We start from the raw sequence: 115,343 nt of genomic DNA, 5'->3' as shown, positions 1-115,343 counted from the left end.
TCTTCACCTACATGGAGAAGATTACCACACCAAAAGGTTGCACCCACTTTTCTTTGTTTTCAGAGCGCAGGATACGAGACCCCCTAGTGGTTTGCAAACTAGAAGTTTTTAGCAGACAACAGCATCCTGTCCATCAGGTCAAGACTTCAGCCCGCGCAACCGGACGTAGCTCTTCGAGTTTAGCGTTCAATGCCGATACGGTAACATCGATATTCTTGCGTCCGAAATCGGCCAGCAACAGCGCAACAACCCCGTTTTCGCGCGGGTTGGCAACGACTTTGCCGATGATTTCGTTCGTATAATCCTGACTTTCATCGGGCGTCATTCCCATCTGCTGCCCGGCCCAGTTTGCGAGCATTTTATAAAGATGCGTCTCAACGCGAAATTCCTGTTCAAGATCAAAGCTGTATTTGGCTTCGAACCCGCGTTCCCGATCATTAAAGCTGTTCATGGCAGTCCCTCCTTTATAGCGTTGTCCTTGTAGGCATGTTGATGATGGCAAGGTTGCATATCCTCATCTATTTGTATTTGAGGACAGGCAGCCGCATTTTCATCCCTTGGCCTGATACTTTTGAATTTGACAAATCCCCCACCAACACGCTTTGATCTGGCTCATGTGTACTGTTATTATTTTACGCCGTCCCGACCATGAATGGCCGGTGATCATTGGCGCCAATCGAGACGAAATGAATAACCGACCGTGGAAATCCCCGGCGCGGCACTGGGCTGACCGGCCTGATGCGGTTGCCGGTCTGGATGAAACGGCCGGTGGCACCTGGCTTGGTGTGAACGAAGACGGGGTTGTTGCCGCGGTTTTGAACCGGTTTGGCACCCTTGGCCCGGAAGAAGGCAAAAGATCACGTGGGGAGCTTCCGCTTGAGGCCCTTGACCATGCCGATGCGATTGATGCGGCACAGGCACTGGCCGAACTTGATGGCAATGCCTATCGCCCGTTTAACATGGTGATTGCCGATAACCGGGATGCCTATTGGTTGGCCAATCGTGGAACCGGACGTATCGAGATCACCGACATCCCCGAAGGTCTGTCAATCTTAACGGCCCATGATTTGAACGATACAGAAAACAGCGAGCGCACCAAACGAAACCTGCCGCGTTTCATCAGCGCACCGGCCCCCAATCCCGAAGCCGACGACTGGTTTGCATGGCAGGCCCTGCTTGCCGATACCGGGATTAAGACACCAGACCCCGATCATCACGACATGCGTGCCGATGCCATGCTGGTCCGCAGCAATATCGGTTTTGAAACGGTTTGCTCATCCCTGATCGGGCTGCCTGCGATTCCGACAAGCAAACATGAACTTCCGCGTCGCCCGGTCTGGTTATTTGCCGATGGGCAACCCGACACCACACCATTCCACCCGATTGATGTTTAGATCGGTCCGTTCGGAAAAAAGACGTCCCCGCAACTGGTTGCAGCGCAAAATCGACCATCGCGGCAGCCATTAGCAGACGGTTGCAATTTTTGATTATCAAGATTGCGTAAATAGAGCTTAAGCGACAATTGAGTTTCTCGCCAAGCACTGCTATATGGGGGGCGCGAATTTCAGGGTGCCTGTGCAGTTGCAGCGCAGGCCTAGATGTGAAAGATCCCGCCAATGTCCAGAAAGCAGCCCATTTACGAGGGTAAAGCCAAGGTTCTTTACGAAGGTACCGAACCCGGCACGATCATTCAGTATTTCAAGGATGACGCCACTGCGTTTAACGCTCAGAAGCGCGGCACCATTGCCGGCAAGGGCGTACTGAACAACATGATCACCGAATTCGTCATGACGCGTCTGGCAGAAATCGGCATCCCGACCCACTTCATTCGCCGCATTAACATGCGCGAACAGCTTTGCAAAAAATGCGAAATTGTCCCGATTGAAGTTGTGGTCCGTAACATCGTTGCTGGCTCCATGGCAAAACGCCTTGGTCTGGAAGAAGGCGAACGCCTTCCGCGTCCGATTGTCGAATTCTATTATAAAGACGACGATCTGGGTGATCCGCTGGTTTCTGACGAGCATATCCTTGCTCTGGGTTGGGCAACCGCCGACGAGCTTGAAGAAATTGTCGGGATGACGCTGCGTGTGAATGACTATCTTTGTGGTCTGATGCGCGGCATTGGCATTAAACTGGTCGACTTCAAACTTGAATTCGGTCGCGTTTGGGAAGGCGACTTCCCGCAGTTGGTTCTGGCCGATGAATTCAGCCCGGATAACTGCCGCCTTTGGGATGCCGTGACCAACGAAAAGATGGATAAGGACCGCTTCCGTCGCGATCTTGGCGGCGTCGAAGAGGCCTATCAGGAAGTTGCGCGCCGTCTTGGTGTCCTACCTGAATCCGCCGAAATAGAGTCGCTGAACAAAGACGTGACCAAATAACACCCCAAGGCCGCGCTCGCGCGGCCTTTTCTTATGGCTGTCCGGTGATCACTTCATCGGACAGCGTCTTGTTTGCAAACATTCTTCGCGCGAATGCCGCGCATGCGAACTTAAAGGAGCTTCTCGTGAAAGCACGTGTTCATGTTACCCTGAAGAACGGTGTTCTTGACCCGCAAGGCAAAGCCGTTCACCACGCCCTTCAGGGCCTGGGTTTTGATGGCGTCAATGACGTCCGTCAGGGCAAGTTCATTGAACTGGAACTGGACGGTACCGATGCCGCAAAGGCAAAGGCCGAGGTCACCGAAATGTGCGAGAAGCTTCTCGCCAACACCGTGATCGAAGACTACACCATCGAGCTGGCTTAACTGCCCCGCCAAGGCCCTGCTTTTGCAAGCCTTGACGTATCGAGATTGCGTTAACGGACACTAACCGAGAGACGGTATTTCATGAAATCCGCTGTCATCCTCTTCCCCGGCATCAACCGGGAGAATGACGCCATTGCAGCACTTGAACAGGCCACCGGCACCAAACCGACCGTGGTCTGGCATGGCGAAACCGAGCTGCCCAACGTCGACATCATCATGGTCCCCGGTGGCTTTTCCTATGGCGACTATCTGCGCTGCGGGGCGATGGCTGCCAAATCGCCGATCATGCGCGCCGTTGCTGAGCGCGCCAAGGCCGGTGTGACCATTTTAGGTGTATGTAACGGCTTCCAGATTTTGACAGAAGCAGGTCTTCTGCCCGGTGCGCTGATGCGCAATGCCAGCCTGAAATTCATCTGCAAAAACACGCATCTGAAAATCGAAAACACCACCAGCCGCTTTACCAACCAGTATGGCATGGGCGACGTGGTCGATTATCCGGTTGCCCATCATGACGGCAATTACTTTGCCGATGCAGACACGCTTGACCGTCTTGAAGGCGAAGGCCGTGTTGTTCTGCGCTATTGCGATGTGAACGGTGACGTCGATCCGGCAACCAACCTGAACGGGTCACAGCGCAACATTGCGGGCATCATCAACGAAGCAGGCAATGTTCTTGGCATGATGCCTCATCCGGAAAATGCCATCGATCCGCTGCATGGCGGGATTGATGGTCGCGGTCTGTTCAAAAGCATGGTGGAGGCCGTATCGTGAGCACCAACGAATTCAACAGCACACCGATCACGCCTGAACTGGTCAAGGAACACGGGCTGAACGAGGAAGAGTACAAGCTTGTTCTCGAAATCATGGGCCGTGAACCCAACATCAACGAACTTGGCATTTTTTCGGTTATGTGGTCCGAGCATTGCTCCTACAAATCATCGAAAAAGTGGCTCAAAACGCTTCCGACCAAGGCTGACTGGGTTATTCAGGGTCCGGGTGAAAATGCCGGTGTGATTGACATTGGCGATGGTCAGGCTGCCATCTTCAAAATGGAAAGCCACAACCACCCGTCCTTTATCGAACCCTATCAGGGGGCTGCAACCGGTGTTGGCGGCATCATGCGTGATGTATTCACCATGGGTGCCCGCCCGATTGCAAACCTTAATGCGCTGCGCTTTGGCGCGCCCGAGCACCCGAAAACCCGCCACTTGCTGAGCGGTGTTGTCGAAGGTATCGGCGGTTATGGCAACTGCATGGGCGTTCCGACCATCGGTGGCGAAACCAATTTCCACGCATCTTACAATGGCAACATCCTGGTCAATGCGATGACCGTGGGTCTGGCCGATGCGGACAATATCTTCTATTCAGCGGCGGCTGGCATCGGCAATCCGGTTGTGTATGTCGGATCGAAAACCGGCCGTGACGGTATCCATGGTGCCACCATGGCATCGGCCGAGTTTGATGATGACAGTGATGAAAAGCGCCCGACCGTTCAGGTTGGTGATCCGTTCACGGAAAAACTTCTGCTTGAAGCCTGCCTTGAATTGATGGCAACCGATATGATCGTCGCCATTCAGGACATGGGGGCGGCTGGTCTGACGTCATCATCCTTCGAGATGGCCTCAAAAGGCGGCGTTGGTGTTGAGCTGTGGCTTGATAAAGTGCCGATGCGCGAAGAAGGCATGACGCCCTATGAGCTGATGCTTTCAGAATCGCAGGAACGCATGTTGATGGTCCTGAAACCCGGTTGTGAAGATGCCGCCAAGGCGATCTTTGACAAATGGGAACTCGACTTTGCGGTGATCGGTACACTGACCGATACCAAACGCATGGTTCTGAAATGGCACGGCGAAACGGCCGGTGATCTTCCGATTGATCCGCTGGCCGAAGCATCGCCGGAATATGATCGTCCGTGGGAAGTTACCCCGAAACAGGATCGCATTGATCCGGCAAGTCTTTCGGGCAAGGTCGCACATATTGATGCGCTTAAGACCCTGATTGCCTCACCTGATCTGGCATCACGTCGCTGGATCTGGGAACAGTATGACCATCTGGTCATGGGCAACACGATTGTCCGTCCGGGCGGTGATGCCGGTGTGGTCCGCGTTCAAGGTACCAACAAAGGCATTGCAGCGACCACCGACTGTACCCCGCGTTATGTCATGGCCGATCCGGTCGAAGGCGGCAAACAGGCCGTTGCAGAAGCATATCGCAACCTGATCGCAACCGGTGCCAAACCGCTTGCCATTACGGATAATATGAACTTCGGCAATCCTGAGCGCCCGCGCATCATGGGCCAGTTTGTTGGCGCATGTCAGGGTATTGGCGAAGCCTGCATTGCGCTGGACTTCCCGGTCGTATCGGGCAACGTGTCACTTTACAACGAAACCAATGGCGTTGGCATCATGCCGACCCCGGCCATTGGCGGCGTTGGTGTTATTTCCGATCTGGGTCACCATGCCACCATCGCGCTGAAGCGTGATGACAGTGCATTGATTATGATTGGTGCTGCGACCGGTGAACTTGGTCAGTCGCTGTATCTCAAGACCATCGAAGGGCGCGAAGAAGGTGCCCCGCCGCCGGTCGATCTGAATGCTGAAAAACGTACCGGTACGCTGGTCCGTGAACTGATCGAGCTTGGCGTAGTACGGACGTGCCACGATATCGCCGATGGCGGTCTTTTGGTCACGGTCGCCGAGATGTGCCTTGCGGGCAATATCGGTGCTGACATCAATCTGCCAGAACAGGGTAGCGAAGCTGCATGGCTGTTTGGCGAAGATCAGGGCCGCTACGTGATTGCGACCCGCGATCCCGATCAGGTCCTTAATGCTGCTGCCAGTGCCAATGTTGCGGCTGTCATCATCGGTCAGGCCGGTGGTGATGCGGTAAGCATCGAAGGCGAGAGCAAAGTCAGCGTTTCGGAACTGCGTGATCTGAACGAAGGCTGGATGCCGTCCTTCATGGACGAAGCCGTTCAGTAAGCCGTACTGATTTCAAAGACAAACCCCCGCCGGAGCAATCTGGCGGGGGTTTGTTTTAAATGCCCGCCACCAGTTGATGCAGGGCGCTGCCTGTTGGCCCGTCCGCGGGCAACAATGTCTCGATGGCAAGTTCGGACAATGAAACTTCAACCGGCGTCCCAAACACCGTGGTCGTGCTGATAAATCGCATGATCCCCCAATCGGTCTGCAGAACAAGCGGCACGACAAGCCCCGACAGGGCACCACCATCCGTATCCTGATCAATGGTACTATCCGCCCCATTGTTCGGCATCCGGTAATGACTGGCTTCATCATAAAGACCACGTAAGGTAGCATCTGCCGTCACATCGATCTGACGCCGCAATCGATCCAACAAATGATCGCGCCATTCGGTAAAATTAACCACGCGCCGTGCTAACCCGCCGGGATGCAAACTTAACCGCAGCAAATTGACCGGGGCACGTAACAATTCCGGATCAACATCCGCCAGCAACATTGGCACGATGCGGTTCGATGCCACCATGTTCCAGTGACGATCCATTGCCAGTGCCGGATAGGGTTCGTGTGCTGAGAGTATCTGTTCAACAGCCGCGCGAATACCCGCTGATTGATCATCATTGAAATTGTGTTCGGCGTAGACCGGGGCAAAGCCACCAGCGACCAAAAGGCTGTTGCGGTCACGCAAAGGAACATCAAGACAATCGGCAAGATGCAGGACCATATCGCGGCTGGGTTTTGACCGCCCGGTTTCAAGGAAACTAAGATGCCGGGTCGAAATCTGTGCCTCGCTGGCGAGATTCAACTGACTTAGGCGACGCTGCTTTCGCCATGTTTTCAAGGCGGCCGCAAACTGATCGTGGTTTACCTGTCTCATTGCATTTCCCGTTTAAACTGCAAACAGGTTACCATCAAACAATCTGTCAAAACATTATCTCACAGGTAATCGCCTTGATTACCTGAATGCGGCAAATTGCCGATATCACCACCAACGAAAAGGGAAACGTGATGTCTGCAAATACCAACGTAAAAACGCTCAAAACCATCTTGATGATGGATGCTGCAACCTGCTTGGTCTTTGGCCTGTTGCTGTGCCTTGGTACCGTGCCATTGGCAGGATGGCTGGGCTTCCCCACCGACCTTTTGTTCTATGCCGGTCTAATCCTGTTTCCCTGCGCTGCCTTGATGTATCTTACGGGCAAACAGGCACAACCAAATCGGCACTTGGTATGGTTGATTATTGTTGGGAATGTCGGATGGGTCGTCGCAAGTTTTGGCCTTCTCGCCCTTCCGTCTATCAATCCTACTATGCTGGGAAACGCCTTTGTCGTCGTCCAAGCCATTGCGGTGATTATTCTGGCAGGTATCGAGTATCGCCAGCTTGCCACAACAGCAAAAATTATAACCGCGTAGTCATATGCCAAACACACAAAACCCCGCCATCTGTGTGGCGGGGTTTGCTCGTATCAAAGTGATAAAAGGTCTTTTTACGTAAGGCGTTACTTAAAGCTGATTTTCGGGAACAGGCTTTTCTTTTTGGGCTCCGTCGTCGGGCCGACCTGATCATCAATGGCTTCTGCAATCTTATCCGCGATTGCGCCATAGGCCTTGGCATGTTCACCGTCGGGATCGGTGCACACAATCGGTTTGCCGTCATCCGCCCCCAGTCGGATTTTAAGATCCAGCGGGATTTCACCAAGGAACGGCACGCCCAGTTCATCTGCCGCCTTGTGCGCCCCACCATGATCAAAGATGTGATCGACATGACCGCATTCGGGGCATTTGTAATAGGACATGTTTTCGATCAGGCCGAAGACCGGCACATTGACCTTGCGGAACATATTCAGCCCTTTGCGGGCATCCAGAAGGGCGATGTCCTGCGGGGTGGAGACAATCACGGCCCCGGTGACCGGAACGCGCTGGGCCATAGAAAGTTGAATATCGCCCGTGCCCGGTGGCATATCGACAACCAGAACATCCAGATCGCCCCAGTCGGTATCACGCAGAAGCTGTTCAAGTGCCCCCATCGCCATGGGTCCGCGCCAGATCACGGGCTGTTCTTCATCCACCATGAAACCGATCGACATGACGCGCATGCCAAAGGCCGATGGCGGGATCATTTTACCCTGTGTGCCCGACGGGGTCGGTTTGGCATCGCGAAGACCCATCATGCGCGGGAGACTCGGGCCATAAATATCTGCATCAAGCAAACCGACCTTAAGTCCCTTGGCGACCAGCGACAGTGCAAGATTAACCGAGGTGGTTGATTTCCCCACTCCGCCTTTTCCCGAAGCAACGGTTATGATGCTGCGCACGGTCGGCAATTCAAGCGGTTTTTGCGATGCACCCTGCGGGCGCTGGCCCGTTTGATGCGGTTTTGCAGCCGCGGGTTGTTGCGGGTTTGCAGCTTTGGGTCGTTCTGCGGTCAAGGCCACACGGGCCGTTGTGACCCCGTTCACAGAAGCCACAGCCTTTTCAGCGGCTTGGCGCAAGTCTTCGAGTGCCGGTCCCTGAGCGGGATCGACAGCAATCATGACATTGACGGCTTCATCATTGATATCAATACCTTGCACCATACCCTTGGCTGTGATTGATTTGCCATCGACCGGGTCGATTACCCCTTCAAGGGCGGCGACAATCTGTTCACGGTTCGGGGAAGTCATATTGCGGTCTCCAAATTTTGGCTTAAGTCCGTGATCACACAGAACTTGCAGGCGCGTAACATTGTTTTGCAAGGCAAGCTGTCATATAAGGCCTAGGGTCTGGACTCACGAATAGGATTGTAATGGCAACAGCAAGAATTGCGAAATACTAGGAAAAGCCCATAGAGCGGGCAGGTATCCCGGTCAAGGAGTTTGACGCAAGTGTTGGTAATTCATGCGGTTGTTCTTCGGATTGATCGGGTTAAATTGTCGCGAAGCATTGAAAGATAAAAATCTTCCGGCTGCCTTGCACAGCTTTTTCGCAACAATTCGATCAGCCCTTTCAAACATATTCGTGAGGCCAGACTCTGGTACTCGGTAAGTAAAGATAAACACCGAACGGCAAGAAGAGGAAGACACTCGATGCCATGGAATTCACAAGGGGGCGGTGGCCCCTGGGGCAGCGGCGGAAACAACGGCGGTGGCCAAAACCCGTGGGGACAGCGTCCTCAGGGCGGCGGTGGCGGCGGAAACACGCCCCCCGATTTTGACGAAATGATTCGTAAAGGCCAGGAACGCCTGAAACGGCTGTTCCCCGGTGGTGGCGGTTATAAGGGCTTTGTCCTGATCGGTATCGCTGTGATCGGGTTGTGGCTTTTGACCGGCTTCTACCGTGTCCAGCCAGGTGAGCAGGGCGTAACGCTTCTGTTTGGTAAATGGGTTGGCACCACCGGTCCGGGTCTTAACTATTTCCTTCCGGCTCCGATTGGCGAGGTCATTAAACCGAACGTCGAACGGACCAACCAGATCGAAATCGGTTATCGCGGCACTGGCACTGTTGGCACTGGCGGCGCCCGGGATGTCCCGGAAGAAAGCTTGATGCTGACGGGTGACCAGAACATCATCGACATTGATTATGTTGTTCAGTGGCGTATCAGCGACGCTGGATCATTCCTGTTTAATGTCCGTGATCCGGAAAACACCATCAAGCTTGCAGCCGAAAGTGCGATCCGTGAAGTCATCGGCAAAACCAACCTTGAAGAAGCCCTTACTGTGGGCCGTGTTCGGGTTGAAGAGCAGACGCGTGTGTTGCTTCAGTCGATCATGGATGGTTATGAGTTGGGCGTCTTCGTTGCAGAAGTGAAAATGCAGAAAGTTGACCCGCCACGTGACGTTATTGATGCGTTTAACGATGTGCAGCGTGCACGTCAGGACCGTGATCGTTCCCAGAACGAAGCACTGGCCTATCGCAATGACATTATCCCGCGTGCAAAAGGTGAAGCAGAACGAACCATCCTGCAGGCCCGCGCATACAAGGATCGCGTGACCAAGGAAGCACAGGGTGAAGCTGAACGCTTTACCTCGATCTATAATTCCTATCTGACTGCGCAAGATGTCACGACACGTCGCCTGTATCTTGAAACCATGCAGGAAGTCCTGAGCAAATCCGAGAAGGTCATTATTGACCAGAACGGTCAGGGTGGTGGCGTTGTTCCGTATCTTCCGCTGCCAGAAATTCAGAAACGCGCGAATGCAGGAGGCAATAACTAATGGCAAGTCCTAAACTTATTGCCACAGGCGTCGTTGTTGTTATCGCCGCTGTGGTTGCTTCCATGTGCGTCTTTACCGTACGTCAGGACCAGCAGGCGCTTGTTCTTCAGTTCGGTAATCCTGTTCATGCGGTTTCCGAACCGGGTTTGCATTTCAAGTCGCCAATCCAGAATGTGGAATATTACGAGCGCCGCATTCTTGAACTTGATCCACCGGTACAGCAGGTTCTTCTGTCGGATCAGAAGCGTGTCAATGTTGACAGCTTTGCCCGCTGGAAAATCATCGACCCGCTGACGTTCCGTCAACGTGCAACCAACACAACGAACTTTGTTCAGTTGTTTGGCCAGCGTCTGAATTCGGTCATCCGTGGTGAATTGGCACAGGCTCCGCTTGTGGCACTTCTGTCGGACAACCGTGCACAGATCATGGAAAAAATTCAGGCAAGCTTGCTTGAACCGGCCAAAGAATTTGGTGTGGAACTGATTGATGTTCGCATCGGTCGCACGGACCTGCCGCAGGAAACTTCGCAAGCGGTGTATAACCGTATGCGTTCTTCGCGTATTGCCGAAGCTGCACAGCTTCGCGCAGAGGGTGAAGAGCTCAAAGCGAAGATTCAGGCGGAAGCAGACCGTGAACGCATCGGTATCCTTGCCGAAGCAAGCCGTCAGGCTGAAGTTCTAAGTGGTGAAGGTGATGCAGAACGAAACGTTGTTCTGGGTAAAGCTTATGGCAAAGATGCGGAATTCTTCGAATTCTATCGTTCGCTAGAATCCTACAAATCCGCGCTTTCGAGTGGCTCGACCATGGTGCTTTCACCAGACAGCGAGTTTTTCCAATACTTTAATAAGTCGGCTCCTGACACAAGCCGCTAGACAAAACACAAGGGCGACCGGCATATTAGTCAGGTCGCCCTTTTTGTTTTCATAAATATGTCCTGTCGATGCATCGCGTCTGACAGGATTAAAGAAACCCCGGATACGTCCACGCCCATGAAGGAACTTGCTACAGCCATACTTCTGGCGATTGCGCTGGAAGGCATGCTTTATACGCTGTTCCCCGGCGGTGCAAAACGGGTGATGGAACTGGTTCAGGAAATACCTGAATCGCAATTGCGCATTGGCGGGTTGATTGCAGCAGTCGTTGCGATTGGTGCGATCTGGGCAGTCCGTATCTGGCTGTAAGCTCAGGAAAAACAGCCACACATGAGCTTTTTGCCATGATGCTGCGCTAAGAATTCCTTCTTTTTCCCAAGAGCTGCCCAAATTCTGCCAAAGTCGCGCTTAATTTGTTTAATTAAGCGACGGGTAAAATAACAATCCCATCGCGCGCTGCATAAGTAGAATTACAAATACCGTGAACGCGGCAACGAACAGGATCAAACACATGCTACAAGCATTATACAACCCGGTGCGAATGAGAGTGACGTCTGCACTGGTGATTGTTCTCCTTGGCGTGACCAGTGTTTCGCACATCGCGAATGCCCGCCCCGCTCCTGAAAGTTTTGCAGACCTGGCTGAACGGCTCCTGCCCAGTGTTGTGAATATCTCTACCAGCCAGATGGTCGCTGAACGTCAGGGACCGGACTTCCAGTTTCCTCCGGGATCGCCATTTGAAGACCTGTTCCGTGATTTCATGGATCGCAACGGTCAAGGCGGCGATCAAGGTGGCCCAGCCCCGCAGAAGCGTCGTGCGACCGCACTTGGTTCGGGCTTTATCATTTCGGCTGACGGTTACATCGTGACCAACAACCACGTGATTGATGGTGCCGATGAAATCAGTGTCCGCTTCCATGATGGTGAAACCCTTGATGCTGAACTGATTGGCCGTGATCCGAAAACCGACGTTGCGTTGCTTAAAGTTGAGCCCAAAGACAATGACCTGCCATTTGTCAAATGGGGTGATTCAGACAGCGCACGTATCGGCGACTGGGCCATGGCAATCGGTAACCCGTTCGGTCTTGGCGGCACGGTGACGGCTGGTATCGTATCGGCGCGTAATCGCGACATCAATCAGGGACCGTATGACGATTTCATTCAGACCGACGCATCGATCAACCGTGGCAATTCCGGTGGCCCGCTGTTTAACCTTGATGGCGACGTCATCGGTATCAACAGCGCGATCTATTCGCCGTCAGGTGGCTCGGTCGGGATTGGCTTTGCCATTCCGTCAGGCATTGCCCAAAGCGTTGTCGATCAATTGAAAGAATATGGTCGCACCCGTCGCGGCTGGCTTGGCGTTCATATCCAGACTGTTACCGAAGATATTGCAGACTCGGTCGGCCTTGACAGTTCAACTGGTGCAATGGTTGCCGGCGTGTCGGACGAAAGCCCGGCCAAGGATGCCGGCATCAAACAAGGCGATGTGATCCTTAGCTTTGATGGTAAGGAAGTCGAAAGCATGCGTCGCCTGCCGCGTATCGTTGCAGAAACCAAGATCGGCAAAGATGTTGATGTTGTGATCTGGCGCGATGGCAAGAAACAGACCGTTCAGGTCGAACTTGGCGAGCTTGAAGAAGAAGTCGTTGCCGCAAGTGCAGCCCCATCCGAAGGTGGCGAAGCCCCGGTAATCGCCGAAGCTGAACTTCCGGCTCTTGGGATGAAGGTTGCCAATGTTGATGATGCCCTTCGTCAGCGTTACAACCTTGCCGAAGGCACGGAAGGTGTGATTGTCACCGATGTTGCCAGTGACAGCTATGCCGCTGAAAAAGGTGTGCGTCCGGGTGATATCATCATCGAAGCATCGCACAGCTCGGTTACCAATGTCGAAGACGTCACCAATGCGGTCAAGTCCGCCCTTGATGACGACAAACGCACCATCTTGATGTTGATCGAAACATCGGCTGGCCCGCGTTACTTCGGCCTGACACTTGCACAAGAAGAATAAGCCAACCGGCTTTGATCTCTGATGAAAAAAGGGCGACCTGCATTTGGCAGGCCGCCCTTTTTCTTTGAACCGTTATAGCTAGATATCAGGAAACGAAATCAGACTTTGCATAGCCCTGCAAATACAGCAATGCGGTCAGATCACCGTGATTGATGCAAATGCGGGCCTGTTCCTGAACAGATGGCTTGGCGTGGAAGGCAACCCCGGTTCCGGCAATCGAAATCATCTGAAGATCATTCGCACCATCGCCAACCGCAATTGCGTCACCCGATGTGATGCCCTGCTCCGACGACAGGTTTTCAAGTGCATCCACCTTGGCCTGACGATCAAGAACCGGCTTTTGCACCTTGCCGGTCAGCTTGCCATCAGCTTCGATCAAAACGTTGGCCTGATCATAATCAAAGCCAAGCTCGGCCCGAACAGCCCCGGTAAAGAAATCAAACCCGCCTGATACAAGGGCGGCAAAGGCGCCATTGGCCTTCATCGTCGCGACAAGTGTTTTAGCACCCCCGGTATATTCAACGGTTTTCCAGGCTTCTTTGAGCATATCGGTCGACATGCCTTCTAAAAGCCCGACGCGTTCATCAAGGGCGGCTTCGAAATCAAGTTCGCCATTCATGGCACGCGCAGTAATCGCCGCCACCCGATCCTTGACCCCGGCGAACTCGGCCAGTTCATCAAGGGTCTCGCCGGTGACCATGGTGCTGTCCATATCGGCAATCAGCAATTTCTTGCGACGTGTTGCCGCCTTTTGGGTCACAGCATCGACGGGAAGCTCTGCCTCGGCCAGCGTGGTATCGGCAATATCAAGGGTGATGCCATCAAAGCCTAGATCGCATGCTTCGCCATCTGCAAGCCAGGTCACATCACCAACCAGTGCCCCGGCCCCAGTCAGGGCAATCGCCGCACGATCAATCACGTCTTTTGTCAGTGCATTCGAGTTCGGGGCAGCAATCAGGGTCAGTACCAATTTCATGGTCTGCAGGCTCCTTGGCGGAAAAGGCATTAAACAGATTTGTCGTCTTTATCCGAATTGCATCGCCCAAAGACAAGAGAACTTTCGCACTAGCAGCTATACCTGAGCGTTTTTTGCCATTCGAATACCGACCAAAGCCCTATGACTTTGAAGGTGAAGCCAATAGACTGTCCGACCTTTGACAACCAGAATTCGAAAGTGCCTTTATGTCGGCTATCGTCGCCACCAATTCGTTTGCCCCTGTCCTGATCGTCGCGGGCCCGACTGCGAGTGGTAAGTCCGCCCTTGCACTTGATATGGCCGATGCGTTTGACGGTGTGGTGATCAATGCCGATAGCATGCAGGTCTATGAAGAACTGCGTGTGTTAAGTGCCCGCCCCGATGATGCCGAAACCGCGCGGGCGCCACATCGGCTTTACGGGGTTCTTTCGGGTCGCGAAGCATGTTCTGCCGGGAAGTGGCGCGATATGGCTATGGCCGAGATTGCCGAGTGTCACGCCAAGGGCAAACTGCCGATCATTACGGGTGGTACTGGCATGTATTTAAATGCCCTGACCAATGGCATTGCACCGATCCCAGATGTGCCTGCCCGGATTCGCGATATTGTCAGTGCCGAGTTGGCAGAATTGGGTCACGCAGCGTTCTTTGCCAAACTTACCCAAGATGACCCGGAAACAGCGGCAACACTGGATGGCACAAACACCCAGCGTTTGATTCGCGCCGTCGAGGTTTTTGCCCATACCGGCCGCGGATTGGCAAGCTGGCACACCGAACCGGTCATTACCCCGCCCGAAAACATGAAATTCAAGAAACTTTGTTACATGCCACCGCGCGACATTTTATATGACCGCTGCAACCGGCGTTTTGATCTGATGATTGAACAGGGTGCACTTGATGAAGTGGCCGGGTTGATTGCCCTTGATTTACCGCCGAGTGCCCCGGTTATGAAGGCTGTCGGGGTTCGGGAGCTTGCCGCGCACCTTGCCGGTGAGATCGATCTTGAGACCGCAAAAGAGAAATCCCAACGAGAAACCAGACGCTATGCCAAGCGTCAATTAACGTGGTTTCGCCATCAAATGACCGACAAGGAAATCATCGACGCGCAATATTCGGAAAGTTTGGCAGCAAAAATGCGTCATGATATTAACCAATTTCTGTTGACCACGCCAAAGTGAGGCGATAGGTTGGCGCTTCCCCCGCCTAAATGGCGGAAAACCGCCGTTTCGGCGGATTTTTCAACTCCAATTCAAGGATAATTGGATCATGTTTCAACCACGCGGTTATCACGCGACACGTTGTTGTCGCTAAGTAAAGAGGCTCGAAAATCATGGTAGAACGTATTTTGAACGGTTCGGAAGTAGTGTTGCAGGCCCTTGTAGATCAGGGTGTGGAAGTCGTGTTTGGCTATCCCGGCGGCGCTGTCCTACCGCTATATGACGAGATTTTTAAACAAAACCGAATTCGTCACGTTCTCGTCCGCCATGAACAGGCTGCTGTCCACGCTGCTGAAGGTTACGCCCGCTCGACCGGTAAGGTCGGCGTTGTGCTGGTAACCAGCGGCCCCGGTGCGACAAATGCAGTTACCGGCCTTACCGACGCGTTGATGGACTCGATTCCAGTTGTCTGCCTGACAGGTCAGGTGCCGACCCATTTGATCGGCAATGATGCATTCCAGGAAGCCGACACCACCGGCATTACCCGCCCTTGCACCAAGCATAACTATCTGGTGAAAGACAGCGACAAGCTTGCGCGTACGATGCATGAAGCATTCCACGTCGCATCAAGCGGTCGTCCGGGTCCGGTTGTTATCGACCTGCCAAAGGATATTCTGGTTGGCAAGGCGCCATACCTTGAACCGTCACAGGTTCAGCACCGGACCTATAACCCGGTGGTTAAAGGTGATCGCGGCCAGATCGAAGAAGCCCTTAAAATGCTGGCATCGGCCGAAAAGCCGATCCTGTATTGCGGCGGCGGTGTGATCAATTCCGGCGAACAGGCATGTAAGCTTCTGGCCGAATTTACCCGCACCACCGGTATTCCGATCACGCTGACCCTGATGGGGCTTGGTGCCTATCCGGCGTCCGACAAACAGCATCTTGGTATGCTGGGCATGCACGGCACATACGAAGCCAACATGGCAATGCATGATTGTGATGTCATGTTCGCAGTTGGCGCGCGTTTTGACGACCGTGTGACCGGCAATCTTGATTTCTTCTCGCCGGGTTCGCAGAAAGTGCAGGTCGATATTGATCAAAGCTCGATCAATAAAAACGTGCCTGTCGATATCGGGATTGTTGGCGATGTTGGTCATGTTCTTGAAGACATGATCAAAATCTGGAAAGCCAAACAGTACAAGATCGACGCAAAAGCGCTTGATGGCTGGTGGAAAGAGATTGAAGGCTGGCGTGAAAAACGCTGCCTGTCCTACAAACAGCCAAAAGACGTGATCAAGCCGCAGCACGTTATTCGCCGCGTCCATGAATTGACCCGTGATCGCAAAACCTACATCACCACTGACGTTGGTCAGCACCAGATGTGGGCCGCCCAGCATTTCGGGTTTGAACATCCTTATGAATGGATGACCTCAGGTGGTCTTGGCACCATGGGCTATGGCATGCCGGCAGCCCTTGGCGTGCAGGTTGCCCATCCGGAAGCAACGGTTGTCTGCTTTACCGGTGATGCGTCGATCATGATGAACATTCAGGAATGTGCGACGCTTAAGCAGTATCGCCTGCCGGTCAAGACCGTGATCCTGAATAACCGTTATATGGGCATGGTTCGCCAGTGGCAGCAGCTTCTGCACGGGTCACGCTATTCCGAAAGCTATAGCGAAACCCTGCCTGACTTCGTCAAACTGTCCGAGGCCTTTGGCTTTACCGGATTGACCTGCAAAGATCCGGCTGATCTTGATGATGCCATCAAGCAGATGCTGGAAATTGACGGTCCGGTGATTTTGGATGTCGCAGTCGACGACAAGGAAAACTGCTATCCGATGATCCCATCGGGCAAGCCGCATAATGAAATGCTGCTTGGGCAGGAAACCAACGGCGACGAAGCCATTGATTCCGATGAAGGGATGGTTCTGGTCTGATCCGCACCGAGCGCGCGTGCGAGACGATATCATCAAAACCATAAATTAAAGCCGGTTCGGGTGGCGACCTGATGTTGCCCCCGCCCCTGCTCTAGCGGAGCGAGACCGTGAAAGAAACCGAAATTTCGAAACACACAATATCCGTTCTGGTGGATAACGAATCAGGCGTCCTTGCCCGTGTTATCGGGCTGTTCTCTGGTCGTGGCTATAATATTGAAAGCCTGACCGTGGCAGAAGTCGACGCCGACGCCCATCAGTCACGCATCACTGTGGTTACCTCGGGAACCCCGATGGTGATCGAACAGATCAAGGCACAGCTTTCGCGCCTTGTCCCGGTTCACAAGGTCAGCGATTTGACCTTGGCGGGACCAAGTGTCGAACGTGAACTTGCCTTGGTCAAAGTGATCGCAACGGGCGAACAGCGTGTTGAGTCCCTGCGCATTGCCGATATCTTCAAGGCCCGCGCAGTCGATGCGACCAATAATTCCTTCGTTTATGAAATCATCGGCAGCCCCGAAAAGATTGATGCCTTCATCAAATTGATGGCGCCACTGGGGCTTTCGGAGATTTCGCGTACTGGTGTGGCTGCGATTTCACGCGGCACGCTAACGATGTGAGTTTGCCCTGTCCGGTGATCCGCATCGGGCATGGCATTGGGGTTTCATCCCCGAAATAATTATTACCATCCACCACGCATAAAAATAAGCGTGGTCCAACGTCCAGAGGTATCGAAAGATGCGTGTTTATTACGACCGCGATGCAGATGTTAATCTGATCAAAACCAAAAAAGTTGCCATCATCGGTTACGGTTCGCAGGGCCATGCCCATGCGCTTAACCTTCATGATTCCGGCGTTAAAGAAGTTGTTGTTGGCCTTCGTGAAGGTTCTTCTTCGCGTAAGAAAGCTGAAAACGCTGGTCTGAAAGCCATGACCCCGGCTGAAGCCGCAGCATGGGCCGACGTTGTCATGATCCTGACACCGGATGAACATCAGGCAGCAATCTATGCAAACGAACTGCGTGACAACCTGAAACAGGGTGCTGCACTTCTGTTCGCACACGGTTTGAACGTTCATTTCGGCCTGATCGAGCCACGCGCTGATCTTGACGTCATGATGATCGCACCAAAGGGTCCTGGCCACACGGTTCGTTCCGAATATAAACGTGGCGGCGGCGTTCCTTGCCTCGTCGCAATCGAACAGAACGCTTCGGGCAATGCCCTTGAAGTGGCGCTGTCTTATGCTTCGGCAATCGGTGGCGGTCGTTCGGGCGTGATCGAAACCAGCTTCCGTGAAGAATGTGAAACCGATCTGTTCGGCGAACAGGCTGTTCTGTGTGGTGGTCTGACCCAGCTGATCAAATACGGCTTCGAGACCCTGACCGAAGCTGGTTATGCTCCGGAAATGGCATATTTCGAGTGCCTGCACGAAGTGAAACTGATCGTTGATTTGATGTATGAAGGCGGTATGGCCAACATGCGTTACTCGATCTCCAACACCGCAGAATACGGCGACTATGTCACCGGCCCGCGTGTTATTGATCCGTCGGTCAAAGAACGCATGAAAGAAGTTCTTGCTGACATTCAGGAAGGCAAGTTCGTTCGTGACTTCGTTCAGGAAATGCATTGCGGTGAGCCGATGTTCAAAGCAACGCGTCGCCTGAATGCAGAACACCCGATCGAAGAAGTTGGCACCAAACTGCGCGCTATGATGCCGTGGATTGCTGCAAACCAGCTTGTCGACAAAGAAAAGAACTAAGCTTTCAGCTTAGGCGCTTTTATGCAAACGGCCGTCCCGATGGGGCGGCCGTTTTGCTATTTGGCACCCTGTTTCATTTGCCGCACGGGGAACCGAAGCTCTGTCACTACCCAGATCAACACACACAGGATCGAAACAGTTGATCCAAGAGTGACAACAGCCCCCCACCCGCCGATGCCATAGGCCACTGCCGAACTGGCTGACCCGCAAGCCCCGCCCAAGAAGTAACTGGCCATATAGCCGGTCGTCAGGCGGCTTCGTGCTTCGGGGTTTAGGCGATAGACCTCGCTTTGATTTGAGATATGCGCGCCTTGAATTCCAAGGTCGAGCAACACCACCCCAACCGCAAACGCCACCAGCGACCATTGCCCCCAATACAGCAATGTCCAGCTAACCACCGTGGTCATCAGAAATCCACCAGTGCTTAGCCGTGCCCAGCCCTTATCGGCCAGCCTTCCGGCAATGCGGGCAGCAAGGATACCAATCGCACCGATCAGGCCATATAGGCCAATGACTGCTTCAGACATGTCATATTGGCGTACCAACATGAAGGCCATCGACGTCCAGAAGATACCAAACACAGCATATTGCAGTCCGCCAATCAGGCTTCGGCGGCGCAGGACCGCTTCGTCACGAAACAGATGCAGGATGGAAACATAAAGCGTTCTGTAACTGGTGTGCGAGGTTGGCGGGATATGGGGAATGATCCGGTAACAGGCGACAGAATAAACCGCCATCAAAACCGATGCGACGATGAAGACCGACCGCCACCCGGCCAGTTCCGCCATGACGCCTGAAAACGTGCGCGCCAGAAGAATGCCGAGCAACAGGCCACTCATCACCGCCCCGACCGCAGCCCCGCGCTTATCATCACTGGCAAGGTGGGCGGCCAAGGGCACCAGGATCTGTGCCGTTACGCAGGTGATGCCGACCGTGATGCTAAAGGCAACCAACATCAAAAATGACGGTGCCAATCCCATGGCCAACAACCCCAAGGCCGTCAGGGCGGATGTGATGGTCAGCAATTTGCGCCGTTCATGATGATCGCCAAGGGGCACCACCGTAATCAGCCCGGTCAGATAGCCAAGCTGTGCAACCGTCACCAGCAAACCGGCACTTGTTTCACTCAGCCCATATTCACGGGCAAGCAGTTCAAGCAAGGGCTGCACATAATACAAACTGGCAACGGACAGGCCGCTTCCGACCGCCATAAAGGCCAAAAGGCCGGTCGTCAAAGTAGGCTTGGCATTCATGTCGGAGGGGCTCTGAGTTGGTTGGTGGTGTCCCAAGATACCCGCCAATTCAGATGGTTACAATCAGATCACTGGCACAGGTGCGTTGCTGATACGGCAACGATCCGCAACGTGCTGCATAACAGCCATAACCAAATCTGGATCACCGACTGTGCTTTGAACTGGATTTCGAAGGGTTATCTGTTTAATCCTGAACCTTAAAACTTTAAACCAGATATGAGCATTTCGGAATGTCGGACACTATTGATATCGCCCCAGAAGTCGCAAAAGCCCTTGCTGCTGGCAAGCCGGTCGTCGCCCTTGAATCAACCATCATTTCCCATGGCATGCCCTATCCGCAAAACCTTGAAACAGCGCGCGCTGTTGAACAGGATGTGCGTGATAATGGCGCCATTCCGGCGACCATCGCGGTTATTGGCGGGCGTTGTAAAATCGGCCTGCTGCCCGAAGAACTTGAATATTTCGCCAAGGGTAGTGATATCCTGAAACTGTCACGCCGCGACATTCCATATTGCATCGCCAAAAAACGCGACGGCGCAACCACGGTTTCAGCCACCATGATCCTGGCGGAAAAAGCCGGTATCCGCGTCTTTGCCACCGGCGGGATTGGTGGTGTTCACCGTGATCTTGCCGGTAACTATGACGTATCGGCCGATCTGACCGAACTTGGCAAAACCAGCGTTGCTGTGGTCTGTGCCGGGGCCAAGGCGATCCTTGATATTCCCAAAACGCTTGAACATCTTGAAACGCTTGGCGTTCCGGTTATTGCTTATGGCACCGATGAATTTCCGGCATTCTACTCCGTTGAAAGCGGCCAGAAATCCCCGCTTCGCCTTGATAGCCCCGATGAAATCGCGGCATTCCTGAAATCGAAATGGGAATTTGGTCTTGAAGGCGGTGTTGTCATTGGCAACCCACCAGAAGCCGACAAGGCATTGGCCCGCGAAGCCATCGAAGGTGCGATCGATGACGCACTGGCCGCCGCCAAAACACAGAACATCCTTGGGCGTGATGTCACGCCGTTCCTGCTTGAACGTGTGACCAAGCTGACCGAAGGCAAAAGCCTTGACGCCAATATCGCCCTTGTGCGCAACAATGCGCGCCTTGGGGCAAAGATTGCGGTTGCGATGGCGGGCTAACCAACGCCCAACGCGCACGAAACAAGACGGTAAACCAAAACAGGCTGGCAGTGATGTGCCAGCCTGCTTTGCATTTAGCTTTTCAGAATGCCTTTGCCTTCAAACCCCGGCTTGATCTTGGCATCGTCAATTGGCGTGCCCCATTGGGGCGCACAGGGCAAAACACCCGCCCAGACATCCCAATCGTAGTCTTCGTCGTCATCCACCGGATCGCCGGTTCTGACCTTTGCCGAGACTTCTTTTAAATCAAAGCCAAGGAACATGGTTGCCTTGAGTTCCTGCTTGTTGGGTTCGCGAATGGTTTCCCACCGGCCCGGTTCAAGCTTTTCGACAAACAGTCGCGAATGTTCCATTTTGCCGTCTTCGTCAGATACCAGTTCGCCCTTGCCGTAAATCACGACCGAACGATAGTTGGCCGAATGATGAAAGGCCGAACGCGCCATCACCAAACCATCGAGATGGGTGATGCAAAGACAGGCTTCTGCCCCCTCGGCAATCGCGGCCAAGATCCTGTTTTTCGACGCACCATGGATATAAATCCGCTCCCCCACCCGCCAATGGGCGGTCGGGATCATGGCCGGGCGTCCATTCACCACCGTGCCAACATGGCAAATCAGCGCGTCATCAATAATGCCGTGAACAAGTTTCCGGTCATAAGAAGCGCGTTTGGGGCCGCGCACAATTTTGGTATCGGGGTAAACTTCATACTGATCGGATGCGAGTTGTTCCGGCTTTGCGATGGTTTCAGACATGGCGTTCTCGTTTCATAAGTCTTGTGGTGGCTTTGATCGCACAGATTGCGCGGCTTTCGCGCTTGGTTGCCCCATCATGGTTAGAATTGGACTTTTCAAAAGGTCCATTATAATAAAAATGATAGAACCAATTATTTGATCAGGCTTGCCATGTCGCGCAGTGATTACAGCTGGATTTATCCAAGCCAAACCAATGACAGCAATGACGCAGGATCGTTAAGCGCCTATCGCCGCCTGTATCACGGGATCAGGGCAGCAATCCTTGACGGGCGCCTGCATCCGGGTGAACGCCTTCCGGCCAGCCGGGATTTGGCAAAGTCGCTGGGAATTTCGCGCAATACGGTGGTCACCAGTTTCGATCTTTTGACATCCGAAGGTTATCTTGAAACTCGTGTCGGTGCCGGAAGCTTTGTGGCGGGGTCGCTTCCTGATCGCGACATGCATGCAGATCCTGACCGGAAATCGGCAAGGTCAAAAACGACCAACGACCGGCCCTTGCGGCTCAGTCAAAGTGTCAAACGCATGCTGGAATATCAGCGACGTTTTCCACGGTTTCGCGTCGCCCGTCCGTTTAACCCGGCCACCCCGGACCTTGATGCGTTTCCATTTGATCTTTGGGCGCGGTTGTTGCGTCGATCCTGGCGGGCGCCTGATATTGATCTGACCATTCCTGACGATCCGCTTGGCATGCCTTTGTTGCGCGATGAAATCGCCAAATGGCTGCGTCAATCACGTGGGGTCAATTGCCATGCCGATCAGGTGATGGTGGTATCGGGCGCGCAACAAGCACTTGATCTGATTGCCCGCGCGCTTGTCGATCCCGGCGATATCATCGCCACCGAAGACCCCGGATATGAGGGCATTCGCGGTGTTTTGGCATCAAGTGGAGCGATGGTTCACCCGATCCCGGTCGATGCAGAAGGCTTGTGCGTTGATGGGCTTTCCCAAACCCGATCACCGGCCCGGATTGTTGTTACCACCCCGTCGCGGAATTATCCGCTGGGAACCACGCTTTCGCTTGCCCGTCGCCTGTCACTTTTGCAATGGGCGACAAGCAATGATGCGTGGATTGTCGAAGACGATTATGACAGCGAGTATCGTTATGACGGCCCACCGCTTTCATCGCTGCAGGGGTTGGATAGTGATAACCGGGTGATCTATGTCGGGACTTTTTCCCGTGTGATGTTTCCCGGTATCCGGCTTGGATATCTTGTGCTGCCGCCAACCCTGATCCCGGCGTTTCGCGGCATGCGGGGATTTGCCGACGGGGTTCCGGCCCCCACCGCCCAAGCTGCCCTTGGGACATTCTTTGCCGAAGGGCATTTTGGCAGCCATGTGCGCAAGATGCGCCTTCGCTACGGCGAACGGCGCGCGCACCTTAAATCCCTGATTTCCGAAACAGCCGGAGATATTTTATCGGTCATGCCATCGGATGGCGGGTTGCATCTTTGTGCCCGTTTAATCGCCGGGCATGACGATATCACCCTTCAGGAAAAGATGGTTAAGGCCGGGCTCGATTGTCGGGCCCTTTCATCCTACTACCATGATAAAACACCCGAAAACCGCGAAAACCTACCGCAAGGATTGGTGCTTGGGTTTGCCGGTTGGAAAAAAACTGCACTTTCTGAAAGTTTCGGTGAACTGATCGAAATCATCAAACGTAGTATTTAATGTACCCCAAGCCAGAGAGAGCGCCACGACGCCTGCCCTCTAAAGTCGCGACGCTCTCTCCCCTAGGGTCACATTTTACTCCCCTACAAACATCAGGAATGCAGATGACTGAACGCCCGATCGCAATCATGTGGTTTCGAAATGATCTGCGTCTGGCCGACAATCCGGCATTAATGGCGGCGGTAAAATGGGCCGATCAAAATAATGCCGTGGTCTTGCCGATATTCATCCTTGATCGCGTAATTTCCGATCAACTTGGCGGCGCAACGCGTTGGTGGCTTGAAAAAAGCCTTGCCGCCCTTGAAAACAGCCTGTCTGCGATCCGCAAAAATACTGCAAACCCGATAACCACCTTGCGGCTGTTCACCGGTAATTCGGGCAATATCCTTGAAAACATTGCAGATCAACACCCGGTCAAAGCCGTGTTTTGGAACCGGCTATATGACAGGCCGTCAACCAACCGCGATACCGAGATCAAAACCGCCCTGCAGGATCGAGGCCTGACTTGCGAAAGCTTTAAGGCCAATCTTTTGTTTGAACCGTGGGAGATTAGAACAGGAGCTGGGACTGATTTTAAAGTCTACAGCCCGTTCTGGCGTGCCTGTCAAAAGCAACCTTCCCCGCGTGCGCCACTCAGGGCACCTGAAAGCCTTGTCACCAGCGACATCCAGATTGACGGCGAAGTCGAATTGGACGCCCTTGACCTTGCCCCAAAACCTTTTAACTGGGCAGCAGGCTTTGACGAACGGTTTACTCCCGGCGAACAGGGGGCGAAGGACCAGTTGTTTGATTTTATCGATGATCGATTGTCCGATTATGCCGATCTGCGGGATCGCCCCGATCACCGGGTAACCTCGGAACTTTCCCCGCATTTACGGTTTGGTGAAATAAGCCCCTATCAGGTGTGGCACACCGCCAGTCATTTTGCCGATGCCAATCCGGGCAAGGGCAAAACCGCCGCCAAATTCATCTCTGAACTGGGCTGGCGCGAATTTTCCCACCATATCCTTTTTCATGCCAAAGACCTGCGCAGCGTTCCGTTGAACGCAAGTTTCAAACATTTCCCATGGTCGGAAAATGAAGTTGCCCTTAATCGTTGGCAGAGCGGGCAAACCGGCTTTCCGATTGTCGATGCCGGCATGCGTGAACTTTGGCATACCGGCTATATGCATAATCGGGTGCGGATGATTGTCGGATCAATTTTGGTAAAACACCTTTTGATCCATTGGCACGATGGGTTGGCGTGGTTTGATGACACGCTTGTCGATGCCTGCCCGGCCAACAATGCCTTTTCATGGCAATGGATCGGTGGATGTGGTGCCGATGCATCCCCGTATTTCCGAATATTCAATCCAGTTCTTCAAGGCGAAAAGTTTGATCCCGACGGCGACTATGTCCGCCAATGGGTGCCGGAACTTCGCGACATGCCAGAAAAATTCATCCACAAACCATGGGACGCTGGCCCCTTGATCCTGAAGGCCGCTGGCGTCACGTTGGGCGGCACCTATCCCAAACCCTTGATCGGACTGAAAGAAGGCCGTGAGCGCGCCCTGATCGCCTATCAGGACATGAAGCAGAGTGCGTCGTAACATATCCTGATTACGGTTCGATTTTCAGATACCAGATCAGGTTTTCAACGCTATTTGGCTTTAACGGACCGTTGGAGCATATCGCAGTATCAATCAATGTATCGAAGCTGCCGTAACCATCAAGGTCGAGTACAGCCAAGCCAAAGGCGCAGCGTTCGTGTTTTACGCCGTCGCCAAAGGCAACCATCCCTTCCGCACCATTTGGATGGGAAACTTTCTTCACAAGCTTCTTATGCTTGATCAGAACCGCAGTGAATCTTTCAAAATTCTTTCTTGAAACAGCAAGGCGTTCCGCGCCCCTGGGAATACCGGCATCCCAAAACCCGATACGGACATACCCGTGGCCCTTATCGAGTATCCATTTTTGGGCAAAATCGGCATCCTTATAGATACCGGTGCGCTCAAGTTCGCTCACAGATGTCACGGTTCTGCCGGAAGCCTCTGCGATATTAAACTGCACATTGCGATCTACAATCTGATCGTCTGGAACAGTGGGCTCTCCAAACGTAAAGAACAATGCCAATACAGGATGGATGACCGAACGAAACACATTCTCGAAGAATCCCCAATCAAGGAATAATCCGGGAAACCTCATTTCCAGAATGTTTTCTGATCGCCAAACAGCTTGGCAGCTTCTTCAAGTCCCAGAAGCTTATGATCTGCACGTGCGCCAAACCAACCTGACACCAGCCCCACCGCAATCATGCCGTCCTTTGACAATTGCGGGGAAAGTGCCATCAGGCGCGCCTCTGCAACGGCGGCATCCTGAAGCTGCCCAAGAATTTCCTGCATATCTGTTAGTTTTGAGCGGAATTTTTTGACTTTCTTGCTGCCATAGACCGCGCCAAAGAAATCCGTGCCATATCGCATCTGTTTCACATCCAGACGCAAGGCATGAAGTTGCGGGATGCTCAGTGATGCGATTTCACCGCTTCGTTTGGTCACGCGTTTATAAGATCGGTCCAGAAGCGGTGCGGCCATCTCGGACACCGGTGCGGCCATGGCTTTCATTTGTTCGGCACTTGCCCCGGATGCCCAGCGCGAATAACTCGCCCACGCCCCAAGGAGTATAAGCAACTGCCCATATTCCGGTTGATCCAGCATGGTGCGCGCCATTGCCAAGGCATCCGCACGTTGCTTTTGCGCTGCCACCCGCAATTCGGCAATTCCGGCATGGTCGGGGAAACGTTCTTCGATCATGGGTAAGGTTTCACCAAGAAACACGTCCCAATCACGCAGTCCGTCCAGCCCTTTGGTACAAACCTTAAGCAAGCGGCGCAGCAAAACAGCTTCGCCCGTCGGCAGGTTTTTCTTAAACAGGTTCAAGGCAACGCGCAGGCGGCGCATGCCAACCCGCATTTGATGGCACCCTTCAACATCAAGATCCTGACGCACGCAGACTTCGTTGCTCAGGATCATGCGCAGGCCTTGGGCCAACACGGCACGAAAGGCGGTTTCTGCCGACATATCATTGGTCAGCGCCACCGGAGCAGCCCGAAAGGCACCTGAGGTTTTACCAAGATAAAGGTCGCGTCCCCTTGATGCCTTTGACCGCATGCTTAAAAGCATCGGAACCGTGCGTTGCAGTTCAAGCGCAAGGTCAAACAAGGCGGCCGGATGGCCTTTTTTAAGTTCGAACTCGACTTCGGAAAGCGGGGTTTCCTTATCCCCCGCCCGGACGACACCTTGGTCAATCGCCATTTCCATGACCGCATCGCGATAGGTCAAATCAACCGCACTGCGTTTAAGATCACTTTCAAAAATGCGTTCGATCTTTTTCTTCTTAACAAACTTGTTCAGGAGCTTTTTGACATCCTTGTCGGTGAATTTATCAAGATCGATTTCACCTTCTTCCAGCTCGACCGTCCATTCATCGCGCGCAGGCAGGGCTTCGCGCAGCCCATTGGACGTCTTGACCGTTTGCTCCCAGCCCTGCGTCCCCTTTTTGCGCAGGCGCACAGCAATGCCTTTGCCCGCCAGTGAAAGCTTGGGCGTGTCATGATAGATTGAGACAAGATGGGTCGTGATCAAACGACGGCCTTCCTTGACCTCTCGCAGAACCGGCGCATTTTTTAAACGCGCAACGTGTTTTGGATCGATGCGAAGTTTCAGTTCGATCTCGATCTGCTTCTCGGCCATGTTTGTCCCCTAGGCGTCTTTGTTCGGTATGGCGCGGATGCCATCATCGTACGGCTCAGTCCGAAAACGTCTTTTACTGCGGCATGCAGAAAGGGTAGCGGACTGTAAAATTTTCGCAAAAAAAGCGCCAAACTCTTTTCCAATCAAGTGCTAAACGCACATCTAACAGGTCGCACAAGAAGAGCTTTTCATTTGAACCCCAAACAGAACAATTCAGTTCATTTGATCAAACAAGGAACAGAATTCGCCAACATCGAAGATACAAACGCCTTGTAAGCAGCCTGGACAACAGACTGACAGTTCAGTGTTTTCATATCGATTCCCCTCACCTGATCTACAACATGATGCCAACAAGCAACACACCTGTCCAATTCTCTGAATGTATGGCTAAAAACGGTATTTCCACCACTTTTGATCAGGTCCCTGCACCACAAATAGAGGTTATGCTTGCCACGGGACATACAATCTAGAGGGCAACAATGACTTCCAAGAAACTTATCGGACTAGCCGTTGTGGGGATATCTCTGTTGCTGGCCGGGTGCCAGACCACACCAAATCATTCCTTTTCGGAGTGGCAAGAAGTACCGATTGGCAAATCACGGTTTAACGTGCCAACGGTATCGACCATTCCCGTTACCAAACTCGAACATAATGATCGCAACAATGGTCAGGTTCAGAACGAGAAATGGGAACTTGGCTGCGGACAGGGCTTTGTATCCAGCGCCTATACATTCGATGTCTGGTTTACCAGCCAGACCGAACAAGAACTTGCAGACGAAGCACAGTTCCGCGAGACATTTGAAAACGCCGACATCACCATTTCGAAAACCTATCCGATTACGTCAAACACGAATGGTAAGGCGGTTGGCTATTATGCAGATGCTGCTATCGGCGGAAATTCGAATTGCAAAATCGCAAAGTTCGGATTTCGGGCAGCAAATGGTCGTAAAATCTATGATAACGATCAAGGCGGTATCGACGCTGTCGTCAGCGTGTTCTATTGCGGGGATTCCGAGTTTGATATCACCAAGCTAACCCATGGAATCAGTCTGGTAGATGACCGCGACGCCTATAGCGCAGCAGTTGCACGCCTGCCAAAACTCGAATGCCCGTCAAAGAAAACGTCCGCTTCACTATCTGCTATCCCGGACAATGACTGGGGAAATGTTCAGAAAGGTTCATATGACCGAACCATCGCCCTGAGTTGGGGAAACAAGCTTAGCGACGGGTATCTTGATACCAAGGTCTCACTGAAAGATTATGGTGGGACGCTTGAGTTTGTCGGCCCGGACAATGCGACCTGCAAAACACAACTGAGCATCGACAAATATGACAGCCCCGTAGAAGGCACTTGGTTTTCCAATTGCGACAAGGGCAGTTTTGCATCAGGCACATTCACATTTGACAGCAAGCGCAACCTGATCGGGCAAGGCACGGATCAGGATGATGAAGGTGTTGAATTCACCCTTTGGCTGCCAAAATACAACGCCTGACAATGACCAAAAGCAAAAAGACCCGGCCAATGGCCGGGTCTTTTTTGTCTTGGGAAAGATGGTGCCCAGAGGCGGGTTCGAACCACCGACACGCGGATTTTCAGTCCACTGCTCTACCAACTGAGCTATCTGGGCATCTTTTCTTTCGTCTCTGTTTCCAGAGTGTTCCTTGCGGAACGAGCGGGGTTATACAAACTCCACCGGACCTTGTCCAGACTCAAATCGCATTTTTTTTGCGATTAAAATTCTTCTTCATCTTCAAGGTCTTCGAGATACTCTGGCGGCTCGGTTGCGGGAATTGCGTAACTTTCATTCAACCATTTACCAAGGTCGCGATCAGCACATCGTTTCGAGCAGAACGGCTTATATTTTTCATCCGCTGGCTTGCCACAAACAGCACAGTCGGAGATTGCTGTTTTCGTTGTCTTTTTTTCGATCATTCTATTTCTTCTCCAACCGATAGGCGTCGTCATCAAGGTTCGGGTCCGCGACAATATCCGGCGCAACCCCGAATGCATTTGCCAATATCTGGACCGCATCAATGCGCTGCGCAAGTCTTTCGGCCATGCTTGGTGCAATGTAAAGCACCATCGCACCAACCTTGCCAGTGCGGCATTCTGCAATCATTGCCCGTATGATGGAATTCAGGGATGTTTCTTGCGAAGGCGTATGGTGCGCCTGTTTGCTTAGAACACGGGCCAAAAGCGATTCGCCCGCCCGCTGACGGCTAAATTCATACAGGCCAAGGCGTGTAAAGCCACCGATCTGAACCGCGCCGTCAAGCTCCGCCCCGAAAGCCGTTCGGATGGCGTCTTCAAACTTGTCACGGCCATTTCGGGTTTGCATCCGCAACGGATCAATCACAACCAACCCGCCAATATTGCGCAAGCGGATTTGATGAACAATCTCAACCGCGGCCCGAAGGTTGACTTCAATCGCACGGGCCTCGCTATCGCGGCCGGCATCCGCACCGCCCGCATTGACATCAATCGCACAAAGTGCGGTTGCAGGATCAATGGCAATCCAGCCACCGCCAGCAAGATCAACACGGCTTTGCAATGCCTTGCCTATGGCCTCTTCAATCCCCTGATCGTCAAACAGAAGCTGGCTGCCTGTGTAGCGCGTTAAATGAGCATCCGAGGCCCCACGGGCCTTTAAAACGCCGCGTAGCTGCACAAATTGATCCGTGCCATCAACAATGCAGTCATCCCCATGCATCAAATGGCGTTCGATCATTTGATCAAGGTCTGATTGCGCCTTGCAGACCAAGATCGGTTTGGTCGGGCTGGCAAGGGCTGTGACGGCCTTTTGCCATTGCGCTCTGAGCAAACGATACTCGCCGGCAATGGCATCTTGTGCCCAATCAAGGGCTGCACTGCGAAGCATGATGCCATCCCCGTCGACCTGCAGGGATTTCAACATCCCTGTCAGTTCTGCACGTTGTTCGGCGTCTTTGAGTTTACGCGGGAGTTCGATCAGTTTGCCACCGGGGCGCAGGATCATGCCCACACCTTCAATCGCGATCCGCCCGGTAAGCTTCACGCCCTTGTCTTCAAAGCCAAGGCGGGAAACCTGAACCAACACCCATTGGCCTTCATGCACAGGGCCGGGATAACGATCAAACGGCAGCAAGCCATCAGGAATGCCATCAAGGGCAACCATGGCGGCCGCCATTTCAGGCATGATTTTACGAATGCGTCCAAGATGGAGATCAAACCGCGCCGGTCCACCCCGATCAATCCAAAGACGGCTTAAACGGTCATTTTCAATAAGGGCCACCCTGCGTTCAAGCGCAACGGCATCAATCAGCAGGCGGCCAGTATGGTTTCCGCCAACTGACATGATCAGACCTCTTTGGGGTGATATCCAAGACCGCGTAAAAGACCATCAACTTCGCACAGCGACAATCCGACGACATTGGAATAGGAACCGGAAATGGCCTTCACAAAGGTAGCACCATAGCCCTGAATAGCATAGGCCCCTGCTTTGCCGCGCCATTCATCGTGGGATAAATAGCGACTTAGGTCTTCGGCACCCAATGAGCGGAATTTAACCTGCGTTTCAATCACACGCGATCGTTCCGTGCCATCGGGCGCGATCAGACACATTCCACCATAAACACGGTGGCGGCGGCCTGAAAGCAGGCTCAGGAATTTACGGGCTTCTTTTTCATCCGATGCCTTGCCGATTGCCCGGCTGCCACAGGCAACGACAGTATCCGCAGCAAGCACAAAAGCCCCGCCATTGGTTTTCGCAATGGCACGGGCTTTTTCTTCTGCAAGGCGCAACGCAAGTCGACGCGGACTTTCGTCAGCCTTGGGCGTTTCGTCGATATCCGCAGGAACAACCTGATCTGGCACAATTCCGATCTGCGCAAGCAGCTCAAGACGGCGCGGCGATGCAGATGCCAATATCAGTTTCGACAAAACGCAAGCTCCCGGATGTCGGATCTTTAACCATGATAAGCATGTGGAAAACGCACATGCCTACTTTAAACAGCGATTTCGTTCCTTGGGCGCAAAGGTAAACCGCACACCAGACAAGGTCAATTTACGCTGTGGAAGGTTTCAGATTACTTGAAACGGAAGGTGATACGACCCTTGGTCAGGTCATAAGGGGTCATTTCGACGCTGACACGGTCCCCTGCGAGAACACGAATACGGTTCTTACGCATTTTGCCCGAAGTATGAGCAAGGATTTCGTGGTCATTGTCCAGCTTCACGCGAAACATCGCATTGGGCAGAAGTTCAACGACAGTGCCCTGAAACTCGATAACGTCTTCTTTAGCCATGTGACTCCTAGCTTTCGTATTGCAATATCAAAATACCGGTGGGGCGCAAACTGCTCTGAACCGCGCAAAAGGTCAAGTCCTTTCGCGCAAAGGCCCGGCGGCCCAGCACTGCAACAAAGACATGACAGCACCATTTCAACCACCAACGAACCCAATAACCACAAAGACCGTCATCAATGATGCCCCCTTACCCCTTTGCCCATCGCGATAATCGACCTATTGTTTACAGCCTTGTCGCGCCCCGACCCCAAAGGAAATCAACATCATGCGCCCGAATGACCATCCTGAAATCCGTCTTGCCCACAGGGACGATGCCCAAGCAATTCACGCCATGCTGTTTGAAATCGCCGTGACAACGGGCTCGGAAGACAAATTCAAAAGCACGCCTGCCGATATCGCCCGTGACGGGTTTGGCGATCAGCCTTTGTTTGAAGCCATGATCGCAACCGATGACCAAAAGCCGATTGCGGTTTGCCTTTATTTTCCAAGCTATTCAACATTTCGCGGTCAGGCCGGGCTTTATGTTCAGGATCTTTATGTCGCGCCATCGCATCGCGGGGGCGGCTTTGCCCGCAAACTGGTCGCACTTGTTGCAAAACGCGCACAAGAAACCGGCAAAGCCTATATCCGGCTTTCGGTCGATGCCAACAACCTGATCGGGCAACGCTTTTATGAGAAGCTTGGCATGCGTCCTGCTGATGATGAGCGGATTTTTGTTCTTGATGGCCCGGCATTTAGCGCACTTGCAGGCGAATAACCGATTGCCCGTCAAACCTTGGGGGCGGGTCCGACCGGGAAACGATCCAGAATGCGTTTTTTGATCTGATCGCGGACCTGACGATAGGCTTCAAGGCGGGTTTCGCGGGATCCTTCGATCATGGTTGCATCAAAGGTATTCCAGAATTCGACATCACAGGCCATCGTGCGGGTCATTTCCACGGCACGGTGCTGGGCTTCCGGTGACATGGTAATGATCAAATCAAAGAACCCGTCTTCAAGTTGATCGAATGTCTTGGACCGATAGGTCGAAATATCCAGCCCGATTTCGTCCATCACGGCGACGGCAAAACCATCCACTTCGCCTGTGCGAACGCCGCAACTTTCAACATAAATACGTGTCCCGTGATAATGCCGCATCAAGGTGGCTGCCATCACGGAACGAACGGCATTGTAACTACAGGCGAAAAGAACTGAGCCGGGGAGTTCTTCTGCCACTGCGCCTTAACCCCGAATGTGAAGAACACAAATCAGCGTAAACAGGCGACGCGCAGTATTTTCGTCAATCGTCACCTTCTCGGCCAGAAGTTCGCGCAGTTGTTCGGACCCTTCGTTATGCAGCCCGCGACGGGCCATATCGATGGTTTCGATCTGAGATGCACTGGCCTTCTTGATCGCGTCATAGTAGCTCTCGCAGATCATGAAATAGTCTTTCACAATCCGGCGGAACGGCGACAGTGGCACAGGAATGGTTGTCAGATTTTCGCTGTCATCATCGCCACGCACATCCATATAGATGCGGTTTTCTTCGATGCGCATGTGAACCGAATAAGGCCCTTCGAACCCGCCAGCAGGTTCGAAATGGTTATCCTCAAGCAGGTCATAAATTGCGACCGCCTGTTCATGTTCGACTTCGGGGCGGCGACGTACCTTGTACTTTTCGTCAAGATAGATACCGGCGATACACTGATTTGGTGCCATGGCTCTCTCCCTGCGGTCCCGTTACGCGCTGCACTGCAACAGCTTACATCTGGTTTGACCGGATCGCTACTGAAAGTCCATGTGCTTGCAGACCTTCACTTTCTGCTAGCGCAATTGCAGCTGGCCCAATTTTGGCAAGGCTTTCGGGCGTGCACTTGATCAGCGATGAACGCTTGATAAAGTCCAGAACCCCAAGACCGGAAGAAAACCGTGCCGAACGGGCCGTTGGCAATACGTGGTTCGGCCCGGCGACATAATCACCAATGGCCTCTGGCGTGTAACGACCCAGGAAGATCGCACCGGCATGATGAATTTCTTCTGCCAATGCATCGGGGTCATCAACCGCCAGCTCAAGATGTTCCGGGGCGATCCGATCCACAAGGGCCGGAGCCTGCGACAGATCTTCGACCAAAACAATTGCACCAAAGTCGCGCCAGCTTGCCCCGGCAATTTCCGCACGCGGCAAGGTTTCAAGATGCTTATCAATTGCGGCCTGAACACGATCTGCAAAATCGGCGTCATCCGTGATCAGGATCGACTGGGCAACCGGGTCATGTTCTGCCTGCGACAGAAGATCTGCTGCGACCCAGCCTGGGTCATTGCTGCCATCGGCAACCACAAGGATTTCGGACGGACCGGCAATCATATCAATGCCGACCTGCCCAAATACGCGGCGCTTGGCAGCCGCGACAAAGGCATTGCCCGGACCGACGATCTTATCAACCGGCTTGATGGTTTCCGTGCCATAGGCAAGGGCGGCAACGGCCTGCGCCCCACCAATACGGTAAATCTCGTCCACACCGGCGATACGAGCTGCTGCCAGCACCAGCGGGTTCATTTTATTGTCCGGGGTCGGCACAACCATGACAAGGCGATCAACACCGGCAACCTTGGCCGGAATCGCATTCATCAGAACAGATGACGGATAAGACGCCAAACCGCCGGGCACATAAAGCCCTGCTGCGGAAACCGCACGCCAGCGCCAGCCAAGCTCGACACCGGTTGCATCGGTATAGCGTTCATCGGCCGGCATCTGTTTGGCGTGATAGGCACCAATACGTTCTGCGGCCAGTTCAAGTGATTTTAAAAGTTCGGGCTCGATCTGTGTCATTGCTGCGTCGATTTCGGCCTTGGACACAGCCATGCCTGATGCATCGATATTCAGACGATCAAAGCGATTGGTATATTCGCAAACGGCGACATCGCCGCGTTTCCGGACGTCGGCAATGATATCAGCAACCGCTGCATCAACATCGGCATCCGATTCCCGCTTCATGCCCAGAAGTTTGACAAACTCTTCTTCAAACCCGGCATCGGTAATCGAAAGTTTAAGCGGCATTGAGCACCTCGGAAAAACGGTCGATCCATGGCTGAACATCGGTCGGACGGGTTTTCAGCGCCGTACGGTTCACAATCAGGCGCGAGGTTACATCCGCAACATGCTCGATCTCGCGCAGGCCATTGGCCTTAAGCGTATTGCCCGTGGAGACCAGATCGACAATGCGTCGGCACAGACCAAGCGTCGGGGCCAGTTCCATTGCCCCGTTCAGCTTGATGCATTCGGCTTGCACACCACGCTTGGCAAAATGGGTCCGGGTGATGTTGGGGTATTTGGTTGCAACGCGGACATGCGACCACCGCGACGGATCATCGCCATCAACCATTTCATCGGGCTCAGCAACCGCAATACGGCAATGACCAATGTTAAGATCCAGCGGCGCGTAAATATCCGGATAGTCAAACTCCATCAGGACATCATTGCCACAAACACCGATATGAGCAGCACCAAAGGCAACAAAGGTTGCAACGTCAAAGCTGCGCACACGGATAATGTCGATATGCGGATGATTGGTGGTGAACCGAAGAGCACGGGATTTCGGGTCATCAAATGCCGCCTCCGGTTCGATCCCTGCGGATCGGACCAATGGCATTACTTCGTCAAGAATGCGCCCCTTTGGCAGGGCCAGCACCAGCTTTTCGTCACTCATCAATCAGTCGCCTTACGCGTTTGTCTGTCGTCTGGATCGGGTTTCGATCCCTCGGTAACCGTTAGACGGGAACCCGGACACGTTCGATCTGCGCCCCACAGGCGCCAAGTTTTTCTTCAAGTCGCTCATAGCCGCGATCAAGGTGGTAGACACGGTTAATAACCGTCTCGCCTTCGGCTGCCAAGCCCGCAAGCACCATCGAAACCGATGCGCGCAAATCCGTTGCCATCACTTCGGCACCGGAAAGCTTCGCACTGCCGCGCACGATTGCTGAGCGGCCATGGACATTGACGTCCGCACCCATGCGGCTCAATTCCGGCACATGCATGAAACGGTTTTCAAAAATCGTTTCGGTGATCATAGATGCCCCATTGGCGACCGCCATAAGCGCCATGAACTGCGCCTGCATATCGGTCGGGAACCCCGGATAAGGTTCGGTCATCACGTCAACACCCTTAAGCGTCGCCCGATTACCACTCACCTTCATGCCGTCTTCCGTTTCTTCAATCTCGACACCTGCTTTGCGCATCGCATCGACAAGGCTTTCGATCAGCTCGATCCGCGTACCTGTAATTTCAATCTCGCCACCCGTGATTGCCGCGGCAATTGCATAGGTGCCGGTTTCGATACGATCTGGCACGACGGAATATTCCGCACCATGCAATCGTGGCTTACCGGTTACTTTCAGCGTATCAGTCCCAATGCCTTCGATCTCGGCCCCCATCGCAACCAGACAATGCGCCAGATCGGAAACTTCAGGTTCGCGTGCTGCATTGGCAATGGTCACAACGCCGTCAGCCAAGGACGCCGCCATCAGGGCATTTTCGGTCGCCCCGACAGAAACCTGCGGGAACAGGATATGTCCGCCTTTCAGGCCTTCTGGTGCGCGGGCTTCGATATAGCCTTCGGTCAGGTGGATTTCAGCACCCATGGCTTCTAACGCCTTAAGATGCAGGTCAACCGGACGGTTGCCAATTGCACAGCCACCGGGCAGAGACACACGGGCCACACCGCACCGCGCGACAATCGGACCAAGTACCAGAACCGATGCCCGCATTTTGCGAACCAGATCATAGGGCGCAGTTGTGGACGTGATTTCCTTGGCGGTCATTTCCAGAACACGACCCGTATGCCCACCATTGGGGGCATGCCCGTTCAGATGCAACGCCACACCGTGTTGGGCCAGCAAGTTCGCCATCGATGTGATGTCTGCCAGATGCGGCAAGTTGGAAAGGGTTAGCGTTTCATCTGTCAGCAGGGCTGCTGCCATCAGCGGAAGGGCCGCATTCTTGGCACCGCCAATTGCAATTTTACCCTGCAACCGGCGACCACCGGAAATCTTGATCTTGTCCATTCAATCCTCTTTGTGCTGCGCTTGGCACGCAGCAAAACCTTATCTTGGCGTATCGCAGCCTGAATTATTGCTATGCCTTTATCACAGGCGCGGCAATGTGACACCTTTTTGGCCCATATATTTCCCTGCACGATCCGCATAGGAGGTATCGCATTCGCTTTCGGCTTTCAGGAAAATAAACTGGCAGGCCCCTTCATTGGCATAGATGCGTGCCGGCAGCGGTGTCGTGTTCGAAAATTCCAGTGTCACATGCCCTTCCCATTCGGGTTCAAGCGGGGTGACATTGACAATGATTCCACAGCGGGCATAGGTCGATTTGCCAAGGCAGATTACCAGCGTGTCGCGCGGAATGCGGAAATATTCCACCGTGCGCGCCAGGGCAAAACTGTTGGGCGGGATCACACAACAATCCGTCTTGCGATTGACGAACCCTTCATCGGAAAAATCTTTGGGATCGACAATGGCCGAGTCGACATTGGTAAAAATCTTGAACTCGTCAGAAACACGGGCGTCATAGCCATAAGAACTGACACCATAGGAAATCACGCCATCGCGCTTGAAACCGTCAACAAACGGCTCAATCATGGCCTTTTCCTGCGCCATCTGGCGTATCCAGTGATCCGGTCTTACTGACATATTGCCACCCCTGTTTTAAGAAAAAGTCCCGACACCAACTCGTACCATCGGTTTTACCCGTGCCAAGCCCCCGAGATCAACCAAACGATGCGTAAACGAGGTTATTCAAACGAACAGGTAAAATTCTCAGGTCCAATGAAGTTAAACTTCAGACGAAATTTATCGCCCACCGACCCTAGAAAACCCGCCCTATTCGTCCGACGTCCGATCCGGGGCAGTATCGGATTGCGCATCCTTGCGTGAACGTTGCTGTTGTTTGCGCTTGGCCAGATTGGCGCGCAGAGCTTCGGCTTCGCGCTTTAAGCGTTCTTCATTCACGGCCGGGCGGGCGTCTGATTTCTTTGCTGTCATAATCTGATTTGGCTTTGTGGTTCAAATGCAGGGGCTGTTATAAAACAGCACGCGAAAAATTACAGCCGATCTTGACGAAAACAGGGCAAAAAGCGCCGATGTGCGATCAATCGAAAAACTTCGCATATTTCTGACTTGACCAATTACTGATCCGTGGCCTATAACCCGCCCGCACCGCAAAGGGCATATGCTGCCGTAGCTCAGGGGTAGAGCACTCCCTTGGTAAGGGAGAGGTCGAGAGTTCAATTCTCTCCGGCAGCACCATCACCTTGCGGTTGGCCCGAATATCGGGCTGCCGTAGCTCAGGGGTAGAGCACTCCCTTGGTAAGGGAGAGGTCGAGAGTTCAATTCTCTCCGGCAGCACCATTTTCCCCCGTCGTTAAATCAATATTGCTTGCAATGAACCAGCGCCTTTTGGGCGTCATAGCTGCATTACGTGTTCATTTGATTGAAAACAGAATTTAACGCACAATCAAAAACCGCAGCGAAAGTACTGTCGGGTCAACACCAAGAGACTTTCGGCACAGGATTGCCAAGATGATCGGGTAACCGGCAACGGACAGGGCTGCAACGGTTACCCCGCCCATCATACCAACCTGCAACATCCCAATCGCAAGCCCTGTGATGGTTACAGCAGCCCACACAGTGACAATCTTGGTCATGGCACGATGAATGCCTGTCATATTCAGCAAGGCGACGCTAGGCCCACATGCGGCTTGAACAGCATATGCGACCAGCATCATGCGCAAATAGGGCACTGCCCCTGAATAATCATCGCCAAACAGCGAAAGCAGTACTGGCGCAAAGACAAAGAACATCCCGCAAACCGGAACCGCCACCAACAACGAGAAACCTGTTGCTCGCGTAACCAGTGATTGCAGCTCGTGCTTGTCTTCTTTGGCCATCGCCTTGGCAAGAAATGGTGAGACAACCGAATTCACCGCCGTTAACGCAAAAGCAACAAGCATGGAAAGACGGATAACCGCGCCAAGCTCACCCGCATCAAATGCCGACAGCAAGACACCCGCCAAAATGACCGGTGACTGATTTAAAAGTGCGATGGAAAGCTGAGAGAACAGGACATTGAGGCCCAACTGCAACCACAGCCGAATGTCGCTCATTTTTGGGTGGAAGGGACCAGACCAGTTGATGTGCCGCCCCATCATCACCAAAATGACTGTCGAAAGCATCGCCACCGCGAGTGCCACCGCGTACGAGCCAACAACAGTTAGAAGTGACAGATCACCATGAATCCAGAAATAAAGCGTTAGAAGGCAGATACCGAATACGAGTGGCCTTACCACCGCCTCACCGACGACAGCGCGTGACACATTGGCATCAGCCCGAATGGCCCCTTGAAGCACGGACATGACGACCGCCAGAGGCAAACACACACCCGCCGCAAGACCAATTTCGATACTGTAGTTTCTGAAACTGATGAGGATGGCCGCAAGAACAGCACCGCCAACGACCGATAACACCCCCGCAAACAGCAAAACAAATCGCTGCATCCCGCTCACGATCTGGCGCTGCCCCTCTTCGCGATATTTGGGCAGGAAACGGACAATTGCGGTGTCCATCCCGAACGTGACGATAGGTGCGGCTGAGATAATCAACCCGAGTATCACGGAAAAGAAGCCGAAAAGATCCTTACCGCCATAGCGTGAGACAAACACGCTGGCCAGAAACATCATGCCCGCCGAGAACGCATTGGCGAACAGCACGAAGATCGCGGCAAATTTCAAATCCGTTTACCCGTAAAAAGACTGGTACCATTCAACAAAATTGCCAATACCGGTTTCAATCGACGTTGCCGGTGTGAACCCGACAGCATCGGTCAGCGCATCGACATCGGCATAGGTTGCCGGAACGTCACCATCCTGCATTGGCAGCATGTTCTTTTCCGCAGTCTGACCCAAGGCTTTTTCAATCGTCTCGATCATATACATCAGTTCAACCGGGTTGTTATTCCCGATATTGAACACCCGATACGGGGCGGAACTGGTCGCGGGGTCAGGTTTGGCTGGATTCCAGTTGGCATTCGGTTCCGCAACGGTCGAGATACAGCGATAGACGCCTTCGACGATGTCATCGATATAGGTGAAATCACGCCGCATTTTGCCTTTGTTAAAGACATTGATCGGCTTGCCTTCAAGGATCGCCTTGGTAAACAGGAATAACGCCATATCCGGGCGTCCCCAAGGACCGTACACCGTAAAGAACCGAAGCCCTGTAGTCGGCAAACGGTACAGATGGCTATAGGTGTGCGCCATCAATTCGTTGGCCTTTTTCGAGGCTGCATACAGGCTGATAGGATGATCTACATTGTGATGCACCGAAAATGGCATTTCAGTATTCATGCCATAGACAGAGCTGCTTGATGCATAGACCAAATGCTTTACGTCATTGTGACGGCAGCCTTCGAGGATGTTGGTAAAACCAACAAGGTTCGCATCAACATATGCATGCGGATTTTCAATCGAATAGCGCACCCCTGCCTGTGCCGCCAGATTGACGACATAGGTTGGCTTTTCGGTCGCGAACAAATCGGCAATGCCTTCGCGGTTCTCAAGATCCATACGAATGAACTTGAACCCATCCTTGCCTTCTAAACGCGCCAGACGCGCTTCTTTCAGGTTAACGTCGTAATAGTCATTGACGTTATCAAGCCCAATAACCGTCGATCCCTGTTCCAATAATTTAAGGCAAAGGTGCGATCCGATAAAACCGGCAGCACCGGTGACAAGCACCTTTTCATTGGCGGGAATAACGAAGTCGAGCATGAGTATTCAAATTCCTGATTGAAATGAAAGCAGCGATCATCACTATACCGCCTGAATTTGGCATTCCTGATAGCAGTATGCTCCCCATTGCGCAAGCCATCAGCCGCCCCAATATCAAAGGTATTCCAAGACAAGACTCATATGTGTTTTTCTGCTATCCTTGGGCTTGTCGATACTTCTTGTAAAAACGTCGGACATTACACGCATAAATGATTTCAGCTGGTCAAACCATCGCCAACCCAAATAGCGGCGGATTGGGCGTTATCCTGAATGTTCGGGAAATCGCACAAACTGCTGATGGGCGCGTTTTGGCCGAATACGAAGCCGTTGAAGTTCAGCTCCAGACAGCCGATGGCAAAACGATCTCCCCTTATGCCATTGCGGGCGAACAAAACGATAGCGCACGCACACGCCTTGTTGACCCACGAACTTTGACCGAGGCACAGGCCGTTGCTGGTGGCATCAGTCGCGCCGAATATCGGCAAGCAGTTGAAACCACCGAAGATGACAACAACAGCGCAGGCGGCACATCAAGCCCCGCGAACCTTGACCCGGCAGAAAAGGCCGTTGTATCGCAGCTTCAGGCACGTGACTCTGCCGTTCGACAGGAAGAACAAGCGCATGCCGCTGCTGCGGGTCCTTATGGATCGGCACCGCAATACACTTATCAGATTGGCCCGGACGGTAATGCCTATGCCATTGGCGGGCATGTCGATGTGAGCGTATCGCTTTCGGGGAGTGCAGCGGATCGTGATCGTGCTTTGGCAACGTTGCAGAATGCGGCACTTGCGCCAAATGTACCATCAGGTGCAGATATGGCAGCCTTCCGCAAAGCCAGCCTGTTACGCGCCACAGACAAGGGTGACGGCGCTCCAACTACTCAGCAAGAATCCATCATTGAAAATTCCCGTTCTGGCAGCGACGCGCGGCAAGGCATTTCGATCTCTGTGTGAGATCCCCCTCGCGAAACGCTTACTAGCCTCCTATATACTATGCAATAAGTGAGAAGAAATTTACTCTCGGGCCACATCACCTATCCGATCGAATAGTTGCAACATTCAGAAACTATCCTGCCGTTTGACAGGACCCCGGTTTTGTTGAATGCTGCGCTCGCGTCCGGGGGGGACGCTTGAATTGACAATCTAAAATCGCGCGAAACCGTGTCTTGACTACGGGGTGCGTTTCCGGAGCCAATCATCAGATGTCAGAGCTTCGGACAAAAACGGGTACGGCATAAAAATGAATATCCTGCTAGCAGACGACCATGACCTCGTCAGAGACGGGATCACTTCCTTCCTCAAACTCGCAGCGCCGGAAGTTGAAGTCGCGCAGGCGAAAGATTTCGCAGAGGCACTGGCAGTTGTCGATAGCGAAACAGTCGTTGAACTGACGATCCTTGATTTGAATATGCCCGGTATGAACGGCTTGTCTGGTCTGACCGTCATGCGTCAAAAACATCCTGAAATCCCGGTGGTCATTCTTTCCGGATCGGTCAAACGCAGCGACGTTTTAAATGCGCTGGAACATGGTGCATCTGGCTATCTGCCCAAAACACTGTCGGGTAAATCGCTGATCAATGCTTTACGCCTTATCCTCTCAGGCGAAAAATACATTCCATCGGCTTTGCTTGAAGATGACGGATCGCGCATGCGCCCGGGCGAGATTGATCTCGATGGCCTTGCACCGGACAATCCCCTTCGTCAGCTGACCAATCGTGAACGCGAAGTACTTGGCCTTTTGACCAAAGGCCTTTCCAACAAAGAAATCGCCAAACAGCTCACGGTGCGTGAGATCACTGTTAAGGTCCATTTGACCGGCATTTTCAAAAAGCTTGGTGCAGCAAACCGTACCCAAGCCGTCAAAATTGCCATGCAGCTTGGTTGGGAAGCCTAACGCCCCAAAACGAAACTGCACTTAAAGACACAAAGCCCGGCTTTTGCCGGGCTTTGTGCTTTTTGGTATCAGGAATTAGCTAAACGCTGTCGCCTTAAGGATGATCACAGGCCCGTGCTATTGCTTCAACTCGCACAGACTTCTGACAGCTCATCCAGTATCGCCAGAAGTTCCTTAAGGTTAAGGGGCTTGGACAGCACCATAACCGGAGCATCTGCACTTTCATCATCATCAACCGGTCGCTCTGCGTCACCGGGATGGCCCGTCATCACAATGACTGGCAAAGCCGGGTTTCTCCCCCGCAATGCCTTGACCAAAGAATTCCCATCCATCTGGGGCATGCGAATATCGGTTATCAGGATATCAGGCTGAACGACGCCGGCAAGTGCCAGGGCATCTTCCCCGTCACTTGCGGCCGATACACTATAGCCTTGCGCTTCGAGGTAACCTGATATGATTTCCATCGCATCAATTTCATCATCGACAACAAGAACTCGGGTATTCTGTCGGGCATCATTGTTTGATTGCGCAATCAGGGTGCTTTCCTCGTCGGGCATCAGGTCGGGAATATCTGTCTTCTCACCCGGTCCGAAAGACGTGATCGGCAGTGTGACTTCAAAGCATGCCCCGTCGCCTTCATTGCGGACATCAATCTTTCCGCCCATCGCTTCCACGATGCCAAAACTGACTGAAAGACCAAGCCCAGTTCCCTTGCCCACATCCTTGGTCGTGAAAAATGGATGGAACAACAGGTCGATGGCAGCTTCCGGCACACCACCACCATTGTCATTAACTGCAAGTTTCAAGGATTTAAGGCCTTCATCGACCATCGCGCTCACGCGAATGAGGCCGCCGATATTACCGTCATCGCCGTTTTCATTGATCGCATCACGGGCATTGGTCAACATGTTCACAAGAACCTGTTCAAGCTGAACCTGACGACCATTCACCAAACATGGCTGTGCCGGTGGAACAACATCAATCAATATCCCGGACAAACGACAATCATGTTCGATCATATCCACCGATCGCTCGACCGCCTTCATCGGATCAAATGGCGTGAAATCCTCATCATCCGGGCGGCTATAAATCTGTAGATGCTTGATGATTTCCGACATGCGTTGGGTTTGACTGCTGATCAACGACAGTCTTTCGCGTTGAAATGCCGGTTTTACGGCATCAAGATCGTATTGCAGCGAACAGGTATCTGCCGCCATACGGATCACATTAAGCGGCTGGTTCATTTCATGTGCGACCGATGCCGCCATTTCACCAAGGGTGGCCAGTTTTGAGGTTTGAACAAGCTGGCGTTCGATTTTACGTTTTTCGGTAACATCTTCGGCCAGCATCAACATCGCTGGCGTGCCTTCGTGGGTAAAAGCAATCGCCGATACTTCCAACTCGACATTTTCCCCGTCCGGGCGCTGACAAATAATGGTGAAATCAGCACGTCCACCATATCCCTTCCGATACCGCACAATATATTCATCAAGCGTTTCGCGGCTTGATGGATGGACCATCTCCATAAAAGAACGCCCAACCAACGCAGCACTGTCTTCGGCGCCAAGGATCGAAAGCCCCTGCTGGTTGATATAAACAATTTCATCCCCACTCAGGATCGAAATCAGTTCCGGTGCCAGTTCAACCAACTTACGGTAACGTTCTTCGCTTTCCTTAAGCGCACGTTCCGCACGCGAGCGTTCAATCGCATAACGGATGGACCGGCGAATAGTCCGGCCATCGGGGAATTCCTTGGTCAGGTAGTCTTCCGCACCATGCTGAAGCGCATCAAAGGCAAGTTCTTCATCCTTGTGCCCGGTCAGGACAACGACAGGCGCGATATTGGCACAGCTGCGCACCTTACTGATCGTCGTAACGCCAGATGAGTCAGGCAAGGTCAAATCCAACAGCACAACGTCAAACTGGGCGTCCGGACCGTCCCCGTTTAATACCGCCATTGCCGAGGCAAGGTCGGGTCGATGTTCGATATCAAACGGCTCGCCAGTTTCTTCAAGGAGCGTTCGAACCAGAAACGCATCTCCCGGATTATCTTCAACAAGAAGAATTCGAAACCGTTGTTCGGCCATCGTGATTTTTCCAATCGTCAGAGTAACGGGTTTCCAATCAAACGATCTGATTTGGAAACCCGTTGATTCTGCATAGTTTCAGGGATGCTAGCAATCCTGCACATCAATCAAAAGGCGGCCTTTAACCTGCCCTTTGAGGATTTTTTCACCCCAAGGCAAAATATCACCCAAGGCAACCTTTGTCGTCGCGGCACTCAGATGCTCTTTCGGGAGTTCTTTGGCAAGGCGCTGCCACGCCCGAACGCGGGTTTCATAAGGACACATGACCGAATCAATGCCAATGAGGCGCACACCGCGCAACAGGAACGGAATAACTGTTCCGGGTAAGTCGGGACCACCCGCTAGCCCACAGGCAGATACAACCCCGTGATATTTCATTTCCGACAGAACATGGGCAAGTGTTGTGCTGCCGACACTATCAATCGCCCCGACCCAGCGTTCTGCCAAAAGCGGTTTACTTGTATCGGTCAACTCATTCCGATCAATGATTGAACTCGCCCCAAGTTCGCGCAAATAGGCATGGGTTTCTTCGCGCCCGGTTGACGCCGCAACCCGGTAACCACGCGCCGATAAAATAGAAACCGCAACCGACCCAACGCCGCCTGCAGCACCGGTAACAAGGACCTCGCCATCCTGATCAGGGGACACACCCTGTTCTTCCAACGCCATCACGGCGAGCATGGATGTAAAACCGGCCGTACCGATCGCCATGGCCTGCGCAGCATCAAGCCCGTCTGGCAAAGGCACAAGCCAATCTGCCTTCACACGGGCCAGTTGGCCATATCCGCCCCAATGGGCTTCACCAACCCGCCATCCGGTCAGAACAACATCATCACCGGGTTTATAACGGTCATCATTTGACGAGATAACTTCACCAGAAAAATCGACACCGGGCACATGGGGGTAAGTCCGAACAAGACGCCCAAGACCATTCAGGATCATGCCATCTTTATAATTCAGCGTTGACCATTTCACCCGGACAAGAACGTCACCTTCAGGAAGGTCATCAACGGTCAAATCTTCGAAACGCGCAGTAACGTTTTTATCTTTCTGGTTTAACACCAGTGCGCGGAATGCTTCATTCATGATCTTCCTCCCGATCTATGCAGATTATAGATCAAGACTACGGCGCACCCGTAGGTCCGTCAAATCCAGACTTGGTCAAAGTAAGGCTACTGAGACCTAGTTACCCAACGGCTGGTTTTCCGGAACCACATTCCCATCAATGCCACCCAGCAACACAATCCCGATCACGGCAACAACAAGAATGCCAAGATAAAAATAAATTCGCCGCGACTGTTTACCCGCTGTCGCGTCGTTCGGAACCACGTCTTCCTGAACAGAAGATGGCAAACTCCGATAAGAAAGCCATCCCAAAAGCGGCACGATTAAAAGATCATCTAACCACCCGATACCGACAAGAACATCCGGTAATAGATCAACCGGACTGATCAGATAAATCAGACCGGCAAACAGCAAGAGTTTGGATTTCAACGCAACATCACTGCGCAGCAACGTTCGCAGCAGATTTGGAACAATCATCCAGGCTGATTTAGCCATACCGCCCTCATCGTTGGTTATCTTCTATCTCTACGAAGCCAGCGTTTCAAAAACGTCTTCTGCTGGCGCGTGACCTAGAACATTGGTCTGATGCCAAAGCGCATAAAACAGCAGATGCCAGCATGCCGCCCCTTCTCTTTTACCGACCGTATTAAACAGTTTTTCAACTTGTGCGGGTTCGGCTATTTCAAGAATACCTGCCTGATTGGCAACCAACGGGCCAAGGCGCTTACCCTGCCCGGCAATCCATTCACCGACAGGAACCGTAAAGCCACGTTTTTTGGCAAATGGTTGCGCCATCGGAAGACAGCGTTCCAACCAACTGCGCAGCAAGAACTTGCCAACACCTTTGCGAACTTTAAGACGATCGGGCAACTGATAGGCAAATTCTGCGACTTTCGGATCAAGGAACGGTGTTCGCCCCTCAAGCCCGTGAGCCATCAACATCCGGTCAAGCTTGATCAGAAGATCATTGGGAAGCCAGTCCGAACAATCTACCGCCTGGGCAACTGCAAGGCGGGACCGTTTTCCGCGATTTTCACGGCTTTCCGATGCCGCAATCCCGTCACGCCATCCTTCAAGGATATTGGGGCGCAGGACGTCAATCTTATCAAATGTTCCTTTGGATCGCATGACACGCCCGCCAAGCAACAATGGCCGCATCACGGACCGATAACGCCCGTATCCACCAAATAGCTCATCCCCACCTTCGCCGCACAAAACGACTTTAAAATCACGTGCCGCTTCGGCGGCCAATTTATAGGTCGGAAGGATGGCGTAATCGGCAACCGGGTCATCCATCTTTGCCGCAACTTCGGGCAACAAGGTCCAGAAATCACGTTCGGAAAACATGATTTCAACGTGATTTGCGTTACACGCCTTGGCCACTTCGCGGGCAATCTCGCGTTCGTCATGCACACTTGATGCTTCAAACGCAGCGGTATAAGCGGTCACCGGACGTTCGTTCAACCGATCCATCATGCCCAGAAGGGATGCACTATCGACCCCACCTGAAAGAAACATGGCATAATCAACATCAGATCGCTGATGAAGACGCACAGATTCTTCAAACACACGATCCCAGTCCGCCAACGCGCTTTCAAGGTTGTTGCCAACAACACCGGCATCGCTCAAGACCTGACGACGACGGCGATCAATGATCCGTCCGTTTTTCAAAACAATGGTCTCGCCCGGAAGCAACCGCTTGATACCATCAAAAATCATGTCGCTGCCGGTTGTGAATTGAACCTGCAGCAGTTCGGAACGGGCGTCGTCGCGGACTTCACGGCCAACAAGGCCGGCGGCCACCAACGCCTGTGCTTCGGATGCAAAGGCAAAGAATTCCGGGGTTTCGACATAATAAAGCTGCTTGATCCCGAACGGATCACGGCACAGCACAACCTGATTTTCAATCACGTCATGAATGGCAAAGGCATACATGCCGCGCAGCTGATCAAACCCGTCAATATTGCTCCGCGCATACAGCCTTAATGCGGTTTCGCTGTCTGACATGGTTTTAAAACTGGCTTCGCACAGACTGTTGCGCAGTTCGATATAATTATAGATTTCGCCATTGGCGATCAGGGCACTGCCGTTTTCATGGTAAAGTGGCTGATCCCCTGTATCGAGATCAATAATCGCCAGCCGGGTCTGAATGAAACCAACCGGACCTTTGACATAACGCCCATCCCCGTCCGGGCCCCGATGACCAAGCGCATCGCGCAGACGATCCAGAATTTCGGGATCAAGGGTTTGCTTGTCCTTGGCGATGTAACCGGCAATTCCGCACATTAACGCGCAACCTCGTCAAAGAAAGCCTTGTATTTGGCAACCACAACGTTCTCGGTAAAATTCGCCTCGAACGTTGTATGCCCGTTTGCCGACAATGTGTCTGAAAGCGCTTTGTCGTCAAGAACTGTCCGCAAATCAGATGCCAGCGCAGAAACATCTTCCAGTGCTGATAACAATCCGTTTTCACCTTGCTCAATCAATTGAACCGGTCCTTGGCTTGCCTGTGCCACAACAGGTTTTCCCTGCGCCCAAGCCTCGATCACCATATTGCCCAGTGGCTCATGGCGCGAAGAAGCACAAAACACATCGCAGGTCGCAAACAGATCGGCAACGTCACGACGCCAACCAAGCAACCGGACCCGGTCCGCAACCCCGCATTCACCCGACAATTTCAAAAGATCGTCTTTCAAACCCCCGGCACCGGCGATCCAAAGATATGCACCAGGCACATCAACCAATGCACGGATCAGGGTGTCAAACCCCTTATTTTCATGCAACCGGCCAAGACCAAGGATCAAGGGCGCATCGTTGGGGGTATTGAATTCTGATCGATCAATCGGGCTTCCGCGATTGGCATCAACAAAGTTCGGCAAGTAATGCGTCTTATCGGCAGCCCAACCTTCGCGCACCAGATAATCGCAAATATCACGTGTATTGCCGATCAAATGGTCGCAATCACGAAAGTTTTTAAGTTTGTAATACCCACCCAGCCGGGCAACTTTGGTGAAATCACCCGACGGGGTCATACGGCTGGCCCGGTTCATCCAGCTTAGAACAATGCGTGGTTTGTGCTTTTTGATCTGCTGACGCAATCCCCACGGGGTTCGAAGATCAAGACGTCCCCCAAAGGGTAACTCATCAAACGACACACCATTTGCCGCAAGAACAGGATTTCGACCTTCATTCGGGCGAACAACGCAATGCTGATCCATTCCAGCACGCTGAAACCCGCAAGCCAGACGCACAAAGAACTCCTCAGCACCGCCAAACGGACTTCCGGCCATGGTTTGCAGCAACATGGTCATCGATCATTTCCCGTTCGGACAGCGTCACTCATCATCGTAACGCGCTTTCAAATAGGAAAGCATCGGGAACAAAGCGGCTAACAAAGCAATCAAAAAGCCCATCCCCCCTTCTTTGTATCCTTTGCGTGAGACAAAGCAGCGCCAAAAGCGAGAAAAGATACGGCGAAAGTTATGTGCAAACGTGCCGATCTTTCCGCTTTCGCGTAAATCGGCCGCGCGTGCGCTGGAATAGCTGTCCAGCCTGCGGATCATGTCAGAGATGTTCCGGTCAACGAAATGTACCAAGGCACCATCAAGCTTGGGCCCCTGACGTCCCGTCATCTTAACTGCTGGGTGAACGCGCTGTGGGCCCCATACTTTGCAACCTTTACGAAACAGTCGCCAAACAGCGGACGTCCCGAACGAAGCACCCCATCCATAACGCACCAGCCGTTCACCGACATAGTTATCCACAGGGATCAAATATCTGTCATAGGTGCCACTATTTACAGCTTCTCGGATAGAGGCTGCAAGCGCCTCATTAATGTGCTCATCCGCATCCAGTTCAAATATCCATTCACCGGTTGCTTCTTCAATCCCTTTATTGCGACGATGGCCTTCTATATCCCAACTGCCGACAACCGTTTTTGCGCCAAATTCTTTTGCGATCTCTTCAGTACGATCTGTGCACTTATCACAAACGACGACGATTTCATCTGCGAAACTTACCTTTTCAAGGCACGCCGCCAAACGCGCTTCCTCGTTATGGGCGCAAAGAACAACGGAGATACGTGGCATGGGTTCAGTCATGATTTTTTTCCTGCAGGCGGTAACTGGTAACCAGCTCTGTCGCAGCTTCGACGACTTTGACAACAGGTAAGGTTTCCATCAGGTTTTCTTTAGAAAAACGGCTCTCACGGTTTTCCATGATCTTGTCAAAAGACCAGTCAGTTCGAACAGCCCGCCCCCACCGCGAATATGGTCGATAATGCTCGTCGCGTGATGGCCCAAACAGCCCAAGCGTTGGGCATCCTGATGCAGCTGCCATATGCATCAGTCCTGAGTCATTACCAAGATAAAGGTCAGCCCGCTCAAGGCAGGCCATAACCGTTAAAAGGCTCTCGCTTCCAAATATTTCTGATCTGCGGTCTTCTGGAAGTGACTGTAGTATGTTTTCGGCCATCTCACGCTCATTAGGCGCCCCAACTAGCAAAACATGTGCATCGTCAAAAACTGCGCCCTTTTCTGTCAGTTGGGAAATCGTCTCGACAAACCGTTCAGGATGCCAGGTTTTTCCAACCCAGTTTGAAGTGGGCCCGACGATCAAAAGCTGCTTGTCTCTCGCAGGCAAAATCAGATCGGCCCGTTCCCGATTTTTCTTATTGATCCAGACCTTTGGGTATGGTGGCGGCGTGACACCTATTACCTGTCCAAGCTGATCGACCCGATGAACACTGTCATCATTCCCCGACAGAACAACACGCTTCCACCCCGGCAACACATAGGCCGTCGCACTTCCGCGCAGGTCGACGATGATGTCCCACCAGTTAAAGACCACCGACTTCCAAAGCTTCCACCAATGCCCGCCACGCTTTTGTTTGGGCATCTCTATGATGCGTTCAAGGTTCGGCACGGCTTGAAAGATTGGTGCAGCTACCGGTCCACATGCCACCGTTACGCGTATCCCCGGATAGGTCTCGACATAATGGCGCAGAACCGATGTCGACAGGACGGCATCCCCCAACCGGTTTGACGTGATGAACAAAAGGCGCACGGTTTAAAGTTTCTCCAGTTCACCAGCAACGTGGATCCATTCGCGACGATCATTGCGTGCGGCTTCGGACTGCGTGGCAAAGAAAGCCCGGTCGGTCAAAAGCTGACTGGTGATATTGCCAAATGCGGCCTCGTCAGGAACGATATAGCCTGTCTTGCCATCTTCAACGCGGTTCTTGGCGATCCCGCCATAGGACACAACCGGTGTTGCCGCGCCAAGGGCATCAACAATCCATTGCCCGACATGGTCCGTTCCGTATTTGCCGTGATGCAGGAAGGCACGCGCATTGGCGACCGTTTCGGCCATATCAGCTTCTGGCATCGGATGAAGAACCCGCACACCCTTGTCGATGGCCGAACGCACCAGATCAACAATATCGTCAGACACCTGATCATTTTCACCGGCAAGTGCCATGAACAGGTCATGGGCATAAACTTCAAGCTTGGCATTGGGTGCCTTTGGCGCGACGTACGCTTCCCAAATACGGACAATCTGGGCAATTCCGGTCGCGGTATTGGCAACTGTTACCGCAACTTCATCACGCGATTCAAATGCCCAATGCATGTTGGAAGCCATGGTAAAGGATCCTGTTGCCCCCGGCTTGACCACAATCGGCTTTTTAACCAGATCGGCGTCAAATCCCTTGGCCTGACCATCATCGGTGAAGACGACCTGTACTTTCTTTTCCTGAAGGACAAGACGTACATCATCGGCATTCAGACGTTCAGGATCCCCATCGAACCATAGAATTGTCGTTGCGCCATCGGGCATCGATGGATGTTTCAACAATTCCGGGTCGCGCCAGACAATCACGGTATTGGCCGCATCGCCACCAAATGGCGGCAATTCAGCATCAAGCTGTCGCCATGCTACACCGTGCATGTCCTTGTCGATGCCACCATTACGGCGAGCTTCAACCTTGTGACCACGGGCAACAAGGGACTCAGCCAACGAAATGAATGCGCGTTGGCAGGTTCCCAGCGGGCGGGCTTCGCGATCCTTGGGATCGAAGCCGATAGAATGATCAAGCATCAAGATTTTCATAAGTTTGGTTCTATCTGTTCGCAGGCGTTTTATGAAGGGTTTTCTTACATATAGATTGGACTTTGGACCTTGAGAGACCCCTTGCGAAATTTATGCATTTGCCCCACATTCCGCTCAAATGAATCCGACAGACCGGGGCCCACAAAATTATGAGTAAGACTTTTTACACCCTGCTGCCCGACCGTGCGGTGATCCGTGTGAGCGGACCGGACCGCGTCAGCTTTTTGCAAGGGTTGGTATCAAACAACATCGAAACCATCACCGCCGATAAATCCGGCTATGGTGCGCTTCTGACCCCACAGGGAAAATTCCTGTTTGATTTCTTTGTCTACCAACAGGATGAAGACAGTCTTCTGATCGAATGCGAACGCGGCGAAAATGGCGAACGGGCTGCTGAACTTTTCAAAAAACTTCGGATGTACAAGCTCCGTGCCAAAGTCGAACTTACCGATGTGACCGAAAGTTATGATGTCATTGCCGTCTTTGGCGAGGATGCACTGAGCACACTGTCGCTTGACGTAGCACCGGGCACAACCGGACATCTTGCCGAAGGCATCAAGGCGGTTGATCCACGTTTATCGGCCATCGGGGCGCGTGTTTTACTGCCTAAAAACAGCTTGGCTGAAATGGCCGCGATCGGGGCGAGCGAAAGCGACGTTGAAGCCTATCATCAGCTGCGCGTTTCACTTGGCCTGCCAAACGGCAGCGAAGAACTTGAAATTGAAAAATCCATCCTGCTTGAAAACGGCTTTGAAGAACTGGGCGGCGTTGATTTCAAGAAGGGGTGCTATATGGGACAGGAACTGACCGCGCGCACCAAATATCGCGGTCTTGTCCGCAAACGCCTGTTGCCGATCAAAATCGATGGCAGCGCACCGGAAGCCGGAACCGCCATCATGAATGGCGACAAGGAAGCGGGTATCATTCGATCCATTCACGGTGATCATGGCCTTGCCCTTATCCGGTTGGAACGCATCAGTGACGATGCCGATTTACGGGCGGGCGATGCCAAAATCACCGTTGTCGTACCCGACTGGGTCAGTTTACCTGCGACCGCAGCTTAAGGGCAGCGTTCCCAAATTTACATTCCACGAAGAATCGCATCATGAAACGAGTCCCGATTTGGGGCTCGTTTCACATTGACACCTGTTCGAAAGGGTAGTTAGCCCCTATGTTATGGAAAGAAGAGAACAGGAACCTGCAATGAAACTGCGCAATGCCGCACCCTATCTGGTCGTAATGGTTGTTGCCCTATTGGCGGGCTCATTATCAAACAATGCATCCGCCCAACAAAGGCCAACCGGCTTAAGCGACACGCCAGTTGCAGACATGTCGATTGCAGATGCCAACAAGGAACTTGCGACAATCACGCAGGCCTATAATCGCAAAGGCAATCAGGTCAAACAAATGGCCTTGGGCACATTGTTGCGATTCTATTCCGGGAAAATTGTTCCCTGCGGCGCGATTGTAACCAATGTCCGTGATTGCCTTGAAAATGAATGGTCGGATTTAAAAAATTATCCGGGTCATTTTCTCGGCCCGAATGAAACCGCCGCCCTTAACCCAACCATCGCGCAAGCCCGCATGACAGAAGAAAACTATTTCGACGCGGTGGAGCGCCTGAACATGCTCCTTCGTGCGGTGCGCTATGAAAGCACATTGAAGCCCGATGAAAGCTACCGGGCACATCTTCATGCAGTCTTGACCCATCTGACCGACTTGCAGGAAGAAGAGTTCCACACAGCCGTTCTTTACGAAAAGATATTCAAAATTGGCGGGATCATTTTACTCCTGCTCGGTCTTTCTGTCGGCGGCATGTTGATCATGAAACATCTTGCCCACCGCGCCGACCCATCATCGCAAAACGTCAAAAAATAACGACGGCAAGTTCCCCTGCCGCCGTCTGATAATTTTTAGATCAATGCAACGTTGCGCGTGGCAACGGGTGTTGTGCCGGACCTATTCTTGGCTCAGGGCTGATTTATTCGTGGCTCAAAGCTGCTTACGGTTCAAAGCCGCCTGAGCCGCTGCCAGACGGGCAATCGGCACGCGGTACGGCGAACAGGACACATAATCCAACCCTTGCGCCTCGCAGAACGCGATGGATGCCGGATCACCGCCATGCTCCCCACAGATACCAAGTTTGATATCACTGCGCGTTGCACGGCCACGTTCGGCAGCAATACTAACCAGCTCGCCAACCCCTTCCTGATCAAGCGACACGAACGGATCGCCTGCAAAAATATCCTTGGAGATATATGTATCAAGGAAGCGCGACGCATCATCGCGTGACAAACCAAAAGTCGTCTGGGTCAAATCGTTGGTGCCAAAGCTGAAGAATTCGGCTTCTTCGGCAATGTCCCCTGCCCGCAATGCAGCACGTGGCAATTCGATCATGGTGCCAACAAGGAAACTCAGTTTGGCTGACTTTTCGGCCTCAACATCCGAAGCAACCTTAATGATCGCAGCTTTCAGGATTTCAAGTTCCTTCTTGCCGACAATCAACGGGATCATGATTTCCGGAATGACCGGATCACCGCCATCCTTTGAAACTTCAATCCCGGCTTCAAAGATCGCACGCGCCTGCATTTCATAGATTTCAGGATAGCTGATGCCAAGACGACATCCACGATGCCCCAGCATCGGGTTGGCTTCGGCAAGGTCAAGCAGGCGACGTTTGACAATCACCTCGGACACACCGGCAGCCTTGGCGACTTCGGCAATTTCGGCATCACCGTGTGGCAGGAATTCATGCAACGGCGGATCCAGAAGACGGATGGTAACCGGAAGCCCCTTCATGATGCGGAACAGGTCAATAAAGTCCTGACGCTGATAGGGCAGAAGTTTATCAAGGGCCGTCCGACGACCCTGCTCGGTCTCGGCCAGAATCATTTCGCGCATGGAGATGATCCGTGCCGGATCAAAGAACATATGTTCGGTCCGGCAAAGACCAATGCCTTCTGCGCCAAAGCCGCGTGCGGTTGCCGCATCATCCGGGGTTTCCGCATTGGTCCGGACTTTAAGGCGACGCACAGCATCGGCCCATTCCATCAACTGCGAAAAATCACCTGACAGATCAGGCTTAAGGGTCGCGACTTCGCCCAGCATGACTTCACCGGTGCTGCCATCAAGGGTGATGACGTCGCCTTCTTTTAAGGTCACACCACCGGAAATCATGGTTTTGTTGGCGTAATCGATCTTGACCTGACCGGCACCGCAAACGCATGGCGTTCCCATACCGCGGGCTACCACCGCCGCATGACTGGTCATGCCACCGCGTGACGTCAGGATACCTTCAGCCGCATGCATGCCGGCAATATCTTCGGGGCTGGTTTCAATACGCACCAGAATGACTTTGCGGCCTTTATTACTGGCCCATTCTTCCGCTGATTCGGCTGAAAACACGATCTGGCCGGATGCCGCACCGGGGGATGCCGGAAGTCCCATACCAACAACCTTGCGGGCGGCATCGGGATCAAGGGTCGGGTGCAGCAATTGATCAAGCTGTGCCGGATCAACACGGCGCAGGGCATCTTCCTGTGAAATCACGCCATCGCGGCACATCTCAACAGCAATGCGCAAGGCGGCCTTGGCGGTCCGTTTGCCCGCACGGGTCTGAAGCATATAAAGCTTGCCCGATTCAACGGTGAATTCCATGTCCTGCATATCGCGGTAATGGGATTCAAGCCGATCGCGGATTTCACAAAGCTCGCCAAAGACTTTTGGCAAAGCTTCTTCCATCGAGGTCAGGTCTGATCCGGATTCTTCACGTTCGATTTTGGTCAGCGGTGCCGGTGTGCGGATGCCCGCAACAACGTCTTCGCCCTGTGCGTTGATCAGATATTCGCCGTAAAAACGATCTTCGCCGGTTGATGGATTGCGCGAGAAACAGACACCCGTCGCACAGTCATCGCCCATATTGCCAAAGACCATCGCCTGCACGTTTACAGCCGTACCCCAGCTTGCCGGGATGCTGTGCAAACGACGGTAGGTATTGGCACGTGCATTCATCCAGCTGCCAAATACGGCACCGATCGCACCCCAAAGCTGTTCACGCGGATCTTGCGGGAAAGGTGCATCAAGTTCGCTTTGGACTTTTTTCTTAAAGCCCTGAACGATTTGCGCCCAGTCATCGGCATCCATTTCGGTATCAAGGGAATAGCCCTTGTCTTCCTTGTGAATCTCAAGGATTTCTTCGAAATGATAATGCTCAACCCCAAGCACCACATCGCCATACATCTGAATGAAACGGCGGTAGCTGTCATAGGCAAACCGGCGATCACCTGAAACGGTTGCCAAGGCTTCGACTGTTTCGTCATTCAGGCCAAGATTAAGAACCGTGTCCATCATGCCGGGCATGGATGCCCGCGCACCGGAACGAACAGACACCAAAAGCGGATCTTTGGCATCGCCAAATTTGCGCCCGACCAGCTTTTCAACAGCTGCCAGCGCCTTTTCGACTTCGGAGTTCAGACCATCCGGGTAAGCACGGTCGTTGTCATAAAACGCCGTGCAGACTTCGGTTGTAAGGGTAAATCCGGGCGGAACGGGAAGTCCGAGATTGCTCATCTCGGCAAGGTTCGCACCCTTGCCGCCCAAAAGTTCGCGCATATCCGAACGGCCTTCGGCGCTACCGCCACCGAAACCGTACACCCATTTGGTCATCTTGCCTTTTCCTCATCTGGTCAAGGCCCTTATGGGCCTCCCCGGATGGGGAAAGCCCCGCAACCTTGACCTATTTTATGACTCGATCTTTGAAAAGTCCGCAATGTCATGCAAAGCAGTGCGAATTTGCGCCAGCAGCTTAAGCCGGTTGGCACGTTCGTCTGCCTTGTCACTATTCACCGTGACCTTTTCAAAGAATGCATCAACCGGTTCACGCAACCGCGCAAATTCGGTCATCGCCGCGGCATAATCCTCACCCCGTAAAAGTGGCAAGGCCTTATGCCGGACATCAATGAGCGCCTCATACAGCTTGCGTTCTTCATCCTCACTCAGAAGATCCGCGGAAACGTCCGCGTCAAAGGACGTGTCGTCCTTCTTCTCTTCGATGCGCAGGATGTTCGATGCACGCTTGTAGCCAGCCATAAGGTTGACGCCGCTTTCGCCCGAAACAAAATCGGAAAGCGCATCAACACGGGCCAGCAGGCGGACAAGATCGTCTTCGCCATCCAATGCAAACACAGCCGACACCAGATCATGGCGCACACCCTGTTCACGCAGATGGACTTTCAGACGGTCGGCAAAGAAGGCCAGAAGGTCTTCGACTGCCTCGTCACGACGAATGGTTGCCGGGTATTGGGAAACGGCAAATGCGAAGATGCGCCGAAGCTTTACCCGCAAACCATTTTCCAAAACCAGACGGATGACCCCCAAAGCCGCACGACGCAGCGCAAACGGGTCTTTTGACCCGGTTGGCTTTTCATCGATGGTAAAGAACCCGGCAAGGGTATCAAGCTTCTCTGCCAAGGCGACTGCAACCGACACAGGTGCCGTCGGGCACATATCCGACGGACCAGCCGGTGCATAATGCTCGGCAATGGCATTGGCGACTTCCGGGACTTCGCCATCATTTTCGGCGTAATATTTCCCCATCAGCCCCTGAAGTTCGGTGAATTCAAACACCATCTGCGACACCAGATCGGCTTTGCCGATTTCTGCAGCGCGATCGGCCAGTTTGACATCACAATTCGGGATATCTGCTGATAATTCACGTGCAAGACCGCGAAGGCGCAGCACACGCTCTGCAAGCGATCCCAGCTTGGCATGGAAGACAATCGTATCAAGTTTAGGCAAACGCGATTGCAGCGTCACTTTCCGATCCTGATCCCAGAAGAACTTGGCATCATGCAGGCGTGCGCGCAAAACGCGTTCGTTCCCGGCGATGATTTTGGCGTTATTATCCGCCGTTTCCATGTTCGAAATTGTGATGAAGCGCGCAGCAAGCTTGCCGCTTTTGTCTTCAACCACAAAATATTTCTGATGTTCACGCATCGAGGTTTCAAGAACTTCGCGCGGGATGTCCATGAACAGGTCATCGACCTTGCCCATAACCGGCACAGGCCATTCAACCAGACCACAAACTTCTTCAAGAAGGCCGTTATCTTCAAGAAGTTCGAACCCTTCGGCCGCAGCCAGCTTTTTTGCCCCATCAAGGATAACCTGCTTGCGCTCTTCCCGATCAATCATGACCTTGGCAGCGCGCAGTTTTTCCTTGTATTGGGCACCATTGGCGACACTGAATTCAGCAGGTGCCAGGAAACGATGACCGCTGGTGGTGTTTCCGGCGGTGACCGGACCATAGGAAACCGGAATCACCGTGCCATCAAACAGGCACAGAATGCGGTCAAGCTGACGCACCCAGCGGACTTTTTCGGTTCCCCAACGCATTGATTTCGGCCACGGCAATTTGGCCATCGCGTCTTCGACGATTTCCTTGATGACTTCTGATGCCGCACGGCCTTTTTGTTCGACAATCGCAAACAGGAAGGTGCCTTTTGGCATTTCGCGCTTTTCGCACTGATCAAGGGTGACGCCATTGCCGGTCAAAAAGCCGTTGATTGCCTTTTCAGGTGCATCGGCGCGCGGACCGCGGCGTTCTTCGCGCAGGTCCGGCTGCTTTTCAGGCAGGCCATCAATAATCAGGGTCAGGCGACGCGGGGTCACCAATGCTTCGACCTTGTCAAACGCAAGGTCAGCGGCCTTAAGACCATCCGTGATCAGTTTGGACAGATCAGCAGATGCACGGGCCTGCATACGGGCCGGGATTTCTTCGGAAAACAGTTCAAGCAGCAATTCGGCCATGACTTATGCCTCCTCTTTCAGATGGCCACGCGACCGCAGCCACGCCTCGCAGCAGGATTTCGACATGTCACGAACACGACCGATATAGGCCGCACGTTCAGTGACAGAAATCACGCCGCGCGCATCAAGAAGGTTAAAGATATGGCTGGCTTTCATGGCCTGCTCATATGCCGGAAGGGCCAAACCGCGTTCAATATTGACCGCACATTCTGCCTGCGCATCTTTAAAGTGCGAGAACAGCATATCTGTGTTCGCGACTTCAAAGTTATAGGTCGACTGTTCCACTTCGTTTTGCAGGAACACATCGCCATAACTTACACCCTGACCATTATAATCAAGGTCATAGACGTTTTCGACACCCTGAATATACATCGCCAATCGTTCCAGACCATAGGTCAGCTCGACCGGAACCGGGTTACATTCAAAGCCACCAACCTGCTGGAAATAAGTAAACTGGGTGACTTCCATGCCATCAAGCCACACTTCCCAGCCAAGGCCCCATGCACCAAGGGTCGGGCTTTCCCAGTCATCCTCGACAAAGCGGATGTCATGGGCCAGCGGATCAATGCCCAAATGACGTAACGACCCAAGATACAGCTCCTGAGAGTTGCTTGGCGACGGTTTCAGCAGAACCTGAAACTGGTAATAGTGCTGCAAGCGGTTCGGGTTTTCACCATAACGACCATCGGTCGGACGACGAGAAGGCTGAACATAGGCTGCATTCCAGCTTTCCGGGCCGAGTGCCCGCAAGGTTGTCGCTGTATGGAACGTACCGGCACCGACTTCCAAGTCATAAGGCTGCAGGATTACACAACCCTGATCGGCCCAATAGCTTTGCAGTCGAAGAATGATTTCCTGGAATGAAGGGGGACGTTGCGACCCGTCGAGCGCCATGGCGCGAACTCTCTATTACTGTTGTCTATGAACTAGAGCATGGAGCGTTAAATCTGATCCACTTTGCCGGAGACATCCTTTTGCCCGGCAAGGAAATGTCCGTAAAGCGTAGCGGCGCTACGGTCAAGGACATTGACGCTGCGGGGCGGAAGGATGTCCCGGCCCGCAGGGTTTGTTTTTGGCGGCGTCTCGCAACGTTACACCGCTTGAACGATGCCCCGCATCGTCCTGCGCGCTGTGCCTTGCCAGACGACACGCCAGAAACAAACAAAGTGAAGCAGATTTAACGCACCATGCTCTGGAGCGGCAAGCTACCGCCCTGCCCCCTCGCGGTCAAGAAGGCAAAAGCCCTGAGACGCGTTGAATTTGCAACCCTTGTATCCCCGTCAACCGTATCATATCGCATTGCAGCAATACTCATCGGTGATTGATGCCGGAATTCCAAGCAAAATCAGCAAACCTTGATCCAAAGTCGAACACCGCGTGAGTAAACGGTATTCGATCAGATTAATGCTAGGGTCAGGACCTATTAATTTGGTTTGAATGGTCACCCGGATTTGTGCGGATACGCGAAGCAAGACCGCAGGAAGATATGCATCTTTCAAGGTTTTGCGACAAAGTAGCCCGTACAAATCCGGGTGATCCGTAGGACAGGCGTTATATTTGCAAACTCCTGCGTTAAACCCTTTGCCCGGGGGATTACCCCGCGCTGCAGGCTTTATCCTTGTATTTCACAAATATAACGCCTGCCATTCCAATCAAATTAATAGGTCCTGACCCTAAATCACAGGGGTGATTACCCATCGCAGCGATGCGCGAAGCCTTCGGCATGGTAAACGCCGCAATTGGGGCATTTTTCCATTTCCTGGGGGGCTGAACCGGTTTTGCTTTTTTTCTCACCGCGGGTTTGTTTTGGCTGGTCATTTTTTGGGACCTGCTTGGCGCGGTTAAACAGCTTGAAGCCCTGCCATACGACAATGACAACCAATGCGGTAAAGATGATTTTCGAAAAACTCAGCATGTTCGATCCCAAAGCACGTTTATTTTTGCAGCCCTCGCCACAGCCAAGGCGCACTTATATTCAACTTGGACGCATTTAGAAACCGGGCAATGGCAATGGATTGCGCAAAAGTTCATCGATATGCGGCAAATAGACCCCGTTGGCATCATTTAAAACAATCCCGCGCCGCATCTTAAGCGGTGATGCCACTCCTTTTCTTGCCGAGACAATCACCCGCAACGGGGTTTCTGAATCCTGCTTGCTCCAGATCGGATAAACAGTCACATCCCCCGCCCGGCCATGCAAAAGGGCAATAATCCGGTCCAGATGATCGGCCCGGTGTACCAACGTAATCCGCCCTTTATGGCGCAGCACCTTCAGGCAAAAGCCAATCCAGTCTTTGAGCCCCGTACTGCCTTCCTGATGCGCCTGTGCCCGGCTTTCATTGACCGGGCGTGTGCCGCTTGGATAATAGGGCGGGTTTGATATGACCTGATCAAAGCTGTGTGCCGCCAGTGGCAATTTCGAACTGTTGTTGATATCGCCGTGGATGGGGGTGACCCGCCCGGCAAAACCGTTTTCCATCACGTTTCGGCAAAACAGGGCGTAAAGATCATCTTGCAGCTCGACACCCGTAACCTTGGCATTTTCCAGACGTTTGGCCACGCACAAGCCGACTGATCCAACAGCGGCACCAACATCCAAAATCTTTTCATCGCGGTGTGAATTGATCGAAACGGACGCTGCAAGCAAGACGGCATCAATGGCCGTGTGATAGCCATCAACCGGTTGCTTTAGCGTTACCGAACCACCCAGTAGGAAATCATGACTGATCCGGTCTTCGGGAAAGTCGGGCACTTCAATCGCTGCAATCTCACTTGCCATTCATCGTCCTTGGTCTTGCTTTCTTTCGCTGACCTGTGCGTTATTCGGGCGTCAGCACATCAGATGTATCTTTGGCAGCGTTATGCGCATCCAGATCGCGTCTGGCAATATCGAGAACGTATTTCGCCCGACTTTCTTCTTCACCCCCCACCATCAAACGCCGGGGTAATGCGCCAATCGATCCTTCGATGATGCTGGCATGGTAATCAAAGATGTGGCTTAGAATGCCTTCATCGGCCAAAACCGATTGTGCCCAGCTCAGTTCGATCGGATCGTTGCTGCGAAAGAGTTCAATCATATGGCGTTTTCCCTAAAACTTTTGTGATCTTTGGCCTTTGATATGTCCGGCAAGAGTGATCCAGACCCGATATATGCACTATAATGTAGTAGCTTACCGTCATGGTTTTTAAAAACCTGCTGACTAGACTGCATTTTGGCAGGATTTTCATGCATGGCATGATGACATTTGTCCACTTGACCACAATGCCTTGGCCTATCTATGTTGAGGCCGCCTGGTGTTATTTGCAATCTTCGTCGAATTCAGGCAGCGAAGATGCCATTGAAAAAGTCGGAATACAGCGTGACCAATACCGCACCGCAGCCTAAGACTCAGCCGAGCCTAGATTCTCTGGTTACCCTTGTCGACAGCGATATGAAGCGCGTCAATCAGGTAATCATCGACAATATGCACAGCGAAGTCGCTCTGATCCCGCAATTGGCAACCCATCTTGTCGCAGCAGGCGGCAAACGCATGCGTCCGATGCTGACCCTCGCGTCGGCACGGCTGTGCGGCTATGGCGATGGCCCGGATGCTGTTGATCTGGCAGCGTGCGTTGAATTTATTCATACCGCAACGCTTCTTCATGACGACGTGGTTGATGAAAGCCAGCTACGCCGCGGGCAGGCTTCGGCCAATGCCCTGTTTGGTAACGAAGCCAGCGTTCTGGTCGGTGATTTCCTGTTTGCCCGTGCCTTTGTTGTCATGGTCAAAACCGGATCCCTGCGGGTATTGGATATTCTGGCACAGGCATCTGCCGTTATTGCCGAAGGCGAAGTTTTGCAACTTTCGACCGCCAATGACATGGGCACATCCGAAGAATCCTATCTTGAAGTGATCACTGCGAAAACGGCTGCCCTGTTTGGCGCGGCATCGCAGATCGGCGCGGTCATTGCCAAACGTTCTACCGACGACGAAGAAGCCCTTCGCCTGTATGGCATTTACCTTGGCACGGCGTTCCAGCTTATTGACGACGTTCTGGATTATTCCGCCCACCAGGCCACTCTTGGTAAAACCGTGGGTGATGACTTCCGCGATGGCAAAGTCACCCTGCCGGTGATCATTTCCTACGCCAAGGGCGATGACGAAGAAAAGGCGTTTTGGCGCCGTTGCATGGAAGACCAAAACTTCGAAGATGGCGACCTTGACCGGGCGCAAACACTGATCCGTAAATATGACGCGCTTGATGCGTCGATGGATCGAGCGCGCGAATATGGTCAGATGGCGATTGAAACCCTGACCCGCTTTGAAGATGGCGCAATCAAGGATGCCATGATCGAAGCTGTCGAGTTTTGTATTTCCCGTCCTTATTAAAGGACGAGATGGGATTGGAAGAAGCCTGATCCAGAAGCCATCTGAATATCGCATGCCGGGGTTACGGGTGTTTGACGCAAAAAAATCTTGCGTCCTCTAGCGGAAACCATTATCACCCGGCTTCGCAGAATGACGGAGCGTAGCTCAGCCTGGTAGAGCACTGTCTTCGGGAGGCAGGGGTCGGAGGTTCGAATCCTCTCGCTCCGACCATCATTGATAGAAGTATCAAACGAAAAACACCTTGGCAGAAATGCCAGGGTGTTTTTCGTTTATGGCCGGATAAATCAGTTAACCACGATCAACGACCGTCAGTCTTTAAACGTCACGCCATATTTATCGAGCAAAGCTTTCTCTGCCGCGCCACTCAGTGCGACCCGTCCCTCATTCCAGATTTTTATAAGTTTCTGTCTTTCTGCATTAGGAATTTTGGTCGAGAAGATCGGTCGTTCAACCAGTTTGGTTTCTAACCCCGGACGGATGATCTTAAGGTCTTCATTCAGGTCCAACTGATTTAAAACATACTGCAGGACCAGCTCGTTATCCGCATATTGATCGACCCGATTTTCTTTGATCATGGTAAATATCCGGTCCACCACATCATCGTAACCAGAGATCACTTCAATGAAGTCCGAATTTCTGGGGTCATCAATATAGCCTTGATAGGCCAGACTGGCTGAGCTGTAATCCCAGCCCGGTCCTGTCGCGATGCGCCGACCTTGCAGCGATTGAATGCCGTTATAAAGCCAAGGATCGTCTCGCCGGACCACAAAGGCCGTTATATAGGAAAATGTTTTTTCATAGGCATAGACGAAGCCTTTTTCCGCCGTTCCCGAAAACACATATTCCGGCAGCATGTCGCAAAGCCCGTCCGCAACCATCGAAAGCCCTCGTGCCAGCGGGACTTCGTAATATTCCAGCTCATAACCGTGAGAGAGGTATATTTGGTTGACCATATCAATGACAACGCCGCGTTCAGGCACCCCATCAGACGGGAATATCGTCATCGGGGCCCATTGATCATAACAAACCTTCAAGGTTGCTGCCTGTCCGGGACGAGGCAAACCAATCATCGTAGCAAGGATCAGGAAGACAAACAGACGATGCATTTTCTTACCTTTCAACGCGGTCGCGACCTTTATCCTTGGCCCCATAAAGCTTCAAATCAGCACGTTTGAACAATGCGTCGATTGAATTGTCTTTTGCCTCGGATGCGGTAACCCCGAAACTGACGGTGTAAGTAATTGTCTTACCGTCAACATCCAAACTTGCCTTGGTAATGGCCTGTCGTAATTTATCGGCAAGATGACCGGCATCCTCAATTCCCGTATCGGGAAGAAATATTGCAAACTCCTCCCCACCCAGCCTTCCGAGGATGTCCTCTTCCCGCAGAAAGCTTTGAACCGTATGGGCAAAATGCATGAGAACCTTGTCACCGACAAAATGACCATGCGTATCGTTGACCGTTTTAAAGTGATCTAGATCCATCAAAATGAAGGAAGCAGGCGATCTTTGCTCTTGCGAATTTCGGAGTAAATTCTGCGCTGTTTCAAAGAAATTTCCGCGATTCAGTGCCCCGGTCAAAGAATCGTTCGCCGCAAGATCTTTAAGCTTCTCATTCAAAATCTGCAGTTCTTCAGTGCGCTTTGCAACCGCTTCTTCAAGCCAGTTTCGCTTGGCTTGCTCATCTTCCAATAGCTGCTTATGGCCGGCCTCCATGGCAGAAAGCATATTGTTCATATGGTCCTGAAGTTTGCTGACTTCATTATTCTCGGTAATGGAAAGATTGATCCGCTTGCTGAAATTTTGGCTGTGCTGAACTTCATCGACTTGCGACATCAAATTTTTCAACGGCGTTGCAAGAAAACGGTCAAAGGCCCAGACAAACAACCAGAAGAGAACCGTTAGCTTTATGATTGCGGTGATCGCGATCAAGGCAAAGCCAAACAAGACGCGATCCAAAACGACTTCCGACGATGAATAAAGTGTGAGCGACCCTAATGTTATTTCCTGCTCATTTAGCAGCCAATTTAGGTCTGATTTCTTATCGAAAAGGGACAAGGGGGCGGACTTTTCACCATAGGACCTTTTAGAAACAATACTTTCGCCGTTCTTATCAAAAATATCGACACCGACGATGATCGGCATTTTGAGAAGCCCGGTCACCAACGCATCAAGTTGCTTTTGATTGTACTGCCACAAACTCGTCGCGATAGGAGCGTTAACTGTTTGTTCTAATTGCTCCAATTCGCTTACGATTGAGCCTTGTGTTTTCACATATTCGGTCAGGAACTGCAGGCTTGTGACCAAACACGACACCCCCAAATAGATGGAGAAAATCACACGCAACACTTTTTGGGATAGATTGTTCGGACGCAGAAAATTGGTAACCATTCAAGTCAACACTTCCCGATAAACTTCATAATTAGAGCTATCTTATCCATTCTCAGAACTGTTCGGGCCAACTGATCATTGGGATCGCTCAGGATAACCGGGCTCTGGTTCATCTTTTGTTGATGTTAAGCGGCTTGTCGCGAATGCGCTAGGTGTCGTTTTCTAAAAGTCTGTTTTTGGATATCACGAGCGCTGACACCCCCTTGAAACTGGTAACCGTTTAGCGGTGTCTTTCCCGTGCCTTTATTTGGTATTACTCAGCCCGCAAGCGATGACCCTTTAACCTTCGCACAGCCCGGTCGACAGGCTCACAACCGGACAAATTTTTCCCGCGAAACACCCTAATTATGCTTGATCCCTGCCGTAAGAAGAGCTAAACCTCCCGCCACTGACGGAGCGTAGCTCAGCCTGGTAGAGCACTGTCTTCGGGAGGCAGGGGTCGGAGGTTCGAATCCTCTCGCTCCGACCATCAGTCGGGCGGTCTTTCACTGAAAGGCCGCCCGTTTTCGTTTCGACGATAATGAATGCCCCTTACCAAGCACCTACCCTGTCCCTCGGCAACAAAATGCCGAGACGACGGAGCCCATCAAGTAGTAGGTCTTATATTGCACCTGCAAATCCGCGTGCTGATTTTCAATCCCTCGATCTAGCATCCTGAAACGTTACATTCTCAAAAGGATGGGGGAACCCACGATTCCGGATGTGGAATCGCGGTCCCACCACATAAAATTCGGTGATCGCGCCAATTTACCGTGTCTTTGTAGGATAATAACAATGTCGGCATTAAGCCCCGGAAAAATACGCATTCCCGTGCGCAAATCCTACTTTTGAGTAGTTATGCAAGTTATTTTTCGCCCGACACGAAAGATATTTTCTTGCGTGGATGGCGAAACAAACTTGCCCATACTTGCGAAATACGCTTATGCTTCGCCCCGCAACATAAAGTTCGGGGAGAAAACCGCCCCAATAATAAAAGCAAAAGGCGGTAGTCGGCCTCACGTGGTATTACCAATTTCGGACTTCTTAGGGAGGAAGACGAATGACTTTTTCTAAAATGCTTAAATCGGCAACCTGTGTCGCAGTTCTTGCTGCGGCCGCTTTTACGGCTGCACCGTCTGATGCAGATGCTCAGGAACGTGTTCGCTGGAAAATGGGCTCCACCTATCCAGGTAGCCTGACCCAGCTTGGCACCCTTGGTAAGCGCGTCGATGAAAAAATCGACCAGGTTTCCGGTGGCAACATCAACATCAAATTCTATGAGCCAGGTGCACTTGTACCGGCACTCGAAGTTTTTGATGCTGTTTCGACCGGCTCGATTGATGCCGCTTTCTCCACCCCGGGTTACTGGGCTGGGAAAGTTCCGGCACTGCAGTTGTTCGGTGCTGTTCCGTTTGGCCCGCAGGCAGGTGAATATCTTGCTTGGGTTAAATTCGGCGGCGGTCAGGAAATCTTTGACAAACTCTATGCTGACCATGGCATCAAGTCGTTGTTCTGTGGCCTGATCGCACCAGAAGCTTCTGGCTGGTTCTCCAAAGAAATCAACTCGCCTGAAGACCTTAAAGGCCTGAAAATGCGCTTCTTCGGTCTTGGCGCAAAGGTTATGGAAAAGCTTGGCGTTTCGACCCAGCTTCTTGCGGGCGGCGACATCTATCCAGCACTTGAGCTGGGCACAATTGATGCAACCGAATTCTCCATGCCGGCGATTGATCTGAAACTTGGCTTCCATCAGGTTGCCAAATACTACTACTTCCCGGGTTGGCATCAGCAGTCGACCCTGTTCGACCTGATGATGAACAAAGAAAAATGGGATGCCCTTTCCGATACCCAACGCGCCCAGATCGAGTCTGTCTGTAATGACAATCTCGCATATGGTTTTGCCGAAGGTGAAGCAATCCAGTTCGCGGCCCTGAAAGAACTTCGGGAAAAAGGCGTGAACATCAAAAAATGGTCGCCTGAAATGCTCGACGTAATGCGCGGAGCATGGGAAGAGGTAGCAGACGAACTTTCGAGTGAAGATGCTGCTTTCAAGGATGCCTATGCAAGTCTCCAGGAGTTCCGTGCGAACTACAAAATCTGGAAAGACATCGGTTATCTCGACTAATCCAACAGGTCTGAACGACTGCCAAGGCGGTCGATAAGAACAAGTCTCGGCAAGGCCGGGTGCCAAGTGCCCCGGCCTTGACCGCGAAAGAAAGACCCGGGAGACCTTCTATGGAAGCGCTACTAAAAATTAGTGACGGCATTGACAATGTTGTTACGCGCGTGGGGAAGCTGGCATCCTTACTTGCCATTCCTTTGATGTTTGTCATCATCTATGACGTAATCCAGCGCAAGTTTGGTGGTCAGGGTTCGATCAAGCTCCAGGAGCTTGAATGGCACCTTCATACCGGCCTGTTCATGCTGTGCTTTGGATATGCATATGTTCGCGATTCCCATGTTCGCATTGAACTCATCCGTGATCAGCTACGTCCGCGCACGCGTGCCATCGTTGAAATGATCGGCGGCATTCTGTGTGCTTTACCGTTCTGTGCACTGGTGATCTATTTTGGTTTTGATTTTGTCGTTCGGTCCTATGACAACAACGAAGTTTCTGCCGCGACAACCGGCTTGACCCATCGCTGGATCATCAAATCAACCATTCCCATTGGCTTTGGCCTTCTCGCCATGGCGGGGCTTTCAATTTTCCTGAAATGCTACGTCTTTGTCTTTGGCCCGACAAACCTGCGCAAACGTGCCGGGTACTATGTCGGCACTCACCACGCAGACCTTGGCGACGTTGCCAAGCTCGAAGACTGAGCGGAACGGGGATAAATCCAAATGGATAACTTCTATATCGAAGACTGGTTTCCGCTGTTCATGTTTGCCTCTTTAGGCTTTCTTGTCTTTACGGGGCTTCCAGTCGCATTCGTCATTTCAGGCATCGGGATCGCCTTTGGCTTCCTTGGCATGGCCTATGACGTTTTCTCTTTCATTGAATTCTTCAATATCGTTTCACGCATCTGGGGCGGCATCTCCGAAAACATGGTGATGGTTGCTGTTCCGATGTTCATTTACATGGGAACGATGCTTGAAAAAAGTGGCGTTGCAGAAGACCTTCTGGAATGTCTGAACATGCTGCTGCGCAAGGTTCCTGGCGGTTTGGCCCTGTCTGTTACCCTGATGGGAACGATTATGGCCGCCACCACCGGGATCATTGGGGCATCGGTCGTTATGATGACGCTTCTGGCCCTTCCGGTCATGCTGCGCCGTAACTATGATCCGTCCCTTGCAACCGGGACAATTGCTGCATCAGGGACACTTGGCATCCTGATTCCGCCATCAATCATGCTGGTTCTGATGTCCGACCTTCTGTCGGTTTCGGTTGGCAACCTGTTCTTGGCGGCAGTTATGCCCGGTCTTCTTCTGGCCAGCTTGTACACAGTTTACATCTTTGTTCGTTGCCAAATAAACCCGTCACTGGCCCCGCCCCTTCCAGAAGGCGAAGCCGTACACGGTATGGATCTGGTCAAGATGATGTTTCGTAGCTTCGTCCCGCCAGTCTTCCTGATTGTTCTTGTCCTTGGTTCGATCTTTGCCGGTTTTGCCACCCCGACCGAAGCCGCTGGCGTTGGTGCGGTTGGTTCAACATTCCTTGCACTGGTTAAAGGTCGCTTGAAATGGCCGGTCCTTAAGGACGTTTGCGAACGTTCAGCCCTGACAGGTGCGATGCTGTTCTTCCTGTTTGCAGGTGCAACGGTGTTTTCCTATGTCTTCCGTTCGCTTGGCGGTGATGATCTGGTCATTGATCTGGTCGAAGGTGCCGGTCTTGGATCATGGGGCGTTCTGCTTCTTCTGATGGTGATCATCTTTGTCCTTGGCTTCTTCTTTGACTGGGTTGAGATCACCCTGATCGTTCTTCCGATCTTTGCACCGGTCATTGCCCAGCTTGATTTTGGTCATCACCTTGATATCGGTGGCATTCAGGCATCAGAAGCACAGATCCTGACCTGGTTCGCAGTCCTTGTGGCAGTTAACTTGCAAACAAGCTTCTTAACTCCGCCCTTTGGCTTTGCCCTATTCTATCTTAAAGGCGTCGCGCCAAAATCGATCTCGATCCAGCAGATATACAAAGGCATCATTCCCTTTGTTCTCCTGCAGGTCGTCGGGTTGATCTTGGTGATGTATTTCCCAGAGATCGCTTTGTGGATGCCAAATACGCTGCTTGAATAGGACGATCTGATTTTGCAAAAAGGCGCTGTTTGAAAAAAACAGCGCCTTTTTGTGATCGACCTGCACGCATCGCCCACCCACCCAAAACATTTAAACCGCCCGGATCAAAGATCGGGCGGTTTAAATGTTTTCAGACGTATCGATTTTAGGGATGCAACGCCCGTTCACTGGGCAATTGCAACATGCGACCCATCAGATAGTCGACATCATCAGAATCAAATTCGACACCAAGATCGCCATACTGGGTCAGAACCCGCTCGATCATGCGGCGTGAATACCGTTCTTTATCTTTTTCCCCGCCGTCAAAACTGGTTTCGCGGGCGACTTCGATCGCTGCACGCACACCGGGGAAGAAATGTTCTGGCAAATCCGCCTTATTATAGATCGCCTCAAGACCAAACGGTCCGCTGTCATGAATAAGAATGCGGGTATTGATCAAGGACACACCGGCACGCTTTGCCAAGGCAGCTTCAAAGAACGACACATCGCCCATGCACAATGCCCGAAGGATCAAACCACTGGTCAATCGGTTATTGGTATGAAGATGTTCCACCAGCAACTCGACATCGCGATCTTCAACCCCGTCGCCAAGAAGCCCGATGGTCGCGCTTTCCTGCGACTGGGTCATGACGGCATTGACGATGCCTTCGGGGATATGTCCGCGGGAAATCAATTGCGCACGCATGCGATCCGATACCAATGTCACCAGCCGTTCTGCAATCGTGATCGGCAAATGATTGCGTTCAATCATCGGTTTCTGGATGCGTTCATTGTCGCCAAAATCACTAACGACTTTCTGAAGCGTAATTTCACTGATCTCTGCCCCTTGGTTGGACATCAGATCAACCATCACATCTTCATGGCCGATATCAACCAGGGTGGCCGACACAATTTCCGACACATGGGCGCGCGACGCAATGGCACGCTGCTTTTCGACACTGTCGGTATTGTCACCAATGATATCAACGAGGTCATCGTCATTAAGGACCTCGGAAAATTCAAGAACCGGAAGTGCCACTTCGTCCACATCGCGGGCAAGAGTTGCCGCCACATCGTGCGGAACCAGCGGCGTCTGCGCAAGGTTCTTTGCAAGCGCCTTGCGCACGCGGACCTCGGCATCGCGGATCATCAGACGGAAGATATCTTCAGCCAGAACACGTTCGCTATCCGAAAGCGTTTCCGTGGTAAATTCACGGCTGATCTTATCGGCTGTCTCAGCGCGATTTTGCCCGGAAGGGTCCTGAACCAGCTTGGTCAGATCGTCTTTGGTGATACGTGGCAATAGATATCTCCTGGCACGCTTATCAAATGGCTGCCAATTCACACACCCAGACTATACTTGTGGCGTTAAATCGACAATCATATTTTCCCCAAATGGGGCACAAGTTCCTGATTTTCAACCATCCTGAAGTTTAAGCTATCAACCAATAGTCAATAAACCATCTCTAACAAACAATCATTTACGAACCTTCTGCCGCAAAACACACCACCACACGATCCCGTTTTCGGCTCTTTCGGCCAATTCACGTCAAATTGACTAAACTCAAATCCGTGATGTATCAAATATGGTATGGATCGTCATGAATTGCCAATAAGCAGAAAAATTAGCTGCCGTGTTGACCAAACGGTCACCCCGCAACGTAATAGCGTAATAGCCTGATCGCAGACAGTCCCGATCAACGGGAAGAATCATAAGAGAGAGGCCCCTAAATGACCTATACCCGTAAACTCGCCTTTGCAGTCACCTCTTTGGTCATCCTTGCAACCGCACCGGCAATTGCCGGAGACGCCGCCAATGGTGAGAAACTTTTTAAACGCTGTGCCGCCTGCCATAGCACGGATGCGGGCGTAAACAAGGTTGGTCCCAGTCTGGCCGGTTCAGTTGGCCGGGAATGCGGCACTGTTGATGGCTATAAATATGGTAGCGGCTATCAAGCTGCATGCGAGAAGGGCTTTGTCGCCGACGAAGCATTTCTAACCGACTACCTTAAAGATCCGTCCGCAAAACTCAGTGAGATTGCCGGTTCTAAACAGCGCTCCAAAATGGCCTTCAAGCTCAAAAAAGAAGACCAAATTGCCGACGTTATCGAGTTTTTGAAAACCAAGTAACGCACCGCTCAGCTTCAAAATATAAAAATGGCCGGATGCACAATACTCCGGCCATTTTATATGTTCGTGTCATTAAAGCGCGGACCTTGTTATGCCGCTTTCCGGCGACGTCCAAGTTCCTCGCCAATCGCGCGCATCTGTTCGACAACGGCAATGTTTTCGACCGAGGTCACTTCAAGGTTTCGGTCCTCATAGACATCATTATCCGGATGCTTTTCGCGCCAATCCGCGACAGTCCGGTCACGTTGGCGGATCAGTTCTTCTATTTGCGGACGATACAAAACCATCATGCCCGATACCCATCGGTTTACCGGCCAGGATGGCTGCGCATGATCAATCACAAAGCCTTCAAGCATGGAAAGGACATCTTCGGCGTCATACCAGACTTCGCCAGTGACCCAGCGGTTGGTCGTAAACAAACGCTGGCAAAAGCCAAACTCATCCATCGAAAATGCAACCAGATGCGACAAAGCATCATTTGCGCCTTCAGGGTATTCGACCCCGTCAATCTGTTTGGGTTTACATTTATCGGGCATACCGCGCGGGCGCATAAAGGTATGGAAATGACCATGTTCATCCCAATCACGCCGTTCTTCCTTAGGATGTGCATGATAGTAAAATTGTGCATGTGATTGCCGGTCATAGACATCCCCTTCGGGATAGTGTGACCACTCATAGAACGAACCGGAATGCTTGATCAGTTCCCCGACGATGTTGTCGCCCGTTGCTGTCAAAACGCGGTGACATTCCATAACATCACGCCCCGCCGCCAACATTCTTTCAAGTTGGCTGGTCGGCATGGAAGTCCAGTCGATTGCAATTTCAGTCATATAAGCACCAGCATCTTTGCGATCCGCTCAAGAATTTCCGCAAAGGCAGAATAACCCGTATCCCGGCCCATCGGGCCAATGAATACCGATCAACAGTTAGTGATTTCGGCCTGGTTTGCAACAATCATCCATCAGAACGCGGTGTTTTCTGCAACAATTTTAATCGACATACATCACGCGAAAGCCAATCAGGATATGCTTAAGATGCTCTGGCCGACCATGCTGTGCGGCAGGGCGACAGACACCACAGCCACGATCGTCCCACGACCCACCTTTAACAAGCCGATAACCCGCTTGCTTTGAGGTTGATGTCCATTCAAACACCTGCCCGACCCCGTCATAAAGCCCATAAGGGCCTGCCTCGAACTGGCCAACAGGCATGGTATCAAACGGGCCGCGATCCCCGCTGTTTAACCGTTCGGGGTCAAAGATATTTCCCCACGGATAGAAAACACCATCGGGTCCACGCACGGCTTTTTCCCAGAAAAGCTCGCTCGGTAGACGCCACTCTTTACCCGTTTTCGTGCTCAACCATTCGGTATAGGCGACCGCGTCCTGCCAGGACACCAGAACAACCGGATGATTGCCCCGCCCTTTTGGCGGATTTCCCTTGGACCACAGGAATGGCTGGACCGTATCGTAGTTATAGATAAGCCCCTGCCTGTTCCATTCTTCCTGGCTAATTTCGGGGGCTGGATAGTCCGTTTCCTTGACGAACATAGCGTATTGGTCATTCGTCACAGGCGTTTTGCTGATGTGATAGCCCAGAAGATGGACCCGCCACTTGTCGGTTTCGATATCGTACCAGCGATTCCGCCGACTGATATCGTGACCATAGACCTGTTCATCAATTTGATAGGCATATTCGCGTTCGACAGAGTCCGAGCCCTGCCAGAACCACCCGGTGGGGATTTCAACCACTTCAGGCACAGCGTCATCGGCCTTTGCTGATGACAGACCTGCAAAGGCGACAAGACATGCCGCAGCACAAATTTTCTGTATGGAAGCGATACTGTCCCCGAACTTCATAAGCGATTTCCATCCTGATCGGATTTGGTTCTCACGGTTTATTTAACCGGCCCTGCGACCTTATCTTACAGTCGTTCTAACCATTAACATGCGTAAATTTGACCGTTCTTTCAATCAGTTTGACGATTTTATTGCCCTTCGCCCTTTGCAACTCAACGTGAACTTGTCGATCATAATATGGTTTCTCCTCCTTATGCCCACACGCGCCTGTCACATAACAGTGAAACTATGTGACGCCGCTCCTCTTGTGAATTGAACCATAGTGCCCCTACCGACGGCCGCCGAGTGTACGTCGGCTTTGACATTTCAGGACTTTCAGAGAGGCAATAATGACCAAGAAATCCAAAAGTTTCGCCCACAAAGCTTTGATCCCGGCTCTTGCAATGGGAACCAGTCTGGCGATGGCAACCCCGATGGCGATGGCGGCCCCGCTTCCGGCACCAACGGCCGAAGTTGCAAGTTGCGCGCCCTGCAGCCCCTGTGCTGCCAATCCATGCGCTGCCAACCCATGTGCCGCAAATCCATGTGCTGCGAAAAAGATCGTAAATCCTTGCAGCCCATGTAGCCCATGTGCCGCCAATCCGTGTGCTGCGGCAAACCCGTGTGCGGCAAATCCATGCGCTGCCAACCCTTGTGCGGCAAAATAACCAAACCGCATCTTGGAAACAGCAAAGGGGCGATGCATATGCACCGCCCCTTTTCGCGTGTCTAACACCTATGTGGTGAGCAAAGCTTAGTCACGAACAACCATCACCGAACAATCGGCATGGCGCACAACCCGGGCCGCATTTGGCCCCAAAAGGTAATCTTTGAGTTCTGGACGATGGGCACCAATAACGATCAGGTCACAATTGGTTTTCTTCGCCATCTTCAAAATCACCTCATAGACCGTTCCCTGCCCGATGATGTGCTGCACTTTGATCTCTGAAGGAATATTTGCAGAGACAAATTCATGCAGACGTTCGTTATAGGCATCAAGAACTTTGGTTTCGTAGCCCTTCGGGAAGAACTGACCAACCATCGACATGCCAACAGTGGGCACCACTGTCAGAACATGCAAACGTGCGCCAAAGCTTTGCGCCTGCTTGATCGCGACCGGAACGGCCTTCTTCCAAGAAGAGTCATGATCAAGATCTACTGTAACCAGAATATCCTTATACATGGTCATTCTCCCTGTCAGGCCGTGCCAAGCGCGTCTTCGGTGCGCTTGCGACGGCGTTGCAGAACAATGATCCCCCCCAGCACCAAGAATGCCGGAATGAAGAACACTTCTTTGGGCAGACGATCGGCTTCGACTTTCACCGCCGTGATTTCAAAGTCGAAATCAAGACCGGCCTTTTCCGCAGGACCGGCAAAAACCAAATCGTCGATATAGATGCGACCATCTTCGTTACGGATACCAATACCCGCATTATAAAGGCGATCCTCGCCGGCACCCGCCGGACCAAGTGGCAACATGACCGATTTGGAAACTTCATCCCCTTCGATACTGATGCCTTCAACATCCAGAAGAATGCTGCTGTTTTCCGGCATCTTCGCCGCATCTTCGACAATCGTTGTCGCCGGAAGGTCTTCGTATGGCGGTTCAATCATGTCGAGCCAGAACCCCGGACGGAACAAGGTAAAGGCGATCAACAGCAATGCCGCACTTTCCCACAGTTTCGACCGGGCAAAGAAATACCCCTGCGTCGCTGCGGCAAAGACAAGCATGGCTATTGTTGAAACAATGATGACAACCACCACATCCACCGGATGATCCAGACCAATCATCAGAAGTTGGGTGTTAAACAGGAACAGGAACGGCAAAACAGCAGTTCGCATCGAATAGAAGAATGCAACAAAGCCGGTTTTCATCGGATCTGCACCCGATATCGCCGCAGCAGCAAAGGATGCAAGCCCCACTGGTGGAGTTACATCGGCCATGATCCCGAAATAGAACACGAACAGATGGACCGCAATCAGCGGCACAATCAATCCGTTTTGGGCCCCCAATTCGACAATCACCGGCGCCATAAGGCTCGAGACCACGATATAGTTCGCAGTGGTCGGAAGCCCCATGCCAAGGATAAGGCTGATCACAGCCGTAAAGACCAGAATCAGAATTAAATTACCGCCAGAAATCAATTCGACGAACTCAACCATCACCTGACCGATACCGGTCAGCGATACCGTCCCGACGATGATACCGGCGGCGGCCGTTGCAACACCGATCCCGATCATATTACGGGCACCTGTTGCCAAACCGTCCACAACATCAATCAAACCGGCACGCAGTTCATCCATGTAATTCGGCTGCTTGCGGAAGAATGCCTTCACCGGGCGCTGGGTCATCATGATGAAGATCATCAGAACCGTTGCCCAGAAGGCCGACAGTCCCGGTGATTTCAACTCGATCATCAGGAACCAGACCAGCACAACAACAGGCAGCAAATAATGCAAACCAGCTTTTGCAGTTTCGCCAAGTTCCGGCAGTTTGACAACCGGCTGATTAGGGTCATCCAGCTCAAGATCGGGATATTTCGCGGCATAATAAAGGCCTGCGAAATAAACCGCTGCACATTCGATCGCAACGATCCAGCCAACAGCATTACCGAACAACTGTTTTTGTAAAAGAATCGCGTAATAGATCGCCCCGGACAGAATAACCAATGACAGGACAAACATAACCGACCGCATCAATGTCTGCGTAAGGGTCGATGTATGAAGTTTTGGCAAGCCCTGCATGTTCGCCTTAAGGGCCTCAAGGTGAACAATGTAAATCAGCGCGATATAGGAAATCGTTGCTGGCAGGAATGCGTGTTTAATGACTTCCGGATACGGAATGCCAACATATTCCACCATCAAAAAGGCCGCAGCCCCCATTACCGGAGGCATGATCTGACCATTAACCGATGATGCAACTTCAACCGCGCCGGCTTTCTCGCCCGAGAAACCGACACGCTTCATCAGCGGAATGGTAAAAGTCCCCGTGGTCACAACGTTTGCAATCGAAGAGCCCGAAATCAAACCTGTCATGGCTGATGACAAAACAGCAGCCTTTGCCGGACCACCGCGCATGTGCCCCAAGGCAGCAAAGGCAACCTTGATGAAATAATTGCCTGCCCCGGCTTTATCCAGCAAAGAGCCAAACAGCACAAACAGGAACACGAAGCTTGTTGAAACGCCAAGCGCAATCCCGAAGACGCCTTCGGTGGTAATCCACTGATGCGACATCGCCTTGGAGAAACTCGCACCTGCCCACTGAAGAACATCAGGCACCCATGCGGCATTCCCAAAGAAGACATATGCCAGGAACAAAATCGCGACACACATTAACGGCGGGCCAAGCGCACGACGGGTTGCTTCAAGTAACAGAAGCAAGCCAACACCGGCAACGACCAAATCTTGTGTAATTGGCAAGCCCGGACGGTCGGACAAGTCACGATAGAAGATATAAATATAAGCCGCACAGAAGGCACCCACAGATGCCAAAACCCAATCAAGAACAGGGATATAGCTGCGTGGCGAATTTTTAAAGGCCGGATAAGCCATAAATGCGAGGAAAATGGCAAATGCCAAATGAATCGACCGCGCTTCGGTCGAGTTCAGAACCCCAAAATTAAAGATAAACGGTAGTGGCGAAGCCAGCCAAAGTTGGAACAGCGACCATGAAACCGCAAGCCACAGCAACAGTTTTGCGGTCAAACCGCTCGGCTGGCGAGCACCTGTATCATTTTCAGCAATCAGGTCCTGCAAGCCCTGATCAAGCGATACATTGTCCGCTTTTTTATCATCAGTCATCACAAACTCCCGGTCAGTACGAAAGCCATTTGAACTGGTCGCCCAGAAACAAAAAGCCTCCGTCGACACACACCCGGTCGCCCACGGAGTACTCAAACACCAGTCATCCGGTGTTATCGTTATTCAATTTTTATCGTGTACCCGTTGGGCGCAAGAAGAAAACGGAGGGCAATCTGCCCTCCGTTCGCAGCTGAATTACATCAGGCCTGCTTCTTTGTAGTATTTCGCAGCACCGTCATGCAGCGGAGCAGACAGACCGTCCTTGATCATTTCTTCTTTTTTCAGGACGGAGAATGCCGGATGCAGTTTTTTGAAGTCATCGAAGTTTTCAAAGACTGCTTTGACAACATGATAGACAACGTCTTCATCGGTTTTGGTCGAGGACACGAAGGTCGCACCAACACCAAAGGTCGTTACATCATCCGGGTTACCGCGATACATGCCGCCCGGAATGGTGGCAACACGGTAATACGGGTTGTCAGCAACCAGTTTTTCGATCGCCGGGCCGGAAACTTCGACCAGAACCGAATCACATGCAGTGGTTGCTTCCTGAATCGAACCGGACGGATGACCAACGGTGTAGATCATTGCATCGATCTTGTTGTCACACAGTGCCTGGGACTGTTCAGCTGGCTTCAATTCAGAAGCAAGCGCAAAATCATCAAGCGTCCAGCCTTTGGCTTCAAGAACAACATCCATCGTGCCGCGCTGACCCGAACCCGGGTTACCAATGTTCACACGTTTGCCTTTGAGATCGTCAAAGGTTTTAATACCTGCATCTGCACGTGCAACGACAGTGAACGGCTCTGGATGAACGGAGAACACAGCACGCAGATCTTCAAACGGACCTTGATCTTCGAACTTCGAGGTCCCGTTAAAGGCATGGAACTGCCAATCAGACTGAGCAACACCCATGTCCAGTTCGCCGGTGCGAATGGTGTTGATGTTGTAGACCGAACCACCAGTGGATTCGACCGAGCAACGAATACCGTGCTCTTTACGGTCTTTATTTACCAAACGGCAGATCGCACCGCCGGTTGGGTAATAAACACCCGTAACGCCACCGGTACCGATGGTGATGAAACGATTTTCCTGTGCTGAAGCCTGACCGGCAAACAGCGAAGCGCCTGCGATTGCAGCGACTGCACCCGCTACAGCAATAAGTTTTTTCATTAGGATTTAGCTCCCTTGTACACCCTATTATAAGGCATTCTTCTGCCCCACAAAGGGCAGAAGAATCATATAGAAACACCAGATGTATCAGATGCTTCGACTACGGGAGTATAGTATCGGGCGAACCAAATTTAAAGACCATACCCCCCAAACCTCCTGACATATTTCGCTTTTAAGCGACTTTTCTGCAATTCACTGAAATTCATGACCATCGCGGTTGCATGATCTGCTTGGCTTGCGCGCCCGTCGCGATTTTGCGGTTCATCAAACCTGCACCATCCCGCGCCTGGGCAATCAGTTCAGCATTATGGCCCGCGGGGCTTCCGTCAACCCCAAGATGATTATTTTCAAAACCAATACGCCCATGACCACCCAATCCGGCACCGGTCAAGATGCATGCATTCTCAAGCGCACCAAAGGCACACACCATCCATTCAGAGATATAGGAACTCGACCCGATGAATGGCAACAAATCAACCGGATCGGATTGCTGCCCGTCGCTATAGCGGCCCAGAACGAACAAAACAGGGAACTTTTCGCCCGGCAGTACACCGATCTCGACAAGCTGGTTGAAGCGCTGCACGTCTTCGGTGTCATATACGATAAATTGCGGTGCAATTTCTGCTTCACGCATAAACTCGAAAAATGCCTTTACCGCGTTCAAATCGGCATCAATCGGTGCAATTTCCCGAATAGCAATCGATACTGCATCTGGCACAAGGTCGCGCACCATCGCCATCTGATCATGCGCACTATACATCCCCACCGCTTCGGTGGTGACTTGCAACAGCATATCCGGGCCAACCGCCGCACGCACTTCTGCCAGCATTTCACGATACCGCCCGACATCAAGGCTATGACGCTGTTCATCATCGCGGACATGAAGATGCATCATCCCTGCACCAGCCTGTTGGCATTCAAAGGCGGTTTTCGCGACTTCTGCCGGCGTGATTGGAATATTGGGCAAATCCGCCTTGGTCTTGCGCGCACCATTGGGGGCAGATGCGATCAGAAACGGCGTGTCGGTATATCCCATTATGACAATCCTTCCGCCTTAAAGACGTCATCCAGTGCCCCGGCAAACAGATCAACGATTTTAGCGATATCATTTTCGGTCACGATAAAGGCCGGAGCAAACAACACATGATCGCCCCGCACACCATCAATCGTCCCGCCCATCGGATAGGCCATCAAACCACGGGCAAAGGCCGCCTTTTTGATTTTGGCATTGATCTTAAGAGCCGGGTCAAACGGATCTTTGGTGTCAAGGTCTGCCACCAGCTCCACCCCGCGAAACAGCCCACGCCCACGAACATCACCAACAAACGGATGCTGCCCCAGTTTGGCCTGTAAACCATCCACAAGGTTTTCGCCCTGTTTGACCACATTGGCCAAAAGGTTGCGTTCTTTAATCACGCGTTGCGTTGCAAGGGCCGCAGCACAAGCAGTTGCATGGCCCTGATAGGTATGACCGTGTTGAAAGAACCCTGATCCGTTAGCAATCGCATCATTGATTTTCTTTGACACCAGAACAGCTCCAATCGGCTGATAACCCGCCCCCAGTCCCTTGGCGATGGTTTGCAAATCGCCGGAAATGCCTTCCTGTTCAATCGCATGCAGGGTGCCGGTACGACCCATCCCGCACATGACTTCATCAAGGATCAGCAACACGCCATATTGATCACAAATCTCGCGCACGCGTTTGAAATATCCCGGCACCGGCGCCAATGCCCCGGAAGTGGCGCCTACCACCGGCTCGGCCACGAAGGCCGCAACACTATCGGCACCAAGTTCAAGAATTGCCGTTTCCAGTTCATTGGCAACGCGCAGCCCATAATCTACCGCCGTCTCATCGTCGCGTTGGTCACGATATTGATAAACCGGGGCGATATGGCTTGCCGTGATCAACAGCGGTTCGAACTGTTTGCGCCGCCACATATTGCCGCCAACTGACAGCGCACCAAGCGTATTGCCATGATAGGACTGGCGACGTGCGATGACGTATTTGCGGTCCGGCTGACCGATCTCAAGAAAATACTGACGCGCCATCTTAAGGGCGGCTTCGGTTGCCTCGGACCCGCCAGACACAAAATAGACCTTATCAATGCCCGCTGGTGCATGTGCCACCAATTCATCGGCCAGTTCTTCCATCGCATCGGATGAAAAGAAACCGGAATGGGCATAGGCAATCTGATCAATCTGGGCATGCATCGCCGCACGGACATCCGGGTCGGAATGGCCAAGGCAGGACACCGCCGCCCCCCCGCATGCATCAAGATAACTTTTGCCATTCTCATCGAAAATATAAATGCCCTCGCCCTTTACCGCACGCGGCGGTGTCTCAACGCTTGTCCGGTGCAAAACATGGGTCGAGGCATTTGGGGCAGAAGTCTTATGTGACGCAATTGTCATGATCGGGTGTTCCGTGTGGGGCGTTAAAGTAAGGCTTCACGCTTCGAGATAGGTATCGAAAGCAGCAAGTTGTTCTTCTGCAGCGGCAATTCGTTGCAGGGCCTTTTGACCGCCACGCGCAACCAGCAGGGCAACTAGCGCCTGCATGACCGATAACGCAGCGGTAAAACTTTGGAAAAACGATTGAGAATGATCACGCACAACCAGCTTGATCATTGCATCAAGTGCAATCGGCGATACGTCTGAATCACTTATGGCAATGACCGGGCAATGTTGGTCGCGGGCAAAATTAACCGCGCGCACTGTGCCCCGGATATAAGGTTTGGCCCCAACTGCAATCAGCACATCACGCCGCGTGATACCACGTAACTCATCGCCGAACGCACCGGAATGACCATCAACCAGTTTGCCATTGTCACGAAACAGGCGATAGCCATAGGCAAACTGATAGGCCGCAGGATACGCCGCACCACAGCCAACAATGAAAACCTGCCGGGCATTTTCAATTACGCCACAGGCATCAATCATCTTTGCGATAAGCTCGGGGCTAAAGGCCGCACTGATATTATCGATCTCGGTCAGAGAAATGCTTTCAAGCAAATGCTCATCGCGATTTACATCCTGCTCATTTCTTTGCGTTTCACGCGCACGCTGGGCATAGCTTGCAGGCTGGTCAAGCAACCGGTTTTGATAATGATCGCGGAATTCCTGCCATGTTTCGACACCAATTGCCGTCATCAACCGGGTGATGGTGCTTGGTGGAACATCGGCCGCACCCGCAAGGGCGCGCATCGATCGCAAGGCGACCTCATTGGGGTGATCAAGGATATAACGCGCAGCCTTCTGCATCTGCGGACTAAGCTTGGCATAGTCCGAAATCAGCTTTTCACGCAAATCAGAATACAACCCCATCAATCAGGCACCTTTGTGCAACACGATGCCTGAAATTACGCCACAAGCAGCATGCAACCGCAACATATGTTTCAAATTTTCTACAAATGAAACAAATGCTTCGCTGATCTGTTTCATCTTGCGAACAGGATTCGGGGCTGGGGGCTCTAAAAAACATGGACTTATTAGAAAAAAATGTAACAATAAATGGAGACATAATTGAAACGTCTGCGTTTCATAAAAAAGAAAATATGTGCCTATTGGTATGGGACTGGGCACCGAATCGGTAGGTGGCCAATGGAAGACCGGATCATTGATGCGCTTGCACAGACGCAAGCAGGCATTGCGCTTTTTGACTCTGACGAACGGATTGTGTTTGCCAATCCGGCGTGGGAACAGCTTATCACGGGCGTTGCCGAAGAAGACCTGATATTCAATGAGACCGAGCTTGCCGATGGCGGCATGATCTCCGTTTGCTTTGTCAAACCGCAGGCCATTCCACTTGATAAACCCAATCATAACAGCGCGGCCAATGACGCCAAAACCGGTACTGTCATTATTGCCGATGACAGTGAAAGCAACCGTATGGTCGCCCGACGCATCCTTCAATCCGAAGGATATACCGTCGTCGAAGCCAGCAATGGTCAAACCGTTCTGAACATGCTGCGCCGGGGGGTAACTGCCGATCTCATCCTGATGGATGTTGAAATGCCCGACATGGATGGTTTGCACACGACACGTCGCATTCGCCACATGCCCGGCCCGGTGTCAAAAACACCGATCATTGCGCTTTCCGCCCATCAATCACGCGACTGGAATGTTATTGCCCGGCAATCAGGTGTTGATGATTTCATCAACAAACCGATTCAGCGCGACAAGCTGATTGAAACGATGAAGGACCTGATTGCGCGATCCCCGGTGCAGAAGTCAGATGCAAAACCCGCCATGCCACCCCCGCATCTTCGCAGCAAAAGCGCACGGCTGGGTCGACCATATCGACCAGAACCACTTACCAGCCCGGTTCTTGATATCCGTATTCTTGAACAGCTTTACAGTGATGCTGGCGATGAAGGGGCGAAATGCGGCATTGATATTTTTATCAATGAAACCGAAAACCGCTTGGTCAAAATTGACAAGGCCCTTTCAGAAGATGACTTGACGACGGTGCGCAACGAAGTGCATGTGCTTAAAAGCACATCCGGCACGTTTGGTCTGCGCCAACTTTCTGAATTATGCGAAACCACCCAATCGATCTTTGAAGACAACCAACTTGACGAGAACCGCATTCTTGCCCTGTCCCGTCAGGTGGTGCAACTGGCCCCGACGGCCTTGACCGCGCTAAACCTGTATTCCAGATCACGCAATTTCAGCAGCGACGCCCATATCTGATATTCTCTTGGGATTGATCGAACCAGTCTGCCGCCCATCGTCCAAAAGCATCACCCAAACCTGCCAAACCAGAAGCGCCCAAATGCTAAGCGACATATCGGTGTCCCTGCCTGAAATGGCACGCTGCCAATATCGGTGCTGATCGGATTTTGCCACCTTCTCCCCATCGAAAATGGCAGCGAGGATGCTTTCATCATCCCCCCAGATATAACGGCCCAGCTTGGCCAGCCAATCTTCGATCGGCGGGTTAAAGCCAATTTTAGAACGCCCCGCATGACCTTTGGGAAGATATGGCGCAATGGCCTCCCGCCAGACTGACTTGACCCCTTGATGCTGGTGCTGATCAGCCGTGATCATGGATGCGATGGCAACCACATCATGGCCCAACAGTGGCAATCGATATTCCAGGCCATGTGCCATGCCACAACGATCCGACATCACCAACTGATTGCCCGGCAAGGTCACATCACGATCAAACTGCATCATCCTATCAACAAGGGTTGTCACAATACTTTCCTGATCCTGAATGGGCGAACTGGACAACCGGGCATTCAGTTCCGGAATGGCACACCGATTGTTCCAGATATCAAATGCATCCTCAGATCCCCCGGCCCCGCCAACCAGAAACCGGCGAAGGTTTCGCTTGCTCATCTGGCCTGACAGGCTTGCCGCCAACCGACGCAGGCCACCGGGCAGGTGCTGCCAGTAACGGTGATAAATTGACGCCGCCCGATAACGTGGATAGCCGCCAAACAGCTCATCCCCGCCATCACCCGCCAAACAAACCCGCACATGGTTGCCAACCACTTCGGAAAGGTGCTGCATCAAAACAATGGATGGATTGGCAAAGGGCGCACCAACACTACGAAGCCCGTCACACAGCGCTTCGTAAATTTCCGGGGCCGTTTTGGGCGCTTTGATCACGTGCAATTCCTGCCCGCTATACCGACACAGGTTACGTGCAAACGCGGTTTCATCACGCAATGGGTCGTCAAACCCCATAACGAATGCCAACGGCGGAGCATTGCCACGTTCGCGCGCTACGTCACAGGCCAATGTCGATACACCGGCACTATCCAATCCACCCGATACAAGCGCACCAACAACACAATCGGCATCCAGTGCATCGGCCACCGATTGCCGGACAGCCTGACGCACCTTGTCCACGGCAGATTGCCGATCTGATATGGGACGCAACCGGTTGGCGGGATGCGTGATCTGCGATCTTGCGGTTTCCCCGACCTGCCAAGACAGCACCGTTCCGGGCGATAAAAGCTCAATCCCCGAAACATCTCTTTTTGGTGCCGGAACGAAAAGATGGGCGAAATAACCTGCCTTAACATCCTGATCAAAGGACATCGGGGCGATCACTTCAAGCGCACCAAGTTCAGATGAAAAGGCCACCCCGCCACCCGGGCGCGTCATGACGTAAAGCGGCTTGATACCAAGCGGATCACGGGCCAGCCACAAGCATCCCGTTTTGCAATCCCAGAACGCCAACGCATATTGCCCGGATAGTTTTTCAAGTGCAGAGGCAACATCGCGCCCACTCTGAACAGCCTGTGCCAGAAGATGCAGGACAAGTTCCGCATCGTTCTGGCTTTTGAAGGCTGTTCCTTGCGACATGCATTCCGCAATCAAGCGGCGATGACCGGCAATATATCCGTTAAAGGCCAGAACAAACCGACCATCGCGGCTTTGGATGGGTTGTTGCGCAATCGAGGATTGGTCGGTTGTTGCCAGACGGGCGCAGCCAAGTGTGACGCGCCCATCGGGATCAGTCCAGACATCGCTGCCATCCGGTCCACGATGACGCTGCTTTTGCAAGATACGGGCAACGGCCAATTGGTCATCCGGTGCTGTCGCCCCTGCAATTGCGCACATCTTTGATACCGCTACCTAGCTTCTTTCCGAAGGATCGTCGTCTGATGAAATGGTTTCATGGCCATCACCATGCCCCACCAACTTGCTTTGAAGATCGCGCAAGATGTAAAGGCGCAAAGCACTTGAAAGATTCCCATCCCGTACGGAATCAATTTCGACAACCAGTTCGGCCATGGTGATGTCGCGGCGTTCCGCAATACCAACAAGTTCCTTCCAGAACGCGTCTTCAAGTGAAAAACTGGTTCTATGGCCTGCAATTGTCACTGATCTTTTACGAACGGTGTCATCCATCGGCGTTTATATCTTTGCATGTTTTGAAAAAACGAACATGATTTCAAATGCTTTCCTCCATGATAGGGCATCGCCATGAAATTCATACATCTTTCCGACCTTCATATTCTTGCCCGCAATGACACATCGCGCCATCCCGATGCCGCCGCAACCTTGCGCAAAGTCATCGGTGAAATCAATGCGCAGCATCGCGATGCCGAGATCTGTGTGATAACCGGCGACATCACCCACCGCGGCACGCCAGAGCAATATGAACAGGCGGTCGATATCCTGTCTGACCTTGCCATCCCCTATATCATCATTCCGGGAAATCATGACATCCGCGAAGCATTCAAGGATGCTTTCCCGACCACATCTGTTGATGCCAACGGCTTTGTTAATTTCGGTCAAACGTTTGGTGGTGTGCGTTTCGTCATGATGGACAGCATTGTTCCAGGGCATCATCACGGAACATTATGCGACAAGCGTCTGGGGTGGCTGCGCGATGAATTGACCGCCCATAAGGACACGCCAACATTTCTGTTCATGCACCATCCACCATTTGAAATGGGCCTACCTTTTATGGATACCATTCGTCTGGATGCGGAAAAGGAACTGGGCGAAATCATCGCAATCAACCCACAGATCAAGCATCTGTTTTTCGGCCATTTGCACCGTCCCGCAACCGGGACATGGCTTGGCGTTCCGTTTGTTCTGGGCAACAGCACGCAAAGCGGCGAAGCGCTTGATTTCCGTCATAAAAAAGAAGAAGAACTTGAAGATCGCAATCCACTTGGACCGGGCTATGGCATTGCCTTTTCAGACCCGATGGGCGGGCTTCGCTACCATTTTGATTTCGTGAAGTTCGATATGTGAGGATGATCAGGCGGCCTGCGCGGCCTGATCCCATTCCGCCCGCACACTCTGGTCTTCTTCGCGGTCAAAATGCTTGGCCTTTAGCGTGTTAAAGCCGTTTTCATCCATCAATTGCGCCAAGGCCCAAACCGCACTGCCACGGATCAGGGCACTTTCATCGATCAGCAATTTTTCGATCCGGGGGATCAGGTTTGGCGCACCGCTATTGCCTGCAGCAATCAACACATTACGCAAGAATTTCGCACGCCCGATCCGCTTGATCGGTGATCCGGTAAAGAAGGCGCGAAACGCCCCGTCATCCAGATCAAGAAAATCTGCCAACCGGGGGGCTGTCAGTTCCGCACGCGGGATAAAGGCCAGTTCTTCAGTACGGCTGGCGAATTTGTTCCATGGACAGACCGCCAGACAATCATCACAGCCATAAATGCGATTGCCCATGGGTTTGCGAAACTGTTTCGGGATCAACCCGTCATGCTCAATTGTCAGGTATGAGATACATTTGCGCGCATCAAGCTTATAGGGGACTGGAAACGCATCGGTCGGACAGGCCGACAGGCATTTCGAACACGACCCGCAATGATCGATCTCTGCCGATGCTTCTTCAAACTCAAGGGTTGTAAAGACCTCGCCAAGAAACAGCCAACTGCCAAATTCACGTGACACAAGATTGGTATGTTTGCCCTGCCAACCAATACCGGATGCTTGGCCAAGCGGCTTTTCCAAGACCGGGGCGGTATCGACGAATACTTTGACCTGTTCGCGCCCACCGGACTTTTCGACCAACCAGCGCGCCAGTTGTTTCAGGCGCTTTTTGATCAGGTCGTGATAATCCTTGTTCTTGGCATAGACCGAAATCATCGCCCGGTCCGGGTGATCAAGCAATGCCATCGGATTTTCTGCCGGGCCATAATTGCTGCCAAGCACGATCACGGATTTAACATCCGGCCACAGCATTTCCGGATCACGACGGCGCGGCAAACGTTCCGGATCATTCATCCATGCCATTGACCCGTATTCACCGGCAGCAACAAATTCGTCCAGACGTTGCTGATTGCGCGGGTCAATTTGCGGACGCGCAACCCCACAGACATCAAAGCCGATTTCACGGGCTTTGGCCTCAAGCATGTCAAAAGTGATCGCATCTGCCGATCGGGCGGTCATGATAGTGCTCGTTCACCTTGTCTGTTTGCTGCCTTATATCGTTATCGAACCATAACGCAAAAGGCCGCAAGCAATATGCTGCGGCCTTTTTGATAAACAGGCAAGCGACAGCTTAGCCGCGCCCGCGATATGGCGCGACACCCTGATCAGGGATCCAGACACCTTCTGGCGCAGCTCCCGTCTGATAAAACACATCAATCGGAATGCCACCGCGCGGATACCAATATCCACCAATGCGCAGCCATTTCGGATCAAGCGTTTCGACAATGCGTTTGGCAACCTTGATCGTGCAATCTTCGTGGAATGATCCGTGATTGCGAAATGAGGTCAGGAAAAGCTTCAAAGATTTGCTTTCCACCAGCCAGTCGCCGGGAATGTAATCAATCACCAGATGGGCAAAATCGGGCTGACCCGTCATCGGGCACAGGGATGTAAATTCCGGTGCGACAAAGCGCACACAGTAATCGGTTCCGGCTTGCGGGTTGGCGACACGTTCAAGAACGGCTTCGTCCGGCGATGCCGGCTGTGCCGTATCGCTGCCCAGCATGGTCAGATTGTCATAGATGGTTTGATCAGCCATGTGCTTAATCCTCGATAATCGGCACGGGATCGATATCCCCGCCTTCCTGACCGGCCTGGAAATCACGCGCGAACGCATCCATGCGGCCTTCGGAAATCGCTTCGCGCATGCCGCGCATCAAATCCTGATAATAGGCAAGGTTGTGCCAGGTCAGCAGCATCGCACCAAGCATTTCACCCGACTTGATCAGGTGGTGCAAATAGGCGCGCGAATATTTCGTGCAGGCCGGACACCCACATTGATTATCAAGCGGACGGTCATCATCCCGATGACGACCGTTTTTCAAATTCAACGTTCCGTGATGGGTAAAGGCCTGTGCATTGCGCCCTGATCGGGTCGGAAGAACGCAGTCAAACTGATCAATGCCGCGCATGACAGCGCCAACAAGATCAGACGGCTTGCCAACCCCCATCAAATAGCGCGGCTTGTTGGCAGGCAACATATCAACGCAGAAATCAAGCGTATCAAACATGATCTGCTGACCTTCGCCAACCGCAAGCCCGCCAACCGAATGCCCCGGAAGATCAAGCTCGGTCAGTTTTTCCGAACTCTCACGGCGCAGGTTTTCGAATACGCTGCCCTGCTGAATGCCATAAAGCGCATAGCCTTCACGTTCAACAAACGCATCCTTTGACCGCTTGGCCCAGCGCATCGACATCTGCATGCTTTCGCGGGCCTGCTGTTCAGTCGCCGGGAACGGTGTGCATTCATCAAACGCCATGGTGATGGTCGATCCCAGCAAATGCTGAATTTCCATCGAACGTTCTGGGGTCAGGTTAAATTTACGCCCGTCGATATGGCTTTTGAACGTCACACCTTCTTCGGTGATCTTGCGCAATTTCGCCAATGACATCACCTGATACCCGCCGCTATCGGTCAGGATCGGTTTGTCCCAGTTCATGAATTTATGCAGGCCACCAAGGCGCGCAATGCGTTCTGCACCGGGACGCAGCATCAAATGATACGTATTGCCCAGCAAAATCTGCGCCCCCGTATCGGCGACACTTTCCGGCAACATGCCCTTAACCGTCGCCGCTGTTCCCACCGGCATAAAGGTTGGCGTATCAATCACGCCATGTGCGGTGTGAATGCGCCCCAGACGGGCCTTGCCATCTTGGGCAAGCAGTTCATAGCGAAATTCGGTCATGTCAGATTATGTCCGTGCATCAATTTTACTGGCGCATTCAAGCAAGCTGCAATCGCCATAAGAATAGAAACGATATTCGTTTTCGATCGCGTGGGCATAGGCCGCCTTCATGCGGTCAAACCCGGCAAAGGCCGCAACCAGCATAAACAGGGTCGAGCGCGGCAGATGGAAATTGGTCAACAACATATCGACCGCGCGGAACTTGTAGCCCGGCGTGATAAAGATGTCGGTCTCCGCCTCGAAAGGTTCAACCACGCCGTCTTCGCGCGTCGCACTTTCAAGCAACCGAAGGGACGTTGTCCCGACCGCAATCACCCGCCCGCCATTGGCGTGCGTTTCATTGATCAGATCGGCAATTTCCGGGCTGATCGATCCCCATTCGGCATGCATCTTATGGTCTTCGGTATCGTCGACCTTGACCGGAAGAAACGTACCCGCCCCGACATGCAGCGTAATCGTGCGGCGTTTGATCCCGCGCGCATCAAGATTGGCCAGCAATTCCGGGGTAAAATGCAAACCCGCCGTCGGGGCTGCAACCGCACCGTCTTTTTGCGCAAAGATGGTCTGATAATCGGACTTATCCTGATCATCACCACCGGTTTCGCGACGGATATAGGGCGGCAACGGCATCACACCGTATTTCTCAAGCGCTGCGATTAAATCCGCACCGGACCGGTTGAATTTAAGCACAACTTCGCCGCCATCCTTCTTATCAAGAACCTCGGCTTCGAATGTGTCATTCACCTTGAATATTTCACCAATACGCAGCTTTTTGGCCGGTTTGGCAAAGGCAACCCAAACCCCCAGACCTTCTTGCTTATGCAAGGTGACTTCAACCTTGGCCTCCCCGCGCTTGCCAAACAGGCGCGCAGGAATAACGCGGGTATCGTTTGAAATCAGCAAATCACCCGCGCGCAGGATGTCGGGCAATTCACGCACGATACGATCGGTTGTTCCGTCCGAAGACAGATCAAGCATACGGGCTGCATCACGCGGGTTTGCCGGATGTTCGGCAATACGTTCACGCGGCAATTCGAAATCGAACAGATCGACTTTCATGGATCGGGGCTATTCCGGGTTAATTGAGAAACGAACGAAGGGGCGTTTTATGCGCCCCTTCGCCAAAAATCACAAGTCGATGGCTGGCATATCAGCCTTGTGCCGGTTCCGCATTCATGCGCGGTGTGACCACGGTCATCAACAAGCGGAATGGCGCCAGACAGGTCAGTGCCATGATCACCTTGGCGGTGAAATCACCCAACGCCCAGGTATCCCACGGAAGACCGGTACCAACGAACGCGATTGAAAAGAACAAAGCCGTATCAACAGCCGACCCGATCCCCGATGACACCAGCGGTGCTTTCCACCAGGTGGCGCGACGCAATTTGTCAAAGATGGTCACATCAAGCATCTGGGCAATCAGGAAGGCGGTCCCCGATGCAATGGCGATGCGCGTGTCTGCAAAAATCAGCGACAACACAACCGCCAAAGTAAACCCTGCCAGAACCACGATGCGTGCTGCTGCGGCCCCGCGTGCGCGGTTGGTCAGATCGGTTACAAGAAATGCCACCGGATAGGTGAAGGCACCATATGTCAGCCAATCGGCCAAAACACCCGGCAACGGATATTCGACCAGAATGTTTGAGGCGACAACGGTTAGCGCCATGGCGAGAATGCCGAAAATGATCGCTTTCATCTTGATGTCCTTCATAAGGTCACCCCACGCATAACAAATCTCGCGGCCCACTTTATTGGGCGACGATCAAAACCGGGGTTCTTCAACTTTGGTTGCCGGGTGTTTACGCCCAAGCCCCCAAGGGGTCAAGGAAAAACGGCGATCAGGGAAACCCTGACCGCCGCTGCAGATCGCTGCATGCACCCCGGGGAAAAATGGGGCGCAGTGCCGCGAAACAGTATTCTTTCTTAATTACAGCATGATGCCGCGAATGGTGAAGAACAGCAAAGCACCAAGGAACGCACCAGCCGGAACCGTCACCACCCAGGCAGTTGCAATCGTCACCGCATACCGACGACGAACCAAAAGGCGCTTACGGAATTTCCGTTCGGCTCTTTCTGCTTCGTTCGGGTCGATCTGACGCAGGGCCTCGATATGCTCATCCGTCTTCTCCCCTTCCGGGGCATCGACCAACATCGGCGGTGCCAGTTGACGACGACGATGTGACAGGCTTTCACGCAGGAACCCGACGCCAAATACCGCACCAACCGCGATATGGGTTGAACTGACCGGAAGCCCCAAGGCAGAGGCGACAATCACGGTAAGAGCTGCCGACAGGGCGACGGTATAAGCACGGATCGGGTCAAGCTTGGTGATTTTCGATCCGACAGTTCGGATCAGTTTCGGACCAAACAGGATCAGACCGGCAGAAATACCGACTGCACCAATCACCATCACCCAAACCGGGATCGGGGCCGAGGCCACAATCTGACCGCTATCAATTGCCGATACGATGGCGGCAAGCGGGCCAATCGCGTTGGCAACGTCATTGGAACCATGCGCAAAGGACAACAAGGCTGCCGATGCAACAAGGGGAATACGAAACAGCGATGCAATTTCCTTGCGGCGACCGCTCATGGTCGAGGATGCGCGAATGACCGCCTTGCGCACCGGAATGACAGTTATGAAGAAGGCCGCAACACCAATCGCAATCACGACCGATGTATCTGCTTTCCAGATTTTCTTCACACCCTTCATCATCAGATAGACGGTAAAGGCCGATACCATCACGCCGACCAAAATCGGAACCCATTTGCGGGCCGCAGCAATACGGTCGTCGGTATAGATGATGCGGAATTTGATAAAGGCGAGGAAGCCTGCCGCAATCAATCCCCCCAGAACCGGCGAGATAACCCAGCTTGCTGCAATCGTTCCCATGGTAGGCCAATTGACCGCACCAACGCCGACAGCCGCCATACCAGCGCCCATCACCCCACCAACGATGGAATGGGTGGTTGATACCGGCGCACCAAGCCAGGTCGCAAGGTTCAACCAAAGTGCCGCTGCCAGAAGGGCCGCCATCATGGCCCAGATAAAGGTCTGGGTATCTGGCATTTGGGCAGGATCAATGATGCCGTTCTTGATCGTGCTGACAACATCGCCACCGGCAATAATCGCACCAGCAGCTTCAAAGACCGCAGCAATCAAAAGTGCGCCCACCATCGTAAGCGCCTTGGAACCGACCGCCGGGCCAACATTGTTGGCAACGTCGTTGGCACCGATATTCAGCGCCATGTAACCACCGATCACTGCGGCAGCGATCAGGAAGCCACTTTGCGGCAAGCCACCCATGTGAAAGGCAACAAACGCACTACAGGCCAATAAGAAAACAATTGCCAGTCCAAGCTTTGCACTGATCGAGGCGGTTTGATCCATCCCCGCATCCATGCGCTTCTGCCACTTGAGATCTTTATCCAGAGCAGTTTTTTTTACCGACATAATCAACCGTTACCACCAAAGGGAATCGTCGGGCGGATCATGTCGAAGCAAACGCCGTTTGTTAAGGTTTTTTTGCGTTTGTGTGACAGTCATTTCCCAAACCCCTGACTTATCAAACAAAACGGCCCCACAAAGTGGAGCCGTTTTCGATGGAAAGGTGTGTGTTTGAAATCAGCGACCGAATTGATTCAAAAGACCTTTTAGCAATCCTTTGGCCGCATCTTCGGCCGAACCGCCACCTGATCCTGATGAACCATTGCTTGATCCACTGCCCCCCAGTGCCTTGTCCAAAATATTGTCCAGAACCTTGACCGCGATCTTATCCATGCGCCCAGTGATCACCGGATCATCAATTTTGCCTTTGGCGTAAACGCTGAAAGGTGGCAATTCTTCGATCTTTTTCGACAGATCAAAGTCTGCCTGGGTATCCATAATCCATTTCGGCAAATCCAGTGTCGCATCGGCATCCGCCGTGCCAACACGGGAAATCGCTTCGACCCGTGTTGTCTTGGCAATGCCCTTGGTAATGACAATGTCGCCTTCCAATGATTGCAGAAGATCGTTGTTGCCAACCCCTTCAACCACCATTGCCTGCGGTCCCTGACTAAGCAGCGCCTGAATATTCAAGCTTGGATCGGTCGAACGTTTGCTTGCATTGCTAAACCGCACTTCGCTCAGCACCAGATCAGCAGTGCCGTTCAATGCCGAAACCAGTCGACGCGACGTATTGCCCGATGCAGTGACATCGAACTTAAGGTTCGCACCGCCTTGTACGGTGTCATTGGCCACTTTGATCGGGGCGAGTTTTTCAATCCGCCCGCCATCAAGGGCACCTTTTAGCGCCAATTGCGGCACATCGGAATTTCGGGCATCAAACGTGCCGTTAATCCCCAAATCACCGTCGCCCAGAAGACCTTTCAGATTTGCAATCGTCAAAAGCCCGCTGACCAGCGTTGCCTTCAAATCAGGCTTCACAAGGCTGTAGGTATCAAAATCAAGCTGATCCAGTACAATGGCAATGTCCGCATCAATTGATCGCAATGCCGATACGTCAATGACTGTATCATCCCACGGTGTGCCATCACGGGCATCAACACGGGTCACATTATTCATACGGTCTGGCAGATTAAATGCGGCCTTGCGTGGACCACTGCCAGCACCTGGCATCAAACCGGCACGCTTTTCCCCTGGCAGGAACGGATCAACCACAAGCGTTCCACCTGACAAGGTCACAGACAGTTTAGGCTGCGCCTGTGATCCATCAAATTTGACGTTGCCTTGGGTTTCAAATGCGCCGACAACCAGCTTCAAATCATCCAGACTGATGTTTTGCGCATTGCCCTTCACCGCACTTGAAACCGCCAGTCGGCCAAGATTGCCCGACGGGTTATAATCCGGTGCCAAAAGATCCAACGCCCGGTTCAGGCTGGATGCCTGAAGTGCCAGCTTTCCATTCAATCCCGGATTGGCACCCAGCATTTCTGAAACCACACCATCAAGTGCGACCTGCAGCAACGGATTGGACACATCAAGATCAAGTGTCGGACCTGTTACCGGGCCATTTACACCCAGATTTGCCTGAATGCTTTTATAGGCACTTGCCGGTGCCGGAAGGCTAATGCCCGTCAACTTGACCAAAGGTTCAAGCGTTTTTGCCGTGACCCGAACTGTCAGGTTCTCAAAGGCCGGAATATCTGCCGTACCGTTAAAGGCACCCTTGGCACTGGCGGCAAGTCCGGCAGCATCGGCAATGGCAAAGTTATTCAGCGTGATATTGGCACCCTTGATATTGCCATCAATGCTGATGCCACGTACCGCAACTCCCGATGAAATAATCTCGTCCGCGGCAAGGCGATAGTTCGCAGCCAACCCATCAAGAGGTGCCAAGGCATCCTTGATCATCTTGACGACATCATCGCCATTGCCCGCGGCTGGTTTGCCATTGGCATTTGAGGTCGTCGTCGCCGCACCATCCGCACCAGAAGAACCCGCATCAGATGAACCCGAACCGGCATTCTGAGCAGCATCGCCGCTCGGCGTGGTGGCGACATACTGGTCAAGATTGATCCGGTCAAGCTTCAGGCCAATGCCCAAGGACGGAAGACCCGACCCGCTTAGATTGGCGACCACCGCACCGCGGATCGCCGTATCATCAATGCGTAAATCAAGATCGGAAATGTTCAGCTGGTCCGGCGATCCTTTGATCCCGCCAGTTAACGAGAACCGGCGCAAACGATCGGCACGCACCCCATCGACATCAACACCAAGCCAACGAATGACAGCGCGGATATTCTCCGATGCAATCTCATAGCTAAGCGCGGCACTCATCTGCGGTTTCTGCCCGGAAACACTGCCAAACACGGCAAGATCCGTACCGCCCGGAAGCCCTGCAGATACCTCGTTCAAGGTAATCCTGCTATCCGCAATCGCGGCATTGATCCGCGCATTATGGACCGGCGTTTGATTATAGATCAGCGTCTCGACCTCAAAATCGATCGAGGCGGTTAAATCAGCCGGAATAGCCGGGGCATTCGCCGATGCCCCCTTCTTCACCGAGCTTTGCGATGGAATGGACTGAGCTGCCCCCGCGTCATCGGATGCCTTAGTATCTGAAGAAGACGCCCCACCAGACGTTGCATCAGAAGAACCGCTGGCTTTCTGTACCGCTTTATCGCTGATGTCGGCCAGAACCAGAATGCTATCAAGATCAAGCTGATTGAAACGAAGCGCGACATCTGCGCGCATGCTTGGTTCCTGATCAATGGCAATTGCACCAGAACCACGCGTTTCGCCAAAGCGGATCGACAGATCGTTCAAGGTAATAGACTTGGCATCGGCTGTAATGTGCCCGCCAATATCCAATGGCTTGGCCGCGACATCGGGAATATCCGCACCTTCGCCCGCAATACGGATCGCTGCTTGGCGCAGATCTTCGAAATCGCCATTGATTTGGCCATCAAAACTTGGGCTATCGGACGAAAGATCAACACGCCCGCCAACCGAAATACCGCCATCAACCTTATCTATGCCAAGCTTGACACTGACCGGGAAGGGTGATGTCTGGCTGATCTGCCCGACATTGAACCCAAAGGTCAGAGGAACGCCGCGATAAAAGACATAACCTTCACCTTCCATCGGGCCGTTTAGCGTATCTGCCGAAACACCAATGGTCAGACCTTCGATACGTTCAACAGACCCCGGCGCACGATAAATGATGGTGGCATTTTCGATCTCAAGCCGGTCAACCTGAATGGTGCTGGCGAAATCACTGCCCCCGGCCTGTGCGTCATCACTGGCTTGGTCGGAACTGCCTGCCTGTTCTTGTGATTGATCAGATGCCTGATCACTTGGTGCGGGCATTGTAATCGTCCCGGCATCCGGGCCCGAACGGGCGGCCTGTGCCGAATCAAACACCAGATTGTTGGTACCATCTTCAAATGTTTCGATGGCAATAACCGGATCAATCAGACTGACTTCCTTGACCTGCACATTGCCGGTCAGAAGCGGCATCAGGGCAACCGACACCCTTACCTCGCCAATCGATACCATTTCGGCATCCTGCGCACCGGCCAGATTGCTTAAGCTCACCTCGTCTGCAGACAGCGACGGTGACGGGATCAACGACATTGAAAGATCGCCGGCAATGACAAGATCACGCCCGGTTGCATCGCGCACAGCTTGACTGATCTGCGCCTTGTATCCGTTCCAATCAATCAATGATGGAATGATCAGCAGTGCGGCCACAAGAACCACAAGTAACGCACCGATAACGGCAAGGATCTTTTTCAACAGTCAGGCTCCGCTTGCTCGCGAGATCAGTCTGCCGTTTGGCAGTGACCTTCAATGGTTTGATTTTAAGTCTAGGTTCAGGACCTTAAAAGCATAAGGCTCATGGAATCTGTCGCAACATAAAATGGCAAGAGAATGTTGCTTCTTTCAGGCAGAGATAATTTTGCACCAATCATATGTTTGATCCCGTTTGATCACTTGATCCACCTTCATGTGAGTTGGAAGGCCCCTTTGATCAAGCATCGATCAAAAACCACATGATTTTTAATCGATCAAAACTAGGCCGGAATGCACGGAAACAAAACCCTAAATACCCATCTGCGCATCACTAGAATGTGAAATACATACTTTAAAATCAATTAGATACTGGAAATCAGCAACGGAAATGATACATTTTGCAAAACAATAATTTCAATCCTGACTTTCATTCATGACGAAAGATCGTTGCAGCAGATGCAGCAGGGAGGATTAAAACAAATGACCGACACAATAATTGAAACGCCAGACAAGACACCGGACGCCGCAATTGAAAACCGCATACATGGCATTGGTGTACGCGAAATAAGTACCGATCATTCTGGTAGCTGGCTTGAAGCTGGATGGCGCGATTTTAAACGTACACCTGCCATCGGGCTAAGTTATGGGGCTTTTTGCGTTCTGGCAGGCTGGCTTGTCGTGCTGAGCATCTTTCGCACAGGGCAGCCCTATCTGACCCTGCCGCTTGCAGCAGGCTTCATGCTGCTTGCGCCTTTGGTCGCCGTTGGGCTCTATGAAACCAGCCGCCGCCTTGAAATGGGTGAAAATGCCACCCTGTGGCACAGTCTGAATGGATTTCGCCGCAATCCCGGACAGATCGGCGCAATCGGCGTGGTGTTGATGCTGTTCTTTCTGGCATGGACACGGATTGCGATGTTGTTGTTCGCACTGTTCTACAATGGCACCGTGCCATCGCTGGATGTGCTGGTTTGGGAAACTTTCTTTTCGCGGGACGCCATCACGTTCCTGATCACGGGCAGCATCCTTGGCGGGGCGCTTGCGATCATTGTTTTTGCCATATCGGTTGTCTCGATCCCGCTCTTGGTAGATCGGGATGTTGATGTCATCACCGCTGTTATAATCAGCGTTTCGGCATTCAAGAAAAACTGGAAAGTTCTGATCGGCTGGGCTGCGGTCATTGCCATCCTCTCAGCCTGTGGCATGATTGCCTTTATGTTTGGATTAGCTGTTATCATGCCGCTTCTTGGTTATTCCAGTTGGCATGCCTATCGCGGGATCATTGATACCAGTGAAGCCGATGTCGCCCGATTGCGCCGTCAGGTGCCCTGAAGAAGCATCCAAACAACACTGCATTCACATCCATCACGAAAAACGCTGCCTCGAAAGGCAGCGTTTTTCGTGATGGAATACAGCAATGTTCAAATCACACCTTTGAAATGATATCTGGTAAGCTTGCCGCAAATTGCCCACAATCTGCCGTCAACAGGTAGTCACCATTCAACCATCTGCATTTGCGAGATAAATTTATCATGCGCCGTCCCCCTGCAATTCGTCATGTTGTCGCGGTTTCAACATCGCTTTTTGCCCTGATCGCAGTTGCAGAAAATGCCTATGCCCAAACAAATACCGCAGGTGGGCCGCAATCAAATCGCACACCTGATGAAAAATGGGGCGTCTCCCTGTCTGTCGAAAACGATCTGTTCACGCCAACCAACAGTGATCAACATTACACCAACGGCGTACGACTGGCCTTTGTCTCGCCCGAGGATTCAGCACCGGCAACGTTCCTGAACATTGCGAAAAAGGTGCCGTTCTTTGCATCCCAAGGCCGCATTCGAACCAGCTATTCTCTGGGCCAGACGATGTATACGCCTGATGATATTACCATCGCGGAAAATCAGCCCAATGATCGACCATGGGCCGGGATGCTGTATGGCACGGCCGGGCTTTTGTCCGATACCGGCCTTCAAAGCGATGGCGATGCCAGCAACTATTCGCGCATTGATACACTTGAACTGACACTTGGCGTTGTCGGCCCTGCGTCGCTTGCCGACAAAACGCAGGATTTCGTTCACAAACTGATCGACAGTCCGCGCCCCGAAGGCTGGGACAATCAGATCAAGAACGAACCGATCATTGGCCTGACCTATCAACGTAAATATCGCAGTTGGTTTGAAGCCGACATTGCCGGGATCGAATTTGATGCCACGCCCCACGGGGCGCTGACACTTGGCAATGCGTTTACCAATGCCGAACTGGGGACCATGTTCCGAATGGGCTTTGATTTACCTGCCGATTACGGCCCGCCGCGCATTCGCCCAAGCCTGCCGGGATCAGATTTCTTTGCCCCGGATACCGAAGGCTTCCCGTTAAGCGGTTATTTGTTTGCCGGTTTTGCCGGCCGCTATGTTGTTCGCGACATCACCCTTGATGGCAACACATTTGCCGACAGCGCATCGGTGGACAAAGAACCGTTGGTGGGGGATTTGCAAATCGGTGTTGCCATGATCGTTGGGCAGGCCCGCCTGACCTACACCCATGTTTATCGCACGGCCGAATTTACCGCCCAAAGTGGTGCCGATCAGTTCGGGTCGATATCCCTGTCATTCCGGTTCTAATCATGAAAAACGGGGCCAAATGGCCCCGCTTTCACGATCTCATGCAATTGTATGAGGATATCAAAGACCCGGAATAAGCTTGCCCGGATTCATCAGCCCCTTGGGGTCAATCGCTGCTTTGATCGTCCGCATCAGGGCAATGGTGTCTTCGCCATGTTCGGCAACCATAAAATCAAGCTTGCCATAGCCAATGCCATGTTCCCCGGTACAGGTCCCGCCAAGCTTCAACGCACGTTCGACCATGCGTGTATGCAGGCGGTTGGCTTCGGCCATCTGGACCGGATCTTCGGGATCGAGCAGGATCAGGGTGTGGAAATTACCATCCCCGACATGGCCAATGATGGTGCAGGTCAGCGGGCTGGCATCACAATCGGCACGGGTTTGCGAAATGGCTTCGGCCAAGCGCGAAATTGGCACGCAGACATCGGTCGGCATCCCGGCCTTACCCGGTTCAAGTTGCAAGGATGCGTAATAGGCCTTGTGACGTGCGGCCCACAACTTGTTGCGGTCTTCCTGTCGGGTTGCCCACTGGAATTCTTCGGCACCATATTCTTCGGCCACCGACTGCACGAACTCTGCCTGTTCTTTCACCCCGGCTTCAGAGCCATGAAATTCAAAGAATAAGGTCGGAGCTTCTTTGTGATCAAGCTTGGAATAATTGTTGACCGCACGCACTTGCAATTCATCAAGAAATTCAATCCGCGCCACCGGAATACCGGCCTGAATGGTCAGAATGACGGTATCAACAGCCGCCTCAACCGATGGGAAGGCACACACCGCCGCCGACATTGCTTCGGGGATGCCATACAGCTTCAACCCAATTTCCGTGATCACACCAAGGGTGCCTTCGGACCCGACAAACAAACGGGTCAGATCATAGCCCGCCGATGATTTCCGCGCCCGATTGGCAGTTTTAATGATCTTGCCATCCGGGGTCACCACGGTCAGGTTCAGAACATTTTCACGCATGGTGCCATAACGCACCGCATTCGTTCCCGATGCGCGGGTCGCGGTCATGCCGCCAATCGATGCATTCGCCCCCGGATCAATCGGAAAGAACAAACCCGTATCGCGCAAATGTTCATTAAGCTGTTCACGGGTCACCCCCGCCTGAACACGACAATCAAGGTCTTCGGTATGGACCTCAAGGATCGCATCCATCCGTGACAGATCAATACAAATCCCGCCGCGCAGGGCCGCAACATGGCCTTCAAGCGACGATCCCGTACCAAAAGGCACAATCGGAACATCATGTTCAGCACAGAGCTTCACCACTTCGGCGACTTCTTCGGTCGATATGGCAAACACAACCGCATCAGGCGGTGAAGACGCGTGCCAGCTTTCATCCTTGCCATGCTGCTCCAGCACAGCCGCCGCTGTTGAAAGCCGATCACCCAACATTTCGCGCAAGGAACTGATCAGACTTTCGGGGGTTTCGACGCGTTCATAATGACGATCTGACATGGTTTTACTCTTTGGCCTCTTTGGTCCTGGTGGCGGTCCGGGCAACAAGTCATATGATATGAGGTTTAAGCCTGCTGTCCTTGATAGGGGCGCATAGACTACGCCGGGATCTCAAAAATTGGTATTACCTTTTACCCAAAAAGGGCAAAAAATCTGCGTATTGTGGCGGGATGCATTTCCTAAAAGACCAAATGCATCCCGTAAAAATCAACGCACAGCAAAAGACAGCAAAGCTTGGCGCTGCTTAGCCTTTGTTGCGGTCTTGCGGCAAAGCAGCAGCAATACGATCTGCAAGGCGCGAGAATGGCAGGCTTTGCAGCCATACAGTCCCCGGACCTTCAAGGGTCGTGACAAACAATCCCTCTCCGCCAAACAATGCATTGGTGAACCCGCCGACAAACTTGATGGAATAATCGACAGATGGCGTCATGGCCACCAGCGCACCGGTATCAACCCGAAGCGTTTGACCCGCTTTTAGATCCTTGCGAATGATGGTGCCGCCGGCATGCATGAAGGCCAAACCATCACCGCTGAGCCGCTGTAGAATGAACCCTTCGCCGCCAAACAGCCCGGCGCCAAGTTTCTTGGAAAAGGCGATATCAATATCAATGCCCGCTGCGGCACACAGAAACGCATCTTTCTGGCAAATGATCTCCCCGCCATATTCGGCCAGATCAAGCGGAACGACCTTGCCCGGATAGGGTGCGGCAAAGGCAACATGCCCCTTGCCCGATCCTTCATGGACAAAGCTTGTGATAAAGAATCCTTCGCCGGTCAGCATGCGTTTGAACCCAGAGAAAATTCCCCCGCCCGTTCCGGTCTGCATGGCAATGCCATCGCCCATATACATCATGGCGCCGGCTTCGGCCCGAACCCCTTCGCCCGGATCAAGTTCGATCTCTACCAACTGCATTTCTTCGCCATGGATCATATAGTCGATCACGTCTGCCATGCGGGCGTCTCCTGTTTTGAATCTGTCGTTGAGTTTTTATGCTCCGGCTAAGTCTGAAACTTGTTGTCCCTGATCGCAAGAAAAAGGGCAACAATCCGCTAGCTTCAAAACCGCCAAGACCGATCGGCGTTATGAAGTGTTTAAGTTTCGACCCTGTAGAATTTTATCATCGGCCTTGTTCATGAAGAAACATCACGTTTCTCTAAGTCCATGCAATCACGATAACCCAATGTTTTAATGATCCTTTAGTCGGATTTTCTGGAAAACTAACTTGTTCTTCATTCAACAAGGCAAATATAGAACTTGAGCCCTCAAACATTGAGACCCTAACTTTCAGCACGCAGACGACAAAGGCACGCACCATGGTCTCACTGAAAACATTGGACTGGATCACGCAGGATGAGGCCCTTGAGGTCTCGCTTACCAAATGGCAACGTGTTGTTGATTTGATGACCACCTTGTTGGGGGCAACAGCAGGCTACGTTGTTGAATATCATGCCGATCATGGATATCGCGCGGTCCTGACCAGCCAGAACCCCGAAAACCCCTATCCCAAAGTACCTGACAAGCCCGAACCGATTGATTCCAATATCTATTGCCGTCGCGTTGTGCAATCGAAGGCATCCCATTATGAACCCGACGCCACGGGCAAAGACGAATGGGCGGATAATCCGGAACTGATCGAAATCGGTTATGTGTCATATTTCGGTATTCCGCTTTTGTGGCCCAATGGCGAAGTGTTTGGGACGCTGTGCGTCTATGACAAAAAACCAACCGGTTATGACGAGACCCTGCTTGAATTGATGGGTGTTTTCCGTGATTTGATCGAAGCTGATTTAAAGCTGTATGAGCAGTTTGAAATCATGCGTAACCTGTCGATGAGCGATCCATTGACCGGGTTAAACAACCGTGCGGGGTTCGAATTGCTTGCCGAACAGAAAATCCGCATTGCCAAACGCTATAAGCACAATATCGGGATCATTTTTATCGATCTCGACCGGATGAAACACTGGAACGATGATTACGGCCATGCCGCCGGTGATGCGGCGCTACGTGCCGTTGCCGAGGCGATCACTCAAAGCATTCGCGAAGTCGATATTTGCGGTCGGGTCGGCGGGGACGAGTTTGCTGTTCTTGGCTATGTCCGCAACCGTGGAGACCTGACCACCATCATTACCCGGGTTCGTAACGCATTGACCCATACGAAACTGATCGTCCCGAATGCAAAATCCCCTATTCAGGAAACCCCGGAAGTCAGTTCCGGTGCGTCGGTCTTTTTTGATCCACTAACCGAAAGCCTTGAAGAAATGATGGCGGCTGCGGATCTTGAAATGTATCGCGACAAACGACAGCGCAAGAATAAATAACATCGGGTATCTGTTGCCAACTTCCGGCAGAAAACCAACCCTTTTCGCGTTACGTCATCGGGGAATTCTGTCTTCCCCTGCGCGGTATTAACGACATGGTATGGTTTTTCGGGCAGACTCCCCACCGGGCGCAACGTCCCACATAAAAATAACGATCACGAGCTTGTAAAAATGCAGATCCGCAAAGGCACTGCCGACGACCTTCCCTTTATCCGCGACCTGACGAAACGGGCAACGGATGCAACCTATTTCAGAGATGGCATGGATGATGCTGCAACAATGACGGTTGCAAACTATGTCGAACGTTCGACCGGGGTTTTTGAACATGCGCTTGGCAGCGACAACCATTCGATCTATGTCGCCACTGCCGATGATCAGATTCTTGGATACGTGATTGCCATTCACGAAATTCCTGAAATCGACTGGATCATGGTTGATCCGGCATCGCATGGCAGTGGTGCAGGCAAGGCGCTTATGATCGCCGCCCTTGATGCACTTGCGGAAAAAGGCCCGCGCGGCAATGTGCGTTTGACCGTGGTTGCCCATAATGAACGCGCCAAAGCCTTTTACCGCAAGTTCGGTTTCCTTGTGACCGGCCCGGTCCCCGGCCGCGATATCCCGACCGTGGAAATGCAGCGCGCGGCTTGACAACAGGGGCGCAAAACGACATTTTGCGCCCTGAATTTAATCGGAGCTTTTATGTCAGAGACCCGGCACAGCCGCTGATCGCGGTTTGACAGCCCAAAGCCCGGTCCAATGAATTTGGATCAGGCTTTATTCCTTTAAGACCGCTGATCAGCAGATCGGATCGCATGCCGAAACATTGTTTTGGCGGGCGTGACCGGTACTGTTGTGCCCGTCCCGATCGGAAACCGCTTTTCTTACTGGTTTTCGGACTCTGACCATTGAATATATCGAAAAATGAACAGCGCGTGCTTCATGCACTCGCACAAGGCGGCCTGATCAAAGTGATTAAGGACGACAAAAATCATATCCTCGAAGCAGATTGCATCACACGTGACGGCTGGTTTCTAACCGACTGCACGATCGAGGTTTTCAAGAAACTACGCAAACGCCGCCTGATCCGTTCACACGGCGGCGCACCGTATCGCATCACCCGCGAAGGACTGCTTGCGGTACGTGCAGAATTGTTTCAACGCTAATGACAAAGCCCGGCTGTTTTGCAGCCGGGCTTTTGATTATGCGTGGCTAAGGATATTGACCAGCTTGCCAAACGGGTCGCGGACATAAAACCGCCGGACACCCCATGGTTCATCGACCGGGCCATATTCGATTTCAATGGCGGCGGCCTGCATCCGGGCGAGTGTTTCTTCCAGATCATCGACCTCAATCGACATATCGGGCACCGGGGTTCCTGAACCGCCTTCGGTCGCAAAATTGACCTGTGTGGTCATGGTTTGACCAGATGCGGCGAATGTCCTGATCCAGCCATGATCCATGACGGTCGAAAGCCCCAGAATATCCTCGTAAAAGGCTTTGGCCTTGGCGATATCCGTAACCGCGAAATTTGAAACGATCCGTTTGACAACCATGTCACATGCTTCCCGTTACTGCGCTGCCTTTGTATCAACATCATCCTTATGACGCTTATACGGCCCGAACGGGATTTCCTTGGGCGCGAAGGTTTCAGGCGATGCCCGGTCCCAGCGCGAATGCCAGTCATGGAGTTCTTCGATTTCGGTTTCGGCTAACAAGAAGCCTTCTGGCAAATAGGGATAGGCTTCGTTGCCATCCAGAAACTCGTTGTCTTTTTGCCGGACCATAAAGTGATAGGGCATGAAATTGCGTGGGTCATGCAGGCCCGCCGCCCCGGTAATTTCGGCCAACGCATGCATGGTGTTTTTATGGAACCGTGCAACACGTTCGCTTTTATCGCCCGGATCAAGGGCGCGTTGACGGATTTTGTCCTGTGTCGCAATGCCAACCGGACAGCAGTTGGTATGACATGACTGGGCCTGAATACAGCCCAGCGCAAACATGAAACCACGCGCGGCATTACACCAATCCGCCCCAAGGGCAAGGGTTCGCGCGATATCAAAGGCCGAAACAATCTTGCCCGCCGCCCCCACTTTGACCTGTTCACGAAGACCCGCCCCGCGCAGGGCATTATGCACAAAGGTCAGGCCTTCATGCATCGGCATGCCGACATGGTTGGCAAATTCAACCGGGGCAGCACCAGTGCCGCCTTCCTTACCGTCAACAACGATGAAATCGGGCACAATGCCGGTTTTCAGCATGGCTTTCAGGATGCTCATGAACTCGCGGCGATGCCCGATACAAAGTTTGAACCCGACCGGCTTGCCGCCTGAAAGGTCGCGCAGTTTTCCGATGAATTCCATCAAGCCAATCGGCGTGGAAAATGTGCTGTGCGCGGCGGGTGAAATGCAATCAACACCCATCGGGATGCCGCGTGCTTCGGAAATTTCCTTGGTGATCTTGGCAGCCGGCAACATGCCGCCATGGCCGGGCTTTGCGCCCTGGCTTAGTTTCAGTTCGATCATTTTAACTTGCGGATCGGCGGCTGTTTCCGCAAAGCGTTCTTCCGAGAATGAGCCATCATCATTGCGGCACCCAAAATACCCCGATGCCACTTGATAAATCAGATCACCACCGCCTTCGCGGTGATAGCGCGAAATACTGCCTTCCCCGGTATCATGGGCAAATCCGCCCTTCTTTGCGCCCTTGTTCAGTGCCAAAATCGCATTGCCCGATAGGGAACCAAAGCTCATCGCCGAGATATTATAGAGGCTTGCGTGATAGGGTTGTTTGCACTTTGGCCCGCCAACACGGACGCGAAAATCGCTATCGGATATTTTGGTTGGGGCGACCGAATGGGTCAGCCACGCATAACCGGATTTATAGACATCTTCGATGGTGCCAAACGGGCGTTTGTCTTCGGCCCCCTTGGCACGTTGATAAACCAAACCACGCGACTGGCGGCTAAAGGGGATTTGGTCCTGATCGCTTTCAAGCAAATATTGGCGGATTTCCGGGCGGAAGCTTTCAAGGATAAAGCGGATATGTGCACTTATGGGATAGTTGCGCAGGATGGAATGCTTGTTCTGATGCAAATCACGTAGACCGACAAGCAACAGCAAACCAAAGATGATGGCAGGCAGCCAGAACCAACTATTTACTTCCGTGGCACTGATGACAGAAATAACGGTCAGAAGTGCAACGCCGATGATCACGAAATAGCGTTGGTTCGTTATAAAGAATTTCACGGTGCTCTCATCCTGTCTGTTCAGGTCGATCTGATTGGCCCTTGGTCCATATCCTATGCGGGTAGGCATATGGTGCCCCGGCTCATTGATTGCAGCAACGCCATTATCATCCCTGATTTAATCATCGGCCTCAATGGCAATGTCATTCATCACCATCTGAAATGTCGGCATCAACTTATCATCATTGACTGGATATCAGAGAAAAGCTCAAATCAACCTTAGTCAGATATCAATGGAACAAATGCAACTGAAAGAAACACTATGTCCAATTCTAAAAATCGTGCTGGAGTTGATTTTGTTGTCTCAGTAGATGCACTAAATTCAATTGATATCAATAAACTACTCAAGGAGCTGACTTCAGTTGATAGCCACGATATTTACAAGGTATTCCAAAACGCACTGCAAAGTTGCGACGACGTTCAAAAACAAGCTTTAGAATTATTGTCGCATTTGACCTATTTGCATTTCAAACCGGAAAGCGTAGACCAACCTTTTAGCCCTGTTCAAGTTCATGGTGACCGCAGATCACTTATTCCTAGCGATCTCCTCAGTGAACAAGTCGATATACTCGCCGAATTTGTAAAAACTATCGAGAACCCCGGTCTAAAAGCACGTGTTGCCGATATTGTCTGGGTTCTCAAACGGCGACATATCGATCTGGCAGAACTGGCTATTGACCGCTACTTACATTCTGTGGCGCAGGTTCAATCTGGAAAAATGCACTTCGCCTTTGATCAGCAATCTGCTTGTGGCATTTCAGGAATCGAGTACCTAACACGGGCGATAACGATTTCATATACAACGAGGTGGAACCTACAGGTTTCAAATGAGATCAAGCCACTCGTTAATGATTTAATTAACTCTGTCGCGACTGCACCCAAAAGTGAAGAATTTGTAAGAATAGCAAATTTATCTGCACGATATGGACTATCTGATTACAAAAAATTGGCGGATCAAGCTTCCGAACTTGCAGATCAAAACATCACTGAAAATGCGTTGGAAACACGTATCCGATTGCTTGAAATCGCCAAGGTATGTGCGAAGAAGGCGAGCGCAGACGAGATGCACGAATCTTTCTTGTTTGCCATATCAGAGTGCTACGAAAAAAAGTCAGACGCCTCTGATTCCCTGATGAACAAAGCATCTTTTCTAAAAGACGCAATAGATACTCTACGAAATCATCCGAATACTCGCCTAAGACGTGATGAACTTCATGAAAAAATGAGAAAAGTTCAGGAGAGAATGAGAGATGAATTCGCTACCGTCAGCACTAAAATCGACCTAACTGAACTCGCTCAAAACTCAATTGAAACCGTCAAAGGCCTTTCGTGGCCTAACGCATTAATTACTCTTTTCACATGCGATGACGTCCCAACCCCTGAGGACTTACGAAAAGAAGTAGAACAAGATATTTCCGCCCACCCACTCGTGAACTTAATCCCTACCACAGTGTGTGATTTTCAAGGGCGCACTGTTTTTAAATCAAACGGATTAATCGCCGAAGAAGAGGAAGGCGAGAGCAGTGAGCACTTCAAATACCTAATGGCCAAACAACGCGACCATGCCCGTCAAGTAGCTGTTTCAGGCGTAATTTCTCCAATTCGTCAAACCATTTCCTCAGAACACTCTGTTCCAGTCCGAATTATAGAAGAACTAATAAGAACTAGTCCATTCATCCCACGAGCACACAGCCACATATTTGCTCTAGGTATTTCCTATTTTATTGGCGGAGCGGATATTCAAGCTAGCTCGTTACTTCTGCCACAATTGGAGAACTCGCTACGCCATTTGTTGTACATGACAGGGAAAGACACAACATCTGATTCAGGGGGAATACAAACCGAAGCGTCACTATCGGTTCTACTAAAAGCCACCAATCACTGGAGAACGGACCTTGAAGAACTACTTACTACTCGATTTGTTAATGAACTAGATTTGCTCTTTAATTTTCCCGGTGGACCGTCTGTTAGGAACCAATTCGCACACGGAAAGATGCCTACAGCGGCCTATTGGGACCACAACACGATTTACGGAACCTGGCTTATTATTCAGTTAGCGCTGCTACCTCTAACTGTGGACTGGAATGAAATAGAGCTGAGGTTCTCGTCAATCACCGGGTTGCAAAAGAAAAACTAGATTTACCTCGCTGCAAATAGTGGCAATCCGCTTCGCATCAAGAAAAAGCCGCCCGACAGAATGACTGACGGGCGGCTTTGAATTTAACAGGGTGGTTTATTGTGCGAACGGCAATTATGCCTTGCCGTACCCACCGCCGCCCGGCGTTTCGATGATGAAGACATCACCGGGATGCATTTGCGCACCATCGGTTCCTTTAAGTTCTTCAACCGTGCCATCAACACGTTCAATCGCATTGCGGCCGAGCTTACCCGGCTCTCCGCCCGCAACCGCCTGATTTGGAACGCGGCGATGGTTTGACAGGATCGATGCGGTCATGTCTTCAAGGAAACGGACCCGGCGCGTTGTGCCATCGCCACCTTTGAATTCACCATTGCCGCCCGATCCTTTGCGGATTTCAAAACTTTCAAGCAGAACCGGGAAACGCCATTCAAGCACTTCCGGGTCGGTCAGGCGCGAGTTGGTCATATGGGTGTGAACACCGCTTGTCCCGTCAAAGCCCGGACCGGCCCCCGAACCACCGCAGATGGTTTCATAATACTGATGCGTATCATTGCCCCAGGTGAAGTTATTCATGGTGCCTTGCGCACCTGACATCACGCCAAGGGCGGCATAAAGGGTGTCGGTGACATGCTGGGACGTCTCCACATTCCCGGCGACAACAGCAGCAGGATAAACCGGGTTCAGCATGGATCCTTCGGGCACGATCAGATTGACCGGCTTCAGACACCCGGCATTCAGCGGAATGTCATCATCAACCAGCGTTCTGAAAACATACAAAACAGCCGCACGGGTCACAGCAGACGGTGCATTGAAGTTGTTATCAAGCTGATCGGATGTGCCGGTGAAATCAACCGTGGCAGAACGGGTTTCCTTATGAATGGTGACCTTGGCCTTTACGACCGCGCCATTGTCCATTTCATAGGAAAATTCACCGTCTTTCAGGACATCGATCACGCGGCGCACGCTTTCTTCGGCATTGTCCTGCACATGACCCATATAGGCATGAACAACATCAAGGCCAAAGTGATCGACCATCTTGCGCAGTTCCTGAACACCTTTTTCGTTCGCGGCAATCTGCGCACGGAGATCGGCGATGTTCTGATACGGGTTGCGAGCCGGGTATTTCGCCCCTTCAAGCAAACCGGTCAGGCCCGCCTCATCAAACTTGCCCTGATCAACCAGTTTGAAGTTGTCGATCAGAACGCCTTCTTCTTCAAGAATACGCGAATTTGGTGCCATTGATCCCGGCGTGATCCCGCCAACATCGGCATGGTGACCACGCGATGCGACATAGAACAGGATATCCTTGCCATCATCACCAAAGACCGGCGTGATCAGCGTGATATCGGGCAAATGCGTGCCCCCGTTATACGGGTCATTGAGCATATAAACATCGCCGGGCTTCATCACCCCGACATTCTTGCGCATGACGGCCTGAACAGATTCGCCCATTGATCCCAGATGCACCGGCATATGCGGCGCATTGGCGATCAGAAGGCCTTCCTGATCAAACAGCGCACAGGAGAAATCAAGACGTTCCTTGATGTTCACCGAATAGGACGTATTGGCAAGGGTAACGCCCATCTGTTCGGCAATATTCATGAACAGATTGTTGAAGACTTCAAGCATCACCGGATCGGCCTGGGTGCCAATCGCCTCGGACCGTTTCATGGGAACAACACGGGTCAGAACCAGATGATCACGACTGTTGACCCTGGCTTCCCAGCCCGGATCAATCACGGTGGTGCCAACCGGCTCGACAATCACCGCCGGACCGCGCACGGTCGCACCGGGTTTCATGTCATCGCGCTTATAGAATGGCGTATTTTCCGATGTGCCATCAAAGACAACCGCACGGGTGGCAAGGGCGTTCGGGGTGACACCATCGGTGTTATCGGATTTTGCTTCGGCATCTGGCAGGCTTTGTGTTTCGCCAACGGCCTCGACCGCGACGGCTTCAACCACCAGCGGCTTTTCATCCATGACAAAGCCGTAACGCTGTTTGTGCTGTTCTTCGAACTGCGATTTGATCGCCGCAACATCGCCGAAATCAACGATCAACGGCGTGTCGGTGCCGTCATAGCGCAGATGCAGCTTTTTCAGCATGCTGATCTTGGCATCCGGAATGCCCTGTTCATGTAATTCGGCACGGGCATCAACGGCCAAGGCATCCAGACTTTTATCCAGACCACCAAGGGCACCTGCTTCAAGCTTGGCCTCGACCGCCTGTTCGCGCATCGCACGGATATCGGCAAGCCCCATGCCATAGGCCGACAAAACACCGGCAAACGGATGGACAAATACCTTTGTCATGCCAAGGGTGTCTGCGACCTGACAGGCATGCTGCCCACCAGCCCCGCCAAAGCATTGCAAGATATAATCGGTCACGTCATAGCCGCGCTGCACCGAGATTTGCTTAATCGCATTGGCCATGTTTTCAACGGCAATGCGCAGGAAACCTTCGGCGACTTCTTCGGGGGTGCGAACCTGACCGGTGCTGTCCTTGATCTTGGCTGCCATGGCTTCAAAGCCCGCCTTGACCGCATCAGCATCAAGTGGCTCGTTGCCTTCGGGGCCAAAAACATTGGGGAAGAAGTCCGGCTGCACCTTGCCCAGCATGACGTTAATGTCCGTCACGGCAAGCGGCCCACCACGACGATAAGCCGCAGGACCGGGATTTGCACCCGCACTGTCCGGGCCAACACGGAAACGTGCGCCATCGAAATGCAAGATTGACCCACCACCGGCCGCAACCGTGTGGATTTTCATCATGGGTGCGCGCATGCGTACACCGGCAACCTGTGTTTCAAAGTCGCGCTCATACTCGCCGTCATAGTGCGAAACGTCGGTGGACGTGCCCCCCATATCAAACCCGATGACCTGTTTGAAACCATCCATTTCAGCGGTACGGACCATGCCAACAACCCCGCCAGCCGGACCAGACAGGATGGCGTCTTTGCCTTGGAATTTGGCCGCGTCGGTCAGGCCACCATTAGACTGCATGAACATCAGTTTCACGCCGCCCAGTTCGGACGCCACCTGATCAACATAACGGCGCAGGATCGGGGACAGATAGGCATCAACCACCGTGGTATCGCCGCGCGAGACCAATTTCATCAGCGGGCTGACTTCATGACTGACAGAAATCTGGGTGAAACCAACTTCGCGGGCGATCTCGGCTGCTGCGTTTTCATGCGCTGTATAGCGATACCCATGCATGAAGACGATGGCACAGGCGCGAATGCCCGAGGCAAATGCCGCTTGCAGGTCTTTACGCAGATTGTCGCGATCAAGCGGGGTCAGTTCCGTTCCTTGGGCATCAAAGCGACCATCGGCCTCGATCACGCTTTCATAGAGCGTTTCAGGCAGTTTGATATTGCGGTCAAACAGACGCGGGCGGTTCTGATAGGCCAGACGCAGCGCGTCACGGAAACCCTTGGTAGTTACCAGAACCGTGCGGTCGCCTTTGCGCTCCAACAGGGCATTGGTGGCAACGGTGGTGCCCATTTTCACAGCTTCGATTTTTTCAGCCGGGATTTTTTCACCGGCAGGAACATCAAGCAGTTCGCGAATGCCCTGAATGGCCGCATCAGCATAGCGTTCCGGGTTTTCCGAAAGCAGCTTGTGGGTGACAAGTGATCCGTCAGGCTTACGCGCAACGATGTCGGTAAAGGTGCCGCCGCGATCAATCCAGAACTGCCATTTTGGCTGTCCGGTTGTCTGCGAGGTGGGCGATTTTTGGTCGTGAGAAGCCATGATGCTGTCTCCTTGGGCATCTGTAGTCATAAAATTCTGTACGAACGATCAGGTCTTCAAAAGACCGATCAGCCATTCATTTTCTGGGGCAGCCATGTTGCGATTTCCGGGAAAACGGTAATCAGCAATACGGCAAACAACAGCAGGAAGAAAAACGGCAAAGCAGCTAGTGCAATGGCAAACAGGTTCTTGCCTGTCAGGCCTTGCAAAACAAAAAGGTTGAAACCCACCGGCGGGGTGATCTGCGACATTTCGACCACCAACACCACATAGATGCCAAACCACAAAAGATCGATCCCGGCTGCCTGAACCATCGGCAGGATGACCGAGGTGGTCAGAACCACCACCGAAATCCCGTCAAGGAAACAGCCAAGAACAATAAAGAACACGGTCAATGCGGCAAGCAGCGCATAGGGCGACAAATCCATCAGCGCAATCCATGCCGCAAGCTCACGCGGGATACCGGTAAAGCCCATAGCAACGGTCAAAACAGCCGCACCAGCAAGAATGAAACAAATCATGCAGGATGTGCGCGTTGCCCCCATGATGCCGTCGATCAAGGTTTCTTTGGTCAATGAGCCGCTGAGACCAGACAGGATCAGGGCACCGACCACACCAAATGCTGCAGCCTCGGTCGGGGTGGCAACCCCGCCATAGATTGATCCGATAACCGCACTGATCAATAAAATGACCGGGATCAAACGACCCGATGCGCGAACTTTTTCGCCAAACGGGATGGTTTGGGCAGCGGCGGGCATTTTGTCCTTGTTCATCGTTGCCCAAATGCCAACGAAGCTCATGAACATAATGATCAGCATCGCGCCGGGCAAAACACCGGCAATGAACAAACGCGCAATCGAAAGTTCGGCTGAAACACCATAGACAATCAAAATGATTGAAGGCGGGATCAAAAGACCAAGGGTACCTGACCCGGCCAAAGTGCCAAGGATCAGTTTGTCGGGATAGCCTTGTTTACGCAGTTCGGGGATCGACATGCGGCCAATGGTTGCCGCCGTTGCCGCCGATGACCCTGACACCGCAGCAAAGATGCCACAGCCCAGAATATTCACATGTAACAAACGACCGGGCAGCTTGTTGAGCCATGGGGCAAGACCAGTAAACATGTCTTCTGACAGTTTTGATCGAAACAGGATTTCACCCATCCAGATGAACAGCGGCAGCGGTGCCAACGACCAAGTCGCCAAGCTTGACCACGCGGTTGTCGCAATGATCGGGCCGGTCTGCGCACTGGTGAAGAAATCAAGCGCGAATACACCAATCGCAAATAGCGCAAGTGCAACCCAAAGCCCCGCCCCAAGGAACAGGAACAACAGCCCCATCAGGATCAGGCCAATTTCAAGAACTTCCATGACCGTTTCCTACTCGTTCAACTCGCTTGCTTCGCCAAGGGCAAAAGCAGCGTCGCGACCAGCCACTGTATCAATCAGGGCTTCAATCATGCCGATGGTGAAAACAACCAATCCAAAGGCCATCGCGGTTTGGGGGATCCAAAGCGGGAAGGCCAATACACCCGGTGACGTATCACCGTATGAAAAGCTTTCTTCGGCCAAAACCGCCATCCACCAGGCAAAATACCCGCCAAGGAAGGTTGCAGCGCATAAGGTGATGCTTTCCATCACCCGGCGGACTTTGCCATTCAGATGCGAAAGTACAATCATCACCCGAATATGCGTCCCGGCACGAAGGGCTGGTCCAAGGGCAAGGAACGTTCCCGCCGCAAGACAAAAGCCTGCCAATTCGTTGGCGTCATGAACCGCAATCCCAACCAACCGGCCAAGCGATTGCGCCAGAATAAGAAGGGCAATGGCCACTAAGAAGAATGCGGCAAGCCCGGCACTGAACTTAAAAAGATAGTCTAGTAATCTGCGCACAGCAGTCCCCTTTCCGCCCGCGAGTGATCCCGGTGGTTTCTCAATCAAACAGTACGGACAGTAACATTAAAATGTGGGGCTTGTCCGGGACCGGACAGGGGTGAGCCCGCCCGATCCCGCAAGATACAAGAAGCTTAGTTCTTGAACGCGTCGATGATGGCAGCACCTTCATCGCCGGTTTTGTCCAGCCACTCGGAAACCATGGTTTCGCCAGCTTTGGACAGACCAGATTTCAGCTCGTCACTCGGTGCGGCAACGTTCATGCCATTGTCAGAGAGAACTTTTTTCTTCTCGTCTGCTTCGGCCATGCTCATTTCCCAACCGCGGGTTTCGGCTTTGGCAGCGGCATCAAGAACAGCTTTCTGCGCATCGGCCGGAAGGGCGTCGAAGGATTTCGCATTGACGACAATCATGTTTTTCGGAAGCCATGCCTGAACGTCATAGAAGTTCGAAACGAAGTCCCATGCTTTGGAATTTGCACCGGTTGACGGGGATGTGATCATTGCTTCGACAATGCCGGTCGCAAAGGCGGTGGGGATTTCCGGAACTTCAACCTGTGTCGCAACCATGCCGGTCAGATCGGCCAACTGCGAGGTGGTCGAGTTATATGCACGGAATTTGATGCCTTCGAGATCTTCGACCTTGGCAATCGGGTTTGCGGTATACAGACCCTGTGCCGGCCACGGAACAGCGTACAGAACTTTCAGACCGTCTTTTTCAAGAGCAGCTTCGATCCCTTCGCGCGATACTTCCCAAAGTTTCTTGGCTTCGTCATAGGACGTTGCAAGGAACGGGATCGCATCAACGGTATAGATCGGGTTTTCATTGGCCAGAAGCGAAATCAGGGTCTCGCCAATCGGCACCAGACCGCGCTGAACCGAACGTTTGATATCGGCATGTTTAAACAGCGAGCCGCCGGAATGAACGGTAATGGTCAGCTCACCACCAGACGCGTCATTCACGTCCTTGGCAAATTCGATAATGTTCTGGGTGTGGAAAGTCGCATCCGGATACGGCGTTGCCATATCCCATTTTTCAGCAGCAGAAGCCAGACCGGCCGACATCGTCATTGCAGCAATTGCGACGGTAGAAAGTGCTTTTTTCAGCATTGTTCAAGTCTCCCTGTGTGTGGTGAGAGCCGATACACATTTTTGCGCACCGAGACTCCAAAGTAGCCTCCCGACACATTAATCACATTTTACTGACAAATTGTCAATGTTGTTTCATGGCTGATATGCAGAATGCGGGAAACTACGCACGATCTTGCGCCCGCGCGTCCACATCAGAACGTGCAATCAATATGATATTTCTGGATTTATGGCCGTGTGCTACTTTCCCCGCAAACAACAACAAGGAGAAAGCCCGTGCATGATCTTTCGGGGAAATCGGTCTGGATTACCGGTGCAGGTAGCGGCATCGGCGAGGCGATCGCAAAATCGCTTGCGGCGGCGGGTGCGCGGGTGGCGCTTTCCGCCCGACGCGAAGAAACGCTTCAGCAGGTCGCAAGTGCGATTGCCTCAGATGGCGGAAAAGTCGAAATCCACCCGCTTGATATCAGCAACAACGATCAGGTTGCAGACGCCGCCCGCAACATCGTCAATTCCATCGGGCCGATTAATGTCCTGATCAATTGCGCGGGCATCAACACCCCGAAACGGCATTGGCGGGATCTTGATATTGCCGAATGGCATCGCATCGTCGCGGTCAATCTCAATGGTGTCGCCAATACGGTTTGTGCAACCCTGCCCGTCATGCGCGCGCAAAAAGACGGGCTGATCATTAATATTGCGTCCTGGGCAGCACGGCACGAATACGCGGTCGCCGGGCCTGCCTATATCGCGTCCAAACGCGGTGTTGTGGACCTGTCGCACAGCATCAATCAGGAAGAAATGCACAACAATATCCGCTGCTGCTGCATCAGCCCGGGCGAAGTTGCCACACCGATCCTGAACC

General features: G+C 52.4%; 101 protein-coding genes and 5 tRNA genes (1 of these 106 running past the window's edge). 41 read left to right on the top strand and 65 right to left on the bottom strand.

Going from position 1 to position 115,343, the window contains the following annotated elements; translation table 11 throughout:
* Positions 1-133: 133 nt before the first annotated feature.
* Positions 134-451: a DUF1476 domain-containing protein gene (locus ACQ0MK_RS01740; RefSeq protein ID WP_350041854.1), complete on the bottom strand. Its 318-nt coding sequence runs from the start codon at positions 449-451 to the stop codon at positions 134-136.
* 163 nt (positions 452-614) lie between these two features.
* On the opposite strand from ACQ0MK_RS01740, the gene ACQ0MK_RS01735 reads away from it, so the two are divergent.
* From ACQ0MK_RS01735 to purL, 5 genes are all read left to right on the top strand, one after another.
* Complete coding sequence (locus ACQ0MK_RS01735) at positions 615-1,394, top strand: NRDE family protein (protein ID WP_430474560.1); 780 nt, start codon at positions 615-617, stop codon at positions 1,392-1,394.
* Between the two features lie 222 nt (positions 1,395-1,616).
* Positions 1,617-2,381 carry a phosphoribosylaminoimidazolesuccinocarboxamide synthase gene (purC, locus tag ACQ0MK_RS01730; RefSeq protein WP_350041856.1) on the top strand — a complete coding sequence of 255 codons (765 nt, stop codon included), beginning with the start codon at positions 1,617-1,619 and terminating at the stop codon, positions 2,379-2,381.
* A 125-nt stretch (positions 2,382-2,506) separates the two neighbouring features.
* Positions 2,507-2,746 (top strand): phosphoribosylformylglycinamidine synthase subunit PurS, encoded by a 240-nt coding sequence (gene purS / locus ACQ0MK_RS01725; RefSeq protein ID WP_350041857.1) that lies wholly within the window; start codon positions 2,507-2,509, stop codon positions 2,744-2,746.
* A gap of 81 nt (positions 2,747-2,827) precedes the next feature.
* A complete protein-coding gene (gene purQ, locus ACQ0MK_RS01720) occupies positions 2,828-3,517 on the top strand; it encodes a phosphoribosylformylglycinamidine synthase subunit PurQ (protein ID WP_430474559.1) in 690 nt (229 codons plus the stop codon).
* Entirely contained in the window at positions 3,514-5,727 is a 2,214-nt protein-coding gene (gene purL, locus ACQ0MK_RS01715) for a phosphoribosylformylglycinamidine synthase subunit PurL (protein WP_430474558.1), read from the top strand. Before purQ ends, purL begins: the two co-directional genes overlap by 4 nt.
* A gap of 55 nt (positions 5,728-5,782) precedes the next feature.
* Here purL and ACQ0MK_RS01710 read toward each other — a convergent pair whose 3' ends face one another.
* On the bottom strand, positions 5,783-6,601 hold the full coding sequence (locus tag ACQ0MK_RS01710) for a helix-turn-helix domain-containing protein (RefSeq protein ID WP_430474557.1): 819 nt from the start codon (positions 6,599-6,601) through the stop codon (positions 5,783-5,785).
* A 131-nt stretch (positions 6,602-6,732) separates the two neighbouring features.
* Here ACQ0MK_RS01710 and ACQ0MK_RS01705 point away from each other — a divergent pair, with 131 nt between their 5' ends.
* Complete coding sequence (locus tag ACQ0MK_RS01705) at positions 6,733-7,137, top strand: hypothetical protein (RefSeq protein ID WP_430474556.1); 405 nt, start codon at positions 6,733-6,735, stop codon at positions 7,135-7,137.
* A gap of 86 nt (positions 7,138-7,223) precedes the next feature.
* On the opposite strand, the gene ACQ0MK_RS01700 is transcribed toward ACQ0MK_RS01705, so the two are convergent.
* On the bottom strand, positions 7,224-8,387 hold the full coding sequence (locus tag ACQ0MK_RS01700) for an Mrp/NBP35 family ATP-binding protein (RefSeq protein WP_430474555.1): 1,164 nt from the start codon (positions 8,385-8,387) through the stop codon (positions 7,224-7,226).
* Positions 8,388-8,789: 402 nt separating this feature from the next.
* Here ACQ0MK_RS01700 and hflK point away from each other — a divergent pair, with 402 nt between their 5' ends.
* The 4 genes from hflK (at position 8,790) to ACQ0MK_RS01680 (ending at position 12,800) form a co-directional block, all read left to right on the top strand.
* Positions 8,790-9,917, top strand: a complete 1,128-nt coding sequence (gene hflK, locus ACQ0MK_RS01695; protein ID WP_430474554.1) for an FtsH protease activity modulator HflK — start codon at positions 8,790-8,792, stop codon at positions 9,915-9,917.
* Positions 9,917-10,789 carry a protease modulator HflC gene (hflC, locus tag ACQ0MK_RS01690; RefSeq protein WP_430474553.1) on the top strand — a complete coding sequence of 291 codons (873 nt, stop codon included), beginning with the start codon at positions 9,917-9,919 and terminating at the stop codon, positions 10,787-10,789. The genes hflK and hflC overlap by 1 nt, the downstream gene beginning before the upstream one ends.
* Before the next feature lie 117 nt (positions 10,790-10,906).
* Positions 10,907-11,098, top strand: coding sequence for a DUF2065 domain-containing protein (locus ACQ0MK_RS01685; RefSeq protein ID WP_350041865.1), 192 nt, complete (start codon positions 10,907-10,909; stop codon positions 11,096-11,098).
* Positions 11,099-11,300: 202 nt separating this feature from the next.
* Positions 11,301-12,800: a DegQ family serine endoprotease gene (locus tag ACQ0MK_RS01680; protein WP_430474552.1), complete on the top strand. Its 1,500-nt coding sequence runs from the start codon at positions 11,301-11,303 to the stop codon at positions 12,798-12,800.
* Positions 12,801-12,885: 85 nt separating this feature from the next.
* On the opposite strand, the gene serB is transcribed toward ACQ0MK_RS01680, so the two are convergent.
* Positions 12,886-13,776 carry a phosphoserine phosphatase SerB gene (gene serB / locus ACQ0MK_RS01675; RefSeq protein WP_430474551.1) on the bottom strand — a complete coding sequence of 297 codons (891 nt, stop codon included), beginning with the start codon at positions 13,774-13,776 and terminating at the stop codon, positions 12,886-12,888.
* A 206-nt stretch (positions 13,777-13,982) separates the two neighbouring features.
* Between serB and miaA the strand changes: the two genes are divergently transcribed.
* The 4 genes from miaA to ilvC all read left to right on the top strand — a co-directional run bounded on the left by miaA (position 13,983) and on the right by ilvC (position 18,622).
* Positions 13,983-14,951, top strand: coding sequence for a tRNA (adenosine(37)-N6)-dimethylallyltransferase MiaA (miaA, locus tag ACQ0MK_RS01670; protein WP_430474550.1), 969 nt, complete (start codon positions 13,983-13,985; stop codon positions 14,949-14,951).
* A gap of 152 nt (positions 14,952-15,103) precedes the next feature.
* Positions 15,104-16,867 carry an acetolactate synthase 3 large subunit gene (locus ACQ0MK_RS01665; RefSeq protein ID WP_430474549.1) on the top strand — a complete coding sequence of 588 codons (1,764 nt, stop codon included), beginning with the start codon at positions 15,104-15,106 and terminating at the stop codon, positions 16,865-16,867.
* Between the two features lie 107 nt (positions 16,868-16,974).
* Positions 16,975-17,484: an acetolactate synthase small subunit gene (gene ilvN / locus ACQ0MK_RS01660; protein ID WP_369813528.1), complete on the top strand. Its 510-nt coding sequence runs from the start codon at positions 16,975-16,977 to the stop codon at positions 17,482-17,484.
* A 118-nt stretch (positions 17,485-17,602) separates the two neighbouring features.
* The gene (ilvC, locus tag ACQ0MK_RS01655; protein ID WP_350041871.1) at positions 17,603-18,622 is read left to right on the top strand and encodes a ketol-acid reductoisomerase; all 1,020 of its coding nucleotides are present in this window, start codon (positions 17,603-17,605) and stop codon (positions 18,620-18,622) included.
* 56 nt (positions 18,623-18,678) lie between these two features.
* Here the strand turns inward: ilvC and ACQ0MK_RS01650 are convergent, their stop codons facing one another.
* Positions 18,679-19,875 carry an MFS transporter gene (locus tag ACQ0MK_RS01650; protein WP_430474548.1) on the bottom strand — a complete coding sequence of 399 codons (1,197 nt, stop codon included), beginning with the start codon at positions 19,873-19,875 and terminating at the stop codon, positions 18,679-18,681.
* Positions 19,876-20,105: 230 nt separating this feature from the next.
* Between ACQ0MK_RS01650 and ACQ0MK_RS01645 the strand changes: the two genes are divergently transcribed.
* Positions 20,106-21,014, top strand: coding sequence for a pseudouridine-5'-phosphate glycosidase (locus tag ACQ0MK_RS01645; protein WP_430474547.1), 909 nt, complete (start codon positions 20,106-20,108; stop codon positions 21,012-21,014).
* Between the two features lie 74 nt (positions 21,015-21,088).
* Here ACQ0MK_RS01645 and ACQ0MK_RS01640 read toward each other — a convergent pair whose 3' ends face one another.
* On the bottom strand, positions 21,089-21,766 hold the full coding sequence (locus ACQ0MK_RS01640; protein ID WP_430474546.1) for a pyridoxamine 5'-phosphate oxidase family protein: 678 nt from the start codon (positions 21,764-21,766) through the stop codon (positions 21,089-21,091).
* Between the two features lie 150 nt (positions 21,767-21,916).
* Here ACQ0MK_RS01640 and ACQ0MK_RS01635 point away from each other — a divergent pair, with 150 nt between their 5' ends.
* Both ACQ0MK_RS01635 and ACQ0MK_RS01630 read left to right on the top strand, forming a co-directional pair.
* Entirely contained in the window at positions 21,917-23,437 is a 1,521-nt protein-coding gene (locus ACQ0MK_RS01635) for a PLP-dependent aminotransferase family protein (RefSeq protein ID WP_430474545.1), read from the top strand.
* Positions 23,438-23,541: 104 nt separating this feature from the next.
* The gene (locus ACQ0MK_RS01630; RefSeq protein WP_430474544.1) at positions 23,542-25,026 is read left to right on the top strand and encodes a cryptochrome/photolyase family protein; all 1,485 of its coding nucleotides are present in this window, start codon (positions 23,542-23,544) and stop codon (positions 25,024-25,026) included.
* Positions 25,027-25,036: 10 nt separating this feature from the next.
* On the opposite strand, the gene ACQ0MK_RS01625 is transcribed toward ACQ0MK_RS01630, so the two are convergent.
* Both ACQ0MK_RS01625 and ACQ0MK_RS01620 read right to left on the bottom strand, forming a co-directional pair.
* The gene (locus ACQ0MK_RS01625) at positions 25,037-25,621 is read right to left on the bottom strand and encodes a hypothetical protein (RefSeq protein ID WP_430474543.1); all 585 of its coding nucleotides are present in this window, start codon (positions 25,619-25,621) and stop codon (positions 25,037-25,039) included.
* Entirely contained in the window at positions 25,618-27,165 is a 1,548-nt protein-coding gene (locus tag ACQ0MK_RS01620; RefSeq protein WP_430474542.1) for a CHAD domain-containing protein, read from the bottom strand. The genes ACQ0MK_RS01625 and ACQ0MK_RS01620 overlap by 4 nt, the downstream gene beginning before the upstream one ends.
* A 479-nt stretch (positions 27,166-27,644) precedes the next feature.
* Here ACQ0MK_RS01620 and ACQ0MK_RS01615 point away from each other — a divergent pair, with 479 nt between their 5' ends.
* Positions 27,645-28,658, top strand: coding sequence for a hypothetical protein (locus tag ACQ0MK_RS01615; protein WP_430474541.1), 1,014 nt, complete (start codon positions 27,645-27,647; stop codon positions 28,656-28,658).
* A gap of 59 nt (positions 28,659-28,717) precedes the next feature.
* Here ACQ0MK_RS01615 and ACQ0MK_RS01610 read toward each other — a convergent pair.
* From ACQ0MK_RS01610 to infA, 5 genes are all read right to left on the bottom strand, one after another.
* Positions 28,718-28,793 (bottom strand) — tRNA-Phe (locus ACQ0MK_RS01610).
* Between the two features lie 104 nt (positions 28,794-28,897).
* A complete protein-coding gene (locus ACQ0MK_RS01605) occupies positions 28,898-29,098 on the bottom strand; it encodes a DNA gyrase inhibitor YacG (protein ID WP_350041881.1) in 201 nt (66 codons plus the stop codon).
* A gap of 1 nt (position 29,099) precedes the next feature.
* Positions 29,100-30,500 (bottom strand): ribonuclease E/G, encoded by a 1,401-nt coding sequence (locus tag ACQ0MK_RS01600; RefSeq protein WP_430474540.1) that lies wholly within the window; start codon positions 30,498-30,500, stop codon positions 29,100-29,102.
* A 2-nt stretch (positions 30,501-30,502) separates the two neighbouring features.
* Positions 30,503-31,084 carry a Maf family protein gene (locus tag ACQ0MK_RS01595; RefSeq protein WP_350047635.1) on the bottom strand — a complete coding sequence of 194 codons (582 nt, stop codon included), beginning with the start codon at positions 31,082-31,084 and terminating at the stop codon, positions 30,503-30,505.
* Between the two features lie 146 nt (positions 31,085-31,230).
* On the bottom strand, positions 31,231-31,449 hold the full coding sequence (gene infA / locus ACQ0MK_RS01590; RefSeq protein WP_007092059.1) for a translation initiation factor IF-1: 219 nt from the start codon (positions 31,447-31,449) through the stop codon (positions 31,231-31,233).
* Positions 31,450-31,714: 265 nt separating this feature from the next.
* Here infA and ACQ0MK_RS01585 point away from each other — a divergent pair, with 265 nt between their 5' ends.
* Positions 31,715-32,206, top strand: coding sequence for an N-acetyltransferase family protein (locus ACQ0MK_RS01585; protein ID WP_430474539.1), 492 nt, complete (start codon positions 31,715-31,717; stop codon positions 32,204-32,206).
* A gap of 11 nt (positions 32,207-32,217) precedes the next feature.
* On the opposite strand, the gene ACQ0MK_RS01580 is transcribed toward ACQ0MK_RS01585, so the two are convergent.
* From ACQ0MK_RS01580 to ACQ0MK_RS01550, 7 genes are all read right to left on the bottom strand, one after another.
* Complete coding sequence (locus tag ACQ0MK_RS01580) at positions 32,218-32,664, bottom strand: arsenate reductase ArsC (protein ID WP_430474538.1); 447 nt, start codon at positions 32,662-32,664, stop codon at positions 32,218-32,220.
* A gap of 6 nt (positions 32,665-32,670) precedes the next feature.
* Positions 32,671-33,147, bottom strand: coding sequence for a UPF0262 family protein (locus ACQ0MK_RS01575; RefSeq protein ID WP_350041886.1), 477 nt, complete (start codon positions 33,145-33,147; stop codon positions 32,671-32,673).
* A gap of 43 nt (positions 33,148-33,190) precedes the next feature.
* Positions 33,191-34,486 (bottom strand): histidinol dehydrogenase, encoded by a 1,296-nt coding sequence (gene hisD, locus ACQ0MK_RS01570; protein ID WP_430474537.1) that lies wholly within the window; start codon positions 34,484-34,486, stop codon positions 33,191-33,193.
* Positions 34,476-35,135, bottom strand: a complete 660-nt coding sequence (gene hisG, locus ACQ0MK_RS01565) for an ATP phosphoribosyltransferase (protein WP_350047641.1) — start codon at positions 35,133-35,135, stop codon at positions 34,476-34,478. The genes hisD and hisG overlap by 11 nt, the downstream gene beginning before the upstream one ends.
* 61 nt (positions 35,136-35,196) lie before the next feature.
* Positions 35,197-36,489, bottom strand: coding sequence for a UDP-N-acetylglucosamine 1-carboxyvinyltransferase (gene murA, locus ACQ0MK_RS01560; RefSeq protein ID WP_430474536.1), 1,293 nt, complete (start codon positions 36,487-36,489; stop codon positions 35,197-35,199).
* 81 nt (positions 36,490-36,570) lie between these two features.
* A complete protein-coding gene (gene dcd / locus ACQ0MK_RS01555; RefSeq protein ID WP_350041890.1) occupies positions 36,571-37,125 on the bottom strand; it encodes a dCTP deaminase in 555 nt (184 codons plus the stop codon).
* A gap of 189 nt (positions 37,126-37,314) precedes the next feature.
* Positions 37,315-37,476 (bottom strand): hypothetical protein, encoded by a 162-nt coding sequence (locus ACQ0MK_RS01550; protein WP_350160144.1) that lies wholly within the window; start codon positions 37,474-37,476, stop codon positions 37,315-37,317.
* Positions 37,477-37,665: 189 nt separating this feature from the next.
* On the opposite strand from ACQ0MK_RS01550, the gene ACQ0MK_RS01545 reads away from it, so the two are divergent.
* Together ACQ0MK_RS01545 and ACQ0MK_RS01540 are read left to right on the top strand one after the other, a co-directional pair.
* Positions 37,666-37,740: transfer RNA gene (locus tag ACQ0MK_RS01545), tRNA-Thr, on the top strand.
* Between the two features lie 27 nt (positions 37,741-37,767).
* Positions 37,768-37,842, top strand: a tRNA-Thr gene (locus ACQ0MK_RS01540).
* 95 nt (positions 37,843-37,937) lie between these two features.
* Here the strand turns inward: ACQ0MK_RS01540 and ACQ0MK_RS01535 are convergent.
* Complete coding sequence (locus ACQ0MK_RS01535; RefSeq protein WP_430474535.1) at positions 37,938-39,221, bottom strand: oligosaccharide flippase family protein; 1,284 nt, start codon at positions 39,219-39,221, stop codon at positions 37,938-37,940.
* Positions 39,222-39,227: 6 nt separating this feature from the next.
* Complete coding sequence (locus tag ACQ0MK_RS01530; protein ID WP_430474534.1) at positions 39,228-40,259, bottom strand: NAD-dependent epimerase; 1,032 nt, start codon at positions 40,257-40,259, stop codon at positions 39,228-39,230.
* A 209-nt stretch (positions 40,260-40,468) separates the two neighbouring features.
* Here ACQ0MK_RS01530 and ACQ0MK_RS01525 point away from each other — a divergent pair, with 209 nt between their 5' ends.
* Together ACQ0MK_RS01525 and ACQ0MK_RS01520 are read left to right on the top strand one after the other, a co-directional pair.
* The gene (locus tag ACQ0MK_RS01525; protein WP_430474533.1) at positions 40,469-41,212 is read left to right on the top strand and encodes a putative metalloprotease CJM1_0395 family protein; all 744 of its coding nucleotides are present in this window, start codon (positions 40,469-40,471) and stop codon (positions 41,210-41,212) included.
* 286 nt (positions 41,213-41,498) lie between these two features.
* A complete protein-coding gene (locus ACQ0MK_RS01520; RefSeq protein WP_350047653.1) occupies positions 41,499-42,152 on the top strand; it encodes a response regulator transcription factor in 654 nt (217 codons plus the stop codon).
* Positions 42,153-42,277: 125 nt separating this feature from the next.
* On the opposite strand, the gene ACQ0MK_RS01515 is transcribed toward ACQ0MK_RS01520, so the two are convergent.
* From ACQ0MK_RS01515 to ACQ0MK_RS01480, 8 genes are all read right to left on the bottom strand, one after another.
* Complete coding sequence (locus ACQ0MK_RS01515) at positions 42,278-44,239, bottom strand: response regulator (RefSeq protein WP_430474532.1); 1,962 nt, start codon at positions 44,237-44,239, stop codon at positions 42,278-42,280.
* 87 nt (positions 44,240-44,326) lie between these two features.
* Positions 44,327-45,325, bottom strand: a complete 999-nt coding sequence (locus tag ACQ0MK_RS01510) for an MDR family oxidoreductase (protein ID WP_430474531.1) — start codon at positions 45,323-45,325, stop codon at positions 44,327-44,329.
* Between the two features lie 96 nt (positions 45,326-45,421).
* Positions 45,422-45,799 carry a YkvA family protein gene (locus tag ACQ0MK_RS01505; RefSeq protein ID WP_430474530.1) on the bottom strand — a complete coding sequence of 126 codons (378 nt, stop codon included), beginning with the start codon at positions 45,797-45,799 and terminating at the stop codon, positions 45,422-45,424.
* Between the two features lie 30 nt (positions 45,800-45,829).
* The gene (gene asnB / locus ACQ0MK_RS01500) at positions 45,830-47,590 is read right to left on the bottom strand and encodes an asparagine synthase (glutamine-hydrolyzing) (RefSeq protein ID WP_430474529.1); all 1,761 of its coding nucleotides are present in this window, start codon (positions 47,588-47,590) and stop codon (positions 45,830-45,832) included.
* Positions 47,590-48,615 (bottom strand): glycosyltransferase, encoded by a 1,026-nt coding sequence (locus ACQ0MK_RS01495; protein ID WP_430474528.1) that lies wholly within the window; start codon positions 48,613-48,615, stop codon positions 47,590-47,592. Before ACQ0MK_RS01495 ends, asnB (ACQ0MK_RS01500) begins: the two co-directional genes overlap by 1 nt.
* Before the next feature lie 24 nt (positions 48,616-48,639).
* Positions 48,640-49,392, bottom strand: a complete 753-nt coding sequence (locus ACQ0MK_RS01490) for a glycosyltransferase family 2 protein (RefSeq protein WP_430475997.1) — start codon at positions 49,390-49,392, stop codon at positions 48,640-48,642.
* Between the two features lie 4 nt (positions 49,393-49,396).
* Positions 49,397-50,368: a glycosyltransferase family 9 protein gene (locus ACQ0MK_RS01485; RefSeq protein ID WP_430474527.1), complete on the bottom strand. Its 972-nt coding sequence runs from the start codon at positions 50,366-50,368 to the stop codon at positions 49,397-49,399.
* 3 nt (positions 50,369-50,371) lie between these two features.
* A complete protein-coding gene (locus ACQ0MK_RS01480) occupies positions 50,372-51,400 on the bottom strand; it encodes a glycosyltransferase (protein ID WP_430474526.1) in 1,029 nt (342 codons plus the stop codon).
* A 161-nt stretch (positions 51,401-51,561) separates the two neighbouring features.
* Between ACQ0MK_RS01480 and ACQ0MK_RS01475 the strand changes: the two genes are divergently transcribed.
* Both ACQ0MK_RS01475 and ACQ0MK_RS01470 read left to right on the top strand, forming a co-directional pair.
* Entirely contained in the window at positions 51,562-52,476 is a 915-nt protein-coding gene (locus ACQ0MK_RS01475) for a YgfZ/GcvT domain-containing protein (RefSeq protein WP_430474525.1), read from the top strand.
* Between the two features lie 139 nt (positions 52,477-52,615).
* Positions 52,616-53,290: a hypothetical protein gene (locus ACQ0MK_RS01470; RefSeq protein ID WP_430474524.1), complete on the top strand. Its 675-nt coding sequence runs from the start codon at positions 52,616-52,618 to the stop codon at positions 53,288-53,290.
* A 114-nt stretch (positions 53,291-53,404) separates the two neighbouring features.
* Here ACQ0MK_RS01470 and ppdK read toward each other — a convergent pair whose 3' ends face one another.
* From ppdK to ACQ0MK_RS01440, 6 genes are all read right to left on the bottom strand, one after another.
* Positions 53,405-56,077 carry a pyruvate, phosphate dikinase gene (gene ppdK, locus ACQ0MK_RS01465; RefSeq protein ID WP_430474523.1) on the bottom strand — a complete coding sequence of 891 codons (2,673 nt, stop codon included), beginning with the start codon at positions 56,075-56,077 and terminating at the stop codon, positions 53,405-53,407.
* Between the two features lie 75 nt (positions 56,078-56,152).
* Positions 56,153-58,216, bottom strand: coding sequence for a glycine--tRNA ligase subunit beta (gene glyS / locus ACQ0MK_RS01460; protein WP_430474522.1), 2,064 nt, complete (start codon positions 58,214-58,216; stop codon positions 56,153-56,155).
* 3 nt (positions 58,217-58,219) lie between these two features.
* Positions 58,220-59,110: a glycine--tRNA ligase subunit alpha gene (locus ACQ0MK_RS01455; protein ID WP_430474521.1), complete on the bottom strand. Its 891-nt coding sequence runs from the start codon at positions 59,108-59,110 to the stop codon at positions 58,220-58,222.
* A 796-nt stretch (positions 59,111-59,906) separates the two neighbouring features.
* Positions 59,907-60,131 (bottom strand): hypothetical protein, encoded by a 225-nt coding sequence (locus tag ACQ0MK_RS01450; RefSeq protein ID WP_430474520.1) that lies wholly within the window; start codon positions 60,129-60,131, stop codon positions 59,907-59,909.
* A gap of 75 nt (positions 60,132-60,206) precedes the next feature.
* The gene (locus ACQ0MK_RS01445; protein ID WP_430474519.1) at positions 60,207-60,995 is read right to left on the bottom strand and encodes a tRNA1(Val) (adenine(37)-N6)-methyltransferase; all 789 of its coding nucleotides are present in this window, start codon (positions 60,993-60,995) and stop codon (positions 60,207-60,209) included.
* Positions 60,996-61,035: 40 nt separating this feature from the next.
* Positions 61,036-61,293, bottom strand: a complete 258-nt coding sequence (locus ACQ0MK_RS01440; protein ID WP_430474518.1) for a DUF2007 domain-containing protein — start codon at positions 61,291-61,293, stop codon at positions 61,036-61,038.
* Between the two features lie 255 nt (positions 61,294-61,548).
* On the opposite strand from ACQ0MK_RS01440, the gene ACQ0MK_RS01435 reads away from it, so the two are divergent.
* Complete coding sequence (locus ACQ0MK_RS01435) at positions 61,549-62,586, top strand: polyprenyl synthetase family protein (RefSeq protein ID WP_430474517.1); 1,038 nt, start codon at positions 61,549-61,551, stop codon at positions 62,584-62,586.
* Between the two features lie 133 nt (positions 62,587-62,719).
* Positions 62,720-62,796 (top strand) — tRNA-Pro (locus tag ACQ0MK_RS01430).
* Positions 62,797-62,894: 98 nt separating this feature from the next.
* Here the strand turns inward: ACQ0MK_RS01430 and ACQ0MK_RS01425 are convergent.
* Positions 62,895-63,692, bottom strand: a complete 798-nt coding sequence (locus ACQ0MK_RS01425) for a substrate-binding periplasmic protein (RefSeq protein ID WP_430474516.1) — start codon at positions 63,690-63,692, stop codon at positions 62,895-62,897.
* 4 nt (positions 63,693-63,696) lie between these two features.
* A complete protein-coding gene (locus ACQ0MK_RS01420) occupies positions 63,697-64,977 on the bottom strand; it encodes a GGDEF domain-containing protein (protein WP_430474515.1) in 1,281 nt (426 codons plus the stop codon).
* A 392-nt stretch (positions 64,978-65,369) separates the two neighbouring features.
* On the opposite strand from ACQ0MK_RS01420, the gene ACQ0MK_RS01415 reads away from it, so the two are divergent.
* The 4 genes from ACQ0MK_RS01415 to ACQ0MK_RS01400 all read left to right on the top strand — a co-directional run bounded on the left by ACQ0MK_RS01415 (position 65,370) and on the right by ACQ0MK_RS01400 (position 69,186).
* Positions 65,370-65,446, top strand: a tRNA-Pro gene (locus tag ACQ0MK_RS01415).
* A gap of 570 nt (positions 65,447-66,016) precedes the next feature.
* Positions 66,017-67,078 carry a TRAP transporter substrate-binding protein gene (locus tag ACQ0MK_RS01410; protein WP_430474514.1) on the top strand — a complete coding sequence of 354 codons (1,062 nt, stop codon included), beginning with the start codon at positions 66,017-66,019 and terminating at the stop codon, positions 67,076-67,078.
* Between the two features lie 110 nt (positions 67,079-67,188).
* Positions 67,189-67,773 (top strand): TRAP transporter small permease subunit, encoded by a 585-nt coding sequence (locus ACQ0MK_RS01405; protein WP_430474513.1) that lies wholly within the window; start codon positions 67,189-67,191, stop codon positions 67,771-67,773.
* Between the two features lie 21 nt (positions 67,774-67,794).
* Entirely contained in the window at positions 67,795-69,186 is a 1,392-nt protein-coding gene (locus ACQ0MK_RS01400) for a TRAP transporter large permease (protein ID WP_430474512.1), read from the top strand.
* A 145-nt stretch (positions 69,187-69,331) separates the two neighbouring features.
* Here ACQ0MK_RS01400 and ACQ0MK_RS01395 read toward each other — a convergent pair whose 3' ends face one another.
* Positions 69,332-70,468: a DUF2336 domain-containing protein gene (locus ACQ0MK_RS01395; RefSeq protein ID WP_430474511.1), complete on the bottom strand. Its 1,137-nt coding sequence runs from the start codon at positions 70,466-70,468 to the stop codon at positions 69,332-69,334.
* A 428-nt stretch (positions 70,469-70,896) separates the two neighbouring features.
* Here ACQ0MK_RS01395 and ACQ0MK_RS01390 point away from each other — a divergent pair, with 428 nt between their 5' ends.
* Entirely contained in the window at positions 70,897-71,295 is a 399-nt protein-coding gene (locus ACQ0MK_RS01390; RefSeq protein WP_430474510.1) for a c-type cytochrome, read from the top strand.
* An 89-nt stretch (positions 71,296-71,384) separates the two neighbouring features.
* Here ACQ0MK_RS01390 and ACQ0MK_RS01385 read toward each other — a convergent pair whose 3' ends face one another.
* The 9 genes from ACQ0MK_RS01385 to ACQ0MK_RS01345 all read right to left on the bottom strand — a co-directional run bounded on the left by ACQ0MK_RS01385 (position 71,385) and on the right by ACQ0MK_RS01345 (position 81,431).
* On the bottom strand, positions 71,385-72,125 hold the full coding sequence (locus tag ACQ0MK_RS01385) for a DUF6969 family protein (RefSeq protein WP_430474509.1): 741 nt from the start codon (positions 72,123-72,125) through the stop codon (positions 71,385-71,387).
* Positions 72,126-72,284: 159 nt separating this feature from the next.
* Positions 72,285-73,154, bottom strand: coding sequence for a formylglycine-generating enzyme family protein (locus ACQ0MK_RS01380; protein ID WP_430474508.1), 870 nt, complete (start codon positions 73,152-73,154; stop codon positions 72,285-72,287).
* A 268-nt stretch (positions 73,155-73,422) separates the two neighbouring features.
* Positions 73,423-73,839 carry a hypothetical protein gene (locus tag ACQ0MK_RS01375; protein WP_430474507.1) on the bottom strand — a complete coding sequence of 139 codons (417 nt, stop codon included), beginning with the start codon at positions 73,837-73,839 and terminating at the stop codon, positions 73,423-73,425.
* 48 nt (positions 73,840-73,887) lie between these two features.
* On the bottom strand, positions 73,888-74,316 hold the full coding sequence (locus tag ACQ0MK_RS01370) for a universal stress protein (protein ID WP_350043014.1): 429 nt from the start codon (positions 74,314-74,316) through the stop codon (positions 73,888-73,890).
* A 14-nt stretch (positions 74,317-74,330) separates the two neighbouring features.
* A complete protein-coding gene (locus ACQ0MK_RS01365; protein ID WP_430474506.1) occupies positions 74,331-76,934 on the bottom strand; it encodes a TRAP transporter permease in 2,604 nt (867 codons plus the stop codon).
* A 195-nt stretch (positions 76,935-77,129) separates the two neighbouring features.
* Positions 77,130-78,107 (bottom strand): TAXI family TRAP transporter solute-binding subunit, encoded by a 978-nt coding sequence (locus ACQ0MK_RS01360; RefSeq protein WP_430474505.1) that lies wholly within the window; start codon positions 78,105-78,107, stop codon positions 77,130-77,132.
* Positions 78,108-78,309: 202 nt separating this feature from the next.
* Positions 78,310-79,143 carry a 3-keto-5-aminohexanoate cleavage protein gene (locus tag ACQ0MK_RS01355; protein WP_430474504.1) on the bottom strand — a complete coding sequence of 278 codons (834 nt, stop codon included), beginning with the start codon at positions 79,141-79,143 and terminating at the stop codon, positions 78,310-78,312.
* The gene (locus ACQ0MK_RS01350; protein ID WP_430474503.1) at positions 79,143-80,519 is read right to left on the bottom strand and encodes an aspartate aminotransferase family protein; all 1,377 of its coding nucleotides are present in this window, start codon (positions 80,517-80,519) and stop codon (positions 79,143-79,145) included. Before ACQ0MK_RS01350 ends, ACQ0MK_RS01355 begins: the two co-directional genes overlap by 1 nt.
* A gap of 36 nt (positions 80,520-80,555) precedes the next feature.
* A complete protein-coding gene (locus ACQ0MK_RS01345) occupies positions 80,556-81,431 on the bottom strand; it encodes a MurR/RpiR family transcriptional regulator (protein ID WP_430474502.1) in 876 nt (291 codons plus the stop codon).
* A gap of 276 nt (positions 81,432-81,707) precedes the next feature.
* Here ACQ0MK_RS01345 and ACQ0MK_RS01340 point away from each other — a divergent pair, with 276 nt between their 5' ends.
* A complete protein-coding gene (locus ACQ0MK_RS01340) occupies positions 81,708-82,799 on the top strand; it encodes a response regulator (RefSeq protein WP_430474501.1) in 1,092 nt (363 codons plus the stop codon).
* Here the strand turns inward: ACQ0MK_RS01340 and asnB (ACQ0MK_RS01335) are convergent.
* Positions 82,767-84,683: an asparagine synthase (glutamine-hydrolyzing) gene (asnB, locus tag ACQ0MK_RS01335; RefSeq protein WP_430474500.1), complete on the bottom strand. Its 1,917-nt coding sequence runs from the start codon at positions 84,681-84,683 to the stop codon at positions 82,767-82,769. The genes ACQ0MK_RS01340 and asnB (ACQ0MK_RS01335) overlap by 33 nt on opposite strands.
* 15 nt (positions 84,684-84,698) lie before the next feature.
* The gene (locus ACQ0MK_RS01330; RefSeq protein ID WP_430474499.1) at positions 84,699-84,974 is read right to left on the bottom strand and encodes a ribbon-helix-helix domain-containing protein; all 276 of its coding nucleotides are present in this window, start codon (positions 84,972-84,974) and stop codon (positions 84,699-84,701) included.
* Positions 84,975-85,049: 75 nt separating this feature from the next.
* On the opposite strand from ACQ0MK_RS01330, the gene ACQ0MK_RS01325 reads away from it, so the two are divergent.
* Complete coding sequence (locus ACQ0MK_RS01325) at positions 85,050-85,829, top strand: phosphodiesterase (RefSeq protein ID WP_430474498.1); 780 nt, start codon at positions 85,050-85,052, stop codon at positions 85,827-85,829.
* Between the two features lie 6 nt (positions 85,830-85,835).
* Here ACQ0MK_RS01325 and queG read toward each other — a convergent pair whose 3' ends face one another.
* The 7 genes from queG to ACQ0MK_RS01290 all read right to left on the bottom strand — a co-directional run bounded on the left by queG (position 85,836) and on the right by ACQ0MK_RS01290 (position 95,960).
* Positions 85,836-86,990: a tRNA epoxyqueuosine(34) reductase QueG gene (gene queG, locus ACQ0MK_RS01320; RefSeq protein ID WP_430474497.1), complete on the bottom strand. Its 1,155-nt coding sequence runs from the start codon at positions 86,988-86,990 to the stop codon at positions 85,836-85,838.
* Positions 86,991-87,102: 112 nt separating this feature from the next.
* Entirely contained in the window at positions 87,103-87,570 is a 468-nt protein-coding gene (gene queF, locus ACQ0MK_RS01315) for a preQ(1) synthase (protein WP_101299666.1), read from the bottom strand.
* Between the two features lie 4 nt (positions 87,571-87,574).
* Positions 87,575-88,717 (bottom strand): tRNA guanosine(34) transglycosylase Tgt, encoded by a 1,143-nt coding sequence (gene tgt, locus ACQ0MK_RS01310; RefSeq protein ID WP_430474496.1) that lies wholly within the window; start codon positions 88,715-88,717, stop codon positions 87,575-87,577.
* Positions 88,718-88,723: 6 nt separating this feature from the next.
* Entirely contained in the window at positions 88,724-89,776 is a 1,053-nt protein-coding gene (queA, locus tag ACQ0MK_RS01305; RefSeq protein ID WP_430474495.1) for a tRNA preQ1(34) S-adenosylmethionine ribosyltransferase-isomerase QueA, read from the bottom strand.
* 91 nt (positions 89,777-89,867) lie between these two features.
* A complete protein-coding gene (locus ACQ0MK_RS01300) occupies positions 89,868-90,413 on the bottom strand; it encodes a queuosine precursor transporter (RefSeq protein ID WP_350040719.1) in 546 nt (181 codons plus the stop codon).
* A 231-nt stretch (positions 90,414-90,644) separates the two neighbouring features.
* Positions 90,645-92,171, bottom strand: a complete 1,527-nt coding sequence (locus ACQ0MK_RS01295) for an inorganic phosphate transporter (RefSeq protein WP_430474494.1) — start codon at positions 92,169-92,171, stop codon at positions 90,645-90,647.
* A 171-nt stretch (positions 92,172-92,342) separates the two neighbouring features.
* Positions 92,343-95,960, bottom strand: coding sequence for an AsmA family protein (locus ACQ0MK_RS01290; protein ID WP_430474493.1), 3,618 nt, complete (start codon positions 95,958-95,960; stop codon positions 92,343-92,345).
* Between the two features lie 477 nt (positions 95,961-96,437).
* Here ACQ0MK_RS01290 and ACQ0MK_RS01285 point away from each other — a divergent pair, with 477 nt between their 5' ends.
* Positions 96,438-97,286, top strand: a complete 849-nt coding sequence (locus ACQ0MK_RS01285) for a DUF2189 domain-containing protein (RefSeq protein WP_430474492.1) — start codon at positions 96,438-96,440, stop codon at positions 97,284-97,286.
* Between the two features lie 200 nt (positions 97,287-97,486).
* Entirely contained in the window at positions 97,487-98,575 is a 1,089-nt protein-coding gene (locus ACQ0MK_RS01280) for a lipid A deacylase LpxR family protein (protein ID WP_430474491.1), read from the top strand.
* Between the two features lie 60 nt (positions 98,576-98,635).
* Here the strand turns inward: ACQ0MK_RS01280 and ACQ0MK_RS01275 are convergent, their stop codons facing one another.
* The gene (locus tag ACQ0MK_RS01275; RefSeq protein ID WP_430474490.1) at positions 98,636-100,039 is read right to left on the bottom strand and encodes an FAD-linked oxidase C-terminal domain-containing protein; all 1,404 of its coding nucleotides are present in this window, start codon (positions 100,037-100,039) and stop codon (positions 98,636-98,638) included.
* A gap of 244 nt (positions 100,040-100,283) precedes the next feature.
* On the bottom strand, positions 100,284-100,991 hold the full coding sequence (locus ACQ0MK_RS01270) for a TIGR00266 family protein (protein WP_430474489.1): 708 nt from the start codon (positions 100,989-100,991) through the stop codon (positions 100,284-100,286).
* 362 nt (positions 100,992-101,353) lie between these two features.
* On the opposite strand from ACQ0MK_RS01270, the gene ACQ0MK_RS01265 reads away from it, so the two are divergent.
* The 3 genes from ACQ0MK_RS01265 to ACQ0MK_RS01255 all read left to right on the top strand — a co-directional run bounded on the left by ACQ0MK_RS01265 (position 101,354) and on the right by ACQ0MK_RS01255 (position 103,521).
* Positions 101,354-102,358, top strand: coding sequence for a sensor domain-containing diguanylate cyclase (locus tag ACQ0MK_RS01265; RefSeq protein WP_430474488.1), 1,005 nt, complete (start codon positions 101,354-101,356; stop codon positions 102,356-102,358).
* A 171-nt stretch (positions 102,359-102,529) separates the two neighbouring features.
* Positions 102,530-103,006 (top strand): N-acetyltransferase family protein, encoded by a 477-nt coding sequence (locus ACQ0MK_RS01260; protein WP_430474487.1) that lies wholly within the window; start codon positions 102,530-102,532, stop codon positions 103,004-103,006.
* 257 nt (positions 103,007-103,263) lie between these two features.
* Positions 103,264-103,521, top strand: a complete 258-nt coding sequence (locus tag ACQ0MK_RS01255; RefSeq protein ID WP_430474486.1) for a YjhX family toxin — start codon at positions 103,264-103,266, stop codon at positions 103,519-103,521.
* Positions 103,522-103,557: 36 nt separating this feature from the next.
* Here the strand turns inward: ACQ0MK_RS01255 and ACQ0MK_RS01250 are convergent, their stop codons facing one another.
* Positions 103,558-103,911, bottom strand: coding sequence for a VOC family protein (locus tag ACQ0MK_RS01250; protein WP_430474485.1), 354 nt, complete (start codon positions 103,909-103,911; stop codon positions 103,558-103,560).
* Positions 103,912-103,926: 15 nt separating this feature from the next.
* On the bottom strand, positions 103,927-105,603 hold the full coding sequence (locus tag ACQ0MK_RS01245) for an FMN-binding glutamate synthase family protein (protein ID WP_430474484.1): 1,677 nt from the start codon (positions 105,601-105,603) through the stop codon (positions 103,927-103,929).
* A 261-nt stretch (positions 105,604-105,864) separates the two neighbouring features.
* Here ACQ0MK_RS01245 and ACQ0MK_RS01240 point away from each other — a divergent pair, with 261 nt between their 5' ends.
* Entirely contained in the window at positions 105,865-107,739 is a 1,875-nt protein-coding gene (locus ACQ0MK_RS01240; protein ID WP_430474483.1) for a DUF4209 domain-containing protein, read from the top strand.
* A gap of 114 nt (positions 107,740-107,853) precedes the next feature.
* Here the strand turns inward: ACQ0MK_RS01240 and ACQ0MK_RS01235 are convergent, their stop codons facing one another.
* The 4 genes from ACQ0MK_RS01235 to ACQ0MK_RS01220 all read right to left on the bottom strand — a co-directional run bounded on the left by ACQ0MK_RS01235 (position 107,854) and on the right by ACQ0MK_RS01220 (position 114,499).
* Entirely contained in the window at positions 107,854-111,498 is a 3,645-nt protein-coding gene (locus ACQ0MK_RS01235) for a hydantoinase B/oxoprolinase family protein (protein WP_430474482.1), read from the bottom strand.
* Between the two features lie 68 nt (positions 111,499-111,566).
* Positions 111,567-112,868 carry a TRAP transporter large permease gene (locus tag ACQ0MK_RS01230; protein ID WP_430474481.1) on the bottom strand — a complete coding sequence of 434 codons (1,302 nt, stop codon included), beginning with the start codon at positions 112,866-112,868 and terminating at the stop codon, positions 111,567-111,569.
* A gap of 9 nt (positions 112,869-112,877) precedes the next feature.
* Positions 112,878-113,390, bottom strand: coding sequence for a TRAP transporter small permease (locus ACQ0MK_RS01225; protein WP_430474480.1), 513 nt, complete (start codon positions 113,388-113,390; stop codon positions 112,878-112,880).
* Positions 113,391-113,524: 134 nt separating this feature from the next.
* Positions 113,525-114,499: a TRAP transporter substrate-binding protein gene (locus tag ACQ0MK_RS01220; RefSeq protein ID WP_430474479.1), complete on the bottom strand. Its 975-nt coding sequence runs from the start codon at positions 114,497-114,499 to the stop codon at positions 113,525-113,527.
* A 255-nt stretch (positions 114,500-114,754) separates the two neighbouring features.
* Here ACQ0MK_RS01220 and ACQ0MK_RS01215 point away from each other — a divergent pair, with 255 nt between their 5' ends.
* Positions 114,755-115,343: the 5' portion of an SDR family oxidoreductase gene (locus ACQ0MK_RS01215; RefSeq protein ID WP_430474478.1), read on the top strand. It continues 161 nt past the right edge of the window; the window shows 589 of its 750 coding nt (coding positions 1-589); the start codon lies at positions 114,755-114,757; its stop codon lies off the right edge, out of view.

It is taken from the genome of Thalassospira lucentensis, from assembly GCF_050516545.1.
Lineage (GTDB): Bacteria > Pseudomonadota > Alphaproteobacteria > Rhodospirillales > Thalassospiraceae > Thalassospira > Thalassospira lucentensis_C.
This window is presented reverse-complemented; position numbering and strand designations above follow the sequence as displayed.

Coding starts and splice junctions, on each gene's coding strand:
- ACQ0MK_RS01280 (WP_430474491.1), top strand. CDS start 97,487: ATGCGCCGTCCCCCTGCAATTCGTCATGTTGTCGCGGTTTCAACATCG.
- ACQ0MK_RS01650 (WP_430474548.1), bottom strand. CDS start 19,875: ATGAATGCCAAGCCTACTTTGACGACCGGCCTTTTGGCCTTTATGGCG.
- ACQ0MK_RS01450 (WP_430474520.1), bottom strand. CDS start 60,131: ATGCTGAGTTTTTCGAAAATCATCTTTACCGCATTGGTTGTCATTGTC.
- ACQ0MK_RS01635 (WP_430474545.1), top strand. CDS start 21,917: ATGTCGCGCAGTGATTACAGCTGGATTTATCCAAGCCAAACCAATGAC.
- ACQ0MK_RS01360 (WP_430474505.1), bottom strand. CDS start 78,107: ATGAAAAAACTTATTGCTGTAGCGGGTGCAGTCGCTGCAATCGCAGGC.
- ACQ0MK_RS01355 (WP_430474504.1), bottom strand. CDS start 79,143: ATGGGATATACCGACACGCCGTTTCTGATCGCATCTGCCCCCAATGGT.
- ACQ0MK_RS01230 (WP_430474481.1), bottom strand. CDS start 112,868: ATGGAAGTTCTTGAAATTGGCCTGATCCTGATGGGGCTGTTGTTCCTG.
- ACQ0MK_RS01300 (WP_350040719.1), bottom strand. CDS start 90,413: ATGAAAGCGATCATTTTCGGCATTCTCGCCATGGCGCTAACCGTTGTC.
- ACQ0MK_RS01375 (WP_430474507.1), bottom strand. CDS start 73,839: ATGCATCGCCCCTTTGCTGTTTCCAAGATGCGGTTTGGTTATTTTGCC.
- ACQ0MK_RS01480 (WP_430474526.1), bottom strand. CDS start 51,400: ATGCTTGATCATTCTATCGGCTTCGATCCCAAGGATCGCGAAGCCCGC.
- ACQ0MK_RS01275 (WP_430474490.1), bottom strand. CDS start 100,039: ATGTCAGATCGTCATTATGAACGCGTCGAAACCCCCGAAAGTCTGATC.
- purQ (WP_430474559.1), top strand. CDS start 2,828: ATGAAATCCGCTGTCATCCTCTTCCCCGGCATCAACCGGGAGAATGAC.
- ACQ0MK_RS01350 (WP_430474503.1), bottom strand. CDS start 80,519: ATGACAATTGCGTCACATAAGACTTCTGCCCCAAATGCCTCGACCCAT.
- ACQ0MK_RS01285 (WP_430474492.1), top strand. CDS start 96,438: ATGACCGACACAATAATTGAAACGCCAGACAAGACACCGGACGCCGCA.
- ACQ0MK_RS01410 (WP_430474514.1), top strand. CDS start 66,017: ATGACTTTTTCTAAAATGCTTAAATCGGCAACCTGTGTCGCAGTTCTT.
- ACQ0MK_RS01620 (WP_430474542.1), bottom strand. CDS start 27,165: ATGGCCGAGAAGCAGATCGAGATCGAACTGAAACTTCGCATCGATCCA.
- ACQ0MK_RS01385 (WP_430474509.1), bottom strand. CDS start 72,125: ATGACTGAAATTGCAATCGACTGGACTTCCATGCCGACCAGCCAACTT.
- ACQ0MK_RS01515 (WP_430474532.1), bottom strand. CDS start 44,239: ATGGCCGAACAACGGTTTCGAATTCTTCTTGTTGAAGATAATCCGGGA.
- ACQ0MK_RS01495 (WP_430474528.1), bottom strand. CDS start 48,615: ATGACCATGTTGCTGCAAACCATGGCCGGAAGTCCGTTTGGCGGTGCT.
- ACQ0MK_RS01340 (WP_430474501.1), top strand. CDS start 81,708: ATGGAAGACCGGATCATTGATGCGCTTGCACAGACGCAAGCAGGCATT.
- infA (WP_007092059.1), bottom strand. CDS start 31,449: ATGGCTAAAGAAGACGTTATCGAGTTTCAGGGCACTGTCGTTGAACTT.
- ACQ0MK_RS01550 (WP_350160144.1), bottom strand. CDS start 37,476: ATGACAGCAAAGAAATCAGACGCCCGCCCGGCCGTGAATGAAGAACGC.
- ACQ0MK_RS01330 (WP_430474499.1), bottom strand. CDS start 84,974: ATGGATGACACCGTTCGTAAAAGATCAGTGACAATTGCAGGCCATAGA.
- ACQ0MK_RS01700 (WP_430474555.1), bottom strand. CDS start 8,387: ATGACTTCCCCGAACCGTGAACAGATTGTCGCCGCCCTTGAAGGGGTA.
- ppdK (WP_430474523.1), bottom strand. CDS start 56,077: ATGACCAAATGGGTGTACGGTTTCGGTGGCGGTAGCGCCGAAGGCCGT.
- ACQ0MK_RS01475 (WP_430474525.1), top strand. CDS start 51,562: ATGAGTAAGACTTTTTACACCCTGCTGCCCGACCGTGCGGTGATCCGT.
- ACQ0MK_RS01680 (WP_430474552.1), top strand. CDS start 11,301: ATGCTACAAGCATTATACAACCCGGTGCGAATGAGAGTGACGTCTGCA.
- tgt (WP_430474496.1), bottom strand. CDS start 88,717: ATGACCGAATTTCGCTATGAACTGCTTGCCCAAGATGGCAAGGCCCGT.
- hisG (WP_350047641.1), bottom strand. CDS start 35,135: ATGAGTGACGAAAAGCTGGTGCTGGCCCTGCCAAAGGGGCGCATTCTT.
- ACQ0MK_RS01710 (WP_430474557.1), bottom strand. CDS start 6,601: ATGAGACAGGTAAACCACGATCAGTTTGCGGCCGCCTTGAAAACATGG.
- ACQ0MK_RS01435 (WP_430474517.1), top strand. CDS start 61,549: ATGCCATTGAAAAAGTCGGAATACAGCGTGACCAATACCGCACCGCAG.
- dcd (WP_350041890.1), bottom strand. CDS start 37,125: ATGTCAGTAAGACCGGATCACTGGATACGCCAGATGGCGCAGGAAAAG.
- ACQ0MK_RS01585 (WP_430474539.1), top strand. CDS start 31,715: ATGCGCCCGAATGACCATCCTGAAATCCGTCTTGCCCACAGGGACGAT.
- ACQ0MK_RS01520 (WP_350047653.1), top strand. CDS start 41,499: ATGAATATCCTGCTAGCAGACGACCATGACCTCGTCAGAGACGGGATC.
- ACQ0MK_RS01625 (WP_430474543.1), bottom strand. CDS start 25,621: ATGAGGTTTCCCGGATTATTCCTTGATTGGGGATTCTTCGAGAATGTG.
- hflK (WP_430474554.1), top strand. CDS start 8,790: ATGCCATGGAATTCACAAGGGGGCGGTGGCCCCTGGGGCAGCGGCGGA.
- ACQ0MK_RS01405 (WP_430474513.1), top strand. CDS start 67,189: ATGGAAGCGCTACTAAAAATTAGTGACGGCATTGACAATGTTGTTACG.
- ACQ0MK_RS01380 (WP_430474508.1), bottom strand. CDS start 73,154: ATGAAGTTCGGGGACAGTATCGCTTCCATACAGAAAATTTGTGCTGCG.
- ACQ0MK_RS01325 (WP_430474498.1), top strand. CDS start 85,050: ATGAAATTCATACATCTTTCCGACCTTCATATTCTTGCCCGCAATGAC.
- asnB (WP_430474529.1), bottom strand. CDS start 47,590: ATGTGCGGAATTGCCGGTTACATCGCCAAGGACAAGCAAACCCTTGAT.
- ACQ0MK_RS01370 (WP_350043014.1), bottom strand. CDS start 74,316: ATGTATAAGGATATTCTGGTTACAGTAGATCTTGATCATGACTCTTCT.
- ACQ0MK_RS01295 (WP_430474494.1), bottom strand. CDS start 92,171: ATGTCGGTAAAAAAAACTGCTCTGGATAAAGATCTCAAGTGGCAGAAG.
- asnB (WP_430474500.1), bottom strand. CDS start 84,683: ATGTGCGCAATTGCAGGGGCGACAGCACCGGATGACCAATTGGCCGTT.
- serB (WP_430474551.1), bottom strand. CDS start 13,776: ATGAAATTGGTACTGACCCTGATTGCTGCCCCGAACTCGAATGCACTG.
- ACQ0MK_RS01615 (WP_430474541.1), top strand. CDS start 27,645: ATGACTTCCAAGAAACTTATCGGACTAGCCGTTGTGGGGATATCTCTG.
- hflC (WP_430474553.1), top strand. CDS start 9,917: ATGGCAAGTCCTAAACTTATTGCCACAGGCGTCGTTGTTGTTATCGCC.
- ACQ0MK_RS01265 (WP_430474488.1), top strand. CDS start 101,354: ATGGTCTCACTGAAAACATTGGACTGGATCACGCAGGATGAGGCCCTT.
- ACQ0MK_RS01640 (WP_430474546.1), bottom strand. CDS start 21,766: ATGTCTGAAACCATCGCAAAGCCGGAACAACTCGCATCCGATCAGTAT.
- ACQ0MK_RS01685 (WP_350041865.1), top strand. CDS start 10,907: ATGAAGGAACTTGCTACAGCCATACTTCTGGCGATTGCGCTGGAAGGC.
- ACQ0MK_RS01510 (WP_430474531.1), bottom strand. CDS start 45,325: ATGAATGAAGCATTCCGCGCACTGGTGTTAAACCAGAAAGATAAAAAC.
- ACQ0MK_RS01390 (WP_430474510.1), top strand. CDS start 70,897: ATGACCTATACCCGTAAACTCGCCTTTGCAGTCACCTCTTTGGTCATC.
- ACQ0MK_RS01240 (WP_430474483.1), top strand. CDS start 105,865: ATGTCCAATTCTAAAAATCGTGCTGGAGTTGATTTTGTTGTCTCAGTA.
- ACQ0MK_RS01260 (WP_430474487.1), top strand. CDS start 102,530: ATGCAGATCCGCAAAGGCACTGCCGACGACCTTCCCTTTATCCGCGAC.
- purC (WP_350041856.1), top strand. CDS start 1,617: ATGTCCAGAAAGCAGCCCATTTACGAGGGTAAAGCCAAGGTTCTTTAC.
- ACQ0MK_RS01575 (WP_350041886.1), bottom strand. CDS start 33,147: ATGGCACCAAATCAGTGTATCGCCGGTATCTATCTTGACGAAAAGTAC.
- ACQ0MK_RS01605 (WP_350041881.1), bottom strand. CDS start 29,098: ATGATCGAAAAAAAGACAACGAAAACAGCAATCTCCGACTGTGCTGTT.
- ACQ0MK_RS01270 (WP_430474489.1), bottom strand. CDS start 100,991: ATGGCAGACGTGATCGACTATATGATCCATGGCGAAGAAATGCAGTTG.
- ACQ0MK_RS01345 (WP_430474502.1), bottom strand. CDS start 81,431: ATGGGGTTGTATTCTGATTTGCGTGAAAAGCTGATTTCGGACTATGCC.
- queA (WP_430474495.1), bottom strand. CDS start 89,776: ATGAAAGTCGATCTGTTCGATTTCGAATTGCCGCGTGAACGTATTGCC.
- ACQ0MK_RS01365 (WP_430474506.1), bottom strand. CDS start 76,934: ATGACTGATGATAAAAAAGCGGACAATGTATCGCTTGATCAGGGCTTG.
- ACQ0MK_RS01250 (WP_430474485.1), bottom strand. CDS start 103,911: ATGGTTGTCAAACGGATCGTTTCAAATTTCGCGGTTACGGATATCGCC.
- ACQ0MK_RS01490 (WP_430475997.1), bottom strand. CDS start 49,392: ATGCCACGTATCTCCGTTGTTCTTTGCGCCCATAACGAGGAAGCGCGT.
- ACQ0MK_RS01445 (WP_430474519.1), bottom strand. CDS start 60,995: ATGGCAAGTGAGATTGCAGCGATTGAAGTGCCCGACTTTCCCGAAGAC.
- ACQ0MK_RS01600 (WP_430474540.1), bottom strand. CDS start 30,500: ATGTCAGTTGGCGGAAACCATACTGGCCGCCTGCTGATTGATGCCGTT.
- ACQ0MK_RS01530 (WP_430474534.1), bottom strand. CDS start 40,259: ATGCTCGACTTCGTTATTCCCGCCAATGAAAAGGTGCTTGTCACCGGT.
- ACQ0MK_RS01705 (WP_430474556.1), top strand. CDS start 6,733: ATGTCTGCAAATACCAACGTAAAAACGCTCAAAACCATCTTGATGATG.
- ACQ0MK_RS01440 (WP_430474518.1), bottom strand. CDS start 61,293: ATGATTGAACTCTTTCGCAGCAACGATCCGATCGAACTGAGCTGGGCA.
- ACQ0MK_RS01740 (WP_350041854.1), bottom strand. CDS start 451: ATGAACAGCTTTAATGATCGGGAACGCGGGTTCGAAGCCAAATACAGC.
- ACQ0MK_RS01420 (WP_430474515.1), bottom strand. CDS start 64,977: ATGGTTACCAATTTTCTGCGTCCGAACAATCTATCCCAAAAAGTGTTG.
- ACQ0MK_RS01735 (WP_430474560.1), top strand. CDS start 615: ATGTGTACTGTTATTATTTTACGCCGTCCCGACCATGAATGGCCGGTG.
- queG (WP_430474497.1), bottom strand. CDS start 86,990: ATGACCGCCCGATCGGCAGATGCGATCACTTTTGACATGCTTGAGGCC.
- queF (WP_101299666.1), bottom strand. CDS start 87,570: ATGGCTGATCAAACCATCTATGACAATCTGACCATGCTGGGCAGCGAT.
- murA (WP_430474536.1), bottom strand. CDS start 36,489: ATGGACAAGATCAAGATTTCCGGTGGTCGCCGGTTGCAGGGTAAAATT.
- miaA (WP_430474550.1), top strand. CDS start 13,983: ATGTCGGCTATCGTCGCCACCAATTCGTTTGCCCCTGTCCTGATCGTC.
- ilvC (WP_350041871.1), top strand. CDS start 17,603: ATGCGTGTTTATTACGACCGCGATGCAGATGTTAATCTGATCAAAACC.
- hisD (WP_430474537.1), bottom strand. CDS start 34,486: ATGCCGCTTAAACTTTCGATTACCGATGCCGGGTTTGAAGAAGAGTTT.
- ACQ0MK_RS01645 (WP_430474547.1), top strand. CDS start 20,106: ATGTCGGACACTATTGATATCGCCCCAGAAGTCGCAAAAGCCCTTGCT.
- ACQ0MK_RS01425 (WP_430474516.1), bottom strand. CDS start 63,692: ATGCATCGTCTGTTTGTCTTCCTGATCCTTGCTACGATGATTGGTTTG.
- ACQ0MK_RS01525 (WP_430474533.1), top strand. CDS start 40,469: ATGATTTCAGCTGGTCAAACCATCGCCAACCCAAATAGCGGCGGATTG.
- glyS (WP_430474522.1), bottom strand. CDS start 58,216: ATGGCCGAATTGCTGCTTGAACTGTTTTCCGAAGAAATCCCGGCCCGT.
- ACQ0MK_RS01665 (WP_430474549.1), top strand. CDS start 15,104: ATGGTAGAACGTATTTTGAACGGTTCGGAAGTAGTGTTGCAGGCCCTT.
- ACQ0MK_RS01630 (WP_430474544.1), top strand. CDS start 23,542: ATGACTGAACGCCCGATCGCAATCATGTGGTTTCGAAATGATCTGCGT.
- ACQ0MK_RS01220 (WP_430474479.1), bottom strand. CDS start 114,499: ATGCTGAAAAAAGCACTTTCTACCGTCGCAATTGCTGCAATGACGATG.
- ACQ0MK_RS01470 (WP_430474524.1), top strand. CDS start 52,616: ATGAAACTGCGCAATGCCGCACCCTATCTGGTCGTAATGGTTGTTGCC.
- ACQ0MK_RS01400 (WP_430474512.1), top strand. CDS start 67,795: ATGGATAACTTCTATATCGAAGACTGGTTTCCGCTGTTCATGTTTGCC.
- ACQ0MK_RS01505 (WP_430474530.1), bottom strand. CDS start 45,799: ATGGCTAAATCAGCCTGGATGATTGTTCCAAATCTGCTGCGAACGTTG.
- ACQ0MK_RS01235 (WP_430474482.1), bottom strand. CDS start 111,498: ATGGCTTCTCACGACCAAAAATCGCCCACCTCGCAGACAACCGGACAG.
- ACQ0MK_RS01455 (WP_430474521.1), bottom strand. CDS start 59,110: ATGGCGCTCGACGGGTCGCAACGTCCCCCTTCATTCCAGGAAATCATT.